The organism is Bradyrhizobium sp. AUGA SZCCT0177, assembly GCF_018130125.1.
GTDB lineage: Bacteria > Pseudomonadota > Alphaproteobacteria > Rhizobiales > Xanthobacteraceae > Bradyrhizobium.
The window spans coordinates 1-111,943 of sequence record NZ_JAFCMA010000013.1 but is presented as its reverse complement, the minus strand read 5'-3'; the positions used below and the strand labels follow the sequence as shown (position 1 = coordinate 111,943).

Genomic DNA, 111,943 nt, shown 5'->3' with positions numbered 1-111,943 from the left:
TCGCGGACATGATCAGCGGGCAGTTAACACCTGCGACAAAGTTGCGAATTATTGCCCCGACGGCGTGCGCAGGCCGTGCCAGGCGTCGCGCACCTGATGGTAATGCACTTCAGGCAGATAATCCGGCGTGTTGAGCCCCAGCGTCTTGACGTCGAGCCGGCCGATGGCGCTGAGCAGGGTGTAGGAGGCGATCACGCGGTCGCGTTGTGCGCCGATCAAGCGCGCCTTCGCGAGGATCAGATCCTGCTGCGAGTTCAGCACGTCGACCGTGGTGCGCTGGCCGCCCGCGGCCTCGCGCTGCACGCCCTGCAAGGCGACCGTTGCAGCCCGCACTTCGGATTCGGAAGCGGACACCGCGACCTTGGCGCCTTCATTGGCAACCCAGGCGCCGACCGCCGCGGTGCGCGCCTGGTTGCGGACCTGGTCGAGCACCAGCCGGCTCTGGGCTGAGATTTCCTTGGCCTGCCGGGTCTGCGAGGCGGCCATGCCGCCATCGTAGATCGGTTGCGTCAATTGGCCGGCCACCGAAGCCTGGTCGGTCCCGAAGGTGCCGAGCGTGGGATCCGACTGCTTGCTGCGGCTGACGCTGCCTTGCATCGTGATCGTCGGCATCAGGCTGCTTTCGGCGACGCGAATGCTGGTCGAGGCAACGTCGACGTCAAAGGCGGCCGCCATCACGGCTGGATGCTCCCGGAAGGCGAGACCGATGGCGTCGTCGCGGCTGCGGGGCAGATAGCGGTCTACGGTTTCGGCGAGGTTCAACTGCGTCGGCGCGTTGCCGATCACCTGGGTATAGGTGGCCTGGCTGATGGCCAAGGCAACCTCGGCGGCGTTGAGGTCGGCGAGGCCACGGTTGAGGCGGGCTTCGGCCTGGGCAGTGTCGGTCGGCGTCACGTCACCGGCATTGAGGCGCTTCTGGGTGATGCCGAGCGTTTCCCGCAGGAACGCGACGTTGGAACGCTGCGCGGTGACCAGCGACTGATTGGCCAGCACGTTGGTGTAGACGGTGACGGCATCGAGCAGCACGCCCTGGCCGACATTGCGCAGCGCCTCGCGGCCGGAAGATACCTGCAGTTCCGCGACGCGGACGCTGTTGGCGGTCTTGAAGCCGTTGAACAGCGTCTGGGTCACCGTCACCCCGATGGTCCAGGGTTTCAGGTTCGCCGACTGCACGGTGTTGTCGGGCAGGAGGTTGCGGACCGCCTGCAGGCCGGCGGTGAGGCTGGCGACGATCTGCGGCCGGTACCCCGCCAGCGCCTGCGGCACGCCTTCGTCGGTGGCGCGCTGGCGCGCGCGTTCGGCGTTGAGCTGCGGATTGGTCTGATAGGCCTTGGCCAGCGCGTCCGGGAGGTTCTCGGCCTGGGCGCCTGCCGCGGCAAACGCCACGCAAATCACGACGCCAAGGCAAATGCCTGTTCGAAGCACGCGCCTTGCAACGTGGCCAACTCTAGCGGCACGCCCAACCATTTGATCCCGCAACTACCCAAGGTCCGTCCGCCCCCGCCGACGGCCTCGTCACATCTACCTGTTTAGGGGGCGGTGCCGCCACTGGCAAACGGTCGCGCGACATCCTCACAGGAATTCGGCGCTTGGCTGTTGCAGGTTCGTCACAGACGAAGTTCGGTAACAAATGCGTTATAGCTCGGAGCAGCCGGCGTCTTATTCCAGGGCGGTCGGCGTTTCATGACGCCGGGTCCGCATTTTGATGCCGAAACTGTTTTCCGACCCCGAAGCGATCGCGGAAGACATCATCCGCGATGTCGGAACCAACCTCGTCGTCGGATTGCCGCTTGGGCTCGGCAAGGCCAACCACATCATCAATGCGCTCTATGCGCGCGCCGCGGCCGATCGCTCGATCAACCTGACCTTGTTTTCCGCGTTGACCCTGGAAAAGCCAAAGCCGGGCAGCCTGCTTGAAAAGCGCTTCATCGGTCCGGTGATCGACCGGCTGTTCGGCGGCTATCCCGATTTGACCTACGCCACCGCGCTGCATGCCGGCGCGCTACCGCCCAACATCCAGGTGATTGAATTTTTCTTCCTCGCCGGAAAGTGGCTGCACGTGCCGTATCCGCAGCAGCATTACATTTCTGCAAACTACACGCATGCCGCGTCCTATCTGCTGGCGCGCGGGCTCAATGTCGTCACCCAATTGGTGGCGAAGCGCGTGGAGGGTGGCGTCGCGCGCTACAGCCTGAGCTGCAACACCGACACCACGCTCGACATTTTGCGCGCCCGCGCCGAGGGCCGGGCGTCGTTCAGGCTGGTGGGCCAGGTCAATTCCGAACTGCCGTTCATGCCCGGCGCCGGCGATCTCGCGGGCAACGAATTCAGCGCGGTGCTCGACAGCCCCGAGACGGACTTTCCGCTGTTCGCGCCGCCGGCCGAGCCGATCAGCGACACCAAATACGCCATCGGTCTGCATGCCGCGGGTCTCGTGCCCGATGGTGGCACGCTACAGATCGGCATCGGGCAGGTCGGCGACGCGCTGGCGCAGGGCCTGATCGTTCGTCACCGCGACAATGCGCAATTCCAGGCGGTCATGAAGCGGCTCGCGCCGGACCAAGCGGTGCCGCAGGCCGGACCGTTCGAGAAGGGGCTGTACGGCGTCAGCGAAATGCTGTTCGAGGCGTTTCTCGGCCTGATCGACGCCGGCATCCTCAAGCGCGAAGTCGATGGCGTGACGCTGCACGGCGCGTTTTTCCTGGGTCCGAAAGCGTTTTATCGCACGCTGCGCGAAATGCCGGCGGAACAGATCGCGCGCATCCAGATGATGCCGGTGTCGTTCACCAACCAGCTTTATGGCGACGAGGATGCAAAACGCCGCGCGCGCGTCGACGCCCGTTTCGTCAACAATGCGATGATGGCGACCTTGATGGGCGCTGCGATCTCCGACGGGCTTGAGAACGGTCAGGTCGTGAGCGGGGTTGGTGGGCAGTATAATTTCGTGGCACAGGCATTCGCGCTGCAGGGTGCGCGATCCGTCCTGGCTTTGGAGTCGACCCGGCAGGCCGGCGCGAAGTCGCAATCCAACATCCTCTGGAACTACGGCCATCAGACCATTCCGCGGCATCTGCGCGATGTTTTCGTCACCGAATATGGCGTTGCCGATGTCAGAGGAAAATCCGACGCCGAAACGATCGCGGCGATGCTTTCGATATCAGACTCCCGCTTCCAGGGCGAACTCGCAAAGGTCGCCAAGGATGCCGGCAAGCTGCCGAAGGATTTCGAAATTCCGCGCGCGCATCGCCGGAATTTTCCGGAAGCGATCGCGGCAGCGTTAAAGCCCGCGCGCGAGTCGGGCCTGCTGCCGTCGTTCCCGTTCGGCAGCGATTTCACCGAGACCGAACAGCGGCTGATCCCGGCCTTGCAGCTGTTGCGGGATGCCCAGCGCACGCCGCTGCGGTTACTGGGGCTGTTATGGCAGGGAATGACGCAGCCGCCGAACGCCGCGCGTCTCGAATGCCTGGCTCGGCTGGGGTTGGATAAGCCAACGACTTTTGCGGAGCGCGCCTATCGCGCGCTGGTCAATGCAGCGCTGGCGCGGAGTACAAAATCGTAGGGTGGGCAAAGGCGCCCTTGCGCCGTGCCCACCATCACGAGCAACGCCGGGAATGGTGGGCACGCTGCGCTTTGCCCACCCTACGAGGTTCACCGGTTCTTGTTCACCGGCTTGCGCTTCTCGATGAATGCCGCCATGCCCTCGGAGCGGTCTTCCAACGCAAACGTCGAGTGGAACAGATTGCGCTCGACATTCATGCCTTCCGACAGCGGCGTCTCGAACGCCCGGTTGATGGCTTCCTTGGCCATCGCGGCGGCCGGGCGCGACATCGAGGCGATCTTTTCCGCCGCGGCCAGTGCTTCGTCCATCAGGCTGGAAGCCGGCACGACGCGGCTGACCAGGCCCGAACGCTCGGCTTCCGCGGCGTCCATCATCCGTCCCGTGAGACAGAGATCCATCGCCTTGGATTTGCCGATCGCGCGCGTCAGCCGCTGGGTCCCGCCGATGCCGGGGATGGTGCCGAGCGTGATTTCCGGCTGGCCGAATTTGGCGGTGTCGGAGGCAATGATGATGTCGCACATCATCGCAAGTTCGCAGCCGCCGCCGAGCGCATAGCCGCTGACGGCCGCGATCGTCGGCTTGCGGCAGGTGGCGATGCGGTCGCCGCCGATGGCGGCGAAATCGCTGGAGAACATGTCGATGAAGGTTTTTGGTTGCATTTCCTTGATGTCGGCGCCGGCCGCAAAGGCCTTTTCGCTGCCGGTGACCAGGATGCATCCGATCGCGTCGTCGGCTTCGAGGTCATCGACGGCGGCGGCGATCTCGCGAAACACGCCGAACGACAGCGCGTTGAGCATTTTCGGGCGGTTCAGCGTGATAATGCCAACCGCGCCTTTGCTTTCGACAATGATGTGTTCGAACGTAGCCATGGTTCACCCCGGTGCCTGATTTGGCGGGCAATGTGCCCGCTGGCGGCAAGGGCTTCAAGTGGGCTGGGCTTCAAGTGGGCTGAAGAGGCGGCCCGGACGCATTTCGGCGCGTCCGGTGCCCGATACCTCACGCCATGAACATGCGCGCCGCCGAGGCCATGGTCAGCAACGCGCCAAAGGCGATGAAGATTTTTCCGATCAACGAGGTCTGATCCCAGGTCGAACTGTCATGGCTGGAAGCCAGAACCGGCGCCGCGGGGGCGGCTTTGGCCGCGGCCATCGCGACGGTCTGCGTGGCCGGGTTCTGCTGCAGGGCCCGATCGACATCGTTGAGCTGATCAGATGAGACCACGGCATCGGTCGTGGACTGCGCTTCCCCCGGCTTGTCGGCTGACGCCAGCAGGATATTGGCCTTTACCGTCATCGCCTGGGCGCTGCCAGGGGAGGCATCGGCGGATGCGAGTTGCGCATTGGCGTTGGCGACCGACGCCGGGATCGTGAGCGCGCCGCCGGTCGAGGCGTCGGCGACCTCAACCGCTTTCCTGGTCTCGGCAGGTTTCGACGCGACTTTGCCCGATCGACGCGTGTAGCGCTTCCAGTGGCGTGTGCTCTGGCGGACGGACTTTCCCGGCGTCGCGCTTTCGGACTTCGACGTGGCGGCCGCGCGGTCCGTGCTGGCTGCCGTCGCCGGCGATGGCCCCGCGAAACACACGAAGAGCCCTGTTGCTAATATCAATGCCGAGCGCCCGCTGGCTTTGACAATCATGTGGCAATCTCCCCATTTGCCCGCCCCCGAACCGAAATGAGACCCCGCCCCGTGTCCACAGCGGGGCAAAAAAAGGGAATCTTCGGGCAAGACCGGGCAAAAGCAGGGCAGCTGCGTTGCAGCAGCCGAATAGGCTCGTCGTATTCTTCGGTACGCCATTGATCAGGCTGGCGCCGCGCGGGTGCGAGCCGGAGCGATCGATGGTATGAGCCAGCCGGCAAGGAACCTGCGGTCCCGATTCCCGGACGAGGCCGCGCGAAGCGAAACATCAGGGTAACGATCACGACTTCGTGATCTTGGCCCCCTGACGTAACAAATTGAAAAAGCGACCGAATTGCAAGGTGGGAGCGCGCGTGCGCGAACGTGAGGACGAATGGACCGGCCTGATGCGGTCGGCCATTTCAGGCGACAGTACGGCGTATCATCGCCTGCTCAAGGCCGTCACGCCGGTGCTCCGGGCCGCGGCGCGCCGCGGGCTCGCGCGTGCAGGGCAACCGGTCGATCAGTCCGAGGACATCGTGCAGGACATTTTGCTGGCGGTGCATTTGAAGCGGCACACCTGGGACGTCAGCGCCCCGTTCGCCCCATGGCTGTTTGCGATCGCCCGCAACAAGCTGATCGACGCGCTGCGGCGCCGGGGCCGGCGGGTTTTCGTCAACATCGACGATTTCGCCGAGGTGCTCCCGGGCGAGGCCCCGGTTGAGACGGCGTCGGCGGGCGAGGTCGCCGCCCAGTTGCAGTCGCTGCCGGCGCGCCAGCGCGACGTCCTGCAGTCGATCGCCGTCGAGAGTGCTTCGATCAAGGATACCGCAGCCAAACTGGCGATGAGCGAGGGCGCGGTGCGGGTCGCGCTGCATCGGGGCTTGACCAGCCTGACGGCGAAGTTACGGGAACAATGAGAATGGATACCGATCAGCTCATCAAAACCCTGGCTGCCGACAGCGCGCACCGCGCGCGGCCGGTCGGCTTTGCGCTGATGCTGGCGCTGATGGCGGCGGCTCCCGTCTCGCTTTTGATGTTCTTCACCGAGCTTGGCATCCGGCCCGACGTGATGACCGCGATGCGCAATCCGTTCTTCGACCTGAAATTCGCTGTGACGCTGGCTCTGGCGATCGCGGCCATTGCCGTCAGCCTGCATCTGTCGCGGCCGGAAGCGTCACTGCGTGGCTTCGGCTGGCTGCTGTTGATCCCGGCCGGGCTTCTGACCGCAGGCATCGGCGGCGAGATGATGATGCCGCAGCGGCTGCCAATGATGACGCGGCTGATGGGCAACAATTCGCGGATGTGCATGACGGCGATCCCGCTGCTGTCATTGCCGATCCTGGCAGGCGCGCTGATCGGCCTGCGTCACGGCGCGCCGGCGCGGCCCGCTCTGGCCGGCGCCATCGCCGGAATGTTGTCGGCGGGGTTGGCGGCGACGCTCTACGCGTCGCATTGCACCGATGATTCACCGCTGTTCGTGGCGACCTGGTACACGCTCTCGACCGCGTTGGTCACGGCGATCGGCGCGCTCGCCGGATCGAAACTGCTCAGGTTCTGATTATTTTGTCGTCCCGGCCTTGAGCCGGGACGACGCGAACTTTGTGGCTCACTTCGCGGGCGCGTTTTGCTGCATGCGATGGAAGCGCAGCACCTGCTGGGCGGTCGATGGCCGCAGCCGCTCATAGGTATCCTTGCACGCCGATATGTCGGTCGGCTCCCCGCCCGTCAACTCGTCGCGCATGTTGATGATCGCCCGGACAGTAGACCATGACAGGCCCGCCACTTTCGCCAGGATCATCACGCCTTCGGCGCGGCTTTCGATCATCATGTTCTCGGCGATTGCCACCGGCACATTGGCCAGCGCTGCGATGGAGGCGTTGGCTTCGTCGAATTTGCCGGCCTCGGCAAATGACGCCACCTGGAATTCGTCGAGCCGGCCGTCCTGGTGAAGCGATTTGACCAGCGCGTGGGCAATCTCGGTGTTCCTGGTGATCGCCGACGGTGCGGAGCGCGCGCGCCGCGTCGCCTCCTTGACCGCGTTCGGCACCTGCGCCGCCAGCTGCGGGTTGGCCGCCTCCAGCCGCTGCCGGACCGCGTCGGACGCCTTGGCCAGCAGCTTCAAATACAGATGTCGCGGAATCGTCGGACGCAGGCCGGTGCAGGTCGCGAGGTTGTCGTCTCCCTCGGCGCGGTTGACCAGCCGCGTGAAGCCGCGCTCGGTGAATTCGGCGCCCGGATTGTTGACGGTGCTCTGGATCACCTCATCGTTGCCGCGCTGGACCAGCACGTCGGTGACCGCGCCGCTCAACACTTTTCGCGTCGAGATCGCCATCAAATGGGCCTGGCTCTTGCTGCGCGCATTCTCGATCAGGGTCTTGTCGTCGAGCCGTGCCGATTGCGACAGCACGGGCCCGGCGACCTCGATCACGTCGTCGAATGCCAGTGCCCGGATCGTCAGCGGCGGTGCGGTGTCGATCGGCGCGAGACGGTTGGCCAGCAATGTCTTGGCTGACGTTTCGATGTGGACGATCAGGCATTGGAAGACATCATCGAACAGGCCGACCTGTTCATCCGAATAATCCACCGCGCCGTTGATGAAGAGGTCGGTCACCCGGCGCAAGGTCTCGACCCGGCGGGCGACCGTCCCGTGCGCGAGCGTGGTCTGCAGTTCGTCGAGCAGGTTCATGGGGGCGATAGCGGACTTCGAACTCATGTGACTCTATCCTGGAGCAAAAGCCGGCGACGGATTCTCCGTCGCCGGAACACTGAAATGGTCGGTTCAGGCGCTGGCGATGCGGTTGCGTCCCTGTGCCTTGGCTGCGTAAAGCGCGCTGTCGGCGCGGGCGAGGAATATGTCCGGGGTTTCCTCCGGCTTCAGCGTCGCGACGCCTCCGGAAATGGTCACGCTCATGTCGGGCGAGAATGCGCTCCAGTCGAGCTCTGCAATGATCCCGCGCAGCCGGTCGAGCGCACGCACGGCGTGGTCCGTGCTCATGCCGGGCAGCACCAGCAGGAATTCCTCGCCGCCGTAGCGGCCGAAGCGGTCGATGCCGCGGATGTTGGCGAACATGGTGATGGCGAAAGTCCGCAGCACCTCGTCGCCGGTCGGATGACCAAAGGCGTCGTTGATGCGCTTGAACCAGTCGAGATCGATCAATGCAATCGAGCAGGGCGCGTCATTGCGGCCGGCGCGGGCGATCTCTTCATCCAGCATCCGCATGATGCAGCGGCGGTTATACGATCCCGTCAACTCGTCGAGTTCGGCAAGCTCCTCGATCCGCTTGTAGGCTTCCTTGAGTTTCTGCCCGCTCTGATAGAGCGATTGCTTCAGCGAGCTGGAGAAGATGCCTAAGAACATGCAGCGTCCGATGGTCAGGACGAACACCAAAAGGGTGGCAAAGCGCTCGAGGTGGCTGCCATGCGGCAGCGAGATCGGTCTGTCGGTCAACAGGAACAGCCCGGCCAGGCCGATCGTCATCGCCGTCCAGATCATCATGGTCTGCGCAGGGATCGAGCGCAGCGAACTGAAGCTGAACACGATGAACAGGGTACAGAGGAACATCCCGCCGACTTCCGGCGCGATATAGGTGAACGCCAGCGCAATCAGCATGCAGATGGTCGCCTGCGGGGCGACCAGATAATGATCCTTGAAGCGCTCGTTGAACCCGAACTCGGAAAGGATGAGGCTGAAAATCACCAGCGTCAGGCCGGAAGCGGCATAGGCCGGAGCGATCATGGGCGGTATCGAGCCGGCCTGCGCATAAAGCAGCAGGACCCCGGCGTCGATGATATAGCTGACCCCGATCATGATCAGGATCTGGCGGCGCTGCTTGGCGCGCCGGGCAAGCGCCTTCGCCGCCGGCTGAGGACCGACGCCGTCCAGATCGGCCGGATTCACGAATGAGGAGGCCGCGGTGCCCATGGACTCGCCGTTGATGGAACTCGGCAAAAATCTAAGTGGGAAAGCCTTTAGGTTTGGTATCTTTTGGAACCGAATCTGGTCCGTTAAAACACCTGCCACTACTCTGTTTCGCAACGGAAATTCGGCCGATTTGAACTGCCGGAACTGTTGCGTGGCAGCCCAAGCTGTAAGCAGATGCTGCCTTGTGGACTAACCCTTGGTATGGTCGCACCGGATCGCGCGCTCTCTAGGAAAGTAACTCCGTATTATGATACCGAAATTGGGGCTTTGTTCGTTCTCGCCGGCGCCTTTGGTGGTCGGTGCGCCTGTGTGGGGTAGATCACACATGCAATTGGTTCATTGCCGTAATGTGAAGAATCTTGCCTCGGCAATCGAACCCTCGGCCATCTCCCCCCGACCAACCTTGCGAGACGGCAATTGAGTGCGGCACAGGCGGCTTCAGACGAAATTCTGATCGCTCGGATCGCTCAAGGCGACCGGCTCGCCATGCAGGTGCTTTACGGAAGGCACCATGTCAGGGTGTTCCGTTTCGGGCTTCGGCTCGTAAGGGACGAACAGGTTGCGGAAGACCTCATCAGTGAGGTGTTTCTCGATGTGTGGCGTCAGGCTGGCAAGTTCGAAGGCCGATCCGCCGTTACCACCTGGCTGCTGGCGATTACGCGGTTCAAGGCCCTGTCGGCACTTAGGCGCCGGAAGGATGTTGGACTGGACGATGAGACCGCGAACGCGATCGAGGATACGTCCGATGATCCGGAAGTGGTGGTTCAGAAGAAAGATACCAGTGACGCGTTGCGCAAGTGCCTGACATCACTTTCGCCTGAGCATCGGGAGATCGTCGATCTCGTCTACTACCACGAGAAGTCCGTGGAAGAGGTGGCCGAAATCGTCGGGATTCCCGAAAACACCGTCAAGACGCGTTTGTTTTATGCGCGCAAGAAATTAGCCGAACTGCTGAAGGCAGCCGGCATTGAGCGAGGTTGGCCATGATGGCGATGAGCAAGAAAATGCTGGATCAAGAGCCCGGCGAAATCGAGATGCTGCTGCCATTCCATGCGGCCGGCACGTTGAACGCGCGCGATGCGCGTCGCGTCGATGAGGCGCTCGCCGGCGATCCCGCGTTGGCCAAGCAATATGCCGTCATCCAGGAAGAATACGCCGAGACCATTCATCTCAACGAAAGCCTGGGTGCGCCGTCGGCGCGCGCCATGCAGAAGCTGTTCGCGGCGATCGACGGCGAGCCCGAGCGCAAGCCGTCGGTGTCGATCAATCTCTCGGCGCGGATCGCGGAATTCTTCACAAAACTTTCGCCGCGGACGCTGGCCTGGTCGGCGAGCCTTGGCGCGGTTGCGCTGCTGCTGCAGGCCGGAGTGATCGGCGCGGTGCTGGTGAAGAATCAGACTGCTTCCTTCCAAACGGCTTCGCTGAGCCTGAATCAGACGGCGGCGCCCCTTACCCGCGAACTCGGTGCTGCGGTGCCGCCGCGCGCGCTGGTGCGGTTTAACCCGGACGCGCGCATGGCCGACATCAACGCGCTGCTGGACAATTATCAGGCCTCGATCGTCGATGGCGCCAAGGGCGGCATGTTCCGGCTGCAGTTTGGCAACCGCGCGCTGGGCAAGGATGAAGTCACGAACCTGATGAGCAAGTTGCAAGGTGAGAAGATCGTCAGTCTTGCGGTGCCGACGCCGTAAGGCGTCGGTCGCCTGACCAAGCCGAGGTCCCATGGTCGATATTGGCGTGAATTGGCGGATAAGGGCGCAGCGCGCGGCATGGGCATTGTCGGCGATGGCGCTGCCGCTTGTGCTGTTCGGCGGTTCGGTGGCCGACGCGCAAGCCATCATGCGCACCCCGAGCCTGAACCTCAATTCCCGCGTGCCGACGATCAATCCGACCGTGACGTCGCGGGTCAATCCCACCGTCGGGGCGCGGGTCAATCCGGTCATCACGGGCCGCCCCGTCATCACGAACCGCCCTGTCATTGCGAACCGCCCGGTCGTCACGACCCGGCCCGGTCCCGGGGTCATCGCGCGCGTTCCGCCGACCACGCACGGCGGAGGCGGAGGCGGAGACACGACGTTGGTCGGGCGGATACCGAACGGGCGCCCCGAGATCTCCCGTGTCGGGGTGGATCCGACGCTTCCTCTGCGCTTCTCGCCCAACCTCTATCCGGTCTGCCAATACGCCAATCGCGGTCCTGACGGCGAATGTTTCGACCGCCCGGTCCTCTCGGTCGATGGCGGCGGCAACGGCACCTCGACCAAGAAGGGCAATAACGCTCCGCGCAACAACGCGCCGCCGCAGGCAGCCGCGATCGACACGCGCGCAATCCCGAACGAACTGGTGGCGGAGATCGACAGCGCGTTATCACCGGCGCAGGCCGATGAACTGGCCCGGCGTCATGGGCTCGAGCGGCTCTCCTCGCAGGAATTCCCGCTGATCGGCGGCACCATCGGCCTGTTCCGGATCATCGATCAGCGCCCGGTGGACGTCGTCCGCCGTGAGTTCGCCGCTGACAGCGCCGGTGGGGTGAAGTCGGTGCAGCTCAATTTCCGATATGTGCTGCAGGATCAGAAGCGCTCGATGAGCGAGGGCGACGCCGCGCAATACGCGGTCGCCCAGCTTCGGTTGCCACAGGCGCACAAGCTGGTCCGCGGCATGAACGTCACCATTGCGGTGATCGATTCAGGCGTTGACGTCAAACATCCCGAACTCGTCAATTCGGTTGCCGATAGTTTCGATGCGCTCGGCAGCAAGGAGGGCCCGCACGTCCACGGTACCGGCATTGCCGGCGCGATCGTGGCGCATGGCAAGCTGATGGGAAGCGCGCCGGAGGCGCGGCTATTGGCGATCCGTGCGTTCGGCAGCGGCGCAAATGGTGCGGAGAGCACCTCCTACGTGATCCTCAAGGGGCTGGACTATGCGGCCGAGCACGGTGCGCAGATCATCAACATGAGTTTTGCGGGACCGAAGGATCCCTTGATCGAGCGTGGCGTTGCTGCAACCGCTTCCAGGGGGATCCTGATGGTGGCCGCCGCCGGCAATGCCGGCGCCAAATCGCCGGCGCTCTATCCCGCCGCCAATCCGAACGTCATTGCAGTGAGCGGAACCGACTCGCAGGCAAAGCTGTTTGCGGCATCGAACCGCGGTGTCCACATCGCCATCGCAGCGCCCGGCGCGGATATCTTCCTGCCGGCGCCGGATGATAAATACCAGATCACCTCGGGTACCTCGTTTTCCGCCGCCTTTGTCAGCGGCGTTGCCGCCCTGATGCTGGAGCGCAATCCTGCGTTGAAGCCGAACGATCTACGCGCGATCCTGACCAAGACCGCCCGCGACCTTGGCGCGCCCGGCCGTGACGATATGTTCGGGGCGGGCGAGGTCGATGCTTTCGCTGCCGTCACCGCCTCGACGGCCGCGCCTGCGGTACCGCTCGCTGCGGTTTCGGGAACTCCGGGATCTCAAAAGGCGCCGGCTCCCGCCGATAACGCTTCCGTGAGCAGAGCGATGAACGACTCGGCGCCGTCGATGGCGTCCGAGAAATCGGCCGCAAACAACGTCAATCGCCCCGCTACGCGGTGATTTTCGGCCGGCTCGCCCCGAATAAAAGTTAAAAAAATCGATCGGCCTTTTGAACGTCCCGCGAAGCTGCTGCGACTAATGAATGTGGGAGCGGTTATCCCTCCCCATCGGCTGTATTCGGCGCGAGCGCCCATCCACCCCAAGCGCCCATATGGCTTGACCCGTCCGGTTGTCCCCCCGGACGGGTCTTTTCTTTTCAGCACCCCGTTTCCGAGTGAGAGCCTCGCCTCCACTGACGCAGGCCGAGCGCCGTTCTGCCATCAAGACGGATCAAGCAGGCTCAGGCTTCCGGGGGTGCGTGCGCCGATCGAACCGCGTTGCCGTCCGTGAAATCACCGCGAGGTCCACGCAACGCGGCCATGCCGTTGAACGGCTTGACCGTCGATAGCGCGAGTAACCCAGCATTCATGCGGGTTTCTTGCACTGGGAGGCGTCCCGTAATGTCACGTACTGGACAAGCAAGAAGTTTTCCACAGAATATCCCCACCACGTCCAGTTGATTCGCCTCTGTTGCGTCTGCGTCCGTTCTTCTCCTTACGGGCAGTTTTATGACACATCATGCAGACGTGGCACGTGGCCGCGATATCGTTGCGCGCTGGTGCAATCTTGCGGAGCAGCGGCTGGATTACCTCACCGAACTGTTCGAGACCGGGCGCTGGCGGCGCTTTCATACCGAAGACGCATTTCTCGAAAATATCCGGGAAGCCAAGGAAGCGGTCGAACTCTGGCGCAAGCTGGAGACGCGCGAGGCCTCGCTCGATAACACCGCTGTCGATCTATCCTGGCTCGGACGTCGCGAATCGACGCTGACAATTAGCGCGCGGCTGCGTGAGTACGCCCCTTCGGCTCCAAGTCTGGCCCTAAGCCTGGCCCCGGTCGCCGCCGAGCCGCCACGCGATGTTCCGGGCGATGTCCTGATAGCGCTGGAAAGCGTACTCGCCGATAGTGCCGAGGCGCCCTCGGTGCCCGATGCGCCGGCGCTGGACGATCTCTCGCCACCGGCGCTCGATCTCGACGTGATCAGGGATCGCTACCCGCTGCTGCGCAACGCGCTGTAGAGGAGCCGCGCCCTATCGCCGCACTGCATTGGTCCCGATCACCACCTGGGCGTAACGCTGGGCGCCTTCGGCGGACAGGTCGGTCGTGATGGCGCGGGCGTGGTCGAGGCCGACCACGGCGCCGCGCGGGGTTTCCGAAATCATGTTGTTGTTGACCAGCGCGGTGCCGGCGCCCGGCACCACCGAGACGCCGACACCGACAAAGGCCTTGCGGATCACATTGCCTGTGATGGCGATGTCGCGGAGATATTTGCCCCAGCCGGCCACGATCCCGAAGGAGGGCGCGTTCTCGATCACGTTGCCGGTCACGGAACTGTCCGCCTCGACATAAATGCCGACGCCGGCGTCATCGTCCGGAATGGTGCCGACCGGCCGCTTCGGCAACAGATTGCGGATGATGTTGCCTTGCACGACCGCGATGCGGCCGCCCTCGTTGAAATTGCAGACGGAGACGCCGACGGCGGCGCCATCGACGGTGTTGTTGGCGATCACGGCACCTTCGAACGAGAATTCCGAATACAGCGCGACCTCGCGGACGTCGCTGACGCTGTTGCCTGATATCTGGATGTTGGACGCCGAATTGCCGCGCACCGCCGAATAGTCGCAATTGCGGATGCGGTTGCCGCGCACGATCACGTTGCCGGCGCGGAAGGCGTTGATGGCGTTGCCGTACTGGCCGGAGCCGCCGGGGCCGGCCTTGATGTCCTCGATGCGGTTGTCCACGACCAGCGTGCCGTCATCTCCGATCGCGGTCCGCAAGATCTCGATGCCGTTGTCGTTGGTGTCGATGATGGTGTTGCGCGAGACGATCAGGCCCTTTGCATCGAACGATACCACCGCCGTGGTCGCGATCTTGGTGAAGATGTTGCCGCTGATGTCGCCGGAGACCTGTTCGAGCCAAATGCCGTTGCCGCCGCTGGCGGTGATTTCGCAGTCGGTGATGCGGACGTCGCGCCCACCCGCGCAATGGACCAGACCGCGCCGTGTCGGCAGCGGAATGGCGCCGCCGTCGAACGTGATGCCGGACAGACCGATGCCGCCGGCCCCCTCGCTCTGCAGCATCGATGCGCCGCCACTGAAGACGAATTTGGTCGCGCCGCGCACGCCGACCAGTTGCGAGCCGTTTTGCAGGCGGAGCAGCCCGGTGCGGTAGACGCCCGGCGGCAGCGATAACGGCACCTGCGCCCGCGCGGCTTCATCGATCGCGCGCTGCAGCGCCTTGGTTTGATCGTCGGGACTGCCGGGGCGCACGCCATATTGCGTGGCGTCGCGCCCGAACGTCGAGGCCGGCGGCGCCGCGCGCGCAGCGTCCGGCGACATCGCCAACGCGCCGGCAATGCCGGCGGCGGAAACGCCCATGAACTGGCGGCGTTTTGCGTCCATGATTCGATATCCTCGCGCAATGCAGGCCATGGCATTCGCAAGCCAAAGCTAGCGCGAAAATGGACCGGCGCATGGTGAACACGAGGGCGGAACAGGGCGATTGTTGGGGGTAGGGTTAATCCTGGGTAGACCGGTCGTAGGGTGTGCAAAGCGCCAGTGTGCCCACCATATCGCTCAACGAACAGGATTGGTGGGCACGGCGCAAGAGCGCCTTTGCCCAACCTACGAAGTCAGTACCGCCTGCCTCGCCAGTTTCACCATCTCGAGCAGCATCGCCTCGCCGGCATCGACCAGTTCATCGAGCGTGATGCGTGCGTTGCCCTTGCGCCGCAATGCGCCGCCGCGTGCGAGCGGCGGGATGTGCACGAACGAGGCCAGACGGAGATGATCGTTGGCGGCGGCAGCCTCGATCGCGCGCCAGCTCAAATAATTGCAAAGATAACTACCAGCATCGCGCGATGGCCGCGCGTCGATGCCTGTCGCCAGCGCAGCGCGCAGCAGCCGCAACGTATGCGGACCGAACCGCATCGCGTCCGGGCCGAGCCCGATCGATCCCTTGCGGACGCGGGTTTGCGCCGCATCGGGCCATAGCAAAGTCACGGCGTTGCGCGCACGGGTCTCGATCCTGACATGCGCAGTGCGGCCCGCCAAGCCGAACATCAGTATTGCCTGCGGCCGGTATTTTGCGAGAGCTTGAGGCAATTCGAGGTCGACCGCCTTGTAGGTCACAGGAAAGATGTGACTCGATATTTCCACGTCGGCAAAGGCCGGACGGCGCACCCGCAACAGCCGCTCGACCAGCGCCTGCGTCGGATTATACGGCGCGCCCGGAAACGGACCGAAGCCGGTGAGGAGAATGCGAAGCCTGTCGTTCACCGCAGCATCTCCGCGATCTGTTCGGCCGCAACCGCCGGCGTGATGCGCCCGTCGGCGACCTCGGCCTCGGTCTTTTTCACCCTGGCGCGGATCGCGGGGTCGGCGCGCAGCCGCGCCATCATCCGCTGCTCCAGCATCGACCACATCCATTTCACCTGCTGCTCGCGCCGCCTGCCTGCAAATTCGCCCGAGGCATTCATGGCGGTGCGGTGATCGAGGATCTTCTGCCACAGCGTGTCCATGCCGGTGCCGGTCAGCGCCGAATAGGTCAGCACCGGCGGATGCCAGTGCTCGGAACGGGGCGTTAGAATATGCAGCGCGCCGCGATATTCTGCAGCGGCGAGATTGGCGCGCTTGATATTGTCGCCATCGGCCTTGTTGACCGCGATCATGTCGGCGAGTTCGACCAGGCCCTTTTTGATGCCCTGCAATTCGTCGCCGGCGCCGGGCAGCATCAGGGCCAGGAAGAAGTCGGTCATGTCGCAGACCGCGGTCTCGGACTGGCCGATGCCGACCGTCTCCACCAGCACCACGTCGAAGCCGGCCGCCTCGCACAACAACATCGCCTCGCGGGTTTTCGCGGCGACCCCGCCGAGCGTGCCTGATGCAGGCGAGGGCCGGATGAAGGCGTTGTCGAAGGCTGACAATCGCGCCATCCGCGTCTTGTCGCCGAGGATGGAGCCGCCGGTGCGTGCCGAGGAGGGATCGACCGCCAGCACCGCGACCTTGTGGCCGCCGTCGATCAGGAACATGCCGAGCGCATCGATGGTGGTTGACTTGCCGACCCCGGGCGACCCGGTGATGCCGACGCGCACGGCCTTGCCGGTGTCGGGCAGCAGCGCCTGCACCAGGTCGCGCGCGGCGGCCTGATGGTCGCCACGGCGGCTCTCGATCAGGGTGATCGCACGCGCCAGCGCGGCGCGGTGACCCAAACGCAGATCCTTGGCGAGCTTGTCGATATCGGGGGGAGCAATCGGCCGGTTCATGCCTTGGTTTACAACGGCTGTGCGGTGCAGGCGAGGGGATCGTGTGGCGTGTTAGCGGGGCGCGGCGGCGGGCGAAATCGCCTTGAGCCGTCGCCACCCCCAGACCAGCACCGGCCAAATCAACGCGCCGATCGCCAGGGCGGCGAGGATCGCGGAAATCGGTCGCTCGAAGAACGGCAACACGCTGCCATCGGACTTGATCAGCGAAGTCACGAAACTCTGCTCGATCATGGTGCCCATCACGATACCGAGCACCATGGCGGCGACCGGATAACCGTTGGCTTCCATGACGTAACCAATGATTCCGAAAGCCGCGACGGTCACGACGCCGAACATGTTGTTGCCGATGGCGAACGAACCGACCGCGCAGCACAGCATGATGAAGGGCATGACGGAGGAACGGGGCGCGCGCAACACATAACTCGCCAGACGGATCATGACGATGCCCAGCGGAATCATGATGATGTTGGCGATGATGAACATGAGATAAATCGCATACATGCTCGACGCCTTCTCAGTGAACAGCGTCGGGCCGGGGTTCAATCCTTTCATGTAGAGCACGCCGATGGCGATGGCCGCGATGGTGTCGCCGGGAATGCCGAACAGCAGCGACGGCACCCAACCCGACGCGATGCTGGCGTTGTTGCTGGCGCCGGCTTCGACCAGGCCCTCAACGTGGCCGGTTCCGAACTTCTCGGGTTCCTTCGAGAAGCGCTTGGACATCGCGTAGCTGACCCACGCGGCCATGTCGGCACCGGCGCCTGGCAGCACCCCGATGATGATGCCGATGATGTTCCCGCGTGTCATCTGCCAGCGATATTTCTTGGTGAGCCTCCACTGGCCCGCCATGATGCTTCCGAACTTGCGCTTTGGGATTGGTGGCGGTTCCGGCGTCAGCATTGCACGCATGACTTGCGCCACGGCAAATACGCCAACCAGCGCCGGGATCGGTTCGATGCCGCCGAACAGATCGGTCATTCCAAACGTGAAGCGAGGCACGCCGCCGGGATTTTCGATCCCGACGCAGGCGACAAGCAGGCCGATGAACATGCCCGCAATGGCCTTTACGGGCGAAGAGCGCGCGACCAGCGTCGCGCACATCAGGCCCAGGAACGCGAGCCAGAAGTATTCGAAGGTCGAGAACGACAGCGCGATCTCGGCAAGCGGCGGTGCGAGGATCATCAGCGAGAGCGTGCCCGCGATACCGCCAACGGCGGAGAACCATACGCCGGCGCCAAGCGCCAGTTCGGCTTCTCCCTTGCGGGTCATGGCATAGGCTTCGTCCGCGTAAGCTGCCGAGGCGGGAGTACCGGGAATGCGAAGCAACGCGCCAGGGATGTCGCCGGAGAAGATCGCCATCGTGGACGCCGCCACGATGGTCGCAATCGCGGCGATCGGTGACAAATAGAACGTAACCGGGACCAGCAGGGCGGTCGCCATCGTCGCGGACAGGCCGGGCAGCGATCCTATGACGAGGCCATAGACCGATGCCGCCAGCATCGCGATGATGACTTCCCAGGTGGAAATGAGCGCGAACGCTTCAATCAGGGTGTTAAGCATGGGTCACCACGGCATCGGCAACAGCCCGGCCGGGAGCGGCACGCGCAGTAGCTTGCTGAAAATCAGATGGATGACGATCGGTGCCATCACCGCGAGCGGTAGCGAAAGCTTCCAGCGCGCGCCGAGCGCGCTCGACGTCACGAACACGATCAGCGCGGCCGTGATGATGAAACCCAATCGGTCTGCGACCGCCACGTAGAACAACAGCAGCGCCGGCGGTAACAGTGCGCGCAGGCCGTAAAGCTTGCCGGTGGGCGGCCGCGCTTGACCGGCCTCGAGCGGAATAATCTCTTCTTCCTCTTCGAAGGTGCGGCCGATGCCGAGGGCAATCGCAAGCCCGCAAAGCGCGAGACCCGACCCGATCACCAGCGGAAAGATATTGGGGCCCACCGGCTGACCGGGCACGGGCGGCAGCAGCCAGCCGCCATAGGCAGCCGCCGCTCCGAGCCCAACGAGAAACAATCCCGTGACTTGATCGGGAAGACGCATAAAACGAGCCCCACGTATTTCCGAGCAAGTGAACCGGTGGGACCGATCAGGCCTTGGAGAGGCCGGCAGCCTTCATCGCCTCGCCCATTTGGGCGTCGCCCTTGTCCATGAATGTCGCGAATTCCGTCGCGTCGCCCCACACCGTTCCGAAACCGCGATTGCTCATGAAGTCCTTGAAGTCCTTGGAGTCGTAGACCTTCTTCAGCGAAGCCGTGAGCTTGGTCGCGACATCAGCAGGCAGGCCCTTCGGACCCGCAATGCCGCGCCACGCCCCCGTCGCATAGTCGATCCCCATCGACTCCTTCAGCGTCGGCACGTCAGGGAATGACGGGTTGCGCTTGGGCGCCATGATGGCGAGGCTGCGCGCCTTGCCGGCCTCGATGATCGCGCGCGCTTCCGGCACCGAGCAGGTGGTCAGGTCGAGACCACCAGCCGCGAGGTCCTGCATCGCGGGCGCGGCACCGTTCGACGGCACCCAGGCCACCTGATTTGCAGGAAGTCCGAGCGCCTGCATCCAGCCGACCAGCGCCAGATGCCAAATGCCGCCCTGGCCGGTGCCAGAGGCTTTGAACTTGCCGACGGGCGCTGCCTTGATGGCGTCGGCGAGCTCCTTCACGGTCTTGTAGGGCGACGATGAAGGGACCTGGATGCCGGGCGGGTCCTCATTCATCAGGGCCAGCGGCGTGTAGCTCTTTGGCGCCAGTTCGGTCAGCCCCTGCCAGTGCATCATCGAGATTTCCACCGTCAGCATGCCGATGGTGTAGCCGTCGGGCGGCGCGGTTGCGATTGCGGAATGGCCGACCACGCCGGAGCCGCCGGTGCGATTGACCACGTTGAACGGCTGGCCAAGGTCCTTCTCCAAAAGCGCCGCCACGATGCGCGCGGTCGCATCGGTGCCGCCGCCGGCGCCCCATGGCACGATCACGGTCACCGGCCGTGCCGGGTAAGCCTGCGCCAACGCCGGTTTGAATCCAAAACCCGCGACGGCCGCTGCTGCGGCGGTTGAAGCCGCAAATGCGCGGCGCGTAATTTTGGTCATGTAATCCTCCCTGCGGCGTCCCTGACAGCGGGCGCTCTTGTGATGCAGCATTCTAGGCGGCTTTGCGCTGCGCTCGCAAGGCGTTACGCGATATGCGGGATGATCGCCGGTGGGACATCACGACACATCCGGAAATCGGGTGGCGGCGATCAGGGGGCACGGATAGGTATCCATGCGCGGCGTCACTGGATAGCCGCGATCGACTGCGGAGGTAACATGACGACAGCCTATTACAGCACCGTGCTGGATTATCCGCTTGCTACCGTGTGGTCGCTGATCCGTGATTTCAATAATTATCCGGCCTATATCGATGGCGTGAGCGAAAGCGTCATCGAGGACGACAAGGGCGGCGACGAAGTCGGTGCCATCAGGCGCTTCTGCTATCTCGGCACTTGGATCCGGCAGCGCCTGGCTCGTCATTCCGACGCGCGGCACACCCCGACCTATGCCGGCATCGAGCCGTTCCCGTTTCCACCAGATCTTCTGCCGGAAGCACCAGGCCCGACGCGCTACGAGGGCACCATGCACCTGACGCGAATCGTCGAGGGCGACCGGACCTTCATTGAATGGGATGTCGCGCTCGACACCGCGCCTGACGATGCTGATCGCTGGCGGACGCTGTTCCAGTCCTGGATACCGGACTGGACCCATTCGCTGGAGCGGGCATTGGAGCGCCGCGCTGGATGAGGTTACTCCGCCGCCTCGCTGTGCCCCAGCCTTGCATTGAGCTTGTGGATCAGCTCTTCGGCGGCGTCGGCAATCACGGTGCCCGGCGGGAAGATCGCTTCCGCACCGGCTTTGTAGAGCGCCTCGTAATCCTGCGGCGGCACTACGCCGCCGATGATGATCATGATATCCTCGCGGCCCTGCTTCTTCAGCGCGGCCTTCAGTTCCGGCACCGCGGTGAGGTGGGCGGCCGCCAGCGACGAGACGCCGAGGATATGCACGTCGTTCTCGACCGCCTGCCGCGCGGCTTCGTCGGCGGTGGCAAACAGCGGTCCGATATCGACGTCGAAGCCGACATCGGCAAAGGCTGACGCGATCACCTTCTGGCCGCGGTCGTGGCCGTCCTGGCCGATCTTGGCGACCAGGATACGGGGGCGGCGGCCCTCGGCATCCTCGAACGCATCGATCAGCGCCTGCACTTTTTCGACCCGGTTGGACATGGTGGACGCCTCCCGCTTGTAGACGCCGGTGATGGATTTGATTTCCGCGCGATGCCGTCCGAACACCTTCTCCATCGCGTCCGAGATTTCGCCGACTGTGGCTTTGGCGCGCGCCGCGTCGATGGCGAGCGCCAAAAGGTTGCCGTTGCCTTCGCCGGCGCTGCGCGTCAGCGCCGCCAGCGCCTGGTCGACGTCCTTCTGATTACGCTCGGAGCGCAGCCGCGACAGCTTGTCGATCTGCAGCCGACGCACGGTGGAATTTTCTACCTTCAGCACGTCGATGGCGGCCTCGTTGACCGGCTTGAACTTGTTGACACCGATCACGGCCTGCCGTCCGGCATCGATCCGCGCCTGCGTCTTGGCTGAGGCTTCCTCGATTCTTAGCTTCGGCACACCCGCCTCGATCGCCTTCGCCATGCCGCCGAGCGCCTCGACCTCCTGGATATGGCCCCAGGCCTTGGCGGCGAGATCGCGGGTCAGCCGTTCGACGTAATAAGAGCCGCCCCAGGGATCGATGATGCGGTTGGTGCCGCTTTCCTGTTGCAGGAACAATTGCGTGTTGCGGGCGATGCGCGCCGAGAAATCGGTCGGCAGCGCCAAGGCTTCGTCGAGCGCGTTGGTGTGCAGCGATTGGGTGTGGCCTTGCGTCGCCGCCATCGCCTCGATGGTGGTGCGCATCACATTGTTGAAGACGTCCTGCGCGGTCAGCGACCAGCCCGAAGTCTGGCAATGCGTGCGTAGCGACAGCGAGCGCGGGTCCTTCGGGTTGAACTGCGTCAGCAGCTTGGCCCACAGCAGCCGCGCCGCGCGCATTTTTGCCACCTCCATGAAGAAATTCATGCCGATGGCCCAGAAGAACGACAGCCGCGGCGCAAAACGGTCGACGTCGAGGCCCGCCGCCAATCCGGCGCGCAGATACTCGACGCCGTCGGCCAGCGTATAGGCGAGCTCGAGGTCCTGCGTCGCGCCGGCTTCCTGCATGTGATAGCCGGAGATGGAGATGGAGTTGTACTTCGGCATCTTCTGCGAGGTGTAGGCAAAGATGTCGGAGATGATCCGCATCGAGGGGGTAGGCGGATAGATGTAGGTGTTGCGCACCATGAACTCTTTCAGAATGTCATTCTGAATGGTGCCCGACAGTTTCTCCGGCGGTACGCCCTGTTCCTCGGCGGCGGCAACGAACAGCGCCAGGATCGGCAGCACGGCGCCGTTCATCGTCATCGACACGCTCATCTGGTCGAGCGGGATGCCGGCAAACAGCGTGCGCATGTCATAGATGGAATCGATCGCCACGCCGGCCATGCCGACGTCGCCGGAGACGCGCGGATGATCGGAGTCATACCCGCGGTGCGTCGCCAGATCGAATGCGACCGAAAGGCCCTTTTGTCCGGCCGCGAGGTTGCGGCGGTAGAACGCGTTGGAATCTTCCGCCGTTGAGAACCCGGCATATTGCCTGATCGTCCAGGGCTGGTTGACATACATGGTCGGGTAGGGGCCGCGCAGATAGGGCGCAATGCCGGGCCAGGTCTCGAGGAAGTCGATGCCTTCGAGATCAGCCTCGCTGTAGCCGGGCTTGACGAGGATGCCCTCGGGCGTCAGCCAAGGCTCGGCGCCGGCAGGCGGTGCCGGCGCGTCGACCGGCTCGAACTTCACAGCGGTGAAATCGGGTATTCTGCTCATGATGAGCGGCCTTCCTTCAATTTCGCTATCCGTGCCTCGCAGTCCGCGAGACGCTTCAGAGTCTCAGGCTCGCCTGCGATCTGCTCTGAACCGAGCGCAAGCACTTCTCCTGCTCGAAACGTAATACCGAACAACGTTATTCTTCGCGAAAAAATGTACGCCAATAGCGGTAAACCCACTACCACGAAAAGGACGGTGGAAGCCGGAACCTGGCCGGCGAAAAACCCTGCCACGATCAAAATTGCGATGCCGCAAACGATGGCAATCCCGGTTACCGCAAGCCATGCCGGCGCCTGGTCCTCCGGCGATGCCGGCCGCAGCCAGCGTGCCGACCGCATCGGATAGAATGGTCCGTTATGATAAGCGATCATCGAGAGCAGTCGATCGCGCTCAGCTTCGAGTTGCGGCAGGTCATCCTGACCAGCCATATCGCCTGCTGAAGGTGTCTGTGCCATTCGGGTCGCGGCCTGTCCTCAATCATGGTCCGGATGCTGGTGGCTGACGATACGGCTAAGCTTTTCGCTACCAGTACCCTCAAGCGTGCTCCTGCCAGGCAGATCGCCGATCCTGCCGACCCAGGCCAAATGGGACTCGGTGCCGGTGGCGTAGGTCGGAACCACGAGGTCCGGCCGGTCGAAACTGCCGGTGGTAAGCTCGATCACCGTTCCGTCGATCACCCGGTAGCTGAGCGGCGTCCCACACGCGGCGCAGAAGTCGCGCTCGGCGATCGTCGACGAGCGATAGGTCGCCGGTTTGCCGCGGGTCCAGGCAAAATCCTCGTGCTTGACTTCGGCGAGCGAAATGAAAGGGCCGCCCACCGCTTTCTGGCACATGCGGCAGTGGCACAAGCCTATCTTCACCGGGCCCGCATAAGCCGCGAAACGCACGGCGCCGCACTGGCAGCCGCCGGTCAGAACAGCTTTTCTCTCCGATGTCATGCTCACTCCATCCGCTTCCAGGCGTCCTGCAACATTGCGAGCGCATCGCCGCCGGCAAAAATGAAGTCACCGACGCCGGCGGCCCGTAGTGCTGCTTCCTGTTCGCCGGACCGGCCTGCCAGATAGATATGCTTTGCACCGCTGGCTTGAAGGGCCTGTGCGGCCGCTATCGCCTGAGCGGCATAGACTTTGTCGGAGGAACAGAGGCACGCCACGTCAGCGCCGGAGGCCTTGAATGCGGCGGCAAGCGCCGCCGGATCGGCAAAGCCCTGCGTATCGATCGCCTCGATGCCGCCGGTCTCGAAGAAGCTTTTTGCAAATGTCGCCCGCGCGGTGAAATCGGCCGGGGTGCCGAGATTGGCGAGGAATATCTTGGGCCGTGCGCCGCCGTTCTTGAGCTTATCGTCCGATTTGTCGCGCAACGCTTCGAACGGCGCGGCCAGCCGCATCGGCGGCAGCGCGTCGAACTTGAATTTGGCTTCGCCATAGGGCGCCAGCGCAATCGGTTTTGCGTCCAGCACCGCGATCTCGGCCTCGTGCAGGTTCGGAAATTCGCTGGCGCCGGTCAGTACGTCGCGGCGCTTGGCGATGTTGGTCTCGCGCACGGCTCGCGTTGCAGCGACCTTGCGCTGGATCAGGTTCTGTTCGAGCGCGGGGAACAGGCCGCCGGCCTTTTCGATGTCCTGAAACAGCGACCACGCGGCTTCGCAAAGCTGTTTTGTCAGCGTCTCGATGCCGCCGGAGCCGGCGGCGGGATCGGACACTTTGGCGAGGTTGGATTCTTCCAGCAGCACCAACTGCGTATTGCGCGCGGCGCGGCGCGCGAACGGATCGGGCAAGCCCAGCGCCAGCGTATGCGGCAGCACGGTGATGGCGTTGGCGCCGCCGAGGCCGGCGGAGAAGGTCGCCATCGTCGCGCGCAGCATGTTCACGTACGGGTCGCGCTGCGTCAGCATGCGCCAGGCGGTATCGGCCGCGACGAACAGCGGTTTGGGCACGAGGCCACAGGCCTGTTCGACCCGCGCCCACAACAGCCGCAGCGCGCGGAATTTCGCCAGCGTCAGGAATTGGTCGGCGTCGGCGGAAAGCCGCGCATAGACCATGCCCTGCGCGTCTTCGAGCGAGATGCCGGCCGTTTCGATCGCGCGCAGATAGGCGACGCCTGCGGCGAGCACAAACGCCAGCTCCTGGACTTCCGATCCGCCGGCATCGTGGATCACGCGCCCGTCGGCGGCCGCGAGCGGACCTTTGAAGCCGAGCGCGGCAAGGCCTTTGACGGCGCTGGTGACCGCGGGCACGATCTCGGACCAGCTATAGGGGCTGGATCCCCACACCGCGCCGGCCCCGAGCGGGTCGAGCCCGAAACGGATATCGCAGGCCGCAGGATCGAGCCCCTTGCCCTTGATATATTCCGCGACATGGATGGCCGCCATCCGCGACTGCGGACCGATCTGAAGTTCGATGCCGATGCCGGCATCGAGATAGATGCCATCGAGGATTTGCGCCACCGCTTCCGGCGAGGGATCCAGCCCGAAGCCGTAGGCGCCATTGGCGCCGGCGAACACGAGGGTGAGCCCGGTCGCGCCATTTTCGAGGTCGTGCAGCGCCTGCGCGTTGGCCGCTTTAGCGTCGGGATGATCGGCCCGCTGCATGATCCGCCAGGGCGTGGCCGCAGGGCGGCCGGCGACCGGGGCGGCGCCTTGCGCGCGCGGGTAGATCGGATCGATCTTCAATCCATCGGATGTCTTGCCGACCAGTTTTTCGAACGGCGCGCCTTTCAGCACCCCGTCGACCAGCTTGCGCCAGTCTTCGTAGTTCGCGGGGGCAAAATCCGCGGCTAATCGCAACTCATTGGTGGTGGTCGTCATCCGGACAGTCGTTCCTTGGTCGCCTCTTGATTTGGCCGGAAATTGCCACGGGGCGGCCGCCAAGCCAAACGGTTGTTTTAGGCCACCCGGGGCCTAGTCAGGGCTGGTCGAGGTCGGGTAGTCGCAAAATACCGGCGGTCGAAACCGCCGCCAGCGCGTCCCTGACGCTGCGTCCCGCAATGATACGGTCGGGCACGATCTCGGCGAGCGGCACCAGCACGAAGGCGCGCTCGAACAGCCGGACATGCGGCAGTGTCAACTCCGGCTTGTCGATCTTGACGTCGTCATAGGCGATCAGGTCGAGGTCGAGGGTGCGTGGGCCCCAATGCTGCTCGGCGGCGCGGTCGCGGCCGAACTTCTTCTCGATCTTGTGCAGCGTGAACAGCAGCGCATGCGGATCGAGGCTGGTGTCGATTTCGATGCAGGCGTTGATGAAGGGCGCCTGCGCTTCATTGCCCCAGGGCGGCGTGGTGTAATCCGACGAACGCGCCAGCAATGCCGCCTGCGTCATGCCGCAAATGTTGGAGATGGCCTTGCGGAACGTCGCGCGCACGTCGCCGACATTGCCGCCGAGCGCGATCAGCACGTCCGCCATGTCAGGGCGACTGCCTTGTGCGCATCAAGACCACGCCGACATCGTCAAAGATCGCGGCGATCGGCGCGTGCGGCTTGTGGACGGTGACCTCGACCGCGTTGATGCGCGGAAACGCGACCAGGATGGCATCGGCCACGGCGCCGGCCGCACGTTCCAGCAGTTTGTAATTGGTGTTCTTGAACGCCGCCGTCGCGGTCGCGACCACGTTGGAGTAGGACACGGTGTCGGACAGGCGGTCGGTGCGCGAGGATTCCGACAGGTCGACGGAGAGCTCGAGATCGATCACGAAGCGCTGGCCGACTTCGGTTTCGTGTTCCATCACGCCATGGCGGGCATGGATGACGACACCGGTGATGAAGATCGTATCGGTCATCTCTGCAGTTCCCCAATGGCGGCTGCGACGCGCAGCGCTTGAACGGTTTCCACAACATCATGGGCACGGATGATGCGCGCGCCGCCCTTGGCCGCAATCAGATGGGCGGCGATCGAGCCGCCAAGGCGCTGATGCGGTTCCGACGGCGTCACGACACTAATGAAGCGCTTGCGCGAGGCCCCGACCAGCAGCGGCAGGCCGAAGGATTGCAGCTCATGCAGCCGCGCCAGGGCCGTCATGCTCTGTTCCGGCGTCTTGCCAAAGCCGATGCCGGGGTCGAGCACGATCTTGCCAGGTGAAATACCGGCCTTCGCGGCGACGTCGAGCGATCGCGCGAAGAATGCAGCGATATCCTTCATGATGTCGATCGCGGGATCGGCGCTGTCGCGGTTGTGCATGATGATGACGGGCACCTGGTGTGCCGCGATCAGGCCGGCCATGCCGGCATCGCGCTGCAGCCCCCAGACATCGTTGGCGATGACGGCGCCATGGTCGAGCGCCCAGGCGACGACGGCCGATTTCATGCTGTCGATCGAAACGGGAATCCCAAGCGAAACAACCTCCGGTAGCACCGGTTGCAACCGCTTCAACTCTTCTTCTACCGAGATCGGTTCTGATCCATAGGGTCGGGTCGATTCCGCACCGATGTCGATGATGTCAGCACCTTCGGCGACCATCCGGCGGGCCTGCGCAAGCGCGCTTTCGGGGGCAGCGAACTGTCCGCCATCGGAAAATGAGTCGGGGGTTACGTTCAGCACGCCCATCACGGCCGGGCAGGGCCGTGACAACAGCGCCGGCAGGTCAAAATGACCGGCCGGGCCGGCCGCGGTGGCGGGTCTGGACATGCTTACGATCATGCGGTCGCTTTGCGCGGTCCGCGCCAGTGAGTCAAGACGCGAGACCCCGCCAGCGTATGTCGGCTGGCCGACTTTTAATAGCTGATTTTCGGCTGAAGCTTGCGCGCCTGGGCGATCAGTTGCTCGACCGATTTCTCCGAGGGCATGACGCGGACCAGCTTGCGCCTGGTATTCACGTCTTTCATGTTCTGAGCGAGCCGTGCCGGGTTACGCAGCGCGAGTTCGCGAACCGTCGGCACGCCGGCAGCGCGCACCAGCCCGACCTTCGCCTTGCCCATCCCGGGAATCCGCATGTAGTCGGAGAAATTGGCCCATTCGAGCAGCTGCTGTTCACTGATCCCGGTCTGCGCGGCGAGCGCCTTGCGTCCTTTGACGGTGCGGGCGGCTTCAAGCAGCGCTTCGGTCGTGCGAATGCCAAGCGATTTGAGTTTCGAGGCAGAGTAGGCGGTCAAGCCTTCGATCTCGGAGAGGGGATATGTCATGATACTCGATGCAAGAGAATGTGCGCGGCCGAAGCGGGGTGTTTCAAGCGAACTGGCTTAGCCCCGGTGTCCCCGAAATGATCTCGCCCATTTTGTCCGCTCCGATTTTGTCGCGGCCGAACCTGAAAAGTTCACGCGCCACGTTCTGAATCTCGTTCATGCCCAGACCAAGCGCCATCAGCTTGGTGCCGAGCGCCATCAGCCCGCCGCCCATCAACCTGGAGAAGCCGCTGTTGCTGTTCGAGGCCGCGATCGCAGCCTCAGCACCTGGAATTTGGTCGATCAGAGCCTGAACCTTGTCGGAAGGCCCCTCGTTACGGAGGAAACCCAGAACGATGCCGATGGTTTTTTCAGCGACAACGCTATCGATGCCGGCCTTGCTGGCCAGCTGTCCAATCAATTCGTCCATATTGCCCCGCCCTCAGCCGGTTTGTTACCGGGTCGTACCTTGTGAATTTATCTTGAGCGTCTGCGACCTGAAATACAAGCGATCCGCGCGCGCGAAGGCGATTTCATCCTAGATCGCTCGTCGAGTGTTGCAGCAATGCAAGAGTGATGCGGGATTCACGCCATGTTACCGCACTGCGGCCCTCGTATTTCCACCGGAGTTAGAGAAAAGTATGAGACAGGGTGTGCAAGGCCCGGGCTATGTCCTTGTCCATGGACGGTTTCAATCGACCGGCAGGATGCGATATAATGGCGCTGCTTGGCGACCAAGCTTTCCCGATGCGCGCGAAGAGGCGATGTGATGGCGACCCCCGACAACAAGACAGCCGATACCAATGAGAAGATTTTCATCGGCAAGGGCGAGCAGACAGCGTGGCTGACGCTCGCGCTCGCCAATCGGCACGGCCTCGTCACCGGTGCGACCGGAACCGGCAAGACCGTGTCGCTGCAGGTGATGGCGGAAGGGTTTGCCCGCGCCGGTGTTCCGGTTTTCGCAGCCGATATCAAGGGCGACCTGTCCGGGATCTCCGAAGTCGGCGAAGCAAAGGACTTTATCCTCAAGCGCGCGGGCGAGATGGGGCTCAACTTCCAGCCCGATCAATTCTCGACCGTATTCTGGGACGTGTTTGGCGAGCAGGGCCATCCGGTCCGGGCCACCGTCACGGAAATGGGACCGTTGCTGCTGTCCCGGATGCTCGATTTGAACGACGTCCAGGAGGGCGTCCTCAATGTTGCGTTCCGTGTCGCGGATGAGAATGGACTGACGCTGATCGATATGAAGGATCTCCGCGCGCTGCTGGACGCGATCGTGCCTAACACCAGCAAGAAGGGCCCGGATGCCGAGGAAGATCTGCTGGCGCCGATCCGCAAGGCCGCGCAGGGCTTCGGGAACGTCTCCAAGGCGACGGTTGGAACGATTCAGCGCCAGCTTCTGGTGCTGGAGAACCAGGGCGGCGCCAAATTCTTCGGCGAGCCCGCGTTGTCGTTGAAGGATTTCATGAAAACCGACAGCGACGGCCGCGGCATGGTCAACATTCTGGTCGCGGACAAGCTGATGCAGAGCCCGCGCCTTTACGCGACCTTCCTGTTGTGGATGCTGTCGGAGCTGTTTGAAGAATTGCCGGAAGCCGGCGACCTGCCGAAGCCGAAACTGGTGTTCTTCTTCGACGAGGCGCATCTGTTGTTCACCGATGCGCCGAAGGCGCTGATGGACAAGATCGAACAGGTGGTGCGGCTGATCCGTTCCAAGGGCGTCGGTGTTTATTTCGTTACGCAAAACCCGATCGACGTGCCGGACAAGGTGCTCGCCCAGTTGGGCAACCGCGTGCAGCACGCGTTGCGCGCGTTCACGCCGCGCGACCAGAAGGCGGTGGCGGCGGCGGCGCAGACGTTCAGGCCCAATCCGAAGCTCGATACCGCCCGGGTCATCATGGAGCTCGGCAAGGGCGAGGCGCTGGTGTCGTTCCTCGAAGGCGGCGGCACGCCGACGATGGTCGAGCGGGTGATGATCCGGCCGCCGACGGGACGGATCGGGCCGATCACGCCGGAGGAGCGCAAGACGCTCATGAACAAGAGCCCGGTGAAGGGCAAATACGACACCGCGGTCGACGCTGAGTCCGCCTATGAGATGCTGCTGAAGCGTGTGGCAGGAACGGCCGCGCCGGCGGATGGATCGGATGGCGGCGGTGGCGGCGGCGGATTCCTCGGACAGATCGGCGCGATCGTCGGCACCATCTTCGGCACCAACAACAAGCGCGGCCGGCTGTCGACCGGCCAGGTCATCGCGCGCGACGTTACGCGTTCCGTCACCAACAAGGTGATCGGCGGTGTTGTAGCCGATCTCGGCAAATCGGTCGGCGGCTCACTCGGCAGTTCGGTGGGGCGGGCGCTGGTGCGCGGCGCGCTTGGCGGATTGCTGCGGCGCTGATTTCTTGCGGCGAAGGCACGTCCGCGGAAAGAAAGTATGGATTGCTTCGCTTCGCTCGCAATGTGAGGAGCGTTCCCAGTTCCAACAACCGCCATTGCGAGCGAAGCGAAGCAATCCATCTCACCGCGGAACGAAAGAATGGATGATTTTCTGATGTTCGGATCGAGCTTGTGCTGAGATATCCCTCGTTGCGAGCGCCGCTCGATATTCTGTTTCTGATCTGCTGTATTGGTCTGACGGCCGACGTGCTGGTTCCGGAAATCTGGGGCAACGGCAAGACCAAGGATTATCCGCTGTGGTTCTGGGCCGGGCAGCAGGTGCTGCAAGGCCAGAACCTCTACCCTGACAATCCCGCCACCTATTTCGAATTCATCTACCCGCCGCTGTCGGCGCTATTGCTGGCGATCCCGAGCTATTTCGGCAAGATCCCGCTCTATCTCTGCCTGTCATTGCTCAACATCGTCGCCTGGTGGATGACGGCGCAATATTCCCACGCAATGGCGGGGTCGGCGCAGAAGCCCGGGGAGAAACTCAATCCTTGGCTCGAAGCGCTGCCGGGTCTCGTTACCGTCACCTTCGTGTTCGATATGTTCGATCTCGGGCAGCCGAACCTCGTGCTGCTGGCGTTGATGCTGTACGGCTTCTGGCTGCTGCGCGATCAGCGCGGCTGGATGGCGGGCAGCATGTTCGCGCTCGCGACCGCGATCAAGGTGTTCCCGGTCGCGGTGTTTCCCTATCTGGTCTGGCGCCGGCAGTGGGCGGCGGCCGCGAGCATGCTGGTCTTCCTGTTTGTGTTTCTGTTCGTGCTGCCGGCGCCGTTCCGCGGTTTCCAGCACAACGCCGCCGAATTGAAGAACTGGTACCAGGGCATGGTGGGGTCGAGCTCGGAAAAAGGGTTCGGTCAGCGTGACGAGCAGAACTGGTCGTGGGTCAACCAGTCCATCATCGCGGTGACGCACCGCCTGACGCGGCCGGTGAACTACAATCAGGACGATCCGTCGAAACCCGCGCGCACCATGAATGTCGTCAACCTCGATTTCAGGACGGCGAACCTGATCGTGCTGGCGGTGTCGCTTGTGATCGGGATCGGCTATCTCCTGGTGATGCCGCCGGCCTCGCGCCGGACGGAGAAATCGGACGCCGAGGAAATAGGCATTCTGTTCTGCCTGATGACGGTCGCTTCGCCGCTGGCGCGTCAGTATTATTTTCTGTGGCTATTCTTCCCGATGACGGTGCTGATGCATCGCGCCGCTTTTGATCCGCGGCCCGCGGTCAAGGCCGCCACTTGGGCGCTGCTGGCCGTTGCGGGCTTGCTCCTGTGCCTGTCGTTGCCCCTCTTTCCGAACGATTTGCAGGCCTATGGCAATAACCTCGTCTCGACCGCGCTGCTGGTGGCGGGGCTGGTCTGGCACATGCTGCACCCGCCCAATGCGGACGCTCCCGCCACTTTGCCTCAGTCCACAAGCGGGCTACAAATCGACGCAACAACAATGCCCACAGCCAAGGGAAAACCGTGATGGCCAACGCACAGCTTCAGCCGGTCCTTGACCGCATCGATGCCGATTTCGACAACAGCCTCGAACGGCTGTTTGCGCTGCTGCGGATCAAGTCGATCTCGGCCGATCCCGCCTTTGCCGGCGATTGCAAGGCGGCCGCCGATCACCTGGCCAAGGATATCGCGACGCTCGGTTTTGCGGCGGAGGTGCGGCCGACGGCGGGGCATCCTGCGATCGTCGCCAAGATGAATGGCAGCAAGGGCGGGCGGCCGCACGTGCTGTTCTACGGGCATTATGATGTGCAGCCGGTTGACCCCTTGAACCTGTGGCACCGTCCGCCGTTCGAGCCTGTCGTGACCGACCATGCCGACGGCCGCAAGATCATCGTTGCGCGTGGGGCGGAGGACGACAAGGGACAGCTGATGACCTTCGTCGAAGCCTGCCGCGCCTGGAAATCGGTGACCGGATCGCTGCCGGTGGACGTCACCATCGTCATCGAGGGCGAGGAAGAGGTCGGCTCGAAAAACTTCGTGCCGTTCCTCGAACAGAACAAGGCTGACCTGAAAGCGGACTTCGCGCTGGTCTGCGACACCGGCATGTGGGACCAGAACACGCCCGCGATCACGACGTCATTGCGCGGGCTCGTTTATGACGAGGTCAAGATCAAGGCCGCCAACCGCGATCTGCATTCCGGCATCTTCGGCGGCGGTGCGCAGAACCCGATCCGGGTGCTGACCCATATTCTCGGCGGCCTCTTTGATGACAACGGCCGCATCACCATTCCCGGCTTCTACGACGGCGTGAAGGACCTGCCGCCAGATATCCTGGCGCAATGGAAAAATCTCAACCTGACGGCGGAATCATTCCTGAAGCCGATCGGCCTGTCGATCCCGGCCGGCGAAAAGGACCGCCTCCTGATCGAACAGGTGTCCTCGCGCCCGACCTGCGACATCAACGGCATCGTCGGTGGCTACACCGGCGAGGGTTCCAAGACGGTCATCGCGGCGGAAGCCTCCGCAAAAATTTCGTTCCGCCTGGTGGAGGGACAGAACCCGGACAAGATCCGCAAAGCTTTCCGCGATTATGTGACGGCGCGGCTGCCGGGCGATTGCACGGCCGAATTCATCGATCACTCCAACGCGCCGGCGATCGCGCTCGACTGGAACATGAAGCCGCTGGCGGCCGCCAAGCGCGCGCTGACCGACGAATGGGGCAAGGAAGCGCTGCTGATCGGCTCCGGCGCCTCGATCCCGATCGTCGCGGACTTCAAGCGCACACTCGGCCTCGATACCGTGCTGGTGGGTTTTGGCCTCGACGACGACAACATCCATTCGCCGAACGAGAAGTACGACCTCAAGAGTTTTCACAAGGGCATCCGATCCTGGGCCCGGATTTTGGCAGCGTTCGCGGAAACGCCGAAAGGTTAGCTTCGTAGGATGGGTAGAGCGAAGCGAAACCCATCGCTTCATCCGGTGACGCGAGTCAGCGATTGGCCGTACTCGTCTTTCCATCGCATGGTAAGCTCGGGCTTTATCCTCAGGATTGCGCGGGAGATGTCGGGAGCTGGCCGGTGAATTTGGCGAGCGGTCTTGAAGGGGCAGCGATGTGATGGGTTTCGCTTCGCTCTACCCATCCTACGAGTGACCCCAAAACAAAAACGCCGCCCGGAATTGGGCGGCGTTTTGATTCGGTAGTGCAGAGGTCATTGGAAAGCAGCCTACACGCAATTCCCAAGATTCTCAATTCCGATAACCCGGGCGAATACCGGCGCGGGCCCTTACTCCAGCGGGTAGGGCCCGTCGCGGAAGACGCGGTCGTGATAGCCCTTGCTGCCGACCTCACGCGCGAGCGGGCTGCGGATGTCGTCACCGGTTTGCAGCCGCGCCAGCAGGGTGCGGAAATCATGGCGCGGTTGCCAGCCGAGTTCAGCGCGCGCCCTGGCGTTGACGTAAACCCGGTCGATGCCGGACGCCATCGTCCAGCCGCGCCGTGCATATGCCGCCTCAAAGCCGGGCACGTAACGGCGCAGCACAAGCAGCAAATTGCTGCGCAATTCCGCGGCATCATCGCGCGAGAACGGCGTCGTGGCGCTGATGATGTATTTCGCGAAACCTGCTGATGGTGCGTGGCGGATGGCCAGCAGATGCGCGCTGACCACGTCCTCGAGATCGACGCGGCGATGGAGAAATTCGTTGGCCTTGACGTTGGCGTCGGCATGGTCCTCGTGGACGGCGCGGTTGTCGTCTTCCTCGGGAAAGAAACGCGAGGTGCGCAGGACGATTGCGCCGAGCGAATGGTTGCGCGCAAACAGCTGGCACAGGTCCTCGGCGGCCGCCTTGGTGACGCCGTAGATGTTTTTCGGCACCGGGATGATTTCTTCCGTCACCCAGGCGGCCGGCTCGCCCGGTGGCGGCACCAGCGCGTCACCGAACACGCTCGTGGTGCTGGTATAGACGAACGCCGTGACGCCGGCCGCGGCGGCTTCCTCGAGCAGATTGAGCGTGCCCGTGACGTTGACGTCGACAAAGTCCTGGCGGCTGTGGGTCGCCACATGCGGCTTGTGCAGCGTCGCTGTGTGCAGCACGGCCGTGACGCCCTTCATGCATTGTCGCACAAGGCCGCGGTCGGTGATCGAGCCCACAAGCTGCGTGAACGCGCCGGGAACAACGTCGATGCCGAGGACTTCACGCCGATCAGCATGCAGGGTACGGACCAGTGCCTCGCCGAGATGGCCGGAACTGCCGGTCACCAGAATAGTCACGTTGCTGAACCTTTCGCACTGTTCGCCCGCTTGCGGGCGTCAGGTCCGGTAGCTCGGGTCGATGCGATCGAGTTTGCGCAGGAGCGGTGGCCACACCAGGTTGGTCGAGCGCATTTCGGCACGATCAGGATTGCTGAACAGTTGCGCGTTCTTGTAGACCACGGCCTCTTCGACCGGATAGGCTGATGGCCCGAGCATGCGGGTGCGCACCTGCATCGTGCAGGCCCGCTCCAGATGGTACATGCGCTCGAAGGCGGAGGCGACCGAGCGGCCGACGGTGAGCGTGCCGTGATTGCGCAGCAGCATGTGGTTCTTGTTGCCGAGGTCCTTTTGCAGCCGCGGACGCTCGTCATGATCCAGCGCGATGCCTTCATAGTCGTGATAGGCGAGGTCATGGGTGACCAGTTGCGCGGTCTGGTTCATCGGTAGCAGGCCGTCCATGCAGCTCGCCACTGCCGTGCCGTCGGGCGTGTGCAGATGCAGCACGCAGCCGGCGTCCTCGCGCACCTCATGGATCGCCGAATGGATGGTGAAGCCGGCCGGGTTGATGCTGTAGTCGCTCTGGGTGAGCTGGTTGCCGTTGAGGTCGACCTTGACCAGGCTCGAGGCGGTGATCTCGTCGAACATCAGGCCGTAGGGATTGATCAGGAAATGATGCTCGGGGCCGGGCACGCGCGCCGAGATGTGGGTGTCGACGAGATCGTCCCAGCCATAGAGCGCGACCAGCCGATAGGCGGCGGCGAGATCGACGCGCTGGTTCCACTCGGCATCGGTCATGCCGGACGGTACTTCCTTGAGGCGAGCTTCGGCTGGCGACATGACCGGTTTCTCCCGTGCAATGCTGGTTTTCGCAGGCGAGTCTAGCCCTGCGCCCGCACCACAGCAAGGCGCGGCCAGGAGCTGGCTGTTATGCCTTTGTGCTCTTGATATGGGCTACGGCGCCGGAATGGCCAGCAGGGAGGAAATGGCGCGGCCGCGAATATCGTAGACGCGCGCGAACACGACGTCGTCGCGCTTGATTTCCACCATCACCGGCGCGGTGAGGCCCTTGCAATAGAATTCGCCCAGCGTCATCGCGAAGTCGGCGGCGTTGCTGTCCCAGCCGATGGTGAAATCCGGACCGAGCGCGACTTGCGCCGGACGTTGCGGGCCGCACACCGCAACCTTCCACTTGCGCCCGCTCGGTGCGACTTCCTGTCGCTCGACCAGTTCCTCGCGCAGGCCGTCGGAAGCCTGCTTCAGCGCCAGGCCCCAATAGTCCAGCATGAAGAAATTGTCGGCGGAGCGGACCGTGCCGGCGATGTGGTTGAAGTGGGTGTATTCGTAAGGATGCAGGCGGATCATTTCGCTGAGCGGCAGCAACAGCCCGAACGCAAACGCCGCAAGGGCTGCGGGTTGCCAGCTGCGGCGGTTTTCCTTCAGCCAGGTCATGCCCCGGCCGAAGGCGACGCCGGCCAGCACCGCCATTGGCGGGATCACGAACACGAAATGCCGGATGCCGTTGTAGAGCGCGGGCCGCTTCACCATCGCGATCACCAGCGGCAGCGTCGCCGCCATCGTGAGCATCAACATAATGGTCTTGCGCCGGGCGGGCACGTCGGTGCGCGACAGCGACATGAAGGTGCCGATGATGCCGGCGAACAACAGCGCCAGCAGCACTTCGGGGAGCTGCAGCGCGAACAGCGTCGGCAGATACGACCACGGCATGTCCGGCACCGACACCAGCGCGCCGTCGAACATTTCCTTCCAGGGCTTTTCGAAGAAATGCGAGAAATAGGTCAGCGCCTTGAACGGATGGTCCGGCTCCATGATCGCCCATGGCCATACCAGGCCCATCAGCAGGTAGCCGAACACGAGGCCCGGCAGCAGCACGTAAACCACATGGCCGAAGCGATGCGCGGCCTCGCGCGCGCCTTGCGTACGATATTCCTCGATCAGCAACGGCACGAAACCGACCATGGCGTAGACCAGCGCCAGCCCGCCGAGAATGCGGCAGCCGATGGCAAGTCCGGCACCAAATCCGACGATCAGGATGGTTCGCGGCGAGGGCGAGGGATATTCCTCGGCGAGGCGGACCAGACCCAGGATCAGGATCACCATCGAGACCGCGAATGGCGCGTCCTTCGGGTTCATGAACATGTGGCCGTAGAAGGTCGGGCACAGCGCCAGCAGCAACAGCGTCGCGAGCCCGGCCAGCGGACCGCCGACGCGCCGCGCGAGCCGCCACGTCACGGCAAGTCCGATGACGCCGACGACGGCGCCGAGCAGGCGGCGCGTTTCGAACAGTTCGAGCGGGATGACCTTGTGCAGCAGTGCCGCCGCCATGTCGAAGCCGCCGCCGTACATGTAGAGATTGGCGAACGACAGCGCGCCGACATCCTTGAAACCGGAACCGTACATGCGCAGCAACAGCTCGGCATATTCGGCGTGGGTGTAATCGTCCCAGCCCAGTCCGTAATCACGGAAGGTCAAACCTGCGACCAGGGTGACAGCGGCCAGCACGACCATGGCTAGGTCGTCCCAAGTCCGCTCCATCGAGCGCCGCTCGGGCGTATCGACGGCAGATGTCGTGATGGCTGACATGGCTATTGGCTAACCCGGTGTCCCCTTTGGCCCAGCGTTTGCGCTTTTGAGCCTCTTTCCCCGGCATCCATATAGCGCAGTTCCATTTTCAAGTAATTGAGAATTGTGGTCTAATTCCCTGATGCAATGCAACAAATTGGCGGTAATTAGTAGGCCGTAGATATACGGGAGGCGTCTGAATGGCAGCTGAATGCCGCGATCGGCGCCTGAATTTGCAGAGGGAAGGCTTCCGCTGCCAAGGGATTTTTCAGGGGATTTTTGAGGAACCGTTTTTTGAGGAACCCTGTGCAGAATTGCTGGTTGGCGGTGCGCACATTATGACGGTATCGTGGCATAGGCGGTTTGCGAGCATTTCGGGCGCAGCCGGGGGGTTAGTTCGATGATGGTTGGCATGTTGGTCGCGGGTACCGGCCTTGTTTTGGCGGGCCTGCTGGCGATTGGCTACGGAATCACGATCAACGAGTTCAGCACCGGCAACACGCTGATCCTCTCCGGCGTGACCGGGTTTTGCACGGGCGCGATCATGCTCGGGCTCGGGGTGGCGGTGCGGGAACTGAAGAACATCGCGTGGCAGCTCGGTGCTGGCGTATCCCGGCCGCGCGGCGAGGCCATGGTACGGCCGGTGCTTCCACCGGGTATGTTACCGGAGGCTGGTTCAGGCGACGGCGGTGTTCCATTCAAGCTAGAGACCGCCGAGAGTGCCGGCGGCGAGCCCGCCGCACCTGCTGCCGCGTCGCCGTCTCCGCCGCCATGGCAGGGTGAGGCCGCCACACGCGAGCGCCCGCGTGGCGACCTGCCGACGGAATCCGAGCCGGCCGAGGCTGCGCCCAAGCCAAAGCGCAATCTGTTGTTTTCCTCAACGTCGCGAAAGGAACGCGAGCGCGCACAGGCGAGGACCAGCGAGCCGCTGCCGCCGGATCTGTTGTCGCCGGATCTTCGCCCTAATCCGCCAGCCGCGCCGCCGCCGCCAGTCCCCGCCGAAACGCAACCGCCATCGTTCGACGATGCCTGGCCGAAACCGGAGCGATCGCGGCCTGGCGAGACCCCGCCGCCGCGTCGCGCGGGCCGGACACCCCCGGCATTCGACGAACCAAACGGCGCCCCGCCGCGTAATGACCAACAGCCGGCCGTAACGGTGCTGAAATCGGGCGTCGTCGACGGTATGGCCTATTCGCTCTATTCGGACGGATCGATCGAGGCCCAGATGCCCGAGGGCATGATGCGCTTTGCTTCCATCGACGAGCTGCGCACGCATCTCGATCAGCGGCCCTGAAGCGCACAATACTTGGCCAGCAATACGGCGTGAAAATAAAACGCCGTTGTTCTTGTCAGATTCCCGGTAATTCGGTCATATTCGCCAAGTCGTATTACATTCCCTGTGCGTATAGGCGCGGCCGGATACTTTCAGCACCCTACGCGCTCGCGCGTTCGCGATCCCAGGATCGCGTTTGCGATTCCCAGGAAGGTTGAGCCATGACCGATTCCGCCGGCAAGACGCCCGTCGAACTGACCGCCAATATCGTATCGGCCTATCTCAGCAATAATCCGACGCAGGCCTCTGAAATCCCGAACCTGATCAGCCAGGTTCACGCCGCGCTGCTGCGGGTATCGACCGGCCGGATCGAGACGCCGCTCGAACCGGCAAAGCCGGCCGTGTCCGTCAAGAAATCGATGACCCCGGAGTATCTGATCTGTCTCGAGGACGGCAAGCGCTTCAAGTCGCTGAAGCGCCATCTGCGCACGCAATACAACATGACGCCGGAGCAATATCGCGACAAATGGGGCCTTCCGCCCGACTATCCGATGGTCGCGCCGAATTATGCCGTGGCCCGTTCGCAGCTCGCCAAGAAGATGGGCCTCGGCCAGCAGGCGCGGAAGCGGAAATAGCAAAGCGTTTTCGAGCGAAGTGGATACCGGTTCGCGTTAAGAAAACGCGTCAGGAAGCGGTGGCAAGCGCCTCGCGCGCATCGGAGCGGATGCGCTCGACCATCGAGCGCAGGCCGTTGGAGCGCTGCGGCGTCAGATGCTCGCGAAATCCGAGTTCGTCGAACAGGGCAATCGCATCCGTCGACAGGATCTGCTGCGGCGTGTGCCCGGAATAGAGCGTCAGCAGGATCGCGATCAGGCCGCGCACGATGTGGGCGTCGCTGTCGCCGAGGTAGTTCAGGCGCGGTTCGCTGTTGCCGCTGCGGTCGAGCTGCTTCGAGAGCCAGACCTGGCTGGCGCAGCCGTTGACCTTGTTGGCCGCGGAATGCTCGGCTTCCGGCATCGGCGCAAGCGTGCGGCCGAGTTCGATGACGTACCGATAACGGTCGTCCCACTCGTCCAGCAGCTCAAAATTTTCCCTGATCTCGTCGATCGTCATCGTGGCCCGCGTCCCGTGTTCCAGCGTGTATATAGGATGCGGGCGGAGCGAAAGCGACGAAAATGGAACCGGTTCCGGGCCTATTTTCCAGCCATTATTCCGTCAATGCGCAGACGTGCCGCGCCACTCGGTTGCGAGATCCTCTTGCGTGAGCGTATCGCGCGGCGCGGTGGCCGCCAATGTGGCTTCGTCGCCGCCCGGGCCGTCGATCGAGCCGGTGTGGTCGGGGGCTTTCTTGTCGGGCTTATCGGGCTTATCGGGCTTGTCGGTGATGATCTGATACAGCTTGCGCGCGCCGTCCTGCGCGCGCTGGCCGATCACGGTCGCGGCCTGGCCGCCGACTTCACAGGCCGCCGGCTGGCGCTTGCAGAACTGCCCCATGTCGGAGACGGCCGCGGTCGCGGCCGATACGGCTTCGGAGGCGCCGATCTGCGGCAGCTTGTCCGATTCAGGCGTCTTTTCTCTGGGCAGCAGCACGAGCACCAGTCCGAGCCAGAACACCATGCGAAGCAGAAAGAACATCTCGCGACCCCGGTCGTTTCTTTTGGTCCTGTTGCGGTTATGTCCGCAGGTTTACTCCTGACTATCAGCCGTCGATAAATCGCAAGTGTTTGCATTGAAGTAAATTCGCCGAAAATTCGCTGAAAATTCCAATGATTTGATTCGACGTAAATTTTCGATTGATATTCGCGAACACAAAAAAGTGGGCGTGCCGGGGCCGTCCACCATTTCGAAACCATAGATTGATTGCGCCGGAAACCTGTCGTTCACCATCCGCGTCGAATGAGCGTTCCGTAACGGGTTAAAGCTCCGCGAATGCACGGTGTTTGCCGCCCGGCCGCCGTGCCTTAGCGTTCGCTTAAGTTCGCTCTGACACGGTGGGCCAAAGATAAAGGGGGCGTTCCGGCGCGTCTGCAAAGCCAACCTGTCAGACGAACAAGCCGAAGCGCAAAAGCCGTGAGTGTTTTGAGTATCATCCGCGATTGTCTCGATGCGCTGCTGCATCCGTCCGCACGATATGATGCGCTGACGCGCGCGCGGCATCGCGCCTTTATGGCGCCGCGGCTGCTCGGCAGCCTCGCCGCCTTTGCGGCATTCCCGGTCTACCTGGCGATGCGCGGTGCGCCCACGGCCATCGAGGTTGCGGCTTTTGCCTGGCTGATCGCACCCATCCTGCTGTCATGGTTCCTGTCGCGCACCGGTCGTTACGACGGCGCGCATATTCTGTCGTCGCTGGCGCTGGCCGGTCTCGTCATGATGGTCGCCGCGACGACCGGAGGCATTGAGTCCTTTGCCGCGGTCGGGCTGGTCGTGGTTCCGCTTGAGGCCGCGCTCTCGGCCTCGCGCCGCGTCGTCGCGTTTGCCTCGGCGCTGGCGTTGTCCTGCGCCGCGCTATTGATTGTCCTCGGGCATTTCGACCTGTTGCCGGTGGTGGAGCCGAACGCGGCGTTGCGTAGCGTCCTGATGGCGGTTGGAATAGCAGCGGCGACGCTCTATGCCGTCGGTCTCGCCTTTGGCTCGGAATCGCTGGCGCGTACCAGCGTCGCGCTGCTCAGTGTCGAGGAAGACCGCTACCGCCTGCTGGCGCTTAACATGAGCGACGTGATTTCACGCCACAGCCGCAACGGCGCGGTGCAGTTCATTTCGCCCGCCGCGGAAACCATGCTGGGCGCTTCAGTCACGCGGCTTGCAGGTCACGGCCTGTTCGACCGCGTCCATGTGGCCGATCGTCCGGCCTATCTGACCGCATTGTCGGACGCCGCGCGTGGCGGCGAGGCGCGCAGCGTCGAGTTCCGGCTGCGGCGCGATGTCGCCCGCGGCCAGAGCAACTCCGATTTCATCTGGGTCGAGATGCGCTGCCGGCCGCTCGAGCATGCCTCGCCCGAGGCCGAAGTCGTCGCCGTGATGCGCGACGTCACCGACCGCAAGATGCAGGAGCAGGCGCTGGAGTTGGCGCGTACCGCCGCCGAACGGGCGGATGCGTCCAAAACGCGTTTCCTCGCCACCATGAGCCATGAACTGCGCACGCCGCTCAACGCCATCATCGGGTTCTCCGAGATGATCGTTCAGGAAGATGTGCTGATGATCGACGCGGCGCGCCGCAAGGAATATGCGCAGCTGATCAACGATTCCGGGCAGCATCTGTTATCGGTCGTCAACGGCATTCTCGACATGTCGAAGATGGAGTCCGGCAATTTCGAGATTTCGCCCGAGCCATTCGCGCCGCGCGCCGCGTTGCTGCATTGCTGCAACCTGCTGGCCCTGAAAGCGCGCGAAAACGGCGTCGATCTCGTCACCCGTGCGCCGGAAGATCTGCCCATGATGACGGGCGATCCACGCGCCTTCAAACAGATCGTGCTGAATCTGGTCGCCAACGCCGTCAAATTCACCGAGCGCGGCGGCAATGTCACGGTCTCGGCTGCGGTCGAGGGCTCGCGCCTGATGCTTCGCGTTACCGACACCGGGGTCGGCATCGCACCCGACGATCTCAAGCGGATCGGCGATCCGTTCTTCCAGGCCGGCAAGACCTATCAGCGCAAGCACGAAGGCACCGGCCTCGGGCTGTCGATCGTGAAGGGCCTGGTCGGATTGCACCATGGCGAGGTGAATGTGCAGAGCAAGGTCGATGAGGGAACCACGGTAACCGTGGTCTTGCCGCTTGCCTTCGCGCCGTCGGCGGTGGAATTGAATTCGCCTTCGAGCCCGGTACCTTCGAGCAATGTCGCGACGCTGAAGCCGGCGCTGCGATCAGGATTACAAGACCAAGCCCATCAGGTGAAGAAAAGTGCCTAAGCGAACGATCGAGGACGACGAGATGCCGCGCCGCCGCCGTGGCGCGAAAGCGGTTGCAGTCGACGCGGAAGAAGAGCGTGGATTTGTGATGCGCATGCTCTTGCACAGTCCGAAGGACATGCTGGCCGGCGCGCTGGCCGTTGCCGCCATCGGCGCCATCCTCACCAACGCCTTGTTTCTGCAGGCCGGTCGTCATCCGTCGCCGATGTTCGGTTCGGTCGTGACGTTGCCGGTGCCCGCGGTTGCGAATCCGCTGCCCCGTCCGCGCCCGGTTGAACTCGCGGTGCGTTCCGCCGAGCCTCCGGAACCGAAACCCGTCGAGGCCAAACCCGCCGAGAGCAGGAACGTGGATCCCAAATCCGCTGACCCCAAAAACACTGACCCCATGACCAATCTGGTGGTCAGATCGACCGGTTCGGCTCCCGCTGCAGCTTCCAGCATTGCCCTTCCGGCGGCCAAGCCGGCCGGGTCCGCTCCGGCCACGACAGCCCATGTCGTGAGGCCGCCGGCGCCGATTCCGGCCTCCGCGCAATCCGCGGGCGCCCGCCGCGTGGCGTCAGTGCAGCGCGCGCTGACCGAATACGGCTACGGCCAGTTGAAGCCGACCGGCGCCGTCGGTGCCGACACGCAGGCGGCAATCACGAAATTCGAGCGCGACCGCAAGCTGCCGGTGACCGGACAGATGTCCGACCGACTGGTGAAAGAGCTCACCGCAATGACCGGCCGTCCGATCGAGTAAGCTGGGCCTTACGACCCATCCAGCAGGATCTCGGTGACCTCGTCGGAGAATCGTTTTCTCCGCCCGTCGATCAAAATCCATTCCGAGCCGTCATGATCCGGCTTCGCGCGCGGCATGCCATGGTCGAGCAGGGCGCGCGCGCAGCCCGACCAGTCACCGCCTTCGACCGGCTCGTTGCAAGAGGCCCAGGAAAGCGAACCACAGGCATTGTCGCCGAAGCCATGTTGCTCGGTCCAGTCTGCCCCATGTTCGAGCAGGAACCGGGTCAATTCGGCGTCGCCACGAAACACCGCCAGATTGAGTGCTGACGCATTCCAGTCGCCGCCGCGCACCGCGATCGGCCAGCCGAGCCTGACCATCAGCCTTACCCCCACATCGTTGCCCTCGGCGGCGAGATCGGGCAGCAGCCGCAACTGCGAGGCCGGAAGCGTTTCGGGGAGGTCGGGTCGCCCGGCGCGGATGCGCCGGGCCTCGGCCTCATCGCCGCAGGCGCAGGCCGCAATGAACGCTTCCTCATCCGGAATGGGCCCGTGTGCAGCGCTCGCGCGCAGGAGATCGGCGACCTCGCGAAGGCCAAACTGCAAGGCGAGCCGGTAGGCGCTGACGCCGTCAGGCGTCGCTGCCAGCGGGTTTGCGCCGGCGTCCAGCAACGTCTCGATACACCGGCGGGATCGCCGCCGGCGGATCGCCCACAGCAGTGGCGAACCCCAGTGGGTCAAGGGTGAATTGCGCGCGGGCTCATTTGGATCGCCGCCGTGCTGAAGCAGCAGTTCAAGTGCGGCGACATTGTCGAAGTCGAGTGCACGGTAGATCGCGTTGCTGCCCGCGACATGCGCGCCACGCTCGAGCAGCAGGCGGGTACATGCAAACCTCTCCAGCGAGTGATAGAGGGACTCGCCGTCGTCAGGATCAGCGCCGGCGTCGAGCAACAGTTTCGTGAGTTCGGGGTCATGGTTCGTCCCGGCGGCGCCATACAGCGCCGACAAGGGATTGCCGTCGTCGGGTTCGCTGATCGATGCCGGTGGCCAACGGTTGCCGATACGCTGGTTGGGATCGGCGCCTGCCGCCAGCAGCAAACGGGCACAGCGATGCAGACGCGCGCGGAATTCCGGGACGGACAACAGGCTGGAATGCGTGACGGCGACAAGTGGAGGCAAGCGTAGCGGTCCACCCGGACGGTTGACCCAAGCCGGGTCTTGCTGCGTGGCCTGTCGCAACGTATCTTCCGCGCCGATCGCACATGCCAGATAGGGGTTGCCCGAGACGAGATCGGGGTTTTCGGCCAGCATCCTGATGGCAACGCGCGGATTGGCGCGATTTGCCGTGCCATTGATGTCGCCGGCATAAACCAGTTGGAGCCAACGCAGGACACGCTCCTCGCGCTCGCTGCCGATGGCCGATTGCGCTTCCAGATAACGTCTCAGGTCCTGCCAGGAAGCGAAGCCGTAGTCGCGCGCCACGCACGATTGAGCGTCATGGAGCCGGAGATTCAAGGAAGCGATCTGATCGTCGTTCTGCCCCGCGGCTGCCGGAAGGGCACGGCGAAAGCGGGCAAAAGCGTCGCCATCACGCTGCCGGTAGAGACGGATCAGATCCTTGGCTTGCTTCTTGAGATGGTCGAGATTTAGTCGATCGGGCGATCGTTCCATTGGAAACCTCCGTGCAAGGATCGCCGATGGTCCGCAATACCGGCTGCTGCACAAAGGCTCTAGGTGCTGCTTGGAAGCTGCAAGTGGGTTCGACCCTTCCCGCGGACCCGGGTGCGGCTTGCACCGCAGGTTTGAGAATATGGTTGGTCCGCGCGACGGTCAACCCGCCGTATGTCGGCCGCAAGGATTCTTGCGGCCGGTAAACTTTGCCAGGCTTACAGCCGCCACGCTGGATACTAAGGCCTTGCCTCGAGGATCATGTTGAACGGCGTCTCGGTGGCACGACGCACGCTCTTGAAGCCACCCTTCAGAATGACTTCGCGGAGCCGTGCTTCGCCGGCCTGCGCGCCGAGGGCGGTGCCGACTTCCTGCGAGAGCGAGGTCGGCACGCAGATCATGGTCGATGCGGCATAGTACAAGCGTCCGACCGGGTTGAGGTTCTGCTCGAGACGATCGCCGGCTATCGGCTCGCAGATCATCCATGTCCCATCGTCCTTCAGGGATTGGCGGATGTGAGCGGCGGCTCCCGCCGGGTCGCCCATGTCGTGCAAGCAGTCGAAACAGGTCACGAGATCGTAGTCCTTGCCGGGATAGTCCTTGGCGAGGCCGACCTCGAAGCGCGTGTTGGCGGAAACGCCGTGGGTTTCGGCATGCGCCTTTGCATCCGCGATCGAACGGGGATGGAAGTCGTAGCCGACGAACCGGGACTTGGGAAAAGCCTTGGCCATCAGGACCGTCGACCAGCCGTGGCCGCAGCCGACGTCCGCGACCTCAGCGCCGGCCTCCAACTTCTTCATCACGTCACCTCCGAGAGCAGGAAGCCACGTCGATACGATGTTGTTGTGATAGCCGGGCCGGAAGAAGCGGGCCACCGCGCAGAACATGCAGCCGGCCTGATCGCCCCAGGCGACACCGCCACCGGACTTGAACGCGGCCTGAACTTTCGGCTGGTTCTCGAACATCGCCGCCATCAGATCGAAGCCGCCCATCAGATAGACCGGGCTGTCGGGAATAGCGAACACCATCGCCTGCTCGGGCGGCAGCGCGAATTTCGCCGAGGCAGGGTCGTAGGACAGATAGTTGGAACTTGCCTGATTGGACAGCCACTCGCGAAGGTATCGCGGATCGACCTTCGCGGTGCTGGCGAGTTCGGCTGAGGTCATCGGCCCATTGGTGTGTAGCGCCTTGTATAATCCTAGCGCATCGCCCATCCGTACCATGGCGACGCTGGACGCGCCCCCGAGGTCGCCCAGCATCTGGCCGACGAATGCGTTGAGTTTGCCTTCATCAATCCGGGTCGCTTGATTAACGCTCGACATAGCTACCTCCACTGACAATTGATTTCGGTTAGAACAGATCCGCCAGCATGCGGGCGGCACGGACCGCACCGTCAGCTTCGACGGATTTGAATTTGGCCGGCGCGCGCAATGCAGCAACCATCGCTTCAGCGATCATGTCCGGCGTCGACGTCGCGAATGCCATGCGCGTGCCGGCGCCATAGCGATCGAGACGATGCGCGACGTGGAAATTCTGCTCGAAGTGGTTCTGGAGCGGAAAGTAGAGGAACGGCGTTCCGGCCGCGGTCAACTCCATGCAGGTGGTAAGGCCGCCCTGCACAAGGGCGAGATCGCACGCGGCGAGATGACGGTCGAGGTCGGGTACGAAGGCGCGCATCTCGACACCCTCTGGCGCGCCGAGCGAGGCCGGATCGATCCGCGGGCCCGCCACCACGATCATGCGCAACTCGGGCAGCCTGGCCCGCGCTATCGGATAGCTCTGCAGGATGCGTTTGATCAGGTGGGTGCCGACGGCGGATCCGCCGACCGTGACGATGCAGACGGGCTCGTCCGGCCGGTAGCCGAGGCGCTCGCGCAGCTCCGCGCGGCTGCCGAAAATATGCGGGTGTTCGCCGATGATGTAGCCGGCGAAATCGAAATGCCGCGGCACCCAGTCGCGCATCGCCGGCAGGTCCTTGCCGAACGACAACGGGACGATGTCTTCGGGGCTTCCGACGAAAATGGCGCGGTCGCGCACGCCGGGATGCCGCTCGATGTGTTCGATCATTTCGGCGTTGTAGTCGGTGGTCAGGAACGCCTCATGCTCGCCGCCCGACGGCATCGGCACATAGCCGACGAAGTCGGTGAACCAGGCGAGCCCGGCTTTCTTCAGCTCCGGGTGCTCGTGCCAGTAATGATCGATGTCCCAGGCCTCGTCGGCGATGACGAGATCGTAGCCTCCCTCGTCGACGGCATCCTGGAAAGTCATGAAGTTCGCGATCAGCACCTCGTCCATGTTGCGGAGGGCCTGGAAACAATGCAGGTCGTGCTCGCCCGACTCCATCTCAATATGCCTGGACTCGCTGGCCAGCCGCGCACTCAGCGGATGGACCCGTTCGCCGTTGGCCTCCAGCAGGCGCGTCACGGGATCCTGCGCCAGCCAATCGACCTCCAGTTCCGGATGCAGCTTGCGTAGCTCGCGCGCGATGGCGATATCGCGCCGTCCATGCCCGAGGCCGATCGGCGAGGAGAGATAGAGTGCGCGTTTGGCCTTCCTTGTCGTGTGGTTCGCTCGCGTTGCGGGGGCGGCGATGGCGAGCCTGCGAGCGAGGAAATCGACAATCAGGGTGTTGGTCTTTGCGGGAATGCGGCCGAGCGGGTTGTGACCGCCGCCCGGAATGGTCACCAACTCCGCATTCATCACCTCGGCCAGCGATCTCGCGCGTGCATGGCGCTGGATCTGGTCGTTGTCGCCGTGAATGAGCAGCACGGGACAGCGGATCTTGCGATACATCGCTTCGCTGACATCGAAGCGCGGCGGGATCATCCGCGCGTCGACGGTGTTGATCAACACGGGACCGCTGGTCTCGCCCGCCCAGCCGATGCCGTCCTCGATCTGCTTGGTCGAGTGCGGCTCGGTATGGATGTTGCGAATGAAGTGTTCGGCGAAGTCGGGGTAATCCGCCAGCCAGTGCGCGCGGTTGAATTTATTCCAGCCGTCGAACCGCTCCTGTTTGGCATCGAAATGCTTGTTCGCCAAATGGGGATAGTTGGCGGGTCCGATGCTCGCTACCGTCCCGACCAGGATCGCGGCCTTCACACGATCAGGGTGATGCGCGGCCAGCACGCTGGCGAGCATGCCGCCAAACGACAGGCCAACGAGAATTGCCTTGCCCGCGCCGGTGGCGTCCATGACGGCAAGCAGATCGGCCACGTAATTGTCCAGCGAATAGCTCGTCACGTCCTCAGGGCGGTCCGACTTGCCGTTGCCGCGGCCGTCATAGGTGATGCAGCGGAAGCGTTCGCTGAAATACGGCAATTGCGCCTTGTAGATCCGCGAATGGACGATGCACCAGGGCGGCACGAACAGCATGGTTTCCGGGCCATTGCCGTAGATCTCGTAGTAGATCCTGACGCCGTCGCGATCGATAAAACCACTTTCGTCGGGCAATTTCGCACGCATCGCGTCACCTCATCGATTGGCTGCACCTTCGACGCTGCGAACGAGATCACCGACCCGTCGCAAGGACTGGCGTATCGGCGAGCCTTTCTTCTCGAAACCAAGCAGATAGAGGCTTTCTGCGCCGATGAACGCGTTGGCAGCAAAAGCTCCGACCTCCTCGGGCGTCAGCGGGCCGAGGCCGCCGAATTCGCGTTCAGCCTTGCGTGCCGCGCCGACGATGAGATCGACCCATCCCATGATCGCGGTGCGAACGACCTGCGCGACCGCCGGGTCGGACCAGCTCGCAGCAATCAGTTCCTGCAGCACGCGCACATAGCCGGAGGCGATGTCGTCATCGAGATAATCGCAGGCCCGGTCCCATTGCTCCGACAGTTTGAGACGAGTGTCGCCGAACATGGCGTTCTGGCGATCCAAAAGCTGCGCGTTCAAGTACTCGAACAGCGCCAGCACCATCCCTTGCTTGGATCCGAAATGATAATGGATCTGGCTCAACGGAACGCCGGCAGCCGCCGCGACGTCGCGGGTCGACAAGCCCGCGTAGCCGTTCTGGCGCAACACTTTCTTGGCGGCTTCGAGCAGCGTGGTGCTGGTCTCTGCCTTTTTCTCGATTTTTTTGGCCGCTGCGCGCGCCACGATGAAATCTCCCTGGTGCGATCGCGGGTCATCATAATTCGGTCGACCGACCGAGTCAAGATTCTTGCGTGGCTGCTCACGATCTTGTGCGCGCTCACGTGCGGCATGGGCCGGAGTTACCGTGGATCCATGACTGGGCGGGAACCGCGACTTGGAAACCGTTCCGGTTTTGACAAACGCTTGTCACGATCCCGTTGCGGATAACTCTGCCGACTGCGTGCGCAAGGGAACGCGCCTGGCCATGGCCTCTGGCGCCAGCCTGGACGCTGGCCTATCGTCGAACCCATGCGATTGAAATCGAGTATTTGGGTGGCGGCCTATCTGCGCCGTTGCCAAACCGAAGGCGTCTTCGGCGCCGTGCGCCGGCGCGGCGCGGAGGAAGCCGGTGCTGTGTTCGTCAAGGTGGCCCACCTCGACGGCAACGCCATGCTGTACGGGCCGGCGCCGCAGACCGTCTATGACGAGAGCCGGCCGACCGAGCGCCTGTTCGTGCCGGCGTCGCCGCAGCCGGTGCCTGAGCAATCGGTGGAAGAACGCCTTGTTAAGGAAATCAAGTTCGATCCCGACACCTGGATCGTCGAGACCGAAGACCGTGCAGGGCGGCATTTTCTCGATCTGGCGAAGGCCTGAGGCCGGCCCATTCTACTTTGCATGGGGTTGTTTTCGAGATTTTGTGTCCGGGCCCACCGGATCGTTATGCCGTCGTCTACCGCCCCGATCCGTCGGTGCCGGTGCGCACGATTGGTGCGCTTCCGGGCTGTACGGCAGGCCGTGTCTGGGATGCGGCGGAGCGGGCGCGGTTGCGCTCGTCGTCGTAGAGCGCGGCGCGGTATTTGGCGCGCGTGACCGCCATGGTCGAGCCGCGCCACGCCGCCAGCATGACCAGCGCGGAGCGTTCGGTCAGCCGGTCGTAGAGCCGCGACAGCCGGTAGACATGGTGCACGGAGACGCCGGATTCGGGATTGAGGAACATCAATATCCGCTGGAACGCCGCGCTCGGCATGTCGAGCGCACGGGCCGCGCAGGCCAGGGGCTCGCCACCGGGGTCATTCACCACCTGGGTGGCGATCCGCGCCGGCAGGATCAGCGCCTCGCCGATCTCCAGCGCGAAACTGTCGGCGTCCTCGGCAAACGCGGCCATCTCCAGCGTCTCGATCGCACGCTTGGCGCGCGCCGCCGGAATTCGCGCCGAGGCCTTCAGCGGCGTCTCGTTGAGATTGTGCAGGATCTGCGCGCGTTCGCTGGCATTGGCCGCAAAGAACATGTCGCTGATTTCGGCGGCATCGTTGGGCCGCATCGCCAGGCTGGAAGCCATTCGCAGTTCCGCTTCGGTCGGAACCCGGGGGGGCGCTTCGGGCGGGGCTTTGGCAATCGAAGGCGCGAGCGGCACCGTCTGGCCGGGATGGGCGCGCCGCAATCCGAGCTTGTTCATGATCTCGAGGGGGGTCGCCGGATAGATGGCAAGCCGGGCCCGCACGGCCGCGCGGGTGGCGTCGTCGACCTGGTCGATCAGCCGTGAAGTTAACTCGACGAACTGCCGCTCCTCGTCGGCGGAATGCGCGCTGGCCTGGACATAAAGGTCGGTCAGCACGCGCAGCAAGGTAGGGCGGATATCGACGCCCTCGCGGCGCGAGAGCGACATCAGCCCGTCGAAGCCCGGAAATAATGGTGCTGCGGTCATGTGAGGTATACGCGACTTGGAAATCCCTTGGCTGAGCCTACGCGGGGCGCTTTAAGAGTTGGTTAAGGAAAACAACCCCTGAAAGAATGCCGGGATTTTGCGGGTGTTGCATAAACCACAGCGGCCGATCCGGTGGCTGGCCTCCAAGCGGCGATTAAGATGCCGTTAACCACGTTCTGTTCTGAATGATCGCATGTCGCCGGCCAAATCATGTCTGTGCGGCAATGAGAGAGAACGGAACATGGGCACCATCATTGAATTTCCGGCGGATGCAGCTTCGCGGCGGCCCGCCCTGGATGGCGCTTCACGCGAGGGCATGGGGACCGTACTGATCCTTCCGGTTGTCCGGATCGAACGTCCAACCGACGAGAGCGGCGGACGCGGACCGGAAGAAGGTACAGCTCCCGGCCGCCGTCGCCGTCGGCGCCCCTGACAAGGGACATTTGAAATGCCGGAGCTGCGCCATCCGATCCGGACCGCCGGGTTTCGGTCACTCCCGGCTCTCATACTCATCCTGATTGGCTCGGCCCTCGGCGGCTGCAGCGGCGGCGATTTCGGCCGCACCCGCGCCGATTTCCGCAACGACGATATGCATCGCTGGCTGGGCGCGGAAGCGACCGGCAGCGTCGGGCTCAAGCCGTCGCATTTCCAGCTCACCGAAAACGAACGCCAGCTTCGCGATCTCGCCTATCCCCTGATCGAGCCGCCGCTTTCGCGGCCAGCCTGGAAGAGCGTGTTCGGCGATTACCAGCCGCTGCCCTCGCCCTGGCGACAGAAGGTCGTGTTCGATCGCACCACCTATGGACGCGCCTTGATCGACGAGCCGCACCGCTCGCATACCTCGCGCTATCAGCAATTGATCGAGGACGTGCGCAACGACATCACGCGGTTCGAGCCGTTCTTTTCGTCCGCCATCCGCGTGATCGAACTCGACCGCAAGCGCAGCGCCAGCCTGAAGATGGTGTCGGAGCTGTCGCCGCGGGAACAGGCCGACGCGGTCGCCCGCATGGAAGAGAACACACTGATCGTGCAATGGGTGCAGCAGTGCCTGGAGCGGAGGATTTCCTCCTATCGCTGGGCGCTGGAGCGGCTGGTGATCCAGGCGCCTGACACCATCGCCGCCGACGCCGACCGTCTGATCGGCGAACTCGCCGCCCAAACCGCCAACCCGCCGGTCGCCGCCAACCCCGTGATCGGGCGTGCGGTCACGGTGAAGGGCTGATCCATCAGCGCGCCTTGCCGGCCGATTTGACGCGGCCGGCTTTCGGGCGCCCGCTCTGCAATCGCGCGATAAAATTCTGCAGCACCTCTGACGGCGGCCGCGCTGCGCTATAGGCGAGGCCAACCTGGCGCTTCACGTCGACATCGATCTCGCGCACGGCGACATCGGGATTGGCGCGCGCCACGCCCTCCGGAACGATGGCGATGCCGACGCCGGCCGCGACCAGCGCCATCGTCCAGTCCTCGGATTCCGCGATCGCCGCGGGCTGGCGCGACGGGGAGGCGGCTCGGCCAAAGAACTCACTCTGCTCGCAATGGCAGCGATCGATCATCGCGACGCCGGCAAGGTCCGACGTGCGAAGCCGCTCCTTCAGCGTGAGCGGGTGCGAAGGCGGCAGCGCGGCGACGTAGCGTTCGACCCACAGCGGAATGAAGTGCTCGTCGGCATCGATGATGTTTTTCGAAATGATCCGCGCGTCCGCGGCGTCCTTGATGCCGACGAGGCGAAGCGCGACGTCGGCGGTTCCGGTCAGCGGCTTCAGCAGCGCGATCGTTCGCGGCATGTCGAGCGTGCGCATCAGGCCGAGCGTCAACTGCCGCCGCGTCGACGGCTTTCGGAACAGGTTCTTCGCGGCGTCCGCGTCGTCGATGATGCGGCGGGCGACGGCGTGGAATTGTTCGGCCGACGCGGTCGGTGCGACGCCCTTCTTGTGCCGGATGAACAGCGTGGTGCCGAGCTCGGCTTCGAGGTTGGTGATCGCGGCGGAGATCGAGGGCTGCGAGATGTAGCAACGCTTCGCCGCCGCCGTCAGGTTACGTTCGCTGAACACGGCCGTGAAATAGCGCAGCTCGCGGATATCCATAGTTATATCCTATTGATATTATCAGATATCAATATTTTACCTATGAATGGAGAAATGGCAACCAAGGCGCCTGACTTCAGCGAAGGAGCTTGCGATGCGCGTCCACCACATCAACACCGGCACCATGTGCCCGATCGGCCAGCGGTTCGTGAATGGCACCGGCAGCATGTTCCGGCGGGCGCGAATGGTCTGTCACTGCCTGTTGGTCGAGACCCATGACGGGCTTGCGCTGGTCGATACCGGCATCGGGCTCGATGACATTGCCAACCCGCCGCGGCTGGGGCGCAAGTGGGTGCGGCAGACGACGCCGAGGCTCGATCCCGCCGAAACGGCCGTGCGGCAGGTCAAGGCGCTCGGCTATTCGCCTGATGATGTACGGCACCTGCTGCTGACGCATCTCGATCGCGATCACGCCGGAGGCGTCCCGGATTTCCCGAATGCCAAGGTGCATGTCCATCGCCGCGAACTCGACATGGCGGTGCTCCATCGCATGCCGGCACCGAAGGGCCGCTACGTCAGGGACCAATGGAAGCATGGCCCGGAATGGGTGCTGTATGGCGAGGGCGGCGAGGACTGGTTCGGCTTTAGGGGCGTGCGCGCGCTCGGCGATCGCGAACCCGACATCCTGATGATCCCGTTGCCCGGCCATACGCTCGGCCATTGCGGCATCGCCGTGCGCACCAAAGACAAATGGCTGCTGCACGCCGGCGACGCCTATTTCTTCCACGGCCAGATCCAGGCAAAGCCGAAAATGCCGCTGGTGCTCGGCCTGTTTCAGCGCCGCGCCGACATGGACCGCGCGTTACGCATCGAAAATCAGGAGCGCCTGCGGACGCTGAAGGCTGCGCACAGTGATGCCGTGACGATCTTCAACAGCCATGATCCCGTCGATTACGAGCACTGCCGCTGCGGGCAGCACTAACCGCTCGCGTGGTGCGCGGCGGCTATCGCTTGCCCTTCGGCGCGGGGGCGGGCGCGGGTGGCGGCGGTTCCGGCTGCTTGGGCGGCGGGATTTCGGTCTGCAGCGTGCAGCGCGAGGCCGCCAGCGAAGCCTGGGCCTGCGGCATCAGGCCGGGCTCCGGCGCCAACGCCTTCAGCACGATCAACCCGGTGATGGTCGGGGAGTCGATGATCAGCCGGTCGGCGGCGGTGACTTCCTCATCCTCCGGCAACTGGCCGTGTTGCTCCTCGGTCATCAGGTCGAGTTCGATGACTTTGCGCCCGGCAGAGCGGTCGTTGATGGCGTAGTAAGCAACCTCGTTGCGGGTGTAGAACGACACCGACGTATAGGCCTGGCTGACCGGCACCGTGAGCTTGAGCGGGCCAGTCGACAAATCGTAGCGGCAGATCGCGACCGCGAACGCGGGATCCATGAACGGCATCGGCGCGTTGTTGGGGTTGGCGAGCGCGAGCGGCGTCACGGCGTTGGTCCTGGTCATCGGCGTCAGCCGCGAATAGGCGTCCTGGGTTGCGATGCGCGGCAGCGCCAGCACGCTGACGAGATGCACCACGCCGCCGAGCAGCACGCCTGCGATGATCGTGAACAAGAGCCGGATCATGGGCAGCCCACCGTCGTGATGGAGGGCATCGGCGCGTCGCGCTGCGTCCGCGTCGCGACCCCGACCGGTGTATCGTACAACCGCAACATCAGCGCATAACGCTCGATCCCGCCGGTCGGCAGCCAGTTGCCGGCGCGCGAGCGCGATGCGATGCGGATCTCGAACGCCCCGTCGGAGCCGCGGATGATTTCCTGGCTGGTGAAGCCGTAGCGCTGCAGCGAATTGGCGACCAGATGTCCCTTGCGGTCGAACAGCGTCAGCGTCCAGAACCGCGCCGCCGGCGTCACGCCGCTGACCACCACGTCGCAGCGTCCGTCGAGCGGCTTCTTCTTGTCGTCTGACGTGGCCGAGAAGGCGATGCCGTCGCCGGTGCCGATCGGCAATTCACCGCTGCGTGCAATCGAGGCGCGTGAATAGGGATCGACTTCGGCGGTGCCGCTCTTGGGCCGCGCCGTCCACGAACCGATCGTGAGCGTGCCAAGATCAGTGCCGCGCGTCGCCGTCATATAGGTCGAGCCCAGACCGACGACGGTGGCGAGCGCCAACGCGAGCAACGTGATGAAGATCAGCCGCACAGGCCAGTGCTCCGCAAAATCACTGCACTAGTTCTTCCGCTGCGCCGGCGGAGCCGGGTCGCCGGCGGCTGCGACGTAATTGTCGGGGAAGGCCAGCGCGCTCGACGATGTCGACTTGCCCGGCTTGGCCGGTTCGCTGGCCGACGTCTTGCCCGCGGTCTTGCCGGCTTCGTCGAGCAGCTTCTCGACGCGCACCAGAATGTCGGCGCCGCGCTTGGTGAGCACCGGCGGCGGTCCCGGCTTGGTGTCGAGGATCTTCGGCGCGCCATTGGCGGCGACGTTGGCGGGCTGGGCCGCCTGCGGCAGTTTCGTGCCCATGCCGATGCCCGGCACTTCCTTGATCTCGACGCCCTGGTGAGCGACCACCATGACCTCACGCCAGGTCTGCGCCGGCAGCGAACCGCCGGTCATGCGGTTGGTCGGGGAATAGTCGTCATTGCCGTACCAGACCGCGCAGGTGAAGTTTCCGGTGAAGCCGACAAACCAGGCGTCGCGATAGGCGTTGGTGGTGCCGGTCTTGCCGGCGGTCGGAATGCCATCGATGATCGCGCGCCGTGCCGTGCCTTCGCTCACGACGTGGCTCATCATTTCCGACATCTCGGCGGCGACGTTGACGGGAATGGCTTGCAGCTGTTTCTTGCCGTCGCGATCGAAGCGCCAGACCAGATCGCCGGCGCCGGTGCGGACTTCCAGCACCGCATGCGGGATCGGCGCTTTGCCCTTGTTCGGGAAGGTCGCATAGGCCACCGCGTGTTCGAGCACGGTGACCTCGTCGGAGCCGATCGGCATCGACGGCGTATCGGGCAGCGGCGCCTTGATGCCAAACCTGCGCGCCACTTCGGTGATCTTGACGCGGCCGGCCTTGGCCGGATTGGGCGACTTGCCGCCCAGCGCAATCGAGAGCTTCACCGGAATGACGTTGATCGAACGCGTGATTGCCTGCGTCAGCGTCATCGGTCCCGAATAGGAGTGGCTGTAGTTCTGCGGACACCAGTTGCCGATGCAGACCGGGCCGTCGACCACGATCGAGGACGGCTTGTAGCCGTTCATCAGCGCGGTGGCGTAGACATAGGGCTTGAACGACGAACCGGGTTGGCGCATCGCGTCGGTCGCGCGGTTGAACTGGCTGGCGCCATAGTCGCGTCCGCCGACCATGGCGCGTACGCCGCCATCGAGGTCGGCGACTGCAAGGGCCGCCTGGGTCGCATGATAGTCGCGGCCGAACTGGCGGAGCTGGTTCTCGACGGTTGCTTCCGCGGCGCGCTGAACGGTCATGTCGATCGCGGTGCGGACCACGAAGACGCGCTCGGTGTAGGATTTCGGGAACGTGTCGACCAGCTTGCGCATCTCCTCGAACGCCCAGTCGAGATAGTAGTTCGGCGAATTCTCGTCGCGGCGGTCGACGGCGACGGCCGGATTACGCCGCGCACCGAACACCTGACCTTCGGTCATGAAGCCGGCATCGACGAGGTTGTCCAGCACCACGTTGGCGCGGGCGCGCGCGGCGGGCAGGTTGATGTGCGGGGCGTATTTGGTCGGCGCCTTGAACAGGCCGGCCAGCATCGCGGATTCGGCCAGCGTGACGTCGCGCGCCGACTTGTTGAAATAGAAATGCGCAGCACCGTCAACGCCGAAGGTGCCGCCGCCCATATAGGCGCGGTCGAGATAGAGTTTCAGGATCTCGTTTTTGGTGAGCCGCGTCTCCAGCCATATCGCAAGGAAGGCTTCCTTCACCTTGCGTTCGATGGTGCGCTCGTTGTTCAGGAACAGGTTCTTCGCCAGCTGCTGGGAGATCGACGAACCGCCCTGGCGCACGCCGCCGGCCTGCGCGTTGGTGACGAGGGCGCGCGCGGTGCCGGCGATGTCGATGCCGAAATGGTCGTAGAAGCGGCGGTCTTCGGTGGCGAGCGTCGCCTTGATCAGATTGTCCGGAAAGTCCTCCAGCGGGATCGAGTCGTTGTGCTTGATGCCGCGGTTGCCGATCGGATTGCCGTAGCGGTCGAGGAACGACACCGCGAGGTCGGATTTTTTCAGCCAGTCGTCGTCGGCGGTTTCGCGAAACGCGGGCACCGCGAGCGCCAGCATCAGGATCAGGCCGCCGAGACCGATGGTGGCGGCTTCCGAAGCCGGCTCGATGAACACCCAGCGCTTCCAGCCGCCGACATAGAAGCGGTCCATGAAGGTCGAAAAGCGCTCATAGAGTTCGCGCGCGCCCTTGCCGGATGAGAACAGCGTCGAGTCGATGCGCGCGTCGAGGTCCAGCATGACGTGCTGGATCTTTGTCTTCCATCGCGCTGGAATGAACTGGCGCACCGGGGCCCTTGGTCGGTTCGTAGGCGCTCTGCGCACGCTTGGCGCTATCGAGACGTCTTGCTTCGATGTTGCGGCAAACCCAAGGCGCTTTTACGGCTCGCCAGGCGACCTTCAAGCACGTTGGGGACTCGCGGTTGTTCTATCCGAGCGGGGGCCATAAACCAATGGTCTGGCTCACCATTTTGATGGTCAGGACTAACGCTGCCCCCGGCTTTTTATACCGGCCGGAGCGGTCTCGCTTGCAAGGCTGCCACCGCACCTCCTAGAAGGGCGCAAGACCGATCCGATCCGGAAAACCCTGAATTCATGACCGCACCGCCCAAGCGAGCTTCCGGCCAGGAGGGATTCTTCTGGAAAACCAAGACGTTGGAAGAGATGTCCAGCGCCGAATGGGAAAGCCTGTGCGACGGCTGCGCGCGCTGTTGCCTGGAAAAGCTCGAAGACGAGGATACCGGCAAGATCTATTTCACCCATGTCTCCTGCAAGCTGCTCGATTCGGGCTCCTGCGCCTGCAAGGACTACCCGAACCGCTCCGCCAAGGTTCCCGACTGCGTCCGGTTGACCCCGGAAAACGTCCGTACCCTGAACTGGCTGCCGCCGAGCTGCGGCTACAAGCTGGTCGCCGAGGGCCGTGACCTCTACTGGTGGCACCCGCTGCTATCAGGTGATCCCAATACCGTGCATGAGGCCGGCGTTTCCGTGCGCGGGCGGGTGCAGGGAACGGAAAACGAGATTGCCGACGAGGATCTCGAAGATCACATCGTGCAATGGCCGGCGCTGTTGCCGAAGCGGGCGCGGTTGAAGAAGCGGCCGGTGTGAACTCGCAGCGCGGGCCGGAGCAAATCACGAAAACAACCCCATGCTCCCGCGCCCTTTGCGAAGCTGCGCTGCATGAAACGGGCAGGTTCAAAAAGCGGCCGAAATCGTAGCGTTTTGCGCGCGCCGTCGATCACGTGATTGCGAAGCTGCGCTCGCGGGATGCTCCCATGCGCGCAGGTGCCTGCCGCCGGAGCAGTTTGCGCCCTAAAGTGCAGCCGATATAGCGATTCCATCTCGGCGGCTTTGAGCTGCGAAGAAAAATATTACTTTCAAATGAACAAGTTCGAACGGCAGCGCGGTCAACCTGCCGACCACGATACGTTAACCGACGAAATTTCGGCTGAAATCTCGCACATCACGACCGAGGTCATCGATGTCAGCGATGCGCCGCCGATTGCGCCGCGCGCGCCGCTGACCCAGGACGAGGTCCGCACCATCCTGATCAGCCTGATGCTGACGATGTTTCTGGCCGCGCTCGACCAGACCATCGTCGCGACCGCGCTGCCGACCATTGGCCGCCAGTTCGGCGACGTTTCCAATCTCTCCTGGGTGATCACGGCCTACCTCCTGGCATCGACCGCGGTGGCGCCGGTGTTCGGCACGCTGAGCGACATCTACGGCCGCCGCGTCATGATCATTGTCGCCCTCAGCCTGTTCATCGCGGGCTCGATCCTGTGCGCATTGGCGCCGAACATGCCGATCCTGATCCTCGCGCGCGGCCTGCAGGGCCTCGGCGGCGGCGGCATCATGCCTGTCGTGCAGACCGTGATCTCCGACGTGGTGAGCCCACGCGAACGCGGCCAATACCAGGCCTATTTCAGCGGCGTGTGGGTCGCCGCCGGGATCGGCGGGCCGGTCGTCGGCGGGGTGTTCGCCGAACATCTGCACTGGTCGATGATCTTCTGGATCAACGTGCCGCTCGCGCTCGGCGCGCTGGCGCTGCTGCTGCCGAAGATGGGCAAGATCCCGGTGTTCCACCGCCGGCGCAAGGTCGACTGGCTCGGCGGCGTCTTGCTGATGGCGGCCGCGGTCGTGTTCATGCTGGTGCTGACCTGGGGCGGCAACCGTTATCTGTGGCTGTCGCCGACCATCATCGCGATGATCGGCGCGTCGGCCGCGCTGGCGTTCAGCTTCGTCTGGCACGCGCGCAAGGCCGACGAGCCGTTCCTGCCGCTGCCGCTGATGGGTGGAACGGTGGTGCCCTACGCGATGGCCGCCGGCGGATGTGCGCTCGGCGCCATCACCGGACTGACGGTAAATCTGCCGCTCTATTACGAGGTGGTCTATCACCTCAGCGCCAGCGAGGCGGGCCTCGCGCTGATTCCGCTCGCCGCGATCTCGACCTGTGGCGCCGCGATCGCCGGACGCACCATGGCGCGCGCCAAACATTACAAGCGCGTCGCGATCGTCGGCACTTCGCTGGCAGCGGTCTCGGGATGCGCGCTGGCGCTCACGACGCTGCCGCTGTGGGGATTGCTGGTGCTGCTGTCGATCTTCGCGCTCGGGCTCGGAACGACGTTCCCGGTCAGCGTGGTCTCGCTGCAGAATTCGGTGGCGCGGCCGCAGATCGGCACCGTCACCGGTGCAATGAATTTCTTCCGCGCGCTGATGTCGTCGTTCACGGTCGCAGCCTTCACCGCGATCCTGCTGATGGTGCTGGGGGCGGACATTTCGCTGGTCGGCGAACACCACGGTCCCCTGAATTCGATTCCCGTCGCCGACATGATCACGGCGTTCCGCTACGTATTCGGCGCCGCGGCCGCGCTGATGGCCGGCGCCACGCTCTGCATGATCCTGATGGAAGAACGGCCGCTGGCCGGGCCGGGGACGCCGCCGCCCGTCGAGATGGCGGAATAGGGCGCTAGAGCTTCGGCTCTGATTGCATCAGAACCGAAGCTCTAGATTCCTATTTTGACGCGTTTTCTTCGCGCGAACCGGTACCCACTTCGCTCGAAAACGCTTCAGCTCGCCTGTGCCAGCCGCGTATCGATTTCGTCCCGGAGCAGGGCGAAGTCGATCGGCTTGGTCAACAGACCTATCGCGCCGCCGGCGATCGCCTTGCGCCTGGTCTCCGCATCGCCATAGGCGGTGATCATGATGACGGGAACGTCTGGCCGGATCTCTTTAACCTTGGGCAGCATCTCGATCCCGGTCATCCCGGGCATGTTGATATCCGACAGGATCAGGATCAGCGAATGCTCGATGGTGGAGCCGATGCGGGCGAGCGCATCGGCCGCAGAGCTGACGAAATCCATCACAAAGCGCTGCGCGCGCAAATCCTTGCGGAACTGCTGGCGAAACAGCGCCTCGACGTCGGGCTCGTCATCGACCACAAGCACCAGAACACTCACGTCGAACCCCGGGACTTGTTGAGAGGATTGCTGGTCCTCGGCAGAACAATGCGAAACTCGGTAAATTGACCGGGCTCGGTATCGACGTCGATCGTGCCACCATGTTGTTTCACGATAATGTCATGGCTCATCGACAGGCCGAGGCCGGTGCCTTCGCCCGCAGGTTTTGTGGTGAAGAACGGGTTGAACATCTTGTCCTTCACTTCGGATGGAATGCCCGTACCGTTGTCGCGGATACGTATTTCGACGGCGTCGCCGAGGTTGCGGGTGGTGGCGATCAGCACGGGATCGAATCCGGGCTGGCCGGCCTCGATCCTGCGCCGGTTCACGGCATAAAAGCCGTTCGAGATCAGGTTCAGGAACACGCGGGTGATTTCCTGCGGAAACACCTCGACCATGCCGGCATTGGCGTCGAAGTCGCGCTGCAGTGTGACGTTGAAGTCGGCTCGTTCGGCGCGGGCGCCGTGATAGGCGAGGTTGAGGCTCTCGTCGATCAGCGCGTTGATGTCGGCGGGCCGGTGATCACCGCCTCCCTCGCGCGAATGCAAGAGCATGTTCTTGACGATGGAATCGGCGCGCTTGCCGTGCTGGACCACCCTTTGCAAATTGTCCTTGAGCAGGCCGGTCAGTTCGTCAACCTCTTCGCGGATCTTGTCGCTGATCTCGGCAGGCTTGAGCACGTCGTTCAGTTCGTCGGTCAGTTCCGCCGAAAGGGCGGCGAAATTATTGACGAAGTTGAGGGGGTTCTTGATCTCATGCGCGATGCCTGCGGTGAGCTGGCCGAGCGAAGCGAGCTTCTCGGTCTGCACCAGCCGGTCCTGCGCGGTGCGCAGATCGTCGAGCGACTTGGTGAGATCGTGGGTTCGCTCCCGAAGCTCTTTGAGCAGCCGTGTGTTCTCGATCGCAATAACGGCCTGGCTTGCAAAGCTGCTCAACAGCGCAATCTGCTTTTCGTTGAACGGCGAAACTTCGAGACGGTAAATTCCAATGGTGCCGACGAACTCGTCGTCCTTGACCATAGGCACGATGAGGATCGTGCGCGCGCCCGCCAGTTCGGCAAGCTGTACGGTCGCCGGATCGCCCTGGATATAAAGTGGCCGTGTGCGGAGGTCATGAATGTGTGCAACCTTTTTTGTCAGGACCATCTGTCCGAGGTCGCCGTCGGGATGCGCCCGAAAACTCTGTTGCCTGGCGGCCTCGAATGCCGGAGGCACGTTGTGAAAGCCGACGGTATGAAAGCTGTCGCCGTCGTACAGGTTCATGAGGCCGAACTGCGCGCCGCAAATGCGCGTGGCGTTTTCGAGCATGCTCTGGAACACCGGTTCCAGATCGCCAGCCGACCGGCTGATCACGCTCAGCACTTCCGACGTCGCGGTCTGCTGCTCCAGTGATTCCGAAAGCTCGCGGGTGCGCTGCTGCACCTCGTCGAACAACCGCACGTTCTCGATCGCGATCACGGCTTGGTCGGCGAAGGTCATGGCAAGATCGACATGTCGCTCGGTGAAAGGATGCACCTTCTTGCGGAACAACAGCAGCAGGCCGATCGCGACGCCTTCGCGCAGCAACGGAACGCCCATCATGCTTCGTATGCCGACCCGTTGCTGCAAAGCGAAGTCATATTCTGGGTCGTTTTCTGCGTCCTCGATGAGTACCGGTGCATTTTCGAGCAGGACGCGCGCGCCAAGCGAACCGCGTCCAGGCTTGTGGTCGATCTCCATGACCGTGCGGTGATGCTCTTCGCGCAAGCCAAAACTCGCCGCGCCTCGAAATCCCTCGCCGACCCTGCGATGGATGACGACAATGTCGGCCTCGCACAGGCCGGCTGCCGACTCCGAAAGCGTGTCGAGGACCTTCTGCAGATCGAACGCGGAACGGCTGATCACCTTGAGCACGTCGGCGGTCGCGGTCTGCTGCTGCAGCGACTCGCTCAGGTCTTCCGTGCGCTGCTTGACCTCGTTGAACAGGCGGACATTCTCGATCGCGATCACCGCCTGGTCGGCAAACGTCTTGAGAAGGTCGATCTGGTTGTCGGCGAACCGCCCCGGTTCTGCGCGCGAGACGCCAATGGTGCCGATCGCAACGCCCTCGCGCAGCATCGGCACGGAGATGATGCTCCGGTAACCCCGGGCGCGCGCCGTTTCCTTGACGGCTTCGGGGACGTCGGGTTCGGTTTCGATATCGGTCCGGAACGCGATCGTCCCGGTCAGCGCCGCCCGGCTGTGCATTCCGGAGGAGGAGAGGGGGGTCGGGAACGAACTCTGGATCGCCTCATCACCGGCCTCGCTTCCGGCGGTGTGGGCCGCCAGGTCAAGCTGGTCGCCGGCGACGCGGGTGACGAGCGCGGTCTGGCCGTCGAGCAGCCGCTTGGCACTTTCGGCGATGGCGTCGAACACCGGCTGTACGTCGGTCGGGGAACCGGCAATGACATTGAGGATATCCGCCGTCGCGGTCTGCCGCTCCAGCGCTTCCTTGGTTTCACTGAACAGGCGAGCATTCTGGATCGCGATCACGGCCTGATCGGCAAAGGTCTGGACAAGCGCGAGTTGTTTGTCCGAAAGCTTGAACCCCACCTGCGGGTGCGTCAGAATGATGGTGCCGATGCCCTTGTTTTCATGGATCAGCGGCACGAATATGATGTTCCGGAAGCCACCAGCGGCTGCGATTTTTCGAGTGAACTCTGGTGTGTCCGGCGCGCTGGCATCGGGAATCTCGATGATTCGGCGCTCCAGCATCGCACGCGCCGAGGGTGAGCGATCCGGGTCGAATGCGATCGGATACTTGGCCCTGGCAGCTTCGTGATCGAAACTCGACGCGATCTCCGCGATTGCGTTCCAATGCAATTTGCCATCCTTCAGCGTTGTGATGGTGGCCGAGCATGGCTCGAAAAGCCGCGCAGCGCTCTTTACGATCGCGTCGAACACCGGCTGCACGTCCGAAGGCGAACTGGCGATGACCTTCAAAATGTCGGCCGTCGCGGTTTGCCGCTCCAGCGCTTCCCGCGTCTCGTTGAACAGCCGCGCGTTCTGGATCGCGATGACGGCCTGGTCGGCGAAGCTGCGCAGCAGGCTGCACTCTTTTTCGCTGAACGGCTTCATCGAAGTGCGGCCTACGAAGATCGAGCCAATGGCACGGTCCTCCCACAGCATGGGCGCGAGCGCCATCGAATAGTTTTTTCCGATACGGCGGGCGATCTCGCGCAGGGCCGAAGGCACGTCCGGATCGTTGAATACGTCGGCGTAATGGATCAGGCGGCGCTCGCGGAAGGCTACCTCGCTCGCGGTACCCTCCAGCGGCACCGGGTACAGCGCGCGCACGCGCTCGGCGTTGGCGCCGTGCGCCGCGCCGATATGGAGCAGTCCATCATCGCCTGCGAGGTAGATGAACCGGTCATCGCCGCCAAACAGATGCGCGATGCTGCGCAAGATTTCGTCGAATACGGGCTGGGCATCGGCGACAGAGCTGCTGACGACCCGGAGGATGTCCGCCGACGCCTTTTGCTGTTCCAGCGCCTCCCTCGTCTCGTTGAACAGCCGCACATTTTCCATCGCGATCACCGACTGCGCGGCGAACATCTGCAGCAGCCGGACGTGCGGCTCGTCGAACGAGCCGGGTGCCCGGCGGCTGACCGTGATGATGCCGACGGCCTTGCCCTCGTTCATGAGCGGCGCGAACAGCATGCTGCGATATCCCCGTGCACGCGCGATGTCGCGTGCGGCCGGCTCGAGTTCGGTATCGACGAGTTCCGCCGGCGCGCCGTTGCGGACCAGCTGGTAGGGCGGGAACCGGCCAAGCGGCATCGGGAACGAGGATTGCAGCACCGCATCGCCCGTGGAGTCCGTCGGAGTGAACGCGGACAGATGGATCTGGTCGTCGACGTAGCGAAACAGCGCGGTGGAAAATCCGCCGATCAGCCGGTTCGCGCTGGCCACGATGGCCTCGAACACCGGCTGCACATCCGACGGCGAGCCGGCGATCACCTTGAGGACATCAGCCGTCGCGGTCTGTCGCTCGAGCGCCTGCCTGGTTTCGTTGAACAGGCGTGCGTTCTCGATCGCGATCACCGCCTGGTCGGCGAATGTCTGCAGCAATTGCACGTGGTCGGCGGCAAAGGCGCCCGGCTCCGCACGGGTGACGCTGATCATGCCGACCGGCACGCCCTGGTTCATCAGCGGCGTGAACAATACACTGCGGAAGCCGCGCAGCCGCGCCAGATCCCGGTTCAACTTCGGGACGTGCTCGGCTTCGCTGTCGGGAAACTGAACGGTCTCGCCATTGCGCACCAGCGCGAATGTCGGGAATTCCGAGATCGATCTCGGAAACGAGGCCTTCAGGCCTTCATCGGCGGCGGGGCTGGTCGGCGTGTACGCCACCAGATGCAGTTCGTCGCCGAGAAAGCGCAGCACCGTGGCGGAGAACCCGCCGAGCAGTCGCTTGGCGCTGGCAGCGATGGCTTCGAACACCGGCTGCGCGTCGGAGGGAGAGGCGGCAATGACCTTCAGGATTTCGGCCGTGGCTGTCTGTCGCTCCAGCGCTTCCCTTGTCTCGCGAAACAGCCGCACGTTTTCGATGGCGATCACAGCCTGGTCCGCAAAGGTCTGCAGCAGGGCTGTCTGTCTGGCTGTGAAGGCCACCGGTTCCAGGCGACGAAGTACGATCGCACCAATGGCTTCTCCCTCCCGCAGGAGAGGTATGCTGAGGGTACAGCGGTGCCCCTGTTCGCGCGATTGCCGTTGCCCCTCGGGAAAATCGGCAGCCTCGGGGGCCCAAAAGTCAGACACCTGCACAGGTACCTTGTCGACAACCGAGCGACCCGTGACCCACTCCCTGCTGATCGGACGACTGTGTTGACCTGTCGGTATCGGTCCGTGATGGGCGCTGAAATGCAGATGGTCGCCAATCCTGAGCAGGACGTTGGCATCATAGGCGTCACAAAGTGCACAGGCGCTTTCGACAATTGCCTTGAGCGCCGGTTCGACATCGGCCGGCGAGGACGCGATCACCCTGAGCACGTCGGCGGTCGCGGTCTGCTGACGGAGGGATTCGCTCAGATCGTTGGTGCGTTGGCGCCGTTCGTTGAACAGCCGCGAATTCTCGATCGCGATTGCGGCTTGATCCGCAAAGCTCTGCTGCAGCGCGAGTTCGTCGTCGGTGAAGGGCGCGAGGCGGTCTCGGTAGACGATGAGAATACCGATCGGCTTGCCCTCGCGCCGCAACGGTGTGCCGGCGACCGTGAGAAGACCCGCGGCGCGCGAGGTCACGAGACCAGGCCATTCGGACATCTCGGGACCGAGGTTGGTCAGATCAGGCACATGGATCTGCTGGTTGAGGGCAAATACCGCGCTTGGGAGGTTGCGGGCGCCGATCTCAAGCTGCGCCGCAGGTACTTCTTTGCCGATACGCTCGGAGCCCTCGCCGAAACGGATCGAGAGACCCCATCTGTCGCCGTCAGCGATCCGGATCGTGACGCTCGCCGCATCGAACAATCGCGCGGTCGTCTCGGCGATCTGGTACAGCGCGTGTTCGGCATCGCCCGATACGCTGGCAATGGTTCGCAGGATATCGGCGCTGGCGTTCTGGCGCTCGCGGGCGATGCTCAGTTCATGAATGAGCCGGCCGTTTTCCGCGTCCATCGCCGCCTGACGGGCGATCGCCGCGTCGTGGGCGGCGAAGCTGGATTCGAGTCTCTGCTCGAGCTCGGCAACGAGCTTGTAGAGATCGGCCACGGCGTCCGGGGGGAGCGCGGTCATTCACTCAAATCCATTTCACGGCAAGCCCTGCAGGACGATGGCCTCAAGCCATCAGCGCTCGCACCAATGTGGCAGATAATTTCATTCCAGGCGCGGCCAGGCCAGCGCCATCCCGGCTTTTTCTTAAGGCCGGGGCGTCAAAAAGTGAAGCAGGCTAAGCGGTTATCGGCCGGGTCGGCGATCAGGTTCCGGGCCGGGAGACCTCGGTCTCCTTGCTGGTGATGAACTCCAGCAGCACCGGAATGCCTTCCTTGGTCTTGGCGATGCCGCGCTGGATCGCGGGAATGATGTCTTCCGGCTTGGTCACCCGTTCGCCATAGCCGCCGAAGGCGCGCGCCATCGCGGCGTAGTCGCCGGAAATGTCGGTCGAGCGGTATTTCTCGGTCGAGATCGGCATCACCTTCAGCTCGATCGCCATGGAAAAATTGTTCAACAGGATCGACATGATCGGAATCCGCTCGCGCACGGCGGTCTCGAAATCCATGCCGGTGAAGCCGATCGCGGCATCGCCCCAGACATTGATGCAGAGCTTGTCGGGCTTTGCCAGTTTGGCGCCCATGGCGAGCCCAAGCCCGTAGCCGAGCTGCGTGGTCTTGCCCCAGCCGATATAGGACAACGGCTCGACCGATTTCCAGAACGGCGAGAGTTGGTCGCGCGGGCTGCCGGCATCATGGGTGATGATGGTGTTCTTGATGTCGACGGTGTGCTGCAGGTCCCACAATACGCGATAGGGATTGAGCGGGGCGTCGTTGTGGGTGAGTTTCGGCATCCACTTCGCCAGCCACTCCTTGTGCGAGGCGGCGATCTCGGCGGCGACGGCAGTGGCGTCACGATCGCTGGTGACGCTTCTGCCGATCTCTTCCAGCAGCGCATCGAGCACCAGGCCGGCATCGCCGACCAGGCCGATCCTGGCCTCGACATCCTTGTTGAGATGGTTGGGGTCCAGCGTCGAATGAATGATGGTCTTGCCCTTCGGCATCGCGATGCCGAACGAGGTCTCGGTAAAGGAGCAGCCGATGCCGAAGATCACGTCGGCCTCGCCGAGGAATTTTGGCACCGCGCGGGGCACGGCAAGGCCGCCCGAACCCAGCGACAACGGATGCGTCTCCGGAAACGACGATTTTCCGCCAAGGCTCGTGGTGACGGGGATGGCGAGACGCTCGGCCAGCCGCTTCAGTTGCGGCCAGGCCCTGGCGTAGTGCACGCCCTGGCCGGCGTAGATCACCGGCCGCTTGGCGCCGACCAATAGCGCGGCCGCTTCCTTGATGTGGACGGGATCGGCGCCGTAGCGGGTGCGCAGCACCGGCGTGTAGTTCAGCGGCTCCGGCACGTCCTCGTTCCACATATCGGCCGGGATTTCGACGATCACCGGCCCGCCGCGGCCGTTCTTCAGTTTTGTAAACGCCCGCCGGAAAATATTGCAGACTTCGGCCGCAAGAATGATCGGCTCGGAGGATTTCGAAAACGCCCGCATCGCCTGGCTGGAGTTGAAGTTCGGGTCGATATTGGCGAGCCGCCGCGCATAGCCCATCGGCAGCACCAGCACCGGGACGGATTCGCCGTAGCACTGCGCCACGCCGCCCATGGCGTTTTCGGCGCCCGGGCCGTGCTGCATGCAAAACGCGCCGATCGAATGGCCCGAGGTGACGCGGGAGATCGCATCCGCCATGTGGACGCCGATGCGTTCCTGGCGCACCATCACGGGGCGGATATCGGCATTGGCGGCATACTCGATGAGATGATTGACGGGATAGCCGCAGAGGATCTCGATCCCCTCGCGCTTCATGATTTCTGCAATCGCGGCGCCGAGCTTCATGACGGTTTCCCCCTTGTGTGCAGGCCGGTTCGTTCGGCCGATTTCTCACAGTTGGAACAGGAAATTTCCTCACCGTAAAGCGCGGGCGGCGCCTGCTCCGGGAAGTGCTGATATGCGTTTGCCGCCGGAGCGACGCTCAGACCAACACCGGCGTCAAACCGATCAGTCGGAAGTCCAGCAGTTCCCACGCGATCAGAAGATGTCGGGCAGTTCGGTGTTAGCCGCGCCGGCCTCGAAGCCGGCCGCGCTCTACGGGCGAGAGGAGGGCAACTATCTCGCCTCGTTGCGGCGATGGTTGAACATCGCCGCCATCAGGCCGAGGACATACGCCGTCAGACGGCGATCGTTGCCGGATCGCACCTCGGCGGTGCGTTGCTCTTCCAACTCATCGTTCAAGAGGCCGATGTAGTTTTTTCCTGGTTCACGCTTCTGCGTGGACATGTGCGCTCGCTCCGGAAGACGCCGATCCGCCGACCATGGCGGGGCGTTGGACAATTCAGAGTAAATTTTTGGTACCGTAGGAATACCGGTGTAGTCGTGCCTCCGGCTTAATCAGTCGTTCATCCTGTTCGTCAAAACGCCGTCAATCATTCCGCTCTAGGGTTCCATTTGGGGCACGACGCGGGAAGAATCCCGGCGGCGTCGACAGGAGCTTTCTTTCATGCGTCGATTGTTGAGGAATTTTGTCGAGGATGAGTCCGGCGCGACCGCGATCGAGTATTGTCTCATTGCGATGGGCATCGGCATCGTGATCGTTGGTGCCGTCAACGGCGTCGGCACTGCGCTCAGCACCAAATTCGAGACTGTCAGCACATCGCTCAAATAGGACGGATCGGCAGCGCGCATCATGCAGGAGCTGCTGTTCGGGACCTGGGGCTCACCAATCGTCAGCTTCGGCCGGCAGATCGTCGCCTACGGCGTGCAGCATCCGTGGCGCGTATTCGCCGCCATCCTGATTGTGGCCCTGCTGACTGACATGATGTTCCGGAACGGGCCAGCCGGCGACGGCATTGACGGCTTTGATTTTGGCGGAGATGGCGGCGACGGGGACTAGCGCCACATGACCGCGTTACCGGTCGTTTCCATCCGCATATAGCGCCTGCATCATTGCGATCCGCGCGAACATCAGCCACCCGCCGCCGGTCTCCGCAGCCCTGATCAAGTGCTCGACCGCGGTTTGCCAGCGCGCTTCCTGCTGGTCGGCTTTTGGCAGTTTCATGACGTAGTCGGCGGCCTGCTGCAGCGTCATGAGCGTGCGGCCGCCCCGCAGCGCGATCGGCTCATCGAACGGCGTCGACCACGGCATCGTGCGCTACCGGCCGAACGCCTGCGCGATCAACTGGCCTTCCTGGTGCGGGCGGACGTACGAACCGGCTTCTCGGCCTTCTTCGGCGCTTCCTTGACCGTTTCCTTGGCGGCGCGCTTGCCGCTGCCGCTGATCGGCAGCAGCATTTCGCGCTGACCGGCGGCTGCCTTGCGCGGCTTCTTGCCTTTGGCTTTGCCGTTTTCCTTGCCACTTTCCTTGGCCGCGGCGGGGGCGGCCTGTTTCTCGTTGGCGAGGCTGCGTTTCAGCGCGTCCATCAGATTGATGACGTTGCCACCGGTCTTCGGTGCCGCCTTCGCCGATGTCTTCTGGCCGTTGCGCTTCTGGTTGATCAGGTCGATCAGCGCCTGCTCGTAGCGATCCTCGAACTGTTCGGGTTCAAACGATCCGGATTTCTGCTCGACGATATGCTTGGCCAGGTCCAGCATATCCTTGGTGATCTTCACGTCCTGGATGTCGTCGAAATATTCCTTCTCGCTGCGGACCTCATAGGGGTAGCGCAGCAGGGTCCCCATCAGGCCGTTGTCGAGCGGCTCCAGTGCGATGATGTGTTCACGGTTGGTCAGCACCACGCGGCCGATCGCGACCTTGTCCATGCTGCGGATGGTTTCGCGGATCACCGCAAACGCGTCGTGGCCGACCTTGCCGTCCGGCACGAGGTAATAGGGACGGATCACGTAACGGCTGTCGATATCCGCTCTCGGTACGAACTCATCAATCTCGATGGTGCGGGTCGATTCCAGCGCGAGATCGTCAAGCTCGTCCTTCGACACCTCGATATAGGTGTCGGTGTCGATCTTGTAGCCCTTCATGATGTCTTCGTTGGCGACTTCCTCGCCGGTGTCTGCATCGACCTTGGCATATTTGATGCGATGGCCGGTCTTGCGGTTGATCTGGTTGAACGAGACCTTCTCGGTATCCGAGGTCGCCGGGTACAGGGCGACCGGGCAGGTCACGAGGGAAAGGCGCAAAAAGCCCTTCCAGTTGGCGCGGGGGGCCATGGGAAACTCCGAACAGACGCAACAGACGACCGTGAAGAATACCATCTGCAGACCTGGTTTCAAACACGGCGGGGGAGGGAATCTCCCAACGGCGTTAACCGAGACCGCGCGATATGTTCCGCCGTTCGGCTGCGACCTTTTGGACGACCTGACCGCAAAAATGTCGGGTGCAAGGCCCCGGAACATGATCTGCCATCACGCGTTGCTTTTGACAGGTGGTGGCGAAGCAATAGCTGGCATTACAGGCACTTACGCAAATGAGGTCCCCCATGGCAACGCGTCGACATGGCCAGATTATCGAAACCCCGACCGAGGCCCGTCAGGCCGAACCCGGCCCGTCGGTGCTGGCGCTCCTGTCCGTCTCAACTGGACTAGCGATCCTGATCCTGGGCGTGGTCTGGTTCGTGTTCTTCCGGACGTAAGGGACGGTGCAAATGACGGCCGCCGGCAGCCCGGCCGGACGATGCACGCCGGTTGCCGGTGGCGTGCGGTTGGAATAGCACCGTGGTGTCCCTTAGCCGGAAATGCGTACGCGGATGAGCTTCACCTACGTCATTCCGGATATTCACGGCCGTGATGATCTGCTGAGCCGCGCGCTCCTGGAGATCGACGCACATGCGTCCGGCAAAATCGGCGTCATCGTCACCATCGGCGACTACGTCAACAAGGGCCCGCAGAGCAGGCAGGTGATCGAGCGGCTGCTGCCAGGCATTGGCGGCGGCTGGCGGTTTGTTGCGCTGAAGGGCAATCACGACGCGATGATGGTCGAAGGGCTGCGCGATCCGGCGAAGCAGGCTTTTTGGCTGGAGCGGGGCGGCGACACGGCGCTGGCGTCCTATGGCGGCGGTGCCGCACGCCCATATCGCGTGGCTCGATCAATTGCGGCTGCTGTATGTCGATGCGCACCGCCTCTATGTGCACGCGGGCGTCGAAGCAGGGACGCCGCTGGAGAAGCAGAGTGAAAAAACCCTGTTATGGAAACGCTACCCGAAGGACGATTCGAGCGGGTTCGGCGAACTCCACGTCGTGCACGGCCACGACAATGATCCCGAAGGCCCACTGTTGTACGAGGGCCGCACCAATCTCGACACCGCCGCCTGGAAAACCGGACGGCTGACGGTTGGGGTGTTCGACGATGGCCGGCCGGGCGGCCCTGTCGATTTCATCGTGGTCCGTGGGGCAGACGGTCGTTAGCCGCGCTTTTGGGCGCTTTGGGCGGCCGATTCGGCATGCCAGGCGTTACCTGCGACTGACGGCCGCGCCGTTGCGGGCCGCCATGAAGAAAAAGTAACCTAGCGCGGAGTAACCGTTCATTGGCCGTTCACGCCGGTGAGCCTCATCTTGTGGCAGGTTTCGTGAAGTTCACCATTGGAGGCCAGCGTGCGCCTGCTTGTCGTCGAAGATGACCCCGATCTCAACCGTCAGCTTACGACGGCGCTGACGGATGCCGGTTATGTGGTCGATCGCGCGTTCGACGGCGAGGAGGGGCACTACCTCGGTGACAGTGAACCCTATGACGCCGTCGTTCTCGACATCGGCCTGCCGAAGATGGACGGCATCTCGGTGCTGGAGTCGTGGCGCCGCAACGGACGGGCGATGCCGGTGTTGATCCTCACCGCCCGCGACCGCTGGAGCGACAAGGTGCAGGGCTTCGACGCCGGCGCCGACGACTATGTCGCAAAGCCCTTTCACCTCGAAGAAGTCCTGGCGCGGATCCGCGCGCTGCTCCGCCGTTCGACCGGTCACGCCCAGTCGGAACTGACCTGCGGCCCGGTTTCGCTGGACACCCGCACCGGCCGGGTCAGCGTATCCGGTAATCCGATCAAGATGACGTCGCACGAATATCGCTTGCTCGCCTATCTCATGCATCATACCGGGCGCGTGGTGTCGCGCACCGAACTGGTCGAACATCTCTATGACCAGGATTTTGACCGCGATTCCAACACCATCGAAGTGTTCGTCGGCCGGATCCGCAAGAAGCTCGACGTCGATATCATCCAGACCGTGCGCGGGCTCGGCTATCTCCTGACGCCGCCCGCCCCGGGCACGTGACTGCCGGCCTCTGATTAAAGGCGTTGACGAAGCAACACGCTTACTTCTTTGTTTGAGCATGTTTTTGTCTGAAAACCGGCCGCCACTTTTCCGGATCGCGTCCTGATGCGCGGCTCCTCGCTCGCCACACGGTTGTTCCTGTCGGCGACCGCGTGGGTGGTGGTGATCCTTGTCATCACCGGGTTCGTGCTGTCGTCGGTCTATCGCGATGCCACCGAGCGCGCCTTCGACCGCCGCCTCAATCTCTATCTGCGCACGCTGATTGCCGAGGTCGCCACGCCGGACGAGCCGCCCGACCACCCGTTCCAGTCGCTCGGCGAGCCGTTGTTCGAACTGCCGCTGTCGGGGTGGTACTGGCAGGTCGTGCGCACCGACGGCGACAAGCCCGAAGCGCGGGTGTCGCGTTCGCTGTGGGACAAGAAGCTGCCGAAACTCGAGGAGCACGGCGCCGAACTGACCGCGGCCGGCATCCGTCTCGGCTATGTCGACGGCCCCGAGGGGCAGACCTTGCGGATGGTGGAGCGGCCGGTCGACCTCGGCGCGGACGGCAAATTCCTGATCGGCGTCGCCGGCGATGCCGGCGAGATCTTCGACGAGACGCGCAGCTTCGACTATTACCTCGGCGGCACCTTCGCGGCGCTCGGCATCGTGCTGCTGCTGACCACGATCTTCCAGGTCCGCTTCGGGCTTGCGCCGCTCAAGCGCATTTCCGAATCGATCGCCGATATCCGTTCCGGCCGTGCCGAACGGCTGGAGGGCGAGTTTCCTGTCGAGATCGCGCCACTGGCGCGCGAGACCAACGCGCTGATCGACGCCAACCGGGAAATCGTCGAGCGCGCCCGCACCCATGTCGGCAATCTCGCCCACGCCATCAAGACGCCGTTATCGGTCATCGTCAACGAGGCCGCCGCGCACCCCGTCGATGCCTTTGCCAGCAAGGTGCTGGAGCAGGCCGACGTGATGCGTGATCAGGTGGCGCATCATCTGGAGCGCGCGCGCATCGCCGCGCGCGTCACGGTGGTCGGCACCGTCACCGAGGTCGCGCCCGCGATCGAGGCGTTGCGACGGACGATGGAAAAGATCCACCGGGATCGCGCCATCGCGATCAATCTGAAAGCCGATCCTCGCGCGAAGTTTCGCGGCGAACGCCAGGACCTCGAGGAGATGGCCGGCAACCTGGTCGACAACGCCTGCAAATGGGCCGCCGCGCAGGTCCTGATCGAGGTGCTGGTCGAGTCGGCGGCGGAGCCTAGCGCCGGGCCGCGGCTGCGGATCATCGTCGATGATGACGGCCGCGGGCTGTCGGCCGACGAGCGCGCGCAGGTCTCGCGGCGCGGACAGCGGCTGGACGAATCCAAGCCGGGCTCTGGCCTCGGGCTCTCGATCGTGGTCGATCTCGCCGCCCTCTATGGCGGTAGCCTTGCGCTCGGCGATGCCCCGATCGGCGGGTTGCGGGCCGAGCTGGTGCTGCCGGGGGTTTGAGCGCGAAAAGCGATTGAATCCGGTCCGGGGGACCGGCCATGCCGCCCTTGATTTCATCATTCCTAAACGACTTCTTAACGCGCGCACTTTTATGATGGCGGTTGGACGCGCTTTGCCGTCCGGACGACACACGCATATCCACACCGGGCGCATGAGCCAGACATCGACCGAGCGGCTGAGGGACTATCTCGCCCAGCTCCCGCCTCAGGCGCAGGCGCTGCTGATGCGCTCGTTCGAGCGCGCGATCGAGCGCGGCGAGGAAGTCGCGGTCGCCACCCTCGTGCTCGAGCAATTGCGCAAAGTGGTGCGCGGAACCGAGGAAGACGAGGAAATACGGCCGCGGACCGACGATCCGGCGCGCCTGCTGTTTCGCCCCATCGAGCCGTTTCTGGTCGAAAGCAATTTCCCGATGCGGCAGGGCCAGATCCGCCGCACCTCGCTGCTGCCGGTCTGGCAATGGTTGGCCCGGGACGGCGCGCCGGAGCAGGCGCGGGCCTTCGAAGCCGCGCTGGCCGAGATCAGGCTGAGCGGTTCGACCGCGGGACTGGAATCGGAGACGCGCAAATTCCAGCTCGCCGCCGCTGAGGCGATCGCCAAGGTCGCGGCGCCGGTGCAGGGCGACGATCGGCAGCGTTCGCTCGCCCGTATCGGCCCGCCCAACGTCGTCGAGGACTTCCTGTCGATCGGGTCGGTTTTGCGGGCCCGCGAGGCGATGGACACGCTGGGCAGCCGGCTTCCCAGCCAGTTGCGGGCGTTGTCGGAATCCCAGATCGCGTCGGTGACCTCGGCGCTCAATGTTCCCTCGCTGCAGACGCCGCAACTGCTGCCGTTCGCGCTGTCGCTGATCATGCAGCGGCTGGCGGCGCCGTGGCAGATCATCCGCCTCGCGATCAAGATGGCGGCTTCCGACGATGAAATTCGTGTCGCCGCGACGCCGTACGGCATCGCCGTCACGCTCGCGCTGCACGATCTGTCCTTTCTCGCGGCCTGCCTGCGCACCGACATCAGGCGTGGCCAGTTCGACAATGTCAGCGAACAGCTGAAGACGCTGCATGACGGCGTGCGCGGCCTGCGCACCGAACTCGATCTGCGCAACGATTCCACGTGGGGCAAGCAGCTGACCTCGATCCGCGCCGACATTTCCAATTCGCTGCAGTCGGAAATCGACAGCGTGCCCGGCCGGGTCCGGCGCATCCTGCGCCAGCGCGCCGACAAGGACATTTCGTCGGCTCCCAAAATCGACGCCACGGACGTCGAGGAAACCGCGGCCCTGATCGATTTCGTCGCGGTTTGCCGCACCTATGCCAGCGAACTTGCGATCAACGAGGTCACGTTGCGGACCTATTCCGACCTGCAGCATTATGTCGAGCACTCGACCGAGGCGCTGGTGCAGGCGCTGCGCGGCGGCGACACCAAGGCGCGCGCCTACCGGCAAATGCAGGCCAAGGCGGCGATCCGCTTCTGCGAAGTCCTGTTCGGCCATGATTACGCGTCGCTGATGAGCAGGGCGGCCGAAAACGCCGTCACGGGCGAGCGCAAATCCGCCGAGCGCAAGTCCACCCGCAACGGATAGGACGCCAGGGCCGTCGCACCCTCACACCTTGCGGCGATCCTTGTTCGCGCGCAGGAATTCGGCGAACGCCTTCAGCGTCACATCCGACACGTGATGTTCGATGCCCTCGGCATCGCCCTCTGCCGCTTCCTGCGGGACGCCCAGCGCCAGCAAGACATCCACCACAAGGCGGTGACGCGCGCGGACTCGCTTGGCGAGCGTCTCGCCCTTCTCGGTCAGGAACACCCCGCGATAGGGCCGCGCGGTCACGAGATCTTCCCGCTTCAACCGCGCGATGGTGTCGATGGCCGTCGGGTGCGACACGCCGAGCCGGCGTGCGATATCGGTCGGGCGCGCCTCGCCGGTCGTGCCTAACAGATCGGAGATCAGTTCGACATAATCTTCCAGAACCGCGGTCGAACGCGCCGAGCGCGCTTTTCCAAAGCGGCGCGCCTGCGTTTGCTCCGTGGGGAGCGGCTGCATCGATTTGGCCCGGTCTGTCGAGGGCTTGCGCAACACGGCACCTTTCCAGGCGAATCCATCGAGAGGAGGCAGACCATGGCGCGCTGCCGACCACATTGCAAGTTGGCGGCGTGTCGCGAATCCGCAACAGGCCGGCACGAGCTTGCGACGACCGGCCGCGGCATCTTGACAGTTAACGGGGCAACATTAACATGTAGCCTTACCTACGTTTTAAGGTCGCAGCTTATCCGGACCGGTTCCTGTAGCGCGATGAAGGTTGGGGAAAGATGCGCGCGACACGAATGGCCCTTCTGGGCACGTCTGCATTTGCAATGGTATGTTTGAGCCAGGCTGCCGCCCTCTCGCAGACGGCTACGCCTGCGCCATCGGCGTCTCCGGCCGCACCTCAGGCGCCTTCCGAACCATCCGCGCCGGCAGCCCCAGCAACGGGACAAGCCCCGGCGGCGCAGACGGCACCGCCGCAACCGGCCACCGCCGCCGGGCCGCAAGACAAGCCCGCCGCTCCGGCTGAAATCGACATGCCGCAAGTGACCGTGGAGGGGCGCCAGCCCAAGCCGGCGCGGCGGGCAGGGCGCTCCGAGCCCGGCCGGCCTTCACGGGCCATCGCGGCACCGCTGCCTGGTCCCGCCCCGGCGGCCGCGCCTGCCTCGCCCTTCAATCCACCGTTTGCGCCGTTGTCGACGATCGGCAGCAATCAAATCCAGGCCGGCAGCAGCAATGGAGGGTTTGGCAGCCTGTTCTCGACCATGCCCGGCGCAACTTCCGCAGGCCTAGCCACGGAATCGTCCCGCCCCATTCTGCGTGGCTTGTCGGATGCCAAGGTCCGCATTCAGGAGAACGGCGTCGGTGCGGTCGACGTGTCGGATATCGCGCAGGACCACGCCGTACCGATCGATCCTCTCGCGATCCAGAAGGTCGACGTCGTTCGCGGACCGGGAGCGCTCCGGTTCGGCTCGCAGGCCGTCGGCGGCGTGGTCGACGTCAACAACAACCGAATTCCGACCGCCGCTCCAGTGGGTGGGGTGGCCGCGGAACTGAGATCGGGTGTGACGAGCGTCAACAAAGGATGGGAAAGCGGTCTGTTGCTGGATGCCGGCGGTCGCAACGCCGCCGTTCACGCCGACATCTATGGGCGATCCTCCAGCGATTACAGCATCCCGAGTTATCCCTATCTCGTTCCCCCAAACCCCGCGCCCGTCGGCAACGGCAGGCAACCGAACTCGGCCTCGCAGAGCGCGGGCGCGGCGGTCGGCGGCTCTTATTTGTTCGACGGCGGCTATGCCGGCATCGCGGTCTCGCGCTTCACCAGCGACTATTTCGTTCCAGGTATCGCGACCGCGGCCGCCCGCCAGCACAACGATCTCGAGCAGACCAAGATTACCAGCAAGGGCGAATATCGCCCGGACGCGGCCGCGCTTGCGGCCGTCAGGTACTGGACCGGATATTCGGAGTACAGGCATGACGAGACTGTGCTCGCCGGTCCCGGTTACGAGGGGATCACGGCCACCTTCAAGAACACGCAGACCGAGGGCAAGATCGAGCTCGAATCTGCGGCGTTCGCCACGCCGATCGGGGCGCTGACCAGCATTGTCGGTGCGCAGGGCGCCTACCAGCAACTGGATACGGCCGGCCAGGCGATCCTGCTTCCCGCCCAGACCAGAACCGCGGCGGCGTATTTCCTCAACGAAGTACGGCACACGGACACGCTGCGCACGCAATTGGCGGGACGCATCGAGGGCGTCGATATCGCCGGAACGGCGTTCACCTTCCCGCCGAATTTTCTGCCGCCGCCCAATGAACCGGGCAGGGCCGCGGCCAAGCTCGACTTCATGCCGAAGAGCGTCAGTTTCGGAATCATCAAGGATCTTCCGTCCTACCTGGTGGCGAGCCTGACGCTGCAGCGGATCGAACGCGCACCGCGCGCGCTTGAATTGTTCGCGCAAGGTCCTGATGGTTCGGAGAAGACCTTCAAGATCGGCAATCCGAACCTGGGGATCGAGACCGCGCAGACGGCGGAAATCGGCCTGAAGCGCACGGCCGGCGATTTCAGGTTCGCCGCGAACGCCTATTACACGTCGTACGACAAGTTCATCTTCTCGCGCGCCACCGGCATCCTTTGCCAGGAAACGTTTGCCACATGCGGAGCCGGCACCGATTACATCCAGGTCAATTACGATCAGCGCGACGCGACGTTTCGCGGCGGCGAGCTGGCCTGGCAATGGGACGTCGCACCGCTCGCCAACGGTACGTTCGGTGTGGACGGACAATTCGATGTCGTGCGCGCGACGTTCACCGACGGCAGCAATGTTCCGCGCATCCCGCCGATGCGGCTCGGCGGCGGCGCCTATTGGCGGAACGACAGCTGGTTTGCCCGCGTCGGCCTGCTGCACGCATTCGCGCAGAACGACGTTTCGCAGTTCGATACGACGACCGGCGGATACGATCTGCTCAAGGTGCAGCTGGAGAACCGGCAGTTCTGGAAGGATTCGCCGTGGGGCGCGGTCGAGGTCGTGACCGGACTGGTCGGCGACAATCTGCTCAACGCCAACATCCGCAATGCCGTTCAATTCCACAAGGACGAGATCCTGCAGCCCGGGCGCGGTTTCAAGCTCTTTCTCAACGTCAAATACGGCGTCGATCGGCCGAGCGGAGCGCCGGGTTCGTCCTTCGGGATGGCGCGGGGGCCGGGCGGCAGCATGTACTACAAATCGCCGCGGATGCTCGACGCGGCCTGGAACTGGGCAGGCATCTATGCCGGCGGCAATGTCGGGTATGTCGGCGGCAGGGCTGTTACCAGCGCGGTGTTCAGCGAGGATGCGACCGGCCTGCCGTTTGACGGCGGCCGCCTGTTCTCCACGCGCGGCAGCGCCAGTATTGGCGGGCAGGCCGGCTACAATTGGATCTCCGGCCGATTGGTCGCCGGCATCGAAGGCGATTTCGAGTACCGCAATCAGCGCGGACGCAGCACCACGACATGTCCCGGCAATGTCTGCAACGCGGCGCTGGCTCCGCTCGACGCACCCGTGACGGCAAGCCTGGATTACCAACTGGGATGGGTCGCCTCCGTTCGCGGGCGCGTCGGCGCGCTCGTTTCACCCGGCCTGCTTGCCTATGTCACGGCGGGCGTGCCGTTCGGCAAGATAACGACGTCGACGTCGGTCACAGGTTTCGATAATGCGGGTGCCGCGACGACCGCAGCTTTGAATACCGACACCTACCGGTTTGGCTGGGCCGTCGGCGGCGGTCTGGAGACCCGCCTCGCGGGCAACTGGACCGGCAAGCTCGAATATCTTCACATGGATTTCGGTTCGGTGCGTTCCACGCCGGCCACCGCCGCCAACACGGCGGTCGCGTTCGATTCCAACACGAGGGTGACCAGCGATGGCGTCAGGGTCGGCGTGAACTACAAGTTCGGCGCCGGCGGCGCGATCATTGCGGATTGATCCGGTGTTGTGGCGCAAACTGGGCTGGCGGCGGCCTCTGTCACAAGACTTTCAAATACGTCTGCTCATACTTTGTCCAGCTGGCTATGGCCTCTGCCGTGGGGCAGGACAATTGATATGGTCGGCGGGGCCGCCTGAATTTTAGAGCAAGGCAGGCGGCCCACTCAGTTTCACCGATGCCTGGTTCCTGACGCCGCCGCCCCGGACGTCTGATATCTGCAACTCTGCAGTCCGTTCTTGTCCGCGCTATTTCACGGTGAAGCGGATCGGTAGTCTCACGACAACAGAATCGCCCGGAAAATTTGCGGGCGGCGTCGGAAAAGGCTCCGCGCGCTTGAGCAGCGCGACCGCTTCCTCGTCGAGCGCGCTGGAGCCCGAACTTTCAATCACGCGCGCGTTGGCCACCATTCCCTTGCGATCGAGCGCAAACGACACGCGTGCCGTCCCTTGCCGCGGCCGCGCGGCTTCCGGATAGCGCTTGTTCTTTTCGATCAAGGCGAGGACTTTGGTTCGCCATGTCACCGCGGCTTCCGAATCTTTCACATTCGGCGCGCCCTGTGTCGGCGCCACCGCCACCGGCGCGATGCGCTCCGGGACAGCTGCGGGTGCCGACGTGGTAGCGGCCGCCGCCTGCTGCTGCGGCGTCACCTCAGGCTGTGGTTTGCTCTGCAGCGCCACGGCCGCATCCGGATTGGGCGCGGGGGGCAGCTCAGGTGTTTCATCGGGCGGAGTCACGTCGGGCTTCGCCACGGGCTGCGCTTCCGACATCACCTGTTCCGGGCCGGGCGCGACATCGGATGGTGTGGTCGAAGGCGCTGCCGGCAACGGTGCGAGGTCGACCACGATCGCACCGGAAGGCTCGGTCGCCGCGACGTCGTCCGGATAGCGCCAGGTCGCTAGAGTGGCCGTCACACCGGCGTAGACGCACAGCACCGCAAGGCCGCTCAGCATCCAGCGTTGCAGGTCGGAACGATCTTCGGCCGCAAGCTGCATCATGGCGACGAGGCTTGTTCCAGTCCGACCAAGGCGACTTTCAGATAGCCGGCGGCGCGCAGCATGTTCATCACCTGCATCACCTCGCCATACGGGACGAGCTTGTCGGCGCGCAGGAAAATTCGGCTGTCCTTATGGCCGTTGGTGCTCGCATCGAGCACGCCGGGCAGCGCGGCGCGGCCGACCGTCTCGTTCCCGACCGACAGCGAAAGGTCCGGCTTGACCGTCAGATAGACCGGCTTGTCAGGCCGCGGCTGCGGCTCCGCATTCGACGCCGGAAGATCGACCGCGATGTCGACGGTGGCGAGCGGTGCGGCGACCATAAAGATGATGAGCAGGACAAGAATGACATCGATGAACGGTGTCACATTGATCTCATGGACCTCAGCAAGATCGCCATTGCTCTGGTTCACGCTGACAGCCATGGCCGTTACTCCGCCGCCGCGAGATGTCGCCGGACGAGCAGGGCGCCGCCGTCGAGGTCGCGGCCAACGAGGCGGGTGATCTCGGATGATCCGTCGCCGAGCAGCGCGCGGTACGAGCTGATCTGGCGCGCGAACAGATTGTAGATCATGACGGCGGGTATAGCCGCCACCAGCCCAAGCGCCGTCGCCAGCAGCGCCTCGGCGATCCCCGGTGCGACCACCGCGAGATTGGTGGTTTGCGACTTCGAGATCCCGATAAAGCTGTTCATGATTCCCCACACCGTTCCGAACAGTCCGACAAAGGGACCGGTCGATCCGATGGTTGCCAGCACGCCGGTGCCGAACCCGATGCGCCTGCTTGCCGCCGCCTCGATCTGCTGAAGCCGGGACGCAACCCGGGTCTTGATCCCTTCCTTGTCCATTCGATCGGTGCTCAACTTCAATTCCGCCATCGCGCCCTCGAGCAATTGGGCAACCGCCCCCTCGGGCACCTGCCGCACGGCGTCTTCCACGTTTCTTGCGTCTGCAAGTTCGCGCAAGGCGTTCTTCGCATTGCGGCGCGCCTTGATCAGTTCGATCGTCTTCGACAGCCACACCGTCCAGGTTACCACGGTCGCAAAGACCAGGCCGATCATCACGGCTTTGACGACGATGTCGGCCTGCATGAACATGCCCCAGGGGCTGAGATCCCGAGGCAGCAGCGCGGCCGCGATCGCGGTTCTGTCCACTCCATCCTGTGCCGACGCCGGAAGCGATGGGAACAAGAACGGCAGCGCAAGCAACGCGGCGCCGCGGCGAACCTTCGGGCCATCCAGAATTCCAACAAGGCCAAAGGGAAGGGCGTCGCGTCGAAGAGCTTTCCAGGATCGCATCGGTTTTGCCTCTAAGGGGCTGGGAATTAACGTATTCACCCCATTGTGTAGCATCGCCTACGTCTTGGTGCAAATGCTATAGCTTGGTGCTGCATCCTCCAGCGGCCGCGTCGGGAATGTTTGATCGCACACGCCAGATTTCCGTCGCCAAGATCAAAAGGTAGGCACCTGCATGTCTCCGGATGCATAAATATATATGTTCAATTTAAGATTGAGTCAGTGCGGCGAATCCGGCGCTCGGGCTGGGTGGCGTGACTCACGCGTCACTCTCCGGGGATTGCAGGATCTGCGCGAAGTTTCTCGTCGGTTCGCGCGTCGCGCCGGCTGACTCTGCGGCGCCCACACGGGTGAGTCTGCGACCACTCCGGTTTCCCCGGTTTTTCTGCCGCAATTGTCAATTGCCGGGCTTGCCGCCGGTGGTGTAAAGCGGCGCTATCGGTGCCTGCTTCGTAGGCGCCGTTCCGCCCGGGAACCGCTTGATGACGCTGTGGTTTGTGTTCGCGCTGATGACGGTCGCGGCGATCTTTGCCGTGCTCTGGCCGTTGAGTCGCGGTTCGGCGGTGCAAGCCGGTGGCAGCGAGGCTGCCGTTTACAGGGACCAGCTCACCGAGATCGATCGCGATGTCGCCGCCGGCCTGATTGGGCCCTCGGAAGCGGAAGCCGCGCGCGTCGAGATCAGCCGTCGCTTGCTGGCGGCCGCGGATGGCAGGGATGACCTGCCGGCCCAGGCGAACCTCGGGCTACGCCGGGCCTCGACCGTCCTGGCGCTGGTGGGGCTGCCGGTTGCGGCGGTTGCTTTCTACCTTTCGTTGGGATCGCCGCAGCTCGGTGATTTCCCGCTCGCCAGCCGCAGCCGCGCCCCCGACGTCAACCAGCCGATCGACAATCTGATCGCGCAGGTCGAGGCGCATCTGGAAAAAAATCCGACCGACGGCCGCGGCTGGAGCGTGCTGGCCCCGGCATTGGCGCGGCTCGGCCGCTACGACGACGCGATCCGCGCGCTGCGCAATTCGATCACTTACAATGGCGACAGCGCCGAGCGTCGGTCCGATCTCGGCGAAGCCCTGACCGGTTCGGCGGGCGGCGTCGTGACCTCGCAGGCCAAAGCCGAATTCGAACGCGCGGCGGCGCTGAACGCCGACGAGCCCAAAGCCGGCTATTTCCTCGGGCTTGCCGCCGAGCAGGATGGCCGTCGCACCGACGCCGCCGCGATCTGGCGCGCGATGCTGGCCAAGGCGCCGGCCGATGCGCCGTGGCGGCCGCTGGTTCAGGCCGCATTGGTGCGGGTCGGCGGTCCGGCGGCACCCGCGCTGTCGAATGATGCGATGGCTGCGGCCAAGGACATGAACGAGGCCGACCGCGGCGCGATGATCCGCGGCATGGTCGACCGCCTTGCCACACGGCTGAAGCAGGACGGCGACGATGTTGAGGGATGGTTGCGGCTGGTGCGGGCCTATATGGTGATGGGCGAGCGCGACAAGGCGGTGAGCGCGCTAGGCGATGCACGCCAGGCGGTTGCCAACGATGCCGAACGCTTGCGCCAGCTCAATGAAGGCCTGAAGAATCTCGGGCTTGACGGATGATGGAACCCATCATGCAGGGAACCAAAGGATTATCATGACGCGCAAGCAGCGGCGTTTGACCATGATCGGCGGTTCGCTCGCGGTGCTCGCGGTGGCGGCGGCGCTCGTGCTGAACGCGATGCGCGATTCCATCGTGTTCTTTTCCACCCCCTCGATGGCGGCCGAGAAGCAGATTCCGGCCGGCAAGCGCTTCCGCCTCGGCGGCCTGGTTCAGCCGGGATCGCTGGTGCGCGGCGACAATCTGGCGGTGAATTTCAGCGTCGCCGACGGCGCCGCGAAGTTGCCCGTTGCCTACAAGGGAATCCTGCCCGACCTGTTCCGTGAAGGGCAGGGCGTCATCGCCGAGGGCGCGATCGACGCAACAGGCGTGTTCAGGGCCGACACCGTGCTCGCCAAGCATGACGAGACCTACATGCCCAAGGACGTCGCCGACGCGCTGAAGAAGCAGGGGCATTGGAAAGACGATTACGGCGCCAAGCCCAGCGCTTCGGCGGTGCCCACGCAGGGGGCGCCTAAGTGATCGCGGAAGCCGGACATTACGCGCTGGTGCTGGCGCTGGCGCTGTCGCTGATCCAGTCGACGGTGCCGATCGCCGGGGCGCGCTGGGGCGATGTCGCCTTGATGAATGTCGCGCGCTCCACGGCGCTGGCGCAATTGCTGTTCGTGGCGGTGTCGTTCACGGCGCTGGTGATGCTCCATGTCGGTTCCGATTTCTCCGTCGCCAACGTGTTCGAGAATTCGCACTCGACCAAACCGCTGCTCTACAAGATCACCGGCGTCTGGGGTAATCACGAAGGCTCGATGCTGCTGTGGGTGGCGATCCTTGCGCTGTTCGGCGGTCTCGTCGCGGCCTTCGGCAACAATCTGCCGCTGTCGCTGCGCGCCCATGTGCTGGCGGTGCAGGGCTGGATCGCGGCCGCGTTCTATCTGTTCATCCTGATGACCTCGAACCCGTTCCTGCGCATCGCCACCCCGCCGATCGAGGGCCGCGATCTCAATCCGGTGCTGCAGGACATCGGCCTCGCGGTGCATCCGCCGATGCTCTATCTCGGCTATGTCGGATTCTCGATTTCGTTTTCGTTTGCGGTCGCAGCCCTTCTCGAAGGGCGGATCGATGCGGCCTGGGCGCGCTGGGTGCGGCCCTGGACGCTGGTAGCGTGGATATTCCTCACGCTCGGCATCGCGATGGGCTCGTACTGGGCCTATTACGAACTCGGCTGGGGCGGCTGGTGGTTCTGGGACCCGGTCGAGAATGCCTCGCTGATGCCGTGGCTCGCCGGCACCGCGCTGTTGCATTCCGCCGTTGTGATGGAGAAGCGCAACGCGCTGAAGGTCTGGACCATACTTCTTTCGATCCTGACCTTCTCGCTGTCGCTGCTCGGCACCTTCCTGGTGCGTTCGGGCGTGCTGACATCGGTGCATGCGTTCGCGACCGATCCGACGCGCGGCGTTTTCATCCTGCTGATCCTTTGTTTTTTCATCGGCGGCAGTCTGACGCTGTATGCCTGGCGCGCATCGACGCTGAAGCAGGGCGGGTTGTTCGCACCGATCTCGCGCGAAGGCGCGCTGGTGCTCAACAATCTGTTCCTGACCACGGCTTGCGCGACGGTGTTCGTCGGTACGCTGTATCCGCTGGCGCTGGAAGTTCTGACCGGCGACAAGATTTCGGTCGGCGCGCCGTTCTTCAATCTGACCTTCGGGCCGCTGTTCGTGCCGCTGATGATGGCGATGTCGTTCGGGCCGCTGCTGGCGTGGAAGCGCGGCGACCTGCTCGGCGCGGCGCAGCGGCTGACGGCCGCGGGCATCGCGGCGCTGGTCGCGATTGCCGTGGCGTATGCCTGGACCTATGGCGGCAGCACCTTCGCACCGCTTGCGATCGGGCTTGCGATCTTCGTCATCGTCGGCGCGATGACTGATCTCGCCGAGCGCACGGCCTTGTTCCGCGCCCCCTTTGCGACCGCGATGCAACGCGCGCGCGGCTTGCCACGGGCGACCTGGGGCACCGCGTTCGCGCATGCGGGCGTCGGCGTGGCCCTGATCGGGATCGTCTGCGAGACCACCTGGAACAGCGAATATATCGGCACCTTGAAGCCGAACGAGGTTGCCAGGGTTGCCGGTTACGAATTGAAGCTCGACGGCGTCACGCAGCGGCAGGGACCGAATTACCGCGAGATGATCGCGCAGTTCACGGTTCGTCTCGACGGCGAGAAGCTCAGCGTGATGACGCCGTCGAAGCGCAATTTCACGACGCGGGGATCGTCGACCACCGAGGCCGCGCTGCTGACGCGCGGCGCCAGCCAGCTCTATATCTCGCTCGGCGAGAGCACGAACGAAGGCGCGGTTGCGGTGCGCATCTATCATAAGCCGCTGGTGCTCTTGATCTGGTGGGGACCCGTGCTGATGGCGTTTGGCGGCATGCTGTCGCTGTCGGACCGGCGCCTGCGCGTCGGCGCGCCGAAGCCTGCGAAGGCTTCGCGGGCGTTGCAGGCCGCGGAGTGATCCATTGAAAGCGCTCCTGGCCTGGGCATTTGCTGCGTTTCTCTTGATCGGATGCCCGGCGGCCTATGCCGTGCAGCCCGACGAGATCATGGCGGACCCGGGCAAGGAAGCCCGCGCGCGCGATCTGTCGCGCGAGCTGCGCTGCATGGTGTGTCAGAACCAGTCGATCGACGATTCCGAGGCGCCGCTGGCGCGCGACTTGCGGCTGTTGGTGCGCGAGCGGATTGCGGCCGGCGACAGCAATTCGCAGGTGATCGATTTCCTGGTGGCGCGCTACGGCGAATTCGTTCTGCTGCGGCCGCGGTTCAACCCGCATACGCTGGTGCTGTGGCTGTTGCCGCCGCTGGCGCTCGGGGGTGGCGGAATGGCGCTGTGGATCTACAGCCGGCGCCGTTCGAAATTCCCGGGCACGAGAGATGAGGGTCTGCTCAAGCTGACTGCCGAGGAAGAGGCCCGCCTGGAGCGGCTGATCGCCAAGGAAACGTCGCCGGAAAAGCCGGCCTAAGCCTGTGCCGATTGCAAGCCGGCCGGTTCCGCCGTTACATTGCGCCGTCAAAAACAACATCGCCCAGGGGGAATCCAGACATGGCATTTTCGCTCTACGACGCCAGCGTGGCGAACTATCTGCAAACCCTCGGTGCCGTCAGCGGCTTTCTCGACCGCGCGCTGAGCCATTTTGAAGAGAACAACATCGATCCGGAAGCGATCGTCGAGACGCGGCTGGCTGCGGACATGCTGCCGTTCCGCTTCCAGATCATTTCCGTCGTCCAGCATTCCCGCGGCGCCATCGAAGGCGTGCAGCAGGGCCTCTTCAATCCGCCGTCGTTCAAGACCCCGTTCAACTTCGCCGGATTGCAGGCGCATGTGACGCAGGCCCGCGAGGCCTTGTCGGCGCTGACGCCGGAGGCGGTCAATGCGCTCGGCGGCAGGGACGTCATCTTCGCGCTCGGCGACCGCAAATTGCCGTTCACGGCCGAAGGCTTCCTGATGTCGTTCTCGCTGCCGAATTTCTATTTCCACGCCACCACCGCCTACGACATCCTGCGCACCAACGGCGTTCCGCTCGGCAAACGGGATTTTATGGGACGCTTGAAGTTGAAGACCTGAGGGCTGGTCTATCCCCACAGGGTCTTCCAGAGCGCCGTGCCGAGGATGCCGACGTTGAGGTAGATCGTCGACGACATGCCGAAGGCGCGATAGAGCGGGTGGATGCGGTACCCCACCCAGAACGCAAACCGCATGACGAAGAACACAATAGCGGCGGCGGCAATGACCTTGGTCTGCGCTGCCGTCAGGGTGACGCTGAGGGCGAGCGTGCCCGCCAGAAACAGCACGTATTGCTGAAGCGTGTTGTCGAGCACCCGGCCGTTGATCTCGGTCGCGGCGTCTTCCTTGTGCAGCGTTGGATCGATGGCTTCGCTGAGAAACCGGTTGTTGCCGACGGTGATGATGCCGACCAGCAGCGGGATCGCCGCAAACGCATTGGCCTTCAGTGTGAAGGCGAGCCGGCTGGCAACATCTGTGAGGGCTGCGGTATCCGGCCAAAGCCGGTAGATGCCGGCAACCGCCAGCACCATCGTCAAAACACCGCTCGCGGCTCCGATCGCAACGGTCTTCTGTTCGCGTGTCACGTCCAGCTCCTTAATCTTTCAAATGGATACGAAATGATCTCGTTCAGGCCCGGCATGTCCGGTTATCGGGGCGGCGATGGTGCTCGCGGCAATCAATTGCAGCACCACGAACAGCCCGTGCAGCGCCGTCGTCACATAGCCGACGACCAGCATGTCCGCGGCGACGAAGAGTTGCCAGAATACCAGATTGGAGGTGCCGAGCAGGACGTGAATCGCCACGGCGGTGAGATGCCAGGCGCGCGATGGTTCGGCGCGCCACATCTGAATGCCCATCAGGAAGGCCAGCCCGTGCGCCTCGATGAAGCCGAGACCGGAATAGGGCGCGGCCGCGACGATTTTGGCGACGGGCCCGCTTGCGAAAAAGATGCCGAGCACGTCGCTGTAGAAGCCGCCGGCCGAAGCGGCAAGCAGGAAGAGGGCGTTGATGCGAAGCAGCGTTTGCCGTGATGCGATCATCGTGATCTCCGTTTCCTGGCAAGTATCTCGGGCGGCGGCGCCTCGGCGCACTTGCGTAACGACGACGAAGAGTATAGTGCGTACTATACATCGGAGTAAAGTGGGCACTATATAAAAAGATAGTGATCACTATACTTTTTGGAAAAGCGGGAATTTTCAAAGTCATGGATCAAAAACCGGCCCGAAAATCCCGCCTGTCGCTGGCCGATCTCGAACGCGAGACCGAAAAATTCCTCACACCGGCCACGGCCAAGGAGAAGGCGATCATCGATGCCGCGGTCGCCCTGATCGGCGAGCGCGGCGTCGACGGCGCGACGACGGCCGAGATCGCGCGGCGCGCAGGGGTCACCGAGAAGACGATGTTTCGCTACTTCCCCTCAAAGAACGATCTGGTCCGGCGGGTGCTGTTTCCGATCATGCTGCAGCGGGGCCTGACGCGGCAGTGGGAGACGCGCGAAAAGCAGATCAAGGCGAGGGCCCCGAGCCTGAAGGACTGGTTCATCGCGGCCGCCAGCGAGGAGATGGCGATGGTGGTCAAGAACCCGGGAATCGCCCGCACCGTCACCGCGGAGATGATTCAGAACGACGACATCAGAGGCGCGATGGCCGAGCTGTGGCAGCGGCATATCTGGGAACCCATGCTCGAAAGCCTGGACAAACTGCGCGCCGACGGCAGGCTCCGCAGCGATGTCGATGTCGAGGTGCTGGCCCGCGCCGTGCACTGCATGCATGTCGGGTATTTCCTGACGCGCTGTGTGTTCGCCCCCGACCGCAAGTGGGACGACGCCAGCGAAATCGAGAAGATGGCGGATATCCTGGCCAATGGCGCGAGCAGCAAATCCGGGAATAAGTCCAGAAAATCCAGTAAATCCAAGGGCGGTTAGCAGCGCCATTTGCAGCAAATGAGGGGGCCGCAACGCCCCTCAAAACGCCACTTTCGGCCGGCGCTAAGCCCTTGGATTGCCTGCGCTAAACTGCCGCACCCATAACCACCTCCATTACAAAAGTTTAATTCCCTCGCCAGCGCGCGGTAAGGCGCCAGACCCCATCTTCCGTCCTGTCAGGTGCCCAGCCCCCCGCACCGTCGAATTCTGGATCTGGAGATTTCCCAAAATGACTGAACGTCCCGTCGATCTGTCCTCGCTTCCGTCCTATGGCGCCCCGCGCCGTCAGCTTTTCTCGGCGCGCAAATTCGCGCTGATGGCGTCCGTCGTCGCCGGCCTCGGCGCCGCGGTTTATGGTTTCAGCCCTTCGTCGGGCCCGGTCGATGTGTTCACCAGCGCGGCGCACGCGCAGGTCAACAACGAAGTCCGCAAGGTTGAGCGGCCGATCGGCTTTGCCGACATCGTCGAGCGCGTGAAGCCGTCGGTGATTTCGGTCAAGATCAACATCGCCGAGAAGGTTGCCAGCAAGGACAAGGACGATAGCGCCAACCGGGACGACGACTCGCCGTTCCAGCCGGGCTCGCCGATGGAGCGCTTCTTCCGCCGCTTCGGTGGACCGGATGGTTTGCCGCCCGGTCTGCGCGGTAACCCGCGTGGCGGCCGTGGCCCGGTGACCGGCCAGGGCTCCGGCTTCTTCATCTCGCCTGACGGTTATGCCGTGACCAACAATCACGTCGTCGACGGCGCCGACAAGGTCGAAGTCACGATGGACGACGGCAAGAGCTACTCCGCCAAGGTGATCGGCACCGATCCGCGCACCGACCTCGCGCTGATCAAGGTCGCCGGCCGCACCGACTTCCCGTTCGCAAAGCTGTCCGACTCCAAGCCGCGGATCGGCGACTGGGTGCTCGCGGTCGGTAATCCGTTCGGCCTCGGCGGCACCGTGACCGCCGGCATCGTCTCGGCGTCCGGCCGCGACATCGGCAACGGTCCGTATGACGATTTCATCCAGATCGACGCACCCGTGAACAAGGGCAACTCGGGTGGACCGGCATTCGATACCGCCGGCGAGGTGATGGGCGTCAACACCGCGATCTATTCGCCGTCCGGCGGCAGCGTCGGCATCGCGTTCTCGATTCCGGCCTCCACGGTAAAAAGCGTGGTCGCCCAGCTCAAGGACAAGGGCTCGGTCGCCCGCGGCTGGATCGGCGTCCAGATCCAGCCCGTGACTTCGGATATCGCCGACAGCCTCGGCCTGAAAAAGGCGGAAGGCGCGCTGGTGGCGGAACCGCAGGCCAATGGTCCGGCGGCCAAGGCCGGCATCGAATCCGGCGACGTCATCACCGCTGTCAACGGCGAAACGGTCAAGGACGCGCGCGAACTCGCCCGAACCATCGGCGGATTGGCGCCGGGAGCCGCGGTTAAGCTCAACGTGCTGCATAAGGGTGCGGACAAGGTCGTCAACCTCACGCTCGGCCAGTTGCCGAACACCGTTGAGGCCAAGGCCAGCATCGACGACGGCGACAAGGCCAAGCCGAACAAGGGAACCGACGTGCCGAAGCTCGGCATGACGGTTGCCCCCGCCAACAGCGTGGCCGGCGCCGGCAAGGAAGGCGTCGTGGTCACCGAGGTCGACCCGAAGAGTGCGGCGGCCGAGCGCGGCTTCAAGGAAGGCGATGTGATCCTGGAAGTGGCCGGCAAGAGCGTCGCTACCGCTGGCGAAGTGCGTGATGCGATCAACGCGGCGCGCACCGACAACAAGAGCAGCGTTCTCATGCGCGTGAAGAGCGGCGGTTCGTCGCGGTTCGTGGCAGTGCCGGTAGCGAAGGGTTAAATACGAGATGGAGGGTTTCGCCGGCAACAGTCGCCCCCGCCGACGGCTCCTTCCGGGGAGCGGGTGCAAAACTCGCTCCCTCCAGCTACCTTTCGATGGAATACGCCCCCCTCTGTCGGAAGGGAAAAGGGCGGCGGGGTCCCCCAGCCTCGCCGCCCGCTTTTTCTACACGAAAGCGTTTTCGAGCAAAGTGGGCACCGGTTTGCGTGAAGAAAACGCGTCAAAACAAGAATCCAGAGCTTCGGAAACTGAAGCTCTGGGAACACAAATAATTGCGCGGGTTCCCCGTTGCCTTGCATCGGCATGCGCCACGCGCCATGGTGAGAAAAGGCCCACAACGTGAGCACAACCGCTTCTCAGACCGCAACCGCCTCCCAAATGCGCCTGTTGATCATCGAAGACGACCGCGAGTCCGCCGACTATCTGGTGAAGGCGTTCCGCGAAGTCGGTTATATCGCCGATCTCGCCAGCGATGGCGAGGAAGGGCTGTCGCTCGCCGACAGCGGCGATTACGACGTGCTGGTGGTCGACCGCATGCTGCCGAAGCGCGACGGCCTGTCGCTGATCGGCAGCTTGCGCGAAAAGGGCAACCGCACGCCGGTCCTGATCCTCTCCGCGCTCGGCCAGGTCGACGACCGCATCAAGGGCCTGCGCGCCGGCGGTGACGATTACCTGCCAAAACCCTATTCATTCGCCGAGCTGCTCGCGCGTGTCGAAGTGCTGTCGCGCCGCCATGGCGGTCCGGCCGAGGAAACCACCTACAAGGTCGGCGATCTCGAACTCGACCGGCTGTCGCACCGAGTCGCCCGCGGCAAGGACGAACTGACGCTGCAGCCGCGCGAGTTTCGCCTGCTCGAATATTTGATGAAGCATGCAGGGCAGGTGGTGACGCGCACCATGCTCCTGGAAAACGTCTGGGATTATCATTTCGATCCGCAGACCAACGTCATCGACGTGCATATCTCGCGGCTGCGCTCCAAGATCGACAAGGGCTTCGAGCGGCCCTTGCTGCACACGATCCGCGGCGCCGGATACATGATCCGTGATGGGATCAGATAAGATGCTATAATTGTTGTATCTTTTTTATAGGCCTTGTTTTCGATTGCCAATTATTTACCGGCTCTCTCAACCGTCGGTCGGCTTCGCAGCACCTCCGAAAAGCAAAAGCCCCGCCTAAGCGGGGCTTTCTTCAATCGGCTTGCCGGCATCCGGCAGCATTTTGAGCCATACTCTCAAATCGTCCGGCAGGATGATCGTACGCCTCCCGTGCTTCTTGGCCTTGAGATCACCGCCGCTGATCGCCTCACGAATGGAGGTCAGCCCGATCCCGGTGAGGGCGCTTGCCTCCTCAGGTGACACCGAGAGCCGTTCCGAGAGCGGTACCTTTCCCTTCTGTCCGAACTCGTTCATCAGATAAGAGCCTTATCGTTTGCGGGCCATGGCGTGGCTAGTCTCGTCGCCCTTGTCCTCGACTTGCGATTCCGGCACGGGCGACAATCTCACGCGCCTCCTTGGCCTAGCTTGGTACAGCGGCCGACAAAGAGCGCATGAGATAACGTCGTCATCCCCACATGATGCAATTGGCGGTGCCGAAGCAAAATGGTTGTCAAAAATGCGTGGTGCAATTGGATACCAAAGCGAATGAAAGGAGAGGTCCCCACTTCCCAATTCTTCGCCCCTACTCAGCGCAATAGCTGCGACGAATTCTGGAGCTGGGCGAAGCCTCTGGCCACTGTAACGGTGATCAGCTGCTGATATCGTAAATGGTTCGCCCGGACTCGAGCCTGCAACTGGACCATTATGAACGGCAGAATACAGCTTCGCTCATTTGCTGTGTTATTATGCTCGTTCGATACCACGCGTTTTATTTCGATGGCATCGTTTCTGGTCCGAGCGGTGTTTAGGAAACCGGAGTCACGCGCCAGACGTCGCTCCCGCAAAGTAGAGACCCTACGGCCGAACAGTCGCTCAGGAGCGCGACAGCCTATCTTCTTCGTCGGATTGCAGGATGCTTCATCCCGCTCGTTCTTCGAGCTGCTGCCGATCCATTTCTAACAGTCGGGCCTCTGTAAGCAATGCTCGCGTCCTTCCTGGTCTGTGCGAAACGACTCGATGAACCCGCCTTGGCACTGCGTGACAAAAACCGTCTTCCCGTCTTTGCCACCAAACGACAAATTAGTTGGTTCTTTGCCTTTCAACGCAATCTCCTTCTGAACCGTTCCGTTTGGTTTCATGACGGCAATCGTACCCTTCTGGATTCGAGCTACAAGCAACCTTCCGGAGACATCTGTGCGGAGACCGTCGATCGTGTCGGGCTCACTCTCACAAAGCAGAACGCGCCGCGGGCGGAGATCGTAGACCTCAACGAGGCGATCGTCGAGGTGATAGCCCTGACCTACAGCGAAGCTGTCAAAACCGGCGTCACAGTGAGCACACGACTGGCGCCTCAGTTGCCGCGTGTCCAAGGCGATCGGGTCCAACTGCAACAAGTGATGCTGAACTTAATCGTTAACGCTATTCAGGCCATGAGTGGTATTGGGGAAGGCGCGCGCGAATTACAGATCAGCATCGATGCCGTCCCGTCCGAAGGTGGCGTGCGCGTCGGGGTGTGGGACACCGGCCCGGGGCTGAGCCCGGAGAGCCTCCCGCGTCTGTTCGAGCCATTCTACACGACCAAGCCCGAGGGCATGGGCCTATCTGTCTGCCGCTCGATCATCAAAGCCCATCGCGGACGGTTGTGGGCGTTCCCGTGCGAACCGCAGGGTGCTCTCTTTCAGTTTACGATCCCTGCCACCTAAGCGGACGGACCGTAATCGAGTCGATGTAGCTCTTTGGCACTTTCGGACCTGGGGCCATGACCGATTTGAGTCCGTTAAGCGCACGAAAACAGACGTTGTCCGCTTCCAAGTTTATGGGTTCACGCCCTGGTCATCTGGAACGCAAGTTCGTCACATTATAATGATAGCTCGAATCTCTCCCGATAGAGGAGAGCGCTTGTGGCGAATGCAGGTATGAGAGGCCGGCCGATCGCGCAGGAGCGGACGTATTTGGAGCGGCAAGTACGTCGCCATCGTGTCATCCGGCATTCCCTGCGCCCTCTCTTTTGAGAGGTGCGAAAATTACCTGCAAACCTCGGGCGATCAGCGCCGCGAGATCGCGAAGCCGTATCTGCCTGGCTGTTTGAAAATTGAATCAGAAAATTGGGCCCGTTCCGATTTAATCCTAGAACCGAGTCACGATATCCGACAACTCGTGGGGCGGATTGAGCCGAAGGCGCAATCCGCCATTTTGGCTCGATCGCTGCGGGTCATCATTGTTCTCGCATTCTCCGCTCGCCGACAGCGCAAGCGCGACGATAATTCGACATGGGGCATCGGATAGAGCACAGGCCACGTTTGCGATGTACCCCCGGGCGGCAGATTACGCCTTCGGCTCCAATCCGCCCCACGGACCTGAAATCACGAAAATACTTCCTGTTGATTGTGGCCTAGGGGCCCTTGCCGGCAACTTCGTTGATCGCAGCCATCACCTCGCCCGTCGCTGTCTGGTGAATCATGTGCCCGGTTTGAGGAACGCGGTGAAACGCGCTCTGCGAAACGTCAGAATGCAATCGGGCCGATTGCTTGTCGATGTCGATCAGCCGGTCGTCTTCGCCGGCGATGATGACGACAGGCATCTTAAGCTCCGCATACTTGTCCTCGAAATGGAAGGCATCGGGAATCATGAGCGCCGACTCGGCGGCCGAAGCGCGGATCTGCGAAGGACGAAGCGCCATCTCCTTCGGGAACTGCTCGAACTTGGCAGGCGCCGACTTGGGTCCGAAGATCTTCGCCATCATGAGCGGCCACATCAGTCTGCTGATCATGGGCGACAGCGTGTGGCCCATGATATCGCCCACAACGGGCACAGCCGGGGCGGACAGGGCCACGACGTCGGGACGCAGGGTAGGATAGTAGTAGCCCGAGGCGAGAACCAAGCCGCGCACCATGTCGGGAAACTTGAGAGCCAGGGCGACCGCCACCGATGCGCCCCAGGAGTGCCCGAGTACGATCGCCTGTGAAACGCCGAGCCGCTTGAGCGCGCGCTGGATCAATTGAGCCTGGGCATCGGGCGTCCACACGACATTGCGCGGTCGGCTGCTATGGCCGAACCCGGGACGGTCGATGATAATGACCCTGTAGTTCTTGGCGGCTAGGTCGACCAGCCCACTGGATTCGAAATCCTGGATCATGCTGCCGTTGCCATGCAGAAGCACCAGCGGCTCGCCCGAGCCTCTTTCCACGTAGTGCAGACGGACACCGTCCACATCAAGGAACCGGCCGGCTGGCGGATTGTCGTGCTCTGCCTTTTTCGCCAGATGACGGTTCAGAAGTGCGGTCGCTGCCAGCGCTCCTGCTGCGACTACTGCGGCGACCGCATAGGAATGGCCCGCTGCAACGTTCCGGTTTCGCCTGACGGACGTCGGAAGCCGGCTTAGTCGGTTCACTGGGGTCATGCTCACACCGGGGGTGCCTGCACGAAACGTCGGCCACCCGACAAATGTTGCAGTGCGCGTTAAACCGCCCGCAGCACGGATCGTTCCTCAACCGCTTGAGAAGTCGCGGCTCAGGCGCATATGAGCCCGCCAGGCGCCCGGTCAGTGGCTTTTATCGGTGATGAGATCGCCAGTTGCGCTCCCGCCTGCCTCAGGAATGGAGCAGCGACGCCGTCGGCGCTATTGTCCGGATTCGGCCCGCGTACCTCAAAGGCGGCGTAACGATCAGAACCGCGTCACGATATCCGACAGTGCCGGGCGAGGGCGGTCCTCGGCGGGTTTTGACGGCGTGCCGATATGGATGAAGCCGGCGAGCTTCTCGTCCGCCTTCACGCCGAGGCCTTCGAGCACGTCGCGGTCGAACGCGAACCAGCCGGTAAGCCAGTTGGCGCCGTAGCCGAGCGCGGTGGCCGCGGTGACAATGTTCATGGCGCTGGCGCCGGCAGATAGTTCCTGCTCCCACGCCGGCACCTTGGGGTGCGGTTTGACAAAACTCACCACGGCGATCACCAGCGGCGCATCCATCAGCCGGCGCTTTTCCATTTCGACATCGGCTGCCGGAGCGCCCGGATTCTTCCGCGCAAATACTGCTGCGATGACGTCGCCGGCGCGGGCGCGCGCGTCGCCTTCGAACACGATGAAGCGCCACGGCGTCAGCTTGCCGTGATCGGGAACCCGCGAACCGATAGTCAGGATGGTCTCGAGTTCGGCCGCCGAGGGGCCGGGGCCACTCATCTCGCGCGGTTTGATGGAGCGGCGGAGTTTTAGCAGTTCAAGGGCATCGGGCAATTTAAGGGCTTTCGCTGGAAGGTTGGCGATCGGATATCACGTAGATAGGAAGCCGACGAGGCTGGTGAAGGCCTTTTTAGACCGATTGTGATCAGAATGGTGAGGATGACTGGTGTCGGCGGCTCGCGATAAAGGTCTTGGTCCCAAGGTGGGACTATGGTAAGATTCAGGCGGTGAGAGTGATAGCGCTCAGCACGATCAAGAATTTTCTCGGGCGAGGCGCGGATGTTGCCGACGCCCGCGAGCCGGTCATGGCGTGGTTTCGCCAGGTGAGGCAGGCGGATTGGGCGAAGCCGGCGGACGTCAAGCGGGACATCCGCAGCGCCAGCATTCTCAAGGATGGTCGCGCTGTCTTCAACGTCGCCGGTAACAAATATCGTATCGTGGTCTGGATCAACTATCCCTATCGCGTCGTTTATATCAGGTTTGTCGGCACGCATCGACAGTACGACTCGATCGATGCGCAAAGCATTTAAGGATTCCGGTTATGGATATCGCGCCCATTAAATCCCATCGTGACTATCGCCGCGTGCTCAAGGAGATCGAGGGATTGATGACTGCCCGGCGCAATTCGCCCGAGGGCGATCGGCTAGATGTGCTGGTCACGTTGGTGGAAGCGTGGGAGCGCAAACATTACCGGCTCGATCTGCCGGACCCTGTGGAGGCGATCAGGTACCATATGGAACAGAGCGGTTTGCAGCCGCGCGATCTCATTCCTTTTATCGGCAGCCGGAATCGCGTGCACGAAGTGCTAAATCGTCGGCGTGAACTCACACTCAACATGATCAGACGGCTGCACGAGGGACTTGGCATTCCCGCCGAATCCCTGATCAAGATCGGGCAGAACAAGGCTGCCTAAATCGACGGTGCCGGCTTCACCGGCATCTTCGCCGCCCGCTCCAAGAGATCCTTCCCGAGGTCTTCCAGAATTTCCCGCGTCGCCAGAAACAGGCTGTGGCCCTGTTCGGTTTCGATCGCCAGCGCCACCACCGTCGGCCGGTTGGGATCCGGGATCAGCTGGTAAGCCCGGATCGGAAAAGCGGGAAGCTCCTGCTCGTCAGCCATCAGGTCTCGAGCCTGGCCCGCTTGACGTCCGGCGGGGTGGCTTCCTCGACCAAGGCCGCCAGCGCCTCGTCGGTCGGCATCACCTTTTGGCCTTCGCTGCCGAGCCGGCGGACCGAGACCGAATGGGTCTCGGCTTCCTTCTTGCCGACGACGAGAAGGGCCGGGATTTTCGCCAGCGAGTGTTCGCGGACCTTGTAGTTGATCTTCTCGTTGCGCAGATCAATCTCGACGCGCAGGCCGGCGCGCCGCGCCGCGGCGGCGACCACCTTGGCGTATTCGTCGCCTTCGGAAGTAATCGTGGTGACGACGGCCTGCACCGGCGCCAGCCAGAGCGGGAAGTTGCCGGCGAAATGCTCGATCAGGATGCCGATGAAGCGCTCCATCGAACCGCAGATCGCGCGGTGCACCATGACCGGCACCTTCTTGGAGCCGTCGGCGTCGATGTAGAACGCGCCGAACCGTTCCGGCAGGTTGAAGTCGACCTGCGTGGTGCCGCATTGCCAGTCGCGGCCGATGGCGTCGCGCAGCACATATTCGAACTTCGGTCCGTAGAACGCGCCTTCGCCGGGATTGATCGCGGTCTTGATGCGGTTGCTGCCGCTGGCCTGAATTTCCGACAGCACGGTGGCCATCACGCGCTCGGCGTGATCCCACATCTCGTCGGTGCCGACGCGCTTCTCCGGCTTGGTCGAGAGTTTGATCGTCAGCTCACCCTCGAAGCCAAAATCCGCATAGGTCGACAGGATCAGGTCGTTGATCTTGAGGCATTCGTCGGCGAGTTGCGCCTCGGTGCAGAACACATGCGCGTCGTCCTGGGTGAAGCCGCGCACGCGCATCAGGCCATGCATCGCGCCCGACGGTTCATAGCGGTGCACCACGCCGAATTCGGCGAGCCGCAGCGGCAGGTCGCGATAGCTCTTCAGGCCATGCTTGAAGATCTGCACATGGCCGGGACAGTTCATCGGTTTGAGCGCAAACCAGCGCTTGTCCTCGGCCTCGTCGCCGGCGGATTGCGCCGCGAACATGTTCTCGCGGTACCAGTCCCAATGGCCTGAAGTCTCCCACAGCACCTTGTCGAGGATCTGCGGCGCGTTGACCTCGCTGTAATCGCCGGTCAGGCGGCGGCGCATATAGGCGATCAGCGCCTGGAACACCGTCCAGCCCTTCGGGTGCCAGAACACCACGCCGGGGCCTTCCTCCTGGAAGTGAAACAGGTCGAGCTCGCGGCCGAGCTTGCGGTGGTCGCGCTTCTCGGCCTCCTCGATCTGCTTCAGATAGAGGTCGAGGTCTTCCTGCTTCGCAAACGCCGTGCCGTAGATGCGCGTCAGCATCGGGTTGTTGCTGTCGCCGCGCCAATAGGCGCCCGCGACCTTCATCAGCTTGAACGCGTTGCCGACCTTGCCGGTCGAGGTCATATGCGGCCCGCGGCAGAGATCGAACCAGTCGCCCTGGTAATAGATCTTGATCGGCTCGTCGCCGGGAATGGCGTCGACCAGTTCGACCTTGAAGGCTTCGCCCTTGTCGCGAAACACCTGTTTTGTCTTCTCGCGCGACCAGACTTCCTTGGTGAAGGGTTTGTCGCGCGCGACGATCTCGCGCATCTTCTTTTCGATCGCGGCGAAATCTTCCGGCGTGAACGGCTCGTTGCGGAAGAAGTCGTAATAGAACCCGTTCTCGATCACCGGACCGATGGTGACCTGCGTGCCCGGCCACAGCGACTGCACCGCTTCGGCGAGCACGTGGGCGGCGTCATGCCGGATCAGTTCCAGCGCGCGCGGGTCGTCGCGGTTGACGAACTCGATCCTGGCGTCGCCCGAGATCGGATCGTTGAGGTCGGCGACCACGCCATCGAGCGCCATCGCCACCGTGCGCTTGGCCAGCGACGGCGAGATGCCCTTGGCGATCTCGAGCCCGGTAATGTCCTGGGGAAATTCGCGCCTGGCGCCATCGGGGAAGGTGAGGGTGATTTTTTGCACGGGTTCGGCCGGTTTCAAGTTCGCAAGGCCAAATTGGAATCCCGGTGCGGGTGCATTGCTGTCAGGCATTGGCGTCTCCTTGAGCTCACTCCTGCGAACGAGCGCAGGTAAGCGGGAACAGGCGGTATAGCAGGGGATTCGGCTCCTGCAATCGGGCAATATCAAGAAAATCGGCGGCCGATCCCTGCGATGATACGTATCCCGCTCCTGTGAGGTCTCTTGGTGGCGACCTGTCCGCCGCCAAAAGCCACCGTGAAGGCGATTGGTTCACGCGAAGGCGTTGCGCAGTAACGGCCCTCAGCGCTCGGCGCCGGCGTCTCCTACGTGCAGTTGAATGCAATCCAACGCTGCGCGCCGCACGCTTTGTCGGAGCGGCCGTGGTCGCGCTGACGCGTGCGATGCAAGCGGGCCCAACGCCAAAGTTCCACACACCGCCGTCGTGACAAGACCAGGTTCGCGTGCTTCTCTCGCGCGTGGGAATCCGAGGGGGCATCGTGAGGGTAGGCAATACCGCGGCCTATGCCGCTTTAGTGGCGCTTCAGTTCACGGCCGTGGAGCTGGCATCGCCGGACAAGGCGATCGCCCGCGAGCAGCCAAGCGGCTGCAAGGTCGGTCCGCTGAAAAGCACCAGCGAACTGGATGACCGCGTCGCGGCCTGCACGATCCTGATCGATACCAGCCGGTCCCCGGCGAAGCTGGCGCTGGCGCTGTCGTACCGCGCGCAGAGCCTCCTCAACCAGAAGAAATGCGACGCCGGGTTTGCCGACCTGATGCGCGCCAAGGACGTCTCGCCCTCCAAAAAGAGCTCCGCCTATTACGATCTGCATTTGTGGATCTCGTACTACTGGCAGCACTGCAAAGGCGATTTCGATCGCGGCATCGAGGTGCTGAACGAAGCCGCTGCGATCCTGCCCCGCGATCCCGCGGTCTATAACCAGCGGGCCAACATGTTCAGCGACAAGGGTGATCACGCGGCGGCGCTTGCCGACATCAACAGGTCGATCGCCTTGATCAACAACGATCCCTATCGCGCCTCGGCCTACAACAACCGGGCGCTGATCTTGAAGACGATGGGCGAGCATGAAAAGGCGGCAGCCGATTTCGGCGTTGCGATCAAGCTCGCGCCCAAGAACGCCAAATATTATGCCAACCGCGGCGACGCCTGGCGTCGCACCGGAAACCTCGAGCGTGCGTTGCAGGACCAGGACCGCGCCATCGAGCTCTACGCCGGCGGTCCCGGCATCGCTCTTGGCCTGACGCTGCGCGGCGAGACGCTGCGTTACATGGGCGAATACGACCGGGCGCTTTCCGACTTCAACCAGGCTGTCCGGATCGAACCGGACTTCGCGCCGGCGCTCACCGGCCGCGGACTGACGTTCGAACGCACCGGCGATCTCGAGCGCGCGAAATCCGAGTTCCGCACCGCGCTGTCGATCAGCGAGAATTCCGGCCGGGGCGACCTGTCTAAATCCGCGCGTGAAACGGCCGAGGCGCGTCTTGCGGCGCTTTCTTCGGGTGTGCCGCAGCCGACCATCCTTCCGGTCCCCATCAGGGCGGCCTCGACGAATTCGGTGCCGACCCCGGCCGTTGCGATACCCGTCGTGGCACCCGCAGCGGTCAAGGCGACGGCGGCAAAACAGGGCCGCCGGGCCGCGCTGATCATCGGTAACTCCGCCTATAAATCGGTACGGGCGCTCGAGAACCCGGGCCGTGACGCCGAAAAAATCGCGGGCACATTGCGTGCAATCGGCTTCGATAGCGTCACGGTCGCCATCGACGTGACGCGCGAGAAAATGACCGAGGCGCTGCGCACGTTTGCGGCGGCCGCGGACAAGTCCGACTGGGCGATGGTCTATTATGCCGGCCACGGAATCGAGGTGAATGGCGTCAATTACCTGATACCGGTCGATGCCAAACTGGCATCCGGCCGCGACGCCCTGTTCGAGGCGATGCCGCTGGATCAGGTGATGGCGGCGATTGATGGCGCGAAGAAGCTCAAGCTCGTGATGCTCGATGCCTGCCGGGACAACCCGTTTGCGAATGCCTCCACGTCAACTCAGGTGCCGGTTGCCGCCGCGCGGGTGCCGGCTTCGAACGAAGGCGACACGCGCGGCGCGAAGACGCGCTCAGTCGGTCGCGGGCTTGGCGAGGTCAAGGTGCAGGGCGCATCGCTGGTCGTTTACGCCGCCAAGCATGGCGAGACCGCGCTGGACGGCGAGGGGGATTATTCGCCGTTCGCGGTCGCGGTTGTGCAGCGGATCGCGACGCCAGGCGTCGAGATCAACAAGCTGTTCCGTCTCGTCCGCGATGACGTGATGGAGGCGACCGCCGGACGCCAGGAGCCGTACACATATGGTTCGCTGCCCGGACGCGAGGACTTTTTCTTCGTGAACCGATAACGCTTCAATCCGCCATCCGCGTCAGCACAGCCTTGAATGTGACGCCGGGCAATTGCAGCGCGGTGCCTTCGAAGTCGACCATGCTGCCGTTGTCGGCCCCCTTCAGCGTCAGCGTGACCATGTCGGTCCCGAACAGCGGCTTGAAAGCCGGATCGGGGTTGTGACGCTCTGTGGTGACCTTGGCCTGAATGCCGTCGCCCTTGTCGGTGTAATTGCCGATGAACGCGAAAGCCGAATTGCCGCCCCGAAGCTTGCCGCCGAAGGCGTAAATCACCCCGGTGCCGGTTCCATGAACCGTATGAAATTCAACCTTGTATAAGCCGTCCTGCAAAATCCATCCCCAAAAGTTGTATAAACTAATTGATGCACCCTATGGTGCGGGCCTGCGTCGGGCAATGCTGCGCGCCCTAAATCGTTGGGCCATCAACATCACAATTCGATCAGTGGAATTCAGCGGTACGATGGGAAGGAGCTGGAAGAAGCCTTCGATCGCTGAAGCGACCGATTACCGGTTCGCGGGCGACGGCGCGCTGGCGATCCGGGTCAGCTGTGGCGAAGCCGCCATCTTGACCAGCACGTCCTTGACCGGATGCTCGGTCCAGGCCTGCGTGACGTAATCGCGATGCGTGATGCCATTGCGCGTCTGCACGAACACGACGCTGCCGGGGCGCAGCGGCCCGTCCATGTTCTCGGTGACGGTGATACCCTTGTCGCGCAGCATCTCGATCAATTCCTGGTCACGGCGCTTGGTGTAGCGGGTGTAGGAGCTGACGAAGAAGCCGGAACGGTTGTTCGCGATCCAGCTGGCGAACTTGTCGAGTTCGCCATAGACGGCGTCGAGCAGGAACACGCCGCGGACGCGGTTGGTCGCGCCGCCGACGTCGAGGCTCCAGGCGGTCGGCAGGAAACCGCCGCTATAGCCGACGATGACGATCGGCATGTTGGCGAACGCCTGCGCCGATTTCGGGTCGCCGGTGAGGCGGGCGAGGTGGCTTGCCGACTCGTCCATGAAGCGCTTGAAGCCGCCGGGCTGCCAGAACTTGCCGGCGCTGGAATCGGCGGCGTTCACCGCCAGCTGCGGCGCCAGCAGCACGGCGTTCACACCCGAATCCGAAATCTGCTGCGGCACCAATTGGCGGTCGCGGACATCGCGTTCCAGCGTTGCGCCGTTGCCGTGGAAGAACACCACGATCACGCCGGGCTTGCGGACGTCGAAGGTCTCGGGGACGTGCACCAGCACGCGGCTGTCATTGTAGGTCTCATCCTGCCAATAGACCCGGCCGCCATAGCTGCGATGGCCTTTGCGGTCGCCCTTGGTGATGTTGAGGAACGGCGCCTCGGAGCGCGGATTGGTGCCGAAATAGGGGAAGGCGGAGGATTTCATGCTGACCAGCGTGGTCAGTTCTTCGCGCTCACTCTGGCGCGGAAGTGTCAGCGTGGGATTGAGCGAGGCGACCCTGACCGGCTCGGCCCGCACCTTGCGTTGAGACGGGGTTGGGGCCAGCGCAACCTGCTGCACCAGGCTCTCGCTTGGCGTCGGGAAACGGTCGGCGAATTGCGGCTGCGGGAAGCGGTCTTCAAAACTGTCGCCGGTGGTGGCGTGGGCGTTTGCGGCCAGCATGCCGGCGGGGGGCGCCTTGCCGCATTGAACAAGAACAAAGGACAGCGGTACAAAAAGCGAAGCGACCGCGACCCAGTGCCAACGACGAGGATGGGCATGCCGGGGCTGGGCACGACGCTGCGCGACCGGGGAAATCACCCGGTCCGCGCGCTGACGTATCTGGAATTTCGGATCTGCTCCGACCATCCACCCAGTGCCCCAAGAACCACCTGAGAACCACCCAAGATCCACCGTTAACTGGCGTACCTCGATCGTGTTTAGGCGACGTTAAGCTTCCGGAGCAAACTCCCCACATCCGGAAGTCCGGAGGAGACCATCCAATCGTGTCCTGATTGTGGGCCCCGCCATCTTGTTTTCGCAATGTCGGGGTGCACTGCAAAGGCCAACGAGACTTCCATGGGTATTTAGATACCCAAATTGTTACCTGGTTTAAATCATTGTTAACGCTGCTTGAATTGGGCGGCTCCAGCCTGCACCATGAGGGTTCAGGCGTGCGGCGCTGAAGGTACGGTCGAAATGGCGGCATCAGAAACGGGCAGCGCGGCATGGTCCGGCCCGCGTCCCGGCGGCGGCTCGACCATTTCAGTCGTGGTAGCGATCTCCATCGTCGTTGCCGACATGGTCGGCGTTGGCGTCTTCACCAGCCTGGGCTTTCAGGTCAAGGACATCCCTTCCGGCTTCTCGATCCTGTTGCTGTGGACCGTCGGCGGTATCGTCGCGCTGTGCGGGGTGTTTGCCTACAGCGAGCTCGGGGCGATGTTTCCGCGTTCGAGCGGCGAGTACAACTTTCTCGGCCGCGCCTTTCACCCGGCCTTCGGTTTTGTGGCGGGCTGGGTTTCGGCGACCGTTGGTTTTGCGGCACCCGTCGCACTCGCCGCGATGGCGTTCGGCGAATACGGCAAATCGGTCTTTCCGGACGCGCCACCGCTGGCGCTCGCCATCGGCGTGGTCTGGCTGGTGTCGCTGGTGCAGCTCACCGGCGTCAGGCACTCCAGCACCTTCCAGTTGATCGCGACCATCCTCAAGGTGCTGCTGATCGTGGCCTTCCTGGTCGCCGGATTTCTGATGGCGACGCCGCAGCCGTTGTCGTTCGCGCCGTCCGCGTCCGACTTCTCCCACATCGTCAGCGCGCCGTTCGCGATCAGCCTGGTGTTCGTGATGTATTCGTTCTCGGGCTGGAATGCGGCGACCTACATCATCGGCGAGGTGCACGATCCGGAGCGCAACGTGCCGCGCGCGATGCTGGCGGGGACGCTGATCGTGCTGGTGCTTTATGTGGCGCTGAACGCGGTGTTCCTGCACTCGGCGCCGATCGACAAGCTGGCGGGCCAGCTCGACGTTGCCCGCGTCTCCGGCAGTTACATCTTCGGCGAGTTCGGCGGCCGCATCGTCGGCGCGATGATCTGCTTCGGTCTGATCTCCTCGATCAGCGCGATGATGTGGATCGGACCGCGGGTGATGATGACCATGGGCGAGGACATTCCGGTGCTGCGCCCGTTCGCGCGCCGGTCGAGCGGCGGCGCGCCGCCCTGGGCCATTCTGTTCCAGCTGACGGTGGCGAGCCTGATGCTGTTCACGCGCAGTTTTGAAGCGGTGCTCGAATTCATCCAGTTCGCATTGTTGTTCTGTTCGTTCTTCACCGTGCTCGGCGTGATCAAGCTGCGCATCACGCACCCCGACCTGCCGCGGCCCTACCGCGCCTGGGGATACCCGGTCACCCCGGTGGTTTTCCTGCTCGTGACCGGCTTCATGATGTACTATCTTTTGACCGAACAACCGCTGCGGGTGTTCCTTGGTGTTTTGATCATGCTTTCAGGACTTCTGATTTACGCCGTTTTCCGCAAGCGGGCCGATCAAGGCCCGGTGGCCGCGTCTGCGGGCAGCGAATGAAGATGCGTGCCTCGTTGAAAATTGCCTCGTTGAAAATTGCCGCGGTGACAATTGCCTCGTTGAGAATCGTAGCGCTGGTGGCTGCGATGTTGTTCGTGGTGATGCTGCCCGCGCGCGCCGCCGATCCGGCAACTGCCGACGATACCGCCAAGTTTCTCGCCGGCATGATGCCCTCGGCCGACTCGCCGCTGATGCCGCTGACCAGGGAGCCGGCCTGGCAGCGCCACGCCAAATTCTTCGACAATGCGTTCGCGCAGCTCGAGCAGCGGCAATTGTCGAAGATCCGCGCCTGGGCGGACAGCAATCTGGCGGCGCCGCGGCCGACCATGTTCTACATGTTCTCGGGGCCGGACTTCCTCTATGCCAACGCGTTCTACTCGAAGGCGACGACCTATGTGCTGAGCGCGCTCGAGCCGCCGGGCTCGGTGCCGGATCTGACGAGATTGCCGCGCGGCGGCGTCGGCGCCGCGCTCTACAGCGTGGAGCGTTCACTGAGTTCGATCCTGAGCTTCAGCTTCTTCATCACCAAGCAGATGAAGACCGATCTGAGTGCCGGCCAGATCAACGGCACCTTGCCGGTCCTCTATGTGTTCCTGGCGCGCTCGGGCAAGACCATCCGCAGCGTCACGCCGGTGGCGCTGGACGACAAGGGCGCGGCGTATTTCGGCAACGAGAACCCCGGGCCGAACGCGGTGCGCGGCACGCGCATCGTCTTCGCCGGCAGCGACGGCGCGGAAAAGACGCTGTATTATTTCTCGACCGATCTTTCCAATTCCGGCGTCAAGGTCACGGGCTTCCTGAAATTCTGTTCGACGCTGGCGCCCGGCAACAGCCTGATCAAGAGCGCGTCCTATTTGCTGCACTCCGGCAATTTCACCACGGTGCGCGATTACATCCTCGCCAACAGCGCCACCATCATCCAGGACGATTCCGGCGTTCCGCTTCACTACTACAGCCCGAAGAAATGGCGCTTCTTTCCGTTCGGCCGTTATGCCGGCCCGATCGACGAATTCCCGGGACGATATCAGCAATCCTATGCCGAGCTGTTCAGGCGCGCGCAGCCGATGGATTTCGGTATCGGCTATCGCTGGCGCACGCATGAATCGAACCTGCTGCTGTCGGTCAGGTTGCCCGACGACGGTTCCGGCAGTCAGGAGACGTCATCGGCCGAGCCGCCACCACCGCCGCCACCGCGTCCCAGAAAGCCGCGTCCGCCGGCGCCGATCGAACCGCAGCCGCGAGGCGGCTTCTTCTTCTGGCGCTAGCTCGTTCGGCTTGATTTCAATGCGTCGTGTTCGCCAGCGCGCAACAACTACGGCGCGTTGACGCCGCGCCATCGGCCGTAGCGCCACGGCAGATACCATCGCGCGCCCGGCGGTTTTGCGATCGGGACATTGTCGATGCCGGACGTGCCCCACGGCTGACAGCGTAATATCCGCGCCAGCGTCATCCATCCGCCGCCCCAAAGACCGAAGCGTTCGATGGCTTCGTCGCCATAGACCGAGCAGGTCGGCAAATGCCGGCAGTTGTAGCCGACCAGCGGCGACAGCGTGTGCCGGTAAATCCAGATCAGCCCGCGCCCCGCGTTGCGGGGCAAGCGCCGGACCGTCGTGGCACAATCCATGCAACGTGATTTTGTGCACTGTGATGACGGCATGAATGACTGTTCCATATGGCTTGCCCGAATGATCTCCGTACTCTTGCGGGGTTCCAAGGTAAGGAACTGAACATACGCAGATATTTACGCCACAGTTGGAAATTATCCGATGGTTTATGGGCGATGCAGCAAAGGTACTATGGACGCTCGCAAGGCGCACGGTTACCTTTTTGATAACGCCAGCATGACAGAATCATGTGGCGTTGAAGTGGGGCCATTGCCGTTGCTCGCCGTTAGGGCTTGGGGGAAGGAACCAAATTGAGGTTTGTGACGTCGGCTAAAATTCGCGGCTTGGCGCTGCTTGGCGCCACCGCCCTTTGTATCGCATTGCCTGGCGAGATCGCGACGCCGGTCAACTCGGCGCACGCCGGCGTTTCCCTCGAAGAACGCAAACTGCCGATGCACTTCAAGTGGGTCGCATGCCAGCCGGACTGCACGGGCTGGGTCTCCGCCGTCGGCATCGTCACCGCGGACAGTCCCAAAGCATTCGAAGAGTTCGCGCGCGATCGCCAACTCGGCGGCGCCACCATCGTGCTCGATTCCAGCGGCGGGTCGGTCAACGATTCCATTGCGCTCGGCCGCAGGTTCCGTGCCCTCGGCGCGCTCACGACGGTCGGAACCACCGTGCGCACGCAGACGGCGCAGGGCGAACGCGCTCATGTTGTTCCGGAAGCCTATTGCGAGTCGATGTGCGTGTTCCTGCTGCTGTCCGGCAAGACGCGTTATGTGTCGCCGGCCTCCCATGTCCGCGTGCATCAGATCTGGATGGGCGATCGCGCCGACGACGCCAAGGCGGCAAGCTATACCGCGCAGGACCTGATGATCGTGGAGCGCGACATCGGCCGGCTCGCCAAGTTCACCTTCGACATGGGCGGAACCGGCGATCTGTTGTCGCTCGCGCTGAGCGTGCCGCCATGGGAAGATCTGCACAAATTGTCGGCGGCCGAATTGCGGCTGACCAACCTGATCACGACGGACGCCCTAACCGACGTGCTGCCGCGTGATTCATCGACGCCGGTTGCCGAACTGAAATCCAAGCCGACGCAGGATCGCTTCGTCAGCTCCGCGGTCGAAGAGCAGGCGCCCGTGCATCCGGCGAAGTCGACCAAGACCGCCGAGGCCGCGGTTCCGACCGGTGGCACCGCCGCGCCGGCGCAGACGCAGCCCGCGAAGTAATAATTGGAGTCAGTCATTCCGGGGCACGCGAAGCGTGAACCTCAGATGCGCAATTGCGCATCGGGGAATCTCGAGATTCCGGGTTCGATGCTATGCATCGCCCCGGAATGACGCTGGGATTTATCTACTGCGCCGAAGCCGGCTGCTTCGCCCTGGCCTCGATCTGGCCGATGGCATCAACCACGGCATCGAACGTCAGCATGGTCGAGGCGTGGCGGGCCTTGTAGTCGCGCACCGGCTCCAGCAGCGCGATGTCGGCCCATTTGCCCTGCGGCGGCTGGCCGTTTTCCTTCAGCATCTTGCGCACGGTCTCGCGCAACTCGCGCAGCTCGCTCGCGGTCGAGCCGATGACATGGCTCGCCATGATCGAGGAGGAGGCCTGTCCGAGGGCGCAGGCCTTCACGTCATGGGCGAAGTCGGAAACCACCGGCCCGTCCATCTTGAGGTCGATCTTGACGGTGGAACCGCACAGTTTGGAATGGGCGGTGGCGCTGGCGTCGGGGTCGGGGAGGCGGCCCAGACGGGGGATATTGCCGGCCAACTCGATGATGCGCTTGTTGTAAATGTCGTTCAGCATGGAGCGAGGTCTCGGGCCCGTGGGCGGAACCGCCCTTGGCGGCAGGGTTTCACCGTCCTATATATGGGCGGTCATGGCGGAAATACAGTCCGGCCATGTTGCCACGGCGGCCTGATTGGAAGCCAATTCTACCCCGGTGGTGCTAGGTTCAAGGGGACTCAGGCGTCCGGCGGCGAACCCGCCCCGTCTGCCCGGTGACACTCCGGTCTGAAGGACCGGTCGAACGGAGAAGACATGGACGCATTGATCAAATCCCTTCGCCCCAGCAAGACTGATGTCAAATCGCCTGACGTGGCGCCGGACACCCGCCCCGCCGAACTCGATCCCGCCGAATTCCTGGCCGCCGCCGTCCGTGCGGATCAGCCGCGCCCGTCGCGCGCCGAGGCCGAAGCGGCCGTGCATACGCTGCTCAGCTATATCGGCGAGAATCCCGGCCGTGAGGGCTTGCTCGACACCCCGCGCCGGGTCGTCGAGGCGTTCGATGAACTCTATCAGGGCTATCACCAGTGCCCGGCCGAAGTGCTCGACCGCACGTTTGGTGAAACCGCGGGCTACGACGATTTCGTCCTGATCCGTGACATCGAATTCACCTCGCAATGTGAGCATCACATGATGCCGTTCTACGGCAAGGCGCATATCGCCTATACGCCGGTCGAACGGGTCGTGGGGTTGTCGAAGCTCGCGCGCCTGACCGACATCTTCGCGCGCCGCCTGCAGACGCAGGAGCATCTCACTGCGCAGATCGCAGCCGCGATCGACGAGGTACTCAAGCCCCGTGGTGTTGCCGTCGTGATCGAGGCGGAGCATACCTGCATGTCGGTGCGCGGCGTCGCCAAGCACGGTGCGATGACCTTCACCAGCCGCTATACCGGCATGTTCCGCGACAATCCGGCGGAACAGGCGCGTTTCCTGTCCATGGTGCGAGGACCGGCCCGGTAACCTCGCCTGAATCTTCGCGAGGCCCGCCGTGTCCACATCTGCAGATATCAACGACCGCGAGGAAGGGCTGGCGTTCCAGCCCAAATTCGACGCGTCGGGTCTTTTGACCTGCGTGGCGACCGATGCTGCGACCGGCGACGTCTTGATGGTCGCGCACATGAACGACGAAGCGCTCCGCAAGACCATCGCCAGCGGCGAAGCCTGGTACTTCAGCCGCTCGCGCAATGCGCTGTGGCGCAAGGGCGAGAGCTCCGGACACACCCAGCGCGTGGTCGAGATGCGGATGGATTGCGATCAGGACGCGATCTGGATTCGCGTCGAGCAGCATGGCGCGGCATGTCACACCGGCCGGCAGTCGTGCTTCTATCGTGCCGTCACGGCGGGCGATGGCGGTACACAGCTGTCGTTTGTCGATGCGGACCGACTGTTCGATCCGAACGCGGTGTATCGTAAGTGACCCGTTATTCAGCAGCGAGAGCCAGGAATCCATAATCACGATCGTGAGCATGAAGTTCACGCATTGGGCCGCGTGCTGCGGCTAACGCTTGATCGGATTGTGCGCCTCCGCCGCCTCGTCGATGGGCACGTTAGCGCCATGCGCGATGGCCAAACCTTCGCCCCGGGGGACCAGCACTAGCGACATGCGATCCTTGCCGGGCGGTCTCATTTCCCCATTTGGCCGTCGATAGCCGCCCATCGACCAGCGTACGACCGCAACGAAAGCCCCGCCGGGCAATGTTTCAATGCTTTCAATTTCTTCGAGTTTGCACGATCTATTCTTGAACAGCAGATCGAAAAATACCTGATGCGCTTTTTGTACTTCTGCTTTTCCGCGCCAATGCATCCCGACGACGTTGACCCAATGAATGTCATCCGTCGCGAGCTGCCACATAGCGTTCATGTCCGAAGCGTTCCAGGCAGCTTCCCACCCGTCCAGCACGGCCTTGACCTCTGCAACTGCCCTTTTGTTGATTGTTGGCATTGGATCACCTCTGAGGACCGAACGAGGCATCGTAACTTCTCGGATTGATTTGGCTAGACTGCTCGCCGTCCGTTGTCACCGGCATACCAGGCGCTCCTTCCATTAAGGCTCAATGCCAGAGGGCCGGACAACATGGTGATCGCGGGTGGGATTGAAGACTAAGCGCTCTCGCCGGACGCTCGATAATTACTCCGATGGCTTGACGCCAAGATCGCGCAGGATACCGAGCATCACATCACTGTCGCGCTTGAAAATACGAGCCGTCGTTTCGAGATTGGCTGGGGAACTCAGCAGAAAGTTGTTTAGCATCTGCTGGACCTTGGAGTCGGATCCGGCCTGGATCAATAGCTCCGAGATCCGCTGGACGATATCCTGCGGCGTTCCGGTTGGTACAGCGAAGGTGGTGAATGCGCGCAGGTCGTAGAAGTCGCCGACGGCGCCCTGTTCAGTCATTGTAGGCGTGTCCGGATATGGTGGCAGGCGGCTGCCTACCACGCCGATCAGGTTTCCGGTCCCCCAGCCATCATTCGATTACCTTGTCGGCGCGAGCGATAACCGCTGCCGGAATGCTCAATCCAAGTGCGGCAGCCGTCTTGAGGTTCAAGGCAAGTTCGAAGCCGACCGGTTGCTCGACCGGAAGCTCTGCTGGTTTGGCTCCCTGAAATATCTTGGCTGTGTAATGCGCCGTTTGTTTACCCATCAGAGCGAGGCTTGCCCCATAGCTCGCGAGGCCACCTAAGTCCACGTAGGCGCTGAATTGGTAAATCGCTGGCATCTTCTTGCCGGCGGCCAGTAAAACAATTTGTGGCTCTATTGGACCAGCAAGAACGAAAAGCGCATCGCACTTTTCTTGTACCATTGTTTCGAAAGCCTGGCCGAGATCATCACGGGAGGGAGCGGAGATTGGGATCGTTACCAGACCTAACGTCTTGGCAGCAGCCTCCGCTTCTTCGAACAGCCGCTTATGGGTAGCGTTGGACCGCCCCAGGACGGCCACCCGTGTTGCTGCGGGCAGGATACTGTGCAGAAGTTCAAGTGATTTGCCGACTGTGTCGGAGAACATCGTGGCCACACCGGTCAGATTTCCCCCGGGATGCGCCAAACTCTTGATAAAGCCCAAAGCGACCGCATCGCCGACGCCCCACATCACAATAGGAGTGGTTGCAGTTGCTCGTCGCGCGGCGGCTATCGCAGGTGTAGCGACTGCGACTACTACGTCTGGTCTTAAAGCAATCAACTCGTTCGCAAGCTGATCGAGGCGTTCGTAATGCCCCTCCGCTGCTCTGCGTTCGATCACAAGGTTTTTGCCATCCACGTACCCGAGCTTCCGCAACTCGTCCCGGAAAACCTCGAACAGGGCACGCTGGACTTCACTTTCCCAAGAGTCTGTGTTTAGGAAAGCCAGACGCCACACTTTCCGAGACGATTGCTGCGCGCGCGCAAACGGCAGCCATGCCAAAGTCGCGCCGCTCGCCAGCGTGATCACATCTCGCCGCCTCATGTCAGCGCATCCTCCTTTGCAGCGCTCAATGGGGTGCAGTGATAGCACATTCACCTATGTCTGCTCAGGGGTCATCAACCGACCTAACGGCACCGAAATTCGACTTCCGCGCTTCGCCCGAAACCGGACTCAAGTCGACATGGGGTCATGTCCGCTTCGTGCCGACAGCGGAAGTTTCCCAGGGTCAAGAGTGTCAGAAGCGGAGGCGGCCTCGCCGGACGCTCGCTAGTCACTCCGACGGCTTGACGCCAAGATCGCGCAGGATACCGAGCATCACATCACTGTCGCGCTTGAAAATACGAGCCGTCGTTTCGAGATTGGCTGGGGAACTCAGCAGAAAGTTGTTTAGCATCTGCTGGACCTTGGAGTCGGATCCGGCCTGGATCAATAGCTCCGAGATCCGCTGGACGATATCCTGCGGCGTTCCGGTTGGTACAGCGAAGGTGGTGAATGCGCGCAGGTCGTAGAAGTCGCCGACGGCGCCCTGTTCAGTCATTGT

General features: G+C 63.4%; 106 protein-coding genes and 1 pseudogene. 47 read left to right on the top strand and 60 right to left on the bottom strand.

Annotated elements, in window-relative coordinates:
• Positions 1–48 precede the first annotated feature (48 nt).
• Complete coding sequence (locus tag JQ597_RS17210) at positions 49–1,467, bottom strand: TolC family outer membrane protein (protein ID WP_212265437.1); 1,419 nt, start codon at positions 1,465–1,467, stop codon at positions 49–51.
• Positions 1,468–1,705: 238 nt separating this feature from the next.
• On the opposite strand from JQ597_RS17210, the gene JQ597_RS17205 reads away from it, so the two are divergent.
• On the top strand, positions 1,706–3,559 hold the full coding sequence (locus JQ597_RS17205) for an acetyl-CoA hydrolase/transferase C-terminal domain-containing protein (RefSeq protein WP_212265436.1): 1,854 nt from the start codon (positions 1,706–1,708) through the stop codon (positions 3,557–3,559).
• A gap of 89 nt (positions 3,560–3,648) precedes the next feature.
• Here the strand turns inward: JQ597_RS17205 and JQ597_RS17200 are convergent, their stop codons facing one another.
• Together JQ597_RS17200 and JQ597_RS17195 are read right to left on the bottom strand one after the other, a co-directional pair.
• On the bottom strand, positions 3,649–4,428 hold the full coding sequence (locus JQ597_RS17200; protein ID WP_192737398.1) for an enoyl-CoA hydratase: 780 nt from the start codon (positions 4,426–4,428) through the stop codon (positions 3,649–3,651).
• 127 nt (positions 4,429–4,555) lie between these two features.
• A complete protein-coding gene (locus JQ597_RS17195) occupies positions 4,556–5,194 on the bottom strand; it encodes a hypothetical protein (protein WP_249147933.1) in 639 nt (212 codons plus the stop codon).
• Positions 5,195–5,547: 353 nt separating this feature from the next.
• Here JQ597_RS17195 and JQ597_RS17190 point away from each other — a divergent pair, with 353 nt between their 5' ends.
• On the top strand, positions 5,548–6,093 hold the full coding sequence (locus JQ597_RS17190; RefSeq protein WP_212265435.1) for a sigma-70 family RNA polymerase sigma factor: 546 nt from the start codon (positions 5,548–5,550) through the stop codon (positions 6,091–6,093).
• A 2-nt stretch (positions 6,094–6,095) separates the two neighbouring features.
• Entirely contained in the window at positions 6,096–6,734 is a 639-nt protein-coding gene (locus JQ597_RS17185; RefSeq protein ID WP_212265434.1) for an NrsF family protein, read from the top strand.
• A 48-nt stretch (positions 6,735–6,782) separates the two neighbouring features.
• Here the strand turns inward: JQ597_RS17185 and JQ597_RS17180 are convergent, their stop codons facing one another.
• Together JQ597_RS17180 and JQ597_RS17175 are read right to left on the bottom strand one after the other, a co-directional pair.
• Positions 6,783–7,889, bottom strand: a complete 1,107-nt coding sequence (locus JQ597_RS17180; RefSeq protein ID WP_212265433.1) for a DUF2336 domain-containing protein — start codon at positions 7,887–7,889, stop codon at positions 6,783–6,785.
• 66 nt (positions 7,890–7,955) lie between these two features.
• Positions 7,956–9,098 (bottom strand): GGDEF domain-containing protein, encoded by a 1,143-nt coding sequence (locus JQ597_RS17175; RefSeq protein ID WP_212265432.1) that lies wholly within the window; start codon positions 9,096–9,098, stop codon positions 7,956–7,958.
• 417 nt (positions 9,099–9,515) lie between these two features.
• On the opposite strand from JQ597_RS17175, the gene JQ597_RS17170 reads away from it, so the two are divergent.
• The 4 genes from JQ597_RS17170 to JQ597_RS17155 all read left to right on the top strand — a co-directional run bounded on the left by JQ597_RS17170 (position 9,516) and on the right by JQ597_RS17155 (position 13,735).
• On the top strand, positions 9,516–10,085 hold the full coding sequence (locus tag JQ597_RS17170; protein ID WP_212205314.1) for a sigma-70 family RNA polymerase sigma factor: 570 nt from the start codon (positions 9,516–9,518) through the stop codon (positions 10,083–10,085).
• Positions 10,082–10,789 (top strand): hypothetical protein, encoded by a 708-nt coding sequence (locus JQ597_RS17165; RefSeq protein ID WP_212265431.1) that lies wholly within the window; start codon positions 10,082–10,084, stop codon positions 10,787–10,789. The genes JQ597_RS17170 and JQ597_RS17165 overlap by 4 nt, the downstream gene beginning before the upstream one ends.
• Positions 10,790–10,820: 31 nt before the next feature.
• Positions 10,821–12,677, top strand: coding sequence for a S8 family serine peptidase (locus tag JQ597_RS17160; RefSeq protein WP_502754487.1), 1,857 nt, complete (start codon positions 10,821–10,823; stop codon positions 12,675–12,677).
• 548 nt (positions 12,678–13,225) lie between these two features.
• On the top strand, positions 13,226–13,735 hold the full coding sequence (locus JQ597_RS17155; RefSeq protein WP_212265430.1) for a TIGR03809 family protein: 510 nt from the start codon (positions 13,226–13,228) through the stop codon (positions 13,733–13,735).
• 12 nt (positions 13,736–13,747) lie between these two features.
• Here the strand turns inward: JQ597_RS17155 and JQ597_RS17150 are convergent, their stop codons facing one another.
• The 6 genes from JQ597_RS17150 to JQ597_RS17125 form a co-directional block, all read right to left on the bottom strand.
• Positions 13,748–15,118, bottom strand: coding sequence for a TIGR03808 family TAT-translocated repetitive protein (locus JQ597_RS17150; protein ID WP_212265429.1), 1,371 nt, complete (start codon positions 15,116–15,118; stop codon positions 13,748–13,750).
• 222 nt (positions 15,119–15,340) lie between these two features.
• The gene (locus tag JQ597_RS17145; RefSeq protein WP_212265428.1) at positions 15,341–15,994 is read right to left on the bottom strand and encodes a pyroglutamyl-peptidase I; all 654 of its coding nucleotides are present in this window, start codon (positions 15,992–15,994) and stop codon (positions 15,341–15,343) included.
• Positions 15,991–16,980, bottom strand: a complete 990-nt coding sequence (gene meaB / locus JQ597_RS17140) for a methylmalonyl Co-A mutase-associated GTPase MeaB (RefSeq protein ID WP_212265427.1) — start codon at positions 16,978–16,980, stop codon at positions 15,991–15,993. Before meaB ends, JQ597_RS17145 begins: the two co-directional genes overlap by 4 nt.
• Positions 16,981–17,031: 51 nt before the next feature.
• Positions 17,032–18,540 (bottom strand): tripartite tricarboxylate transporter permease, encoded by a 1,509-nt coding sequence (locus tag JQ597_RS17135; RefSeq protein ID WP_212265426.1) that lies wholly within the window; start codon positions 18,538–18,540, stop codon positions 17,032–17,034.
• A gap of 3 nt (positions 18,541–18,543) precedes the next feature.
• Positions 18,544–19,029, bottom strand: a complete 486-nt coding sequence (locus JQ597_RS17130; protein ID WP_212265425.1) for a tripartite tricarboxylate transporter TctB family protein — start codon at positions 19,027–19,029, stop codon at positions 18,544–18,546.
• A 46-nt stretch (positions 19,030–19,075) separates the two neighbouring features.
• The gene (locus JQ597_RS17125) at positions 19,076–20,068 is read right to left on the bottom strand and encodes a tripartite tricarboxylate transporter substrate binding protein (RefSeq protein ID WP_212265424.1); all 993 of its coding nucleotides are present in this window, start codon (positions 20,066–20,068) and stop codon (positions 19,076–19,078) included.
• A gap of 216 nt (positions 20,069–20,284) precedes the next feature.
• On the opposite strand from JQ597_RS17125, the gene JQ597_RS17120 reads away from it, so the two are divergent.
• Positions 20,285–20,755 (top strand): SRPBCC family protein, encoded by a 471-nt coding sequence (locus JQ597_RS17120; protein ID WP_212265423.1) that lies wholly within the window; start codon positions 20,285–20,287, stop codon positions 20,753–20,755.
• 2 nt (positions 20,756–20,757) lie between these two features.
• Here JQ597_RS17120 and scpA read toward each other — a convergent pair whose 3' ends face one another.
• The 9 genes from scpA to JQ597_RS17075 all read right to left on the bottom strand — a co-directional run bounded on the left by scpA (position 20,758) and on the right by JQ597_RS17075 (position 28,436).
• Entirely contained in the window at positions 20,758–22,914 is a 2,157-nt protein-coding gene (scpA, locus tag JQ597_RS17115) for a methylmalonyl-CoA mutase (protein WP_212265422.1), read from the bottom strand.
• A complete protein-coding gene (locus tag JQ597_RS17110) occupies positions 22,911–23,369 on the bottom strand; it encodes a hypothetical protein (protein ID WP_212265421.1) in 459 nt (152 codons plus the stop codon). Before JQ597_RS17110 ends, scpA begins: the two co-directional genes overlap by 4 nt.
• 18 nt (positions 23,370–23,387) lie before the next feature.
• Positions 23,388–23,852 carry a GFA family protein gene (locus JQ597_RS17105; protein WP_212265420.1) on the bottom strand — a complete coding sequence of 155 codons (465 nt, stop codon included), beginning with the start codon at positions 23,850–23,852 and terminating at the stop codon, positions 23,388–23,390.
• 2 nt (positions 23,853–23,854) lie between these two features.
• Entirely contained in the window at positions 23,855–25,720 is a 1,866-nt protein-coding gene (locus JQ597_RS17100) for a methylmalonyl-CoA mutase family protein (RefSeq protein WP_212265419.1), read from the bottom strand.
• A 97-nt stretch (positions 25,721–25,817) separates the two neighbouring features.
• Complete coding sequence (gene folK, locus JQ597_RS17095; protein ID WP_212265418.1) at positions 25,818–26,315, bottom strand: 2-amino-4-hydroxy-6-hydroxymethyldihydropteridine diphosphokinase; 498 nt, start codon at positions 26,313–26,315, stop codon at positions 25,818–25,820.
• 1 nt (position 26,316) lies between these two features.
• The gene (gene folB / locus JQ597_RS17090; RefSeq protein WP_212265417.1) at positions 26,317–26,688 is read right to left on the bottom strand and encodes a dihydroneopterin aldolase; all 372 of its coding nucleotides are present in this window, start codon (positions 26,686–26,688) and stop codon (positions 26,317–26,319) included.
• A complete protein-coding gene (folP, locus tag JQ597_RS17085; RefSeq protein ID WP_212265416.1) occupies positions 26,685–27,545 on the bottom strand; it encodes a dihydropteroate synthase in 861 nt (286 codons plus the stop codon). The genes folB and folP overlap by 4 nt, the downstream gene beginning before the upstream one ends.
• Positions 27,546–27,619: 74 nt before the next feature.
• On the bottom strand, positions 27,620–28,027 hold the full coding sequence (locus JQ597_RS17080; protein WP_212265415.1) for a DUF4332 domain-containing protein: 408 nt from the start codon (positions 28,025–28,027) through the stop codon (positions 27,620–27,622).
• A 43-nt stretch (positions 28,028–28,070) separates the two neighbouring features.
• Complete coding sequence (locus JQ597_RS17075) at positions 28,071–28,436, bottom strand: DUF2267 domain-containing protein (RefSeq protein ID WP_212265414.1); 366 nt, start codon at positions 28,434–28,436, stop codon at positions 28,071–28,073.
• A 339-nt stretch (positions 28,437–28,775) separates the two neighbouring features.
• Here JQ597_RS17075 and JQ597_RS17070 point away from each other — a divergent pair, with 339 nt between their 5' ends.
• The 3 genes from JQ597_RS17070 to JQ597_RS17060 all read left to right on the top strand — a co-directional run bounded on the left by JQ597_RS17070 (position 28,776) and on the right by JQ597_RS17060 (position 33,324).
• Positions 28,776–30,401, top strand: coding sequence for a helicase HerA-like domain-containing protein (locus JQ597_RS17070; protein ID WP_212265413.1), 1,626 nt, complete (start codon positions 28,776–28,778; stop codon positions 30,399–30,401).
• A 170-nt stretch (positions 30,402–30,571) separates the two neighbouring features.
• Positions 30,572–31,918: a glycosyltransferase family 87 protein gene (locus JQ597_RS17065; protein WP_312011866.1), complete on the top strand. Its 1,347-nt coding sequence runs from the start codon at positions 30,572–30,574 to the stop codon at positions 31,916–31,918.
• The gene (locus tag JQ597_RS17060) at positions 31,918–33,324 is read left to right on the top strand and encodes a M20/M25/M40 family metallo-hydrolase (RefSeq protein ID WP_212265412.1); all 1,407 of its coding nucleotides are present in this window, start codon (positions 31,918–31,920) and stop codon (positions 33,322–33,324) included. The genes JQ597_RS17065 and JQ597_RS17060 overlap by 1 nt, the downstream gene beginning before the upstream one ends.
• Before the next feature lie 350 nt (positions 33,325–33,674).
• Here the strand turns inward: JQ597_RS17060 and JQ597_RS17055 are convergent, their stop codons facing one another.
• The 3 genes from JQ597_RS17055 to JQ597_RS17045 form a co-directional block, all read right to left on the bottom strand.
• Positions 33,675–34,658 carry an NAD-dependent epimerase/dehydratase family protein gene (locus JQ597_RS17055; protein WP_212265411.1) on the bottom strand — a complete coding sequence of 328 codons (984 nt, stop codon included), beginning with the start codon at positions 34,656–34,658 and terminating at the stop codon, positions 33,675–33,677.
• A gap of 39 nt (positions 34,659–34,697) precedes the next feature.
• Positions 34,698–35,477, bottom strand: coding sequence for a class II aldolase/adducin family protein (locus tag JQ597_RS17050; RefSeq protein WP_212265410.1), 780 nt, complete (start codon positions 35,475–35,477; stop codon positions 34,698–34,700).
• A 114-nt stretch (positions 35,478–35,591) separates the two neighbouring features.
• A complete protein-coding gene (locus JQ597_RS17045) occupies positions 35,592–37,241 on the bottom strand; it encodes a glycosyltransferase family 39 protein (protein WP_212265409.1) in 1,650 nt (549 codons plus the stop codon).
• A 391-nt stretch (positions 37,242–37,632) separates the two neighbouring features.
• Here JQ597_RS17045 and JQ597_RS17040 point away from each other — a divergent pair, with 391 nt between their 5' ends.
• Complete coding sequence (locus tag JQ597_RS17040) at positions 37,633–38,514, top strand: DUF308 domain-containing protein (RefSeq protein WP_349628849.1); 882 nt, start codon at positions 37,633–37,635, stop codon at positions 38,512–38,514.
• 200 nt (positions 38,515–38,714) lie between these two features.
• Positions 38,715–39,128: a Ros/MucR family transcriptional regulator gene (locus tag JQ597_RS17035; protein WP_212265407.1), complete on the top strand. Its 414-nt coding sequence runs from the start codon at positions 38,715–38,717 to the stop codon at positions 39,126–39,128.
• Positions 39,129–39,177: 49 nt separating this feature from the next.
• Here the strand turns inward: JQ597_RS17035 and JQ597_RS17030 are convergent, their stop codons facing one another.
• Both JQ597_RS17030 and JQ597_RS17025 read right to left on the bottom strand, forming a co-directional pair.
• Positions 39,178–39,606, bottom strand: a complete 429-nt coding sequence (locus JQ597_RS17030; protein WP_212265406.1) for a SufE family protein — start codon at positions 39,604–39,606, stop codon at positions 39,178–39,180.
• Positions 39,607–39,708: 102 nt separating this feature from the next.
• A complete protein-coding gene (locus tag JQ597_RS17025) occupies positions 39,709–40,128 on the bottom strand; it encodes a DUF5330 domain-containing protein (RefSeq protein ID WP_212265405.1) in 420 nt (139 codons plus the stop codon).
• A gap of 435 nt (positions 40,129–40,563) precedes the next feature.
• Here JQ597_RS17025 and JQ597_RS17020 point away from each other — a divergent pair, with 435 nt between their 5' ends.
• Both JQ597_RS17020 and JQ597_RS17015 read left to right on the top strand, forming a co-directional pair.
• Entirely contained in the window at positions 40,564–42,399 is a 1,836-nt protein-coding gene (locus JQ597_RS17020) for a PAS domain-containing sensor histidine kinase (RefSeq protein ID WP_212265404.1), read from the top strand.
• A complete protein-coding gene (locus JQ597_RS17015) occupies positions 42,392–43,138 on the top strand; it encodes a peptidoglycan-binding domain-containing protein (protein ID WP_212265403.1) in 747 nt (248 codons plus the stop codon). Before JQ597_RS17020 ends, JQ597_RS17015 begins: the two co-directional genes overlap by 8 nt.
• A gap of 8 nt (positions 43,139–43,146) precedes the next feature.
• On the opposite strand, the gene JQ597_RS17010 is transcribed toward JQ597_RS17015, so the two are convergent.
• From JQ597_RS17010 to JQ597_RS16995, 4 genes are all read right to left on the bottom strand, one after another.
• Positions 43,147–44,787, bottom strand: a complete 1,641-nt coding sequence (locus JQ597_RS17010) for an ankyrin repeat domain-containing protein (RefSeq protein ID WP_212265402.1) — start codon at positions 44,785–44,787, stop codon at positions 43,147–43,149.
• Positions 44,788–45,023: 236 nt separating this feature from the next.
• Positions 45,024–46,106 carry a class I SAM-dependent methyltransferase gene (locus JQ597_RS17005; RefSeq protein ID WP_212265401.1) on the bottom strand — a complete coding sequence of 361 codons (1,083 nt, stop codon included), beginning with the start codon at positions 46,104–46,106 and terminating at the stop codon, positions 45,024–45,026.
• A 28-nt stretch (positions 46,107–46,134) separates the two neighbouring features.
• On the bottom strand, positions 46,135–48,246 hold the full coding sequence (locus tag JQ597_RS17000; protein WP_212265400.1) for an alpha/beta hydrolase: 2,112 nt from the start codon (positions 48,244–48,246) through the stop codon (positions 46,135–46,137).
• Between the two features lie 9 nt (positions 48,247–48,255).
• Complete coding sequence (locus JQ597_RS16995; protein WP_212265399.1) at positions 48,256–48,879, bottom strand: TetR/AcrR family transcriptional regulator; 624 nt, start codon at positions 48,877–48,879, stop codon at positions 48,256–48,258.
• 285 nt (positions 48,880–49,164) lie between these two features.
• On the opposite strand from JQ597_RS16995, the gene JQ597_RS16990 reads away from it, so the two are divergent.
• Positions 49,165–49,509 (top strand): DUF1491 family protein, encoded by a 345-nt coding sequence (locus tag JQ597_RS16990; RefSeq protein ID WP_212265398.1) that lies wholly within the window; start codon positions 49,165–49,167, stop codon positions 49,507–49,509.
• 76 nt (positions 49,510–49,585) lie between these two features.
• On the opposite strand, the gene JQ597_RS16985 is transcribed toward JQ597_RS16990, so the two are convergent.
• Positions 49,586–50,560, bottom strand: coding sequence for a DUF2336 domain-containing protein (locus tag JQ597_RS16985; protein WP_212265397.1), 975 nt, complete (start codon positions 50,558–50,560; stop codon positions 49,586–49,588).
• Positions 50,561–50,801: 241 nt separating this feature from the next.
• Between JQ597_RS16985 and JQ597_RS37670 the strand changes: the two genes are divergently transcribed.
• Together JQ597_RS37670 and JQ597_RS16980 are read left to right on the top strand one after the other, a co-directional pair.
• The gene (locus tag JQ597_RS37670; protein WP_249132934.1) at positions 50,802–50,993 is read left to right on the top strand and encodes a hypothetical protein; all 192 of its coding nucleotides are present in this window, start codon (positions 50,802–50,804) and stop codon (positions 50,991–50,993) included.
• Between the two features lie 15 nt (positions 50,994–51,008).
• A complete protein-coding gene (locus tag JQ597_RS16980; protein WP_212265396.1) occupies positions 51,009–51,782 on the top strand; it encodes a hypothetical protein in 774 nt (257 codons plus the stop codon).
• Between the two features lie 4 nt (positions 51,783–51,786).
• On the opposite strand, the gene JQ597_RS16975 is transcribed toward JQ597_RS16980, so the two are convergent.
• Positions 51,787–52,644: a LysR family transcriptional regulator gene (locus JQ597_RS16975; protein ID WP_212265395.1), complete on the bottom strand. Its 858-nt coding sequence runs from the start codon at positions 52,642–52,644 to the stop codon at positions 51,787–51,789.
• Between the two features lie 94 nt (positions 52,645–52,738).
• Here JQ597_RS16975 and JQ597_RS16970 point away from each other — a divergent pair, with 94 nt between their 5' ends.
• Entirely contained in the window at positions 52,739–53,566 is an 828-nt protein-coding gene (locus tag JQ597_RS16970) for an MBL fold metallo-hydrolase (RefSeq protein WP_212265394.1), read from the top strand.
• 22 nt (positions 53,567–53,588) lie between these two features.
• On the opposite strand, the gene JQ597_RS16965 is transcribed toward JQ597_RS16970, so the two are convergent.
• From JQ597_RS16965 to JQ597_RS16955, 3 genes are read right to left on the bottom strand one after another with little or no spacing between them, the layout of a single operon-like run.
• The gene (locus tag JQ597_RS16965) at positions 53,589–54,203 is read right to left on the bottom strand and encodes a DUF1254 domain-containing protein (protein WP_212265393.1); all 615 of its coding nucleotides are present in this window, start codon (positions 54,201–54,203) and stop codon (positions 53,589–53,591) included.
• Positions 54,200–54,778: a DUF1214 domain-containing protein gene (locus JQ597_RS16960; RefSeq protein WP_212265392.1), complete on the bottom strand. Its 579-nt coding sequence runs from the start codon at positions 54,776–54,778 to the stop codon at positions 54,200–54,202. The genes JQ597_RS16965 and JQ597_RS16960 overlap by 4 nt, the downstream gene beginning before the upstream one ends.
• A 27-nt stretch (positions 54,779–54,805) precedes the next feature.
• Positions 54,806–57,091: a transglycosylase domain-containing protein gene (locus tag JQ597_RS16955; protein WP_212265391.1), complete on the bottom strand. Its 2,286-nt coding sequence runs from the start codon at positions 57,089–57,091 to the stop codon at positions 54,806–54,808.
• Between the two features lie 306 nt (positions 57,092–57,397).
• On the opposite strand from JQ597_RS16955, the gene JQ597_RS16950 reads away from it, so the two are divergent.
• The gene (locus JQ597_RS16950) at positions 57,398–57,910 is read left to right on the top strand and encodes a YcgN family cysteine cluster protein (protein ID WP_211995626.1); all 513 of its coding nucleotides are present in this window, start codon (positions 57,398–57,400) and stop codon (positions 57,908–57,910) included.
• 273 nt (positions 57,911–58,183) lie between these two features.
• Positions 58,184–59,767, top strand: a complete 1,584-nt coding sequence (locus tag JQ597_RS16945) for an MDR family MFS transporter (protein WP_212265390.1) — start codon at positions 58,184–58,186, stop codon at positions 59,765–59,767.
• A 104-nt stretch (positions 59,768–59,871) separates the two neighbouring features.
• On the opposite strand, the gene JQ597_RS16940 is transcribed toward JQ597_RS16945, so the two are convergent.
• From JQ597_RS16940 to JQ597_RS16925, 4 genes are all read right to left on the bottom strand, one after another.
• Positions 59,872–60,261, bottom strand: coding sequence for a response regulator (locus tag JQ597_RS16940; protein WP_212265389.1), 390 nt, complete (start codon positions 60,259–60,261; stop codon positions 59,872–59,874).
• Positions 60,258–66,008 (bottom strand): GAF domain-containing protein, encoded by a 5,751-nt coding sequence (locus JQ597_RS16935; RefSeq protein ID WP_212265388.1) that lies wholly within the window; start codon positions 66,006–66,008, stop codon positions 60,258–60,260. The genes JQ597_RS16940 and JQ597_RS16935 overlap by 4 nt, the downstream gene beginning before the upstream one ends.
• 181 nt (positions 66,009–66,189) lie before the next feature.
• Positions 66,190–67,824, bottom strand: coding sequence for a thiamine pyrophosphate-requiring protein (locus JQ597_RS16930; protein ID WP_212265387.1), 1,635 nt, complete (start codon positions 67,822–67,824; stop codon positions 66,190–66,192).
• Between the two features lie 270 nt (positions 67,825–68,094).
• A complete protein-coding gene (locus JQ597_RS16925) occupies positions 68,095–68,265 on the bottom strand; it encodes a hypothetical protein (protein WP_211995622.1) in 171 nt (56 codons plus the stop codon).
• Between the two features lie 220 nt (positions 68,266–68,485).
• Here JQ597_RS16925 and JQ597_RS16920 point away from each other — a divergent pair, with 220 nt between their 5' ends.
• Both JQ597_RS16920 and JQ597_RS16915 read left to right on the top strand, forming a co-directional pair.
• Positions 68,486–68,650, top strand: coding sequence for a Flp family type IVb pilin (locus JQ597_RS16920; protein ID WP_212265386.1), 165 nt, complete (start codon positions 68,486–68,488; stop codon positions 68,648–68,650).
• A 21-nt stretch (positions 68,651–68,671) separates the two neighbouring features.
• A complete protein-coding gene (locus tag JQ597_RS16915; RefSeq protein ID WP_212265385.1) occupies positions 68,672–68,878 on the top strand; it encodes a hypothetical protein in 207 nt (68 codons plus the stop codon).
• A 15-nt stretch (positions 68,879–68,893) separates the two neighbouring features.
• Here JQ597_RS16915 and JQ597_RS16910 read toward each other — a convergent pair whose 3' ends face one another.
• Positions 68,894–69,130 carry a hypothetical protein gene (locus JQ597_RS16910; RefSeq protein WP_212265384.1) on the bottom strand — a complete coding sequence of 79 codons (237 nt, stop codon included), beginning with the start codon at positions 69,128–69,130 and terminating at the stop codon, positions 68,894–68,896.
• A 29-nt stretch (positions 69,131–69,159) separates the two neighbouring features.
• A complete protein-coding gene (gene ku, locus JQ597_RS16905) occupies positions 69,160–70,149 on the bottom strand; it encodes a non-homologous end joining protein Ku (RefSeq protein ID WP_212265383.1) in 990 nt (329 codons plus the stop codon).
• A gap of 269 nt (positions 70,150–70,418) precedes the next feature.
• On the opposite strand from ku, the gene JQ597_RS16900 reads away from it, so the two are divergent.
• From JQ597_RS16900 to JQ597_RS16880, 6 genes are all read left to right on the top strand, one after another.
• Positions 70,419–70,571: a hypothetical protein gene (locus JQ597_RS16900; protein ID WP_212265382.1), complete on the top strand. Its 153-nt coding sequence runs from the start codon at positions 70,419–70,421 to the stop codon at positions 70,569–70,571.
• A gap of 114 nt (positions 70,572–70,685) precedes the next feature.
• Entirely contained in the window at positions 70,686–71,111 is a 426-nt protein-coding gene (locus tag JQ597_RS37665; protein ID WP_249147932.1) for a metallophosphoesterase, read from the top strand.
• A gap of 64 nt (positions 71,112–71,175) precedes the next feature.
• A complete protein-coding gene (locus JQ597_RS37660) occupies positions 71,176–71,343 on the top strand; it encodes a hypothetical protein (RefSeq protein WP_249147931.1) in 168 nt (55 codons plus the stop codon).
• Positions 71,344–71,529: 186 nt separating this feature from the next.
• Positions 71,530–72,201: a response regulator transcription factor gene (locus JQ597_RS16890; RefSeq protein ID WP_212205458.1), complete on the top strand. Its 672-nt coding sequence runs from the start codon at positions 71,530–71,532 to the stop codon at positions 72,199–72,201.
• A gap of 105 nt (positions 72,202–72,306) precedes the next feature.
• Entirely contained in the window at positions 72,307–73,683 is a 1,377-nt protein-coding gene (locus JQ597_RS16885; RefSeq protein WP_212265381.1) for an ATP-binding protein, read from the top strand.
• Between the two features lie 151 nt (positions 73,684–73,834).
• The gene (locus tag JQ597_RS16880; protein ID WP_212265380.1) at positions 73,835–75,256 is read left to right on the top strand and encodes a hypothetical protein; all 1,422 of its coding nucleotides are present in this window, start codon (positions 73,835–73,837) and stop codon (positions 75,254–75,256) included.
• Between the two features lie 21 nt (positions 75,257–75,277).
• On the opposite strand, the gene mntR is transcribed toward JQ597_RS16880, so the two are convergent.
• The gene (gene mntR, locus JQ597_RS16875) at positions 75,278–75,754 is read right to left on the bottom strand and encodes a manganese-binding transcriptional regulator MntR (protein ID WP_312010846.1); all 477 of its coding nucleotides are present in this window, start codon (positions 75,752–75,754) and stop codon (positions 75,278–75,280) included.
• Between the two features lie 482 nt (positions 75,755–76,236).
• Here mntR and JQ597_RS16870 point away from each other — a divergent pair, with 482 nt between their 5' ends.
• Complete coding sequence (locus JQ597_RS16870) at positions 76,237–79,161, top strand: TonB-dependent receptor domain-containing protein (RefSeq protein ID WP_212265379.1); 2,925 nt, start codon at positions 76,237–76,239, stop codon at positions 79,159–79,161.
• A 246-nt stretch (positions 79,162–79,407) separates the two neighbouring features.
• Here JQ597_RS16870 and JQ597_RS16865 read toward each other — a convergent pair whose 3' ends face one another.
• From JQ597_RS16865 to exbB, 3 genes are read right to left on the bottom strand one after another with little or no spacing between them, the layout of a single operon-like run.
• Entirely contained in the window at positions 79,408–80,157 is a 750-nt protein-coding gene (locus JQ597_RS16865; RefSeq protein WP_212265378.1) for an energy transducer TonB, read from the bottom strand.
• Entirely contained in the window at positions 80,154–80,579 is a 426-nt protein-coding gene (exbD, locus tag JQ597_RS16860) for a TonB system transport protein ExbD (protein ID WP_212265377.1), read from the bottom strand. The genes JQ597_RS16865 and exbD overlap by 4 nt, the downstream gene beginning before the upstream one ends.
• A gap of 5 nt (positions 80,580–80,584) precedes the next feature.
• Positions 80,585–81,307 carry a tonB-system energizer ExbB gene (gene exbB / locus JQ597_RS16855; protein WP_349628848.1) on the bottom strand — a complete coding sequence of 241 codons (723 nt, stop codon included), beginning with the start codon at positions 81,305–81,307 and terminating at the stop codon, positions 80,585–80,587.
• 623 nt (positions 81,308–81,930) lie between these two features.
• Here exbB and ccmI point away from each other — a divergent pair.
• The 5 genes from ccmI (at position 81,931) to JQ597_RS16830 (ending at position 86,640) form a co-directional block, all read left to right on the top strand.
• Positions 81,931–83,034 carry a c-type cytochrome biogenesis protein CcmI gene (ccmI, locus tag JQ597_RS16850; RefSeq protein ID WP_212265375.1) on the top strand — a complete coding sequence of 368 codons (1,104 nt, stop codon included), beginning with the start codon at positions 81,931–81,933 and terminating at the stop codon, positions 83,032–83,034.
• Between the two features lie 34 nt (positions 83,035–83,068).
• On the top strand, positions 83,069–83,554 hold the full coding sequence (gene ccmE, locus JQ597_RS16845) for a cytochrome c maturation protein CcmE (RefSeq protein WP_212265374.1): 486 nt from the start codon (positions 83,069–83,071) through the stop codon (positions 83,552–83,554).
• Positions 83,551–85,533: a heme lyase CcmF/NrfE family subunit gene (locus JQ597_RS16840; RefSeq protein WP_212265373.1), complete on the top strand. Its 1,983-nt coding sequence runs from the start codon at positions 83,551–83,553 to the stop codon at positions 85,531–85,533. Before ccmE ends, JQ597_RS16840 begins: the two co-directional genes overlap by 4 nt.
• A 4-nt stretch (positions 85,534–85,537) precedes the next feature.
• Positions 85,538–86,038, top strand: a complete 501-nt coding sequence (locus JQ597_RS16835) for a cytochrome c-type biogenesis protein (protein ID WP_212265372.1) — start codon at positions 85,538–85,540, stop codon at positions 86,036–86,038.
• An 80-nt stretch (positions 86,039–86,118) separates the two neighbouring features.
• On the top strand, positions 86,119–86,640 hold the full coding sequence (locus JQ597_RS16830; RefSeq protein WP_212265371.1) for a DUF1993 domain-containing protein: 522 nt from the start codon (positions 86,119–86,121) through the stop codon (positions 86,638–86,640).
• 8 nt (positions 86,641–86,648) lie between these two features.
• Here the strand turns inward: JQ597_RS16830 and JQ597_RS16825 are convergent, their stop codons facing one another.
• Both JQ597_RS16825 and JQ597_RS16820 read right to left on the bottom strand, forming a co-directional pair.
• Entirely contained in the window at positions 86,649–87,164 is a 516-nt protein-coding gene (locus tag JQ597_RS16825) for an MAPEG family protein (protein WP_212265370.1), read from the bottom strand.
• 18 nt (positions 87,165–87,182) lie between these two features.
• Positions 87,183–87,620 carry a hypothetical protein gene (locus tag JQ597_RS16820; RefSeq protein WP_212265369.1) on the bottom strand — a complete coding sequence of 146 codons (438 nt, stop codon included), beginning with the start codon at positions 87,618–87,620 and terminating at the stop codon, positions 87,183–87,185.
• A 164-nt stretch (positions 87,621–87,784) separates the two neighbouring features.
• On the opposite strand from JQ597_RS16820, the gene JQ597_RS16815 reads away from it, so the two are divergent.
• The 3 genes from JQ597_RS16815 (at position 87,785) to JQ597_RS16805 (ending at position 91,397) form a co-directional block, all read left to right on the top strand.
• Positions 87,785–88,504 carry a TetR/AcrR family transcriptional regulator gene (locus JQ597_RS16815; protein ID WP_212265368.1) on the top strand — a complete coding sequence of 240 codons (720 nt, stop codon included), beginning with the start codon at positions 87,785–87,787 and terminating at the stop codon, positions 88,502–88,504.
• Positions 88,505–88,733: 229 nt separating this feature from the next.
• Positions 88,734–90,338: a Do family serine endopeptidase gene (locus JQ597_RS16810; protein ID WP_212265367.1), complete on the top strand. Its 1,605-nt coding sequence runs from the start codon at positions 88,734–88,736 to the stop codon at positions 90,336–90,338.
• A gap of 378 nt (positions 90,339–90,716) precedes the next feature.
• Positions 90,717–91,397, top strand: a complete 681-nt coding sequence (locus tag JQ597_RS16805; protein WP_192734724.1) for a response regulator transcription factor — start codon at positions 90,717–90,719, stop codon at positions 91,395–91,397.
• 114 nt (positions 91,398–91,511) lie between these two features.
• Here JQ597_RS16805 and JQ597_RS16800 read toward each other — a convergent pair whose 3' ends face one another.
• Positions 91,512–91,748 (bottom strand): helix-turn-helix domain-containing protein, encoded by a 237-nt coding sequence (locus tag JQ597_RS16800; protein WP_212265366.1) that lies wholly within the window; start codon positions 91,746–91,748, stop codon positions 91,512–91,514.
• 641 nt (positions 91,749–92,389) lie between these two features.
• A pseudogene (locus JQ597_RS16795) lies at positions 92,390–92,656 on the bottom strand (SMP-30/gluconolactonase/LRE family protein); the annotation flags it as partial.
• Positions 92,657–92,719: 63 nt separating this feature from the next.
• On the opposite strand from JQ597_RS16795, the gene JQ597_RS37655 reads away from it, so the two are divergent.
• The gene (locus JQ597_RS37655; protein WP_349628846.1) at positions 92,720–93,136 is read left to right on the top strand and encodes a sensor histidine kinase; all 417 of its coding nucleotides are present in this window, start codon (positions 92,720–92,722) and stop codon (positions 93,134–93,136) included.
• Positions 93,137–93,825: 689 nt separating this feature from the next.
• Here JQ597_RS37655 and JQ597_RS16785 read toward each other — a convergent pair.
• Both JQ597_RS16785 and JQ597_RS16780 read right to left on the bottom strand, forming a co-directional pair.
• Positions 93,826–94,833, bottom strand: coding sequence for an alpha/beta fold hydrolase (locus tag JQ597_RS16785; RefSeq protein WP_212265365.1), 1,008 nt, complete (start codon positions 94,831–94,833; stop codon positions 93,826–93,828).
• Between the two features lie 264 nt (positions 94,834–95,097).
• The gene (locus JQ597_RS16780; protein ID WP_212265364.1) at positions 95,098–95,661 is read right to left on the bottom strand and encodes a nitroreductase family protein; all 564 of its coding nucleotides are present in this window, start codon (positions 95,659–95,661) and stop codon (positions 95,098–95,100) included.
• A 179-nt stretch (positions 95,662–95,840) separates the two neighbouring features.
• Between JQ597_RS16780 and JQ597_RS16775 the strand changes: the two genes are divergently transcribed.
• Both JQ597_RS16775 and JQ597_RS16770 read left to right on the top strand, forming a co-directional pair.
• Positions 95,841–96,137, top strand: coding sequence for a type II toxin-antitoxin system HigB family toxin (locus tag JQ597_RS16775; protein WP_312010843.1), 297 nt, complete (start codon positions 95,841–95,843; stop codon positions 96,135–96,137).
• An 11-nt stretch (positions 96,138–96,148) separates the two neighbouring features.
• A complete protein-coding gene (locus tag JQ597_RS16770; RefSeq protein WP_212265363.1) occupies positions 96,149–96,520 on the top strand; it encodes a helix-turn-helix domain-containing protein in 372 nt (123 codons plus the stop codon).
• Here the strand turns inward: JQ597_RS16770 and JQ597_RS16765 are convergent.
• Together JQ597_RS16765 and thrS are read right to left on the bottom strand one after the other, a co-directional pair.
• Complete coding sequence (locus tag JQ597_RS16765; protein ID WP_212265362.1) at positions 96,517–96,726, bottom strand: hypothetical protein; 210 nt, start codon at positions 96,724–96,726, stop codon at positions 96,517–96,519. The genes JQ597_RS16770 and JQ597_RS16765 overlap by 4 nt on opposite strands.
• On the bottom strand, positions 96,726–98,771 hold the full coding sequence (gene thrS / locus JQ597_RS16760; RefSeq protein ID WP_212265361.1) for a threonine--tRNA ligase: 2,046 nt from the start codon (positions 98,769–98,771) through the stop codon (positions 96,726–96,728). Before thrS ends, JQ597_RS16765 begins: the two co-directional genes overlap by 1 nt.
• A gap of 425 nt (positions 98,772–99,196) precedes the next feature.
• Here thrS and JQ597_RS16755 point away from each other — a divergent pair, with 425 nt between their 5' ends.
• Positions 99,197–101,101, top strand: coding sequence for a caspase family protein (locus JQ597_RS16755; protein ID WP_212265360.1), 1,905 nt, complete (start codon positions 99,197–99,199; stop codon positions 101,099–101,101).
• A gap of 4 nt (positions 101,102–101,105) precedes the next feature.
• On the opposite strand, the gene JQ597_RS16750 is transcribed toward JQ597_RS16755, so the two are convergent.
• Together JQ597_RS16750 and JQ597_RS16745 are read right to left on the bottom strand one after the other, a co-directional pair.
• Entirely contained in the window at positions 101,106–101,432 is a 327-nt protein-coding gene (locus JQ597_RS16750) for a GrlR family regulatory protein (protein ID WP_212265359.1), read from the bottom strand.
• Positions 101,433–101,606: 174 nt separating this feature from the next.
• Positions 101,607–102,722 carry an alpha/beta hydrolase gene (locus tag JQ597_RS16745; RefSeq protein ID WP_502754481.1) on the bottom strand — a complete coding sequence of 372 codons (1,116 nt, stop codon included), beginning with the start codon at positions 102,720–102,722 and terminating at the stop codon, positions 101,607–101,609.
• Between the two features lie 516 nt (positions 102,723–103,238).
• On the opposite strand from JQ597_RS16745, the gene JQ597_RS16740 reads away from it, so the two are divergent.
• Positions 103,239–104,612: an APC family permease gene (locus tag JQ597_RS16740; RefSeq protein ID WP_212265357.1), complete on the top strand. Its 1,374-nt coding sequence runs from the start codon at positions 103,239–103,241 to the stop codon at positions 104,610–104,612.
• Positions 104,613–104,698: 86 nt separating this feature from the next.
• A complete protein-coding gene (locus JQ597_RS16735) occupies positions 104,699–105,877 on the top strand; it encodes a hypothetical protein (protein WP_249147938.1) in 1,179 nt (392 codons plus the stop codon).
• Between the two features lie 47 nt (positions 105,878–105,924).
• Here JQ597_RS16735 and yidD read toward each other — a convergent pair whose 3' ends face one another.
• On the bottom strand, positions 105,925–106,269 hold the full coding sequence (gene yidD, locus JQ597_RS16730) for a membrane protein insertion efficiency factor YidD (RefSeq protein WP_249147930.1): 345 nt from the start codon (positions 106,267–106,269) through the stop codon (positions 105,925–105,927).
• A 258-nt stretch (positions 106,270–106,527) separates the two neighbouring features.
• Between yidD and JQ597_RS16725 the strand changes: the two genes are divergently transcribed.
• A complete protein-coding gene (locus JQ597_RS16725) occupies positions 106,528–107,445 on the top strand; it encodes a COG3904 family protein (RefSeq protein ID WP_249147929.1) in 918 nt (305 codons plus the stop codon).
• A gap of 124 nt (positions 107,446–107,569) precedes the next feature.
• Here JQ597_RS16725 and JQ597_RS16720 read toward each other — a convergent pair whose 3' ends face one another.
• Positions 107,570–108,022, bottom strand: a complete 453-nt coding sequence (locus tag JQ597_RS16720) for an iron-sulfur cluster assembly scaffold protein (RefSeq protein WP_212265354.1) — start codon at positions 108,020–108,022, stop codon at positions 107,570–107,572.
• Positions 108,023–108,256: 234 nt separating this feature from the next.
• Here JQ597_RS16720 and folE point away from each other — a divergent pair, with 234 nt between their 5' ends.
• Both folE and hisI read left to right on the top strand, forming a co-directional pair.
• Positions 108,257–108,961 carry a GTP cyclohydrolase I FolE gene (gene folE, locus JQ597_RS16715; RefSeq protein WP_212265353.1) on the top strand — a complete coding sequence of 235 codons (705 nt, stop codon included), beginning with the start codon at positions 108,257–108,259 and terminating at the stop codon, positions 108,959–108,961.
• A gap of 28 nt (positions 108,962–108,989) precedes the next feature.
• On the top strand, positions 108,990–109,418 hold the full coding sequence (hisI, locus tag JQ597_RS16710) for a phosphoribosyl-AMP cyclohydrolase (RefSeq protein WP_349628844.1): 429 nt from the start codon (positions 108,990–108,992) through the stop codon (positions 109,416–109,418).
• Positions 109,419–109,499: 81 nt separating this feature from the next.
• Here hisI and JQ597_RS16705 read toward each other — a convergent pair whose 3' ends face one another.
• The 4 genes from JQ597_RS16705 to JQ597_RS16690 form a co-directional block, all read right to left on the bottom strand.
• The gene (locus JQ597_RS16705) at positions 109,500–109,943 is read right to left on the bottom strand and encodes an SgcJ/EcaC family oxidoreductase (protein ID WP_212265352.1); all 444 of its coding nucleotides are present in this window, start codon (positions 109,941–109,943) and stop codon (positions 109,500–109,502) included.
• Positions 109,944–110,129: 186 nt separating this feature from the next.
• On the bottom strand, positions 110,130–110,396 hold the full coding sequence (locus JQ597_RS16700; protein ID WP_212265351.1) for a type 2 periplasmic-binding domain-containing protein: 267 nt from the start codon (positions 110,394–110,396) through the stop codon (positions 110,130–110,132).
• 70 nt (positions 110,397–110,466) lie between these two features.
• Positions 110,467–111,444, bottom strand: coding sequence for an ABC transporter substrate-binding protein (locus JQ597_RS16695; protein WP_212265350.1), 978 nt, complete (start codon positions 111,442–111,444; stop codon positions 110,467–110,469).
• 229 nt (positions 111,445–111,673) lie between these two features.
• Positions 111,674–111,943, bottom strand: a 270-nt coding sequence (locus JQ597_RS16690) for a hypothetical protein (protein WP_502754478.1), incomplete at its 5' end; no start/stop codon positions are given.

What these genes read in the sequence shown, in the direction of transcription:
- JQ597_RS17210 (WP_212265437.1), bottom strand. Translation starts at nt 1,467, where the DNA reads ATGGTTGGGCGTGCCGCTAGAGTTGGCCACGTTGCAAGGCGCGTGCTT.
- JQ597_RS17205 (WP_212265436.1), top strand. Translation starts at nt 1,706, where the DNA reads ATGCCGAAACTGTTTTCCGACCCCGAAGCGATCGCGGAAGACATCATC.
- JQ597_RS17200 (WP_192737398.1), bottom strand. Translation starts at nt 4,428, where the DNA reads ATGGCTACGTTCGAACACATCATTGTCGAAAGCAAAGGCGCGGTTGGC.
- JQ597_RS17195 (WP_249147933.1), bottom strand. Translation starts at nt 5,194, where the DNA reads ATGATTGTCAAAGCCAGCGGGCGCTCGGCATTGATATTAGCAACAGGG.
- JQ597_RS17185 (WP_212265434.1), top strand. Translation starts at nt 6,096, where the DNA reads ATGGATACCGATCAGCTCATCAAAACCCTGGCTGCCGACAGCGCGCAC.
- JQ597_RS17180 (WP_212265433.1), bottom strand. Translation starts at nt 7,889, where the DNA reads ATGAGTTCGAAGTCCGCTATCGCCCCCATGAACCTGCTCGACGAACTG.
- JQ597_RS17175 (WP_212265432.1), bottom strand. Translation starts at nt 9,098, where the DNA reads ATGGGCACCGCGGCCTCCTCATTCGTGAATCCGGCCGATCTGGACGGC.
- JQ597_RS17165 (WP_212265431.1), top strand. Translation starts at nt 10,082, where the DNA reads ATGATGGCGATGAGCAAGAAAATGCTGGATCAAGAGCCCGGCGAAATC.
- JQ597_RS17160 (WP_502754487.1), top strand. Translation starts at nt 10,821, where the DNA reads ATGGTCGATATTGGCGTGAATTGGCGGATAAGGGCGCAGCGCGCGGCA.
- JQ597_RS17155 (WP_212265430.1), top strand. Translation starts at nt 13,226, where the DNA reads ATGACACATCATGCAGACGTGGCACGTGGCCGCGATATCGTTGCGCGC.
- JQ597_RS17150 (WP_212265429.1), bottom strand. Translation starts at nt 15,118, where the DNA reads ATGGACGCAAAACGCCGCCAGTTCATGGGCGTTTCCGCCGCCGGCATT.
- meaB (WP_212265427.1), bottom strand. Translation starts at nt 16,980, where the DNA reads ATGAACCGGCCGATTGCTCCCCCCGATATCGACAAGCTCGCCAAGGAT.
- JQ597_RS17135 (WP_212265426.1), bottom strand. Translation starts at nt 18,540, where the DNA reads ATGCTTAACACCCTGATTGAAGCGTTCGCGCTCATTTCCACCTGGGAA.
- JQ597_RS17130 (WP_212265425.1), bottom strand. Translation starts at nt 19,029, where the DNA reads ATGCGTCTTCCCGATCAAGTCACGGGATTGTTTCTCGTTGGGCTCGGA.
- JQ597_RS17125 (WP_212265424.1), bottom strand. Translation starts at nt 20,068, where the DNA reads ATGACCAAAATTACGCGCCGCGCATTTGCGGCTTCAACCGCCGCAGCA.
- JQ597_RS17120 (WP_212265423.1), top strand. Translation starts at nt 20,285, where the DNA reads ATGACGACAGCCTATTACAGCACCGTGCTGGATTATCCGCTTGCTACC.
- scpA (WP_212265422.1), bottom strand. Translation starts at nt 22,914, where the DNA reads ATGAGCAGAATACCCGATTTCACCGCTGTGAAGTTCGAGCCGGTCGAC.
- JQ597_RS17110 (WP_212265421.1), bottom strand. Translation starts at nt 23,369, where the DNA reads ATGGCACAGACACCTTCAGCAGGCGATATGGCTGGTCAGGATGACCTG.
- JQ597_RS17105 (WP_212265420.1), bottom strand. Translation starts at nt 23,852, where the DNA reads ATGACATCGGAGAGAAAAGCTGTTCTGACCGGCGGCTGCCAGTGCGGC.
- JQ597_RS17100 (WP_212265419.1), bottom strand. Translation starts at nt 25,720, where the DNA reads ATGACGACCACCACCAATGAGTTGCGATTAGCCGCGGATTTTGCCCCC.
- folK (WP_212265418.1), bottom strand. Translation starts at nt 26,315, where the DNA reads ATGGCGGACGTGCTGATCGCGCTCGGCGGCAATGTCGGCGACGTGCGC.
- folB (WP_212265417.1), bottom strand. Translation starts at nt 26,688, where the DNA reads ATGACCGATACGATCTTCATCACCGGTGTCGTCATCCATGCCCGCCAT.
- folP (WP_212265416.1), bottom strand. Translation starts at nt 27,545, where the DNA reads ATGATCGTAAGCATGTCCAGACCCGCCACCGCGGCCGGCCCGGCCGGT.
- JQ597_RS17080 (WP_212265415.1), bottom strand. Translation starts at nt 28,027, where the DNA reads ATGACATATCCCCTCTCCGAGATCGAAGGCTTGACCGCCTACTCTGCC.
- JQ597_RS17075 (WP_212265414.1), bottom strand. Translation starts at nt 28,436, where the DNA reads ATGGACGAATTGATTGGACAGCTGGCCAGCAAGGCCGGCATCGATAGC.
- JQ597_RS17070 (WP_212265413.1), top strand. Translation starts at nt 28,776, where the DNA reads ATGGCGACCCCCGACAACAAGACAGCCGATACCAATGAGAAGATTTTC.
- JQ597_RS17060 (WP_212265412.1), top strand. Translation starts at nt 31,918, where the DNA reads ATGGCCAACGCACAGCTTCAGCCGGTCCTTGACCGCATCGATGCCGAT.
- JQ597_RS17050 (WP_212265410.1), bottom strand. Translation starts at nt 35,477, where the DNA reads ATGTCGCCAGCCGAAGCTCGCCTCAAGGAAGTACCGTCCGGCATGACC.
- JQ597_RS17045 (WP_212265409.1), bottom strand. Translation starts at nt 37,241, where the DNA reads ATGTCAGCCATCACGACATCTGCCGTCGATACGCCCGAGCGGCGCTCG.
- JQ597_RS17040 (WP_349628849.1), top strand. Translation starts at nt 37,633, where the DNA reads ATGTTGGTCGCGGGTACCGGCCTTGTTTTGGCGGGCCTGCTGGCGATT.
- JQ597_RS17035 (WP_212265407.1), top strand. Translation starts at nt 38,715, where the DNA reads ATGACCGATTCCGCCGGCAAGACGCCCGTCGAACTGACCGCCAATATC.
- JQ597_RS17030 (WP_212265406.1), bottom strand. Translation starts at nt 39,606, where the DNA reads ATGACGATCGACGAGATCAGGGAAAATTTTGAGCTGCTGGACGAGTGG.
- JQ597_RS17025 (WP_212265405.1), bottom strand. Translation starts at nt 40,128, where the DNA reads ATGTTCTTTCTGCTTCGCATGGTGTTCTGGCTCGGACTGGTGCTCGTG.
- JQ597_RS17010 (WP_212265402.1), bottom strand. Translation starts at nt 44,787, where the DNA reads ATGGAACGATCGCCCGATCGACTAAATCTCGACCATCTCAAGAAGCAA.
- JQ597_RS17005 (WP_212265401.1), bottom strand. Translation starts at nt 46,106, where the DNA reads ATGTCGAGCGTTAATCAAGCGACCCGGATTGATGAAGGCAAACTCAAC.
- JQ597_RS17000 (WP_212265400.1), bottom strand. Translation starts at nt 48,246, where the DNA reads ATGCGTGCGAAATTGCCCGACGAAAGTGGTTTTATCGATCGCGACGGC.
- JQ597_RS16990 (WP_212265398.1), top strand. Translation starts at nt 49,165, where the DNA reads ATGCGATTGAAATCGAGTATTTGGGTGGCGGCCTATCTGCGCCGTTGC.
- JQ597_RS16985 (WP_212265397.1), bottom strand. Translation starts at nt 50,560, where the DNA reads ATGACCGCAGCACCATTATTTCCGGGCTTCGACGGGCTGATGTCGCTC.
- JQ597_RS37670 (WP_249132934.1), top strand. Translation starts at nt 50,802, where the DNA reads ATGGGCACCATCATTGAATTTCCGGCGGATGCAGCTTCGCGGCGGCCC.
- JQ597_RS16980 (WP_212265396.1), top strand. Translation starts at nt 51,009, where the DNA reads ATGCCGGAGCTGCGCCATCCGATCCGGACCGCCGGGTTTCGGTCACTC.
- JQ597_RS16975 (WP_212265395.1), bottom strand. Translation starts at nt 52,644, where the DNA reads ATGGATATCCGCGAGCTGCGCTATTTCACGGCCGTGTTCAGCGAACGT.
- JQ597_RS16970 (WP_212265394.1), top strand. Translation starts at nt 52,739, where the DNA reads ATGCGCGTCCACCACATCAACACCGGCACCATGTGCCCGATCGGCCAG.
- JQ597_RS16965 (WP_212265393.1), bottom strand. Translation starts at nt 54,203, where the DNA reads ATGATCCGGCTCTTGTTCACGATCATCGCAGGCGTGCTGCTCGGCGGC.
- JQ597_RS16950 (WP_211995626.1), top strand. Translation starts at nt 57,398, where the DNA reads ATGACCGCACCGCCCAAGCGAGCTTCCGGCCAGGAGGGATTCTTCTGG.
- JQ597_RS16945 (WP_212265390.1), top strand. Translation starts at nt 58,184, where the DNA reads ATGAACAAGTTCGAACGGCAGCGCGGTCAACCTGCCGACCACGATACG.
- JQ597_RS16935 (WP_212265388.1), bottom strand. Translation starts at nt 66,008, where the DNA reads ATGACCGCGCTCCCCCCGGACGCCGTGGCCGATCTCTACAAGCTCGTT.
- JQ597_RS16930 (WP_212265387.1), bottom strand. Translation starts at nt 67,824, where the DNA reads ATGAAGCTCGGCGCCGCGATTGCAGAAATCATGAAGCGCGAGGGGATC.
- JQ597_RS16925 (WP_211995622.1), bottom strand. Translation starts at nt 68,265, where the DNA reads ATGTCCACGCAGAAGCGTGAACCAGGAAAAAACTACATCGGCCTCTTG.
- JQ597_RS16920 (WP_212265386.1), top strand. Translation starts at nt 68,486, where the DNA reads ATGCGTCGATTGTTGAGGAATTTTGTCGAGGATGAGTCCGGCGCGACC.
- JQ597_RS16915 (WP_212265385.1), top strand. Translation starts at nt 68,672, where the DNA reads ATGCAGGAGCTGCTGTTCGGGACCTGGGGCTCACCAATCGTCAGCTTC.
- JQ597_RS16910 (WP_212265384.1), bottom strand. Translation starts at nt 69,130, where the DNA reads ATGCCGTGGTCGACGCCGTTCGATGAGCCGATCGCGCTGCGGGGCGGC.
- ku (WP_212265383.1), bottom strand. Translation starts at nt 70,149, where the DNA reads ATGGCCCCCCGCGCCAACTGGAAGGGCTTTTTGCGCCTTTCCCTCGTG.
- JQ597_RS16900 (WP_212265382.1), top strand. Translation starts at nt 70,419, where the DNA reads ATGGCAACGCGTCGACATGGCCAGATTATCGAAACCCCGACCGAGGCC.
- JQ597_RS37665 (WP_249147932.1), top strand. Translation starts at nt 70,686, where the DNA reads ATGAGCTTCACCTACGTCATTCCGGATATTCACGGCCGTGATGATCTG.
- JQ597_RS16885 (WP_212265381.1), top strand. Translation starts at nt 72,307, where the DNA reads ATGCGCGGCTCCTCGCTCGCCACACGGTTGTTCCTGTCGGCGACCGCG.
- JQ597_RS16880 (WP_212265380.1), top strand. Translation starts at nt 73,835, where the DNA reads ATGAGCCAGACATCGACCGAGCGGCTGAGGGACTATCTCGCCCAGCTC.
- JQ597_RS16870 (WP_212265379.1), top strand. Translation starts at nt 76,237, where the DNA reads ATGCCGCAAGTGACCGTGGAGGGGCGCCAGCCCAAGCCGGCGCGGCGG.
- JQ597_RS16865 (WP_212265378.1), bottom strand. Translation starts at nt 80,157, where the DNA reads ATGATGCAGCTTGCGGCCGAAGATCGTTCCGACCTGCAACGCTGGATG.
- exbD (WP_212265377.1), bottom strand. Translation starts at nt 80,579, where the DNA reads ATGGCTGTCAGCGTGAACCAGAGCAATGGCGATCTTGCTGAGGTCCAT.
- ccmI (WP_212265375.1), top strand. Translation starts at nt 81,931, where the DNA reads ATGACGCTGTGGTTTGTGTTCGCGCTGATGACGGTCGCGGCGATCTTT.
- ccmE (WP_212265374.1), top strand. Translation starts at nt 83,069, where the DNA reads ATGACGCGCAAGCAGCGGCGTTTGACCATGATCGGCGGTTCGCTCGCG.
- JQ597_RS16830 (WP_212265371.1), top strand. Translation starts at nt 86,119, where the DNA reads ATGGCATTTTCGCTCTACGACGCCAGCGTGGCGAACTATCTGCAAACC.
- JQ597_RS16820 (WP_212265369.1), bottom strand. Translation starts at nt 87,620, where the DNA reads ATGATCGCATCACGGCAAACGCTGCTTCGCATCAACGCCCTCTTCCTG.
- JQ597_RS16815 (WP_212265368.1), top strand. Translation starts at nt 87,785, where the DNA reads ATGGATCAAAAACCGGCCCGAAAATCCCGCCTGTCGCTGGCCGATCTC.
- JQ597_RS16810 (WP_212265367.1), top strand. Translation starts at nt 88,734, where the DNA reads ATGACTGAACGTCCCGTCGATCTGTCCTCGCTTCCGTCCTATGGCGCC.
- JQ597_RS16805 (WP_192734724.1), top strand. Translation starts at nt 90,717, where the DNA reads ATGCGCCTGTTGATCATCGAAGACGACCGCGAGTCCGCCGACTATCTG.
- JQ597_RS16800 (WP_212265366.1), bottom strand. Translation starts at nt 91,748, where the DNA reads ATGAACGAGTTCGGACAGAAGGGAAAGGTACCGCTCTCGGAACGGCTC.
- JQ597_RS16785 (WP_212265365.1), bottom strand. Translation starts at nt 94,833, where the DNA reads ATGACCCCAGTGAACCGACTAAGCCGGCTTCCGACGTCCGTCAGGCGA.
- JQ597_RS16770 (WP_212265363.1), top strand. Translation starts at nt 96,149, where the DNA reads ATGGATATCGCGCCCATTAAATCCCATCGTGACTATCGCCGCGTGCTC.
- JQ597_RS16765 (WP_212265362.1), bottom strand. Translation starts at nt 96,726, where the DNA reads ATGGCTGACGAGCAGGAGCTTCCCGCTTTTCCGATCCGGGCTTACCAG.
- thrS (WP_212265361.1), bottom strand. Translation starts at nt 98,771, where the DNA reads ATGCCTGACAGCAATGCACCCGCACCGGGATTCCAATTTGGCCTTGCG.
- JQ597_RS16745 (WP_502754481.1), bottom strand. Translation starts at nt 102,722, where the DNA reads ATGCTGGCCGCAAACGCCCACGCCACCACCGGCGACAGTTTTGAAGAC.
- JQ597_RS16740 (WP_212265357.1), top strand. Translation starts at nt 103,239, where the DNA reads ATGGCGGCATCAGAAACGGGCAGCGCGGCATGGTCCGGCCCGCGTCCC.
- JQ597_RS16735 (WP_249147938.1), top strand. Translation starts at nt 104,699, where the DNA reads ATGTTGTTCGTGGTGATGCTGCCCGCGCGCGCCGCCGATCCGGCAACT.
- yidD (WP_249147930.1), bottom strand. Translation starts at nt 106,269, where the DNA reads ATGCCGTCATCACAGTGCACAAAATCACGTTGCATGGATTGTGCCACG.
- JQ597_RS16720 (WP_212265354.1), bottom strand. Translation starts at nt 108,022, where the DNA reads ATGCTGAACGACATTTACAACAAGCGCATCATCGAGTTGGCCGGCAAT.
- folE (WP_212265353.1), top strand. Translation starts at nt 108,257, where the DNA reads ATGGACGCATTGATCAAATCCCTTCGCCCCAGCAAGACTGATGTCAAA.
- JQ597_RS16705 (WP_212265352.1), bottom strand. Translation starts at nt 109,943, where the DNA reads ATGCCAACAATCAACAAAAGGGCAGTTGCAGAGGTCAAGGCCGTGCTG.
- JQ597_RS16700 (WP_212265351.1), bottom strand. Translation starts at nt 110,396, where the DNA reads ATGACTGAACAGGGCGCCGTCGGCGACTTCTACGACCTGCGCGCATTC.
- JQ597_RS16695 (WP_212265350.1), bottom strand. Translation starts at nt 111,444, where the DNA reads ATGAGGCGGCGAGATGTGATCACGCTGGCGAGCGGCGCGACTTTGGCA.